Raw genomic sequence first — 111500 nt, 5'->3', positions numbered from 1 at the left:
GAGAAGTCGCGCATCTGCGCGATGGAGTCTCCTTCAGGCTAAGCGCCACGAGGGCCTATGGCCAGATAGCCAGCGACCGCCTCGAGAGTCTCGGCGCGCGCACGCTCAACGATTTCCAATCCCTGACCGAATTTACCAATCGACGCCTGTTGCCTGCCTTGCGGACATGCGAGAACTTTGCCGCTCGGATAGGCGATCTCGCGCTGCGGATCGAACAAGCCACCGGCTTGTTGCGAGCGCGGATAGAAACGCGGCTGAATGTTCAGAGTGGCGAACTCCTTCGCTCGCTCGGTGAAACCGCCAGCAACCAGCTGCGGCTGCAACATCTCGTCGAGGGACTGTCGGTATTTGCGGTGGGTTACTACGCGCTCGGACTGCTGGGGTATCTCCTGGCGGCTGTTCCGATAGCCTGGATCGGGCCGCACAAGACCTTCCAAGCCTATCTTGTCATCCCGATCTTGATCATGATTGGACTATTTCTTCGCCGCCAACGCCGTAAAGATCCGATAGATAGGGAACCGGATGTGTGAAGTAGACACCCCCAAACGTGCATGGATGCAATTGGGAGTGAATTGACCCCGTTCAAGAAGCGCAAGACTTCCAGCTTTCACGTTTTATTATGACAATCCTGCCCCGCGATCTCAGTCATTCCTCGCTCCTTCGGGAGAGGCTGGAAGTGTTCATCCGCTATCGACAGCAAATGATAGGCGAGTTGTGCGTTTTGCTGACTTCGGGAGAGCTGGCGCTCGTGGGTGCGAGGAACTTCGTTCAAAACGATTCAAAGTTAATGTGCGGATGTTCAACCCAACTTCGCAAAATTGGCCACCCCGGGTGCAGGCTGGCGCAAGTGGCGCATAGGTTTCGCAGACAGCCCACCAAGCTTCCCCACCGCATCAACAACCTTCGCAAGCCTGCCATCATCAATGCGATAGTAGACAAGCTTGGCGTCCTTGCGGGTCTTCACAAGGCCCGCGTTGCGAAGGACCGCCAGCTGCTGCGAAAGCGTTGGCTGGCCAATTGCGGCTATGTCGTCGACCTCGCCAACATTGCGCTCCGTGCCCGACAGTGCCTGCAGGATGCGCAGACGCACGGGATGAGCGAGGGCCTTCAGGGCATCGACCAACTCCTCGTCCGTCATTTGCGAGTCCCTCGCTTGGTTTCCTTCATGAACCAATCGGTCTGGCTCTTGGCAGAGAAAACAGTGTCGAGCGACGCGTCGGGCTGCGCCAACATGGCTTCCCCCGGAGCCCAGTTCGCAGGGGCGAGAACAGGCCCGTCATCGACTGCCTGAAGAGCATCGAGTGTCCTTAGCATTTCGGGCGTCGAACGGCCCACATTCGCAGGATAGCAGGTCATCGCGCGGATAACGCCGGTTGGATCGATGAAGAACGTCGTCCGAACCGTTGCGCTATCGTTATCGTTCGGCGCCACCATGCCGTATGCCCGGCCGATCACGAGGGTCGGATCCTCCACGATCGGAAAGCGCACCTCGATGTCGTAGCGATCGCGGATCAGCCGCAGCCAGGCGAAATGCGAGAACAGGCTATCGACGGAAAGCGCCACCAGCGCACAGTCGCGCTGTTCGAAGTCGCTGGCCGCTTGGGCAAGTGCGACAAACTCGGTCGTGCACACAGGCGTGAAGTCCGCAGGGTGCGAGAAAAGGATCAACCACTGCCCCCGGTAATCCGAAAGGCGAACATCTCCTGCCGTGGTGCGTGCGGAAAAGTCCGGGGCGACATCTCCGATACGTAGTCCGGCACACGGCGCCTGTCGTTCGGCATCGGCATTGATCATCTCGGTCATCGAGCCCTCATACCACTTGACATCCGAATAGCAAGACATATAAACGGTTTATGTAAGTGTATGGAGGTCAAGCGATGGCTGACGATCATAACCTCAACGGCGCCGCCGCCCAGATCGAGCGTGCCCAAGTCGACAAGTGTCTCCGCCCCTCTATTGCGGGATTTTTCGACGAGGCAACGAATACGGTTTCGTATGTCGTGCACGATCCGACGACGGATGAAGCGGCCATTATCGACTCGGTTTTGGACTTCGAGGTGGCCTCTGGCCGCACCTCGAACGGATCAGCCGATCGCATAATCGAGTATGTCACTTATAATAATCTGAAAGTGACATGGCTGATTGAGACACACGCGCATGCGGATCACATCTCAGCAGCTCCTTATCTGCAGGAACGGCTCGGCGGTAAGCTTGCTATAGGACGCGGCATCATTCGCGTGCAGGAGGTATTCGGCAAGCTCTTCAATGCGGGCACCGACTTCGAACGCGACGGATCGCAGTTCGACAAGCTGTTCGAGGACGGCGAGACCTTCAAGGTCGGCGAGTTGGAAGGCATTGCCCTCCATGTTCCCGGTCACACACCCGCCGATATGGCTTTCATCATCGGCGATGCAGCGTTCGTGGGCGACACTATTTTCATGCCCGATTTCGGGACTGCCCGGGCTGACTTCCCCGGCGGCGACGCGCACCAGCTCTATCGGTCCATTCGCCGGCTGCTATCGCTTCCGGACGAAACCCGCCTGTTCCTGTGCCACGATTACAAGGCGCCGGGCCGCGACGAATATGCCTGGGAAACCACCGTCAAGCAGCAGCGCGAAGAAAACGTGCATGTGAAGGACGGGGTGAGCGAGGAAGACTTTGTCGAGATGCGAACGACCCGCGACAAGACGCTCGCCATGCCGAAACTGATCATGCCCTCGGTGCAGGTCAATATCCGCGGCGGTCGCTTGCCCGACCCCGAAGACAATGGCGTCAGCTACATCAAGATACCGGTGAATGCCGTATGACGCTCCCCGGTTTCCCTGAAGCGGCGCCACTTGCCGGCTTGGCGGGCGGCATCCTGATCGGCCTGGCAGCCGCACTCATGCTGCTTGGCCTTGGGCGGATCGCCGGCGTTTCCGGCCTTGCCGCGAAGGCCGTCGGGCTCGGCGGTAGCGGTATCGCCAGGAGCGGCGCATGGATGTTCATGATCGGATTGCCGCTGGGAGCGCTGATCGTGATGCTGGCATCGGGCGGGATCGAAGCCAACTTCGCCAACCCCGTTACGCTTGCGATAGCTGGACTGGCGGTCGGTATCGGCACGCGTCTTGGAAGTGGATGCACCAGTGGGCACGGGGTTTGCGGTGTTAGCCGTCTATCGGGCCGCTCGATTGTCGCCACGCTTACGTTCATGGCAACCGGCGTTGCGACAGTCGCGATCATGAACGCGCTCGGGCTGGAGGTGTTGTAATGCGGACCGCTCTCACCTCGATCGCATCCGGCGTTCTCTTCGGCGCTGGCCTTGCTCTCGGTGGCATGACCGACCCTGCGCGTGTGCGCGGCTTTCTCGACATCTTCGGTGACTGGGATCCGACGCTTGCCTTCGTGATGGGCGGAGCCGTCATCGTAATGGCCGTTGCATGGCGGATCGTCCCGCGCCTGGCCGAACCGGTCTTCGCTGGCGAGTTTCACCTGCCGACAAAATCCGATCTCACCCCCCGTCTTATCGGCGGGGCAGCTCTTTTCGGTATCGGCTGGGGGATTGCAGGGCTGTGTCCGGGGCCGGGTATCGCCGCTCTTGTCATCGAACCTGTAGCGGCCGCGATATTCGTCGTCGCCATGCTCGCCGGGATGGCCGTAGTCTGGCTTTTGGAAGGGGCATCGTCATGAAGCTTGCCCACGTAAGCGACTCCTTCGCTGTCTCCCCTCAGCTGCAGGCTGGCGACATGCGCGGGCTTGCCGATGCCGGTTTCAGCACGGTGATCTGCAACCGGCCGGATGGCGAAGAGCCGAGTCAGCCGACCGTGGCATCGATACGAGAAGCTGCCGAAGCTGCAGGGTTGGCCTTCCATCACATCCCGGTCTCTGGGGGCGAGTTTCCGCCGCTTGCGATCGAGGCGTTCGCCAGGGTCCGCGCGGAGGCGGACGGCAAGGTGCTTGCCTTCTGCCGGACCGGGACGCGCTCCATCACGCTCGATGCACTCGCCAATGTTGAGAGCGAACCCGCCGAGGTCCGTATCGAGCGCGCCAGGCGAGCAGGCTACGATCTGTCGAGCTTGCGCGACCGGCTTGGCGAATAACGAGAAAATGCCGGAGAGTTTGTCATGGCCAGCAGCCTGAAACACGAAGTCGTCATCATCGGCGGCGGGTCGGCAGAAATTGCGACCGCATCCAAGCCGCACATGAAGAAGACTGCCTGATCGTGAGCGACAGCAATCCAGGGGCGGAAGGCGGGGCGTCCGGCTTGCCGCGCCGGCACAAGCCGGCACCGCTGGCGCAATATTTCCCGATTCTCGAGTGGGGCCGGACCTACAACGGATCGGTCCTGACGAACGATCTCGTCGCGGCGATCATCGTCACGATAATGCTGATTCCGCAGAGTCTCGCTTACGCGCTGCTGGCGGGGTTGCCACCGGTTGTCGGCCTCTATGCATCGATCCTGCCGCTGGTCGCCTACGCGATCTTCGGCACCAGCCGTACGCTTGCGGTGGGGCCCGTAGCGGTCATTTCGCTGATGACGGCGAGTGCTGCCGGGGCAGTCGCGGCGCAGGGGACTGAACTTTATCTCGAGGCGGCAATCACCCTCGCTGCCTTGTCCGGCGTGATGCTGGCCGTTCTCGGGTTCCTGCGGATGGGCTTCCTCGCCAATCTTCTCTCGCACCCCGTCATTAGCGGCTTCATCACCGCCAGCGGCATCCTGATCGCGACGAGCCAGGTGAAGCACATTTTAGGCGTATCGGCGGGCGGCGACAACTGGCCTGAAATGCTCGGCGGGCTCGCCGCCGCGATCAACATGATCAACCCTTGGACCCTCGCGATCGGCATCCCGGCGACCCTGTTCCTGTTTTGGGTTCGCAAGGGCTTGAGACCGGCACTGGTCAGACTGAGCCTGACCCCGCGCGCCGCCGACATCGCCGCCAAGGCAGGTCCGGTGATAGCGGTCGTCGCGACAATCCTCGTCACCATCGGCCTCGATCTTGAGGATCGCGGCGTCAATCTCGTCGGCGCTATCCCGCAGGGCCTGCCGCCTTTCGCCCTGCCCTCGACCGATCTCGGTCTCATCGGGCAATTGTGGGTTCCGGCTCTGCTCATCTCGATCATCGGTTTCGTCGAGAGCGTATCAGTCGCGCAAACGCTGGCCGCGAAGCGCCGTCAGCGGATCGCGCCCAACCAGGAACTGATCGGCCTCGGCGCAACCAACATCGCCAGTGCCTTTTCCGGCGGCTATCCCGTCACCGGTGGATTTGCCCGCTCGGTCGTCAATTTCGATGCCGGGGCGGAAACGCCCGCAGCCGGGGCTTATACGGCTGTCGGTATCGCGCTCGCGGGATTGTTCCTGACCCCGCTGCTCTACAGCCTGCCTATCGCCACACTGGCCGCAACGATAATCGTCGCGGTTCTCAGCCTCGTCGATCTCAAGACGCCTGGGCAGCTGTGGAACTATTCCAAGGCGGACTTCGCGGCGCACATTGCGACGATCGCCATCACGCTGCTTGCGGGCGTCGAGCTGGGTGTGATCGCGGGCGTTGGCGTCGGCCTGCTTCTCTATCTCTGGCGCGCCAGTCGCCCGCATGCGGCCATCGTCGGACGCGTCCCCGAGACCGAACACTTTCGCAATATGGATCGGCACAAGGTCTTCACGGTTCCGCACGTGCTGTCGATCCGGATCGACGAGAGCCTGACCTATCTCAACGCGCGCTGGCTGGAGGAATACGTGCTGGAGGAGATCGCCGACCGGCCCGACGTGCGGCACCTGATCCTGATGTGCAGCGCGGTCAATGAAATCGATGCCTCCGGTCTCGAAAGCCTCGAAGCGATCAACCATCGCATGATCGACGCTGGGATCGGCCTCCACCTTTCCGAAGTGAAGGGTCCGGTGATGGACCGGCTGAAGCGGACCCATTTTATCGACGATCTCAACGGGCAGGTGTTTCTGTCGCAGAACCGTGCTTTCAGAGAACTCTCCGCCAATGGCGGGCCACCTGCCGAACCAATCGGGGATGCCGCACGAGGGATGATTTGATGCCTGTCATTACTGACAAGGATGCGCGTCGCCGCGAGATTGAAGCTGTGATCGCACAAGGATGCGGTCATTCCTCCTTGGGTTTCCGACGAGGATGCGAAAGCTTCCTTCCTAGAGGGCTTGACCGCACTTCGCTCTTACTTGCGCCCGGTGAAAAAGGATTGAGCGTGACGCGTCATCGGATCTTTTGAAAGCAGGATCGGTTCACGCCGGTCCAGCTTTTTATCGTCAAAGGAGGCATCATGCTGCTCGAGAAAATCAAGACACCCGGCCTGTCCCACCTGTCCTACCTGATTGGTTCGGGCGGCAAGGCAGCCGTCATCGATCCGCGCCGCGACTGCGAATGCTATGTGGAAATGGCACGCGCCGAGGGGCTGGAGATTTGCCATATCTTCGAAACACATCGCAACGAGGATCTGGTGTCCGGGGCGCCCATCCTGAAAGAACTAACCGGCGCGCGTGTCCTGCACGGTCCCAATCCTGCGGAAACGGTCGAATATGCCGACACGGCGCACGAGGGTGATGAGTTTGAGATCGGACAGCTGAAAATTCGGGTGCTGGAGACACCGGGGCACACGGACGATCATCTTGCTTTCGTTCTTCACGACACTGCCTATCCCGATGGGCCAGTCGGCGTGTTCACTGGAGACGCGCTGTTCGTCGGCGACGTCGGTCGCACCGATTTCTATCCCGATCGCAAGCGCGAGGTCGCTGGCCTCCTTTACGACTCGCTGCAGAAGATTATGGCGCTTGGGGACCAAGTCATTCTCTACCCGGCACATGGAGCGGGATCTGTCTGCGGATCGGGAATGGCCGAACGCGAGTTCTCGACCCTCGGCCACGAGCGCGCGAACAATCCGCGCCTGCAGTTCGAAAGCCGGGATGCCTTCATCGACTTCAAGGTGGAGGAAAACCATTACCAGCCGCCCTATTTCCGGTTGATGGAGCGCCTTAATCTGGAGGGCGGCGATCCTGCGCCTCGCGTGATGCGGCCCAAACGCCTGTCGCTGTCCGAATTGGGCGACATCGACGTCGATCACCGGGTGGATGTGCGCGAACCGCTTGCCTTTGCGTCAGGCCATCTTCCCGGTTCGATGAATCTGCCGGTCGGCATGATCTCGGCATTCGCCGGATGGTTCATCCGTGAAGGCGACAATGTCGCTCTTGTCGCTTCCGATGAAGACCAGCTCGAAGCTGCTATGACGCATCTCGTGCGGATCGCACTCGACAATATCGAAGGCGGTTATGTCGGCGTCGTGCCTGCCGCTGCCCAAGGCAAGGCGATGCGGACTATCCCGATGATCGGGACCGACGAAGTTGAACGGCGACTGGAGAGCGACGAACGTGACTGGACGCTGCTTGATGTGAGGGATGCGGACGAACGCGCGCAAAACGCGATCGAGGGTTCCGAGCATATCTACGTGGGCGAACTTAACGAGCGCTATCGCAAACTCGATCCGGCGCAGCATTACACGTTGATGTGTGCCAGCGGGATGCGTGCCACGGTTGCTGCCGGGTGGTTAGCGAGCCGCGGCTTCGACAAGCTGGACGTCTATCTCGGCTCCATGGGTGCGTGGAAGGCGGCCAATGGCTGAACCGGACCAGGCGGCCTTCTGGAATGAGGCTACGCACCGGACGATTACCTTTTCGGAACGAGGCCCAACGCGTTTCTCGCCCGAGAAGCCAATCGGCTCGCGCCCGGATCGAAGGTTTTGGCGATCGCCGATGGCGAGGGGCGCAACAGCGTTTTCCTCGCGCAGAACGGACATAGCGTTGTCGCAACCGACATATCGCGAGTAGCAATCGACAAGGCGCGCCGCCTGGCCAAGGAACGCGGCGTCGATGTAGACTTCATACGGGCAGACCTGACCGATTGGGACTGGCCAGAGGAGGGCTTCGATGCGGTAATCGCGATCTTCATCCAGTTTGCCAGACCCCGTTTGCGAAACAGGATGTTCGACGATCTGCGCCGCACCCTCAAACCGGGTGGGATCCTGCTTCTCGAAGGCTATCGTGAGGAACAACTGGGCTATGGCACGGGAGGGCCGCAGACTATCGAGAATCTATATTCCGAACAGCTTCTGGATGCGGCATTCGCCGATTGGCACATCGAAGGTTTGGCCTCCTACGATGCCGAGATGGAAGAGGGCACCGGGAACTCCGGCAAATCGGCACTTATCGATCTCGTTGCACGGAAACCTCTCTGAGCAGGGGGCATTCGGGCCTGTTATTTGGGTTGTTGCAAAGCCGCGACGTCTCGCTCGAAGATCGCTTCGCCGTTCGATAACCGTCCGATCAGGCGCAGCTCACCGAACAGGTCGATGAACCGTCCCGACACCTGGCCGAGCCAGTGCCGCGCCCTCGCCGTTCGTGGGTTGTAGAAGTCGGCCTCCCAGTACCTGGCATCGTCGCGTTCGGCGAGCCAGATCGCGGCAAGGCCGCAATAGGTCGATATGCCGGAATCGGCGAAGGCGTTGCGCAGGAGGATACGATTTTCGCGGCCACGCCATCCTTCGAAGCGCTGAAAGGAAGGAAAGGCTGCCTTTGTGGTTTCGATGATCTCGTCTACGAGGCACTCGTAGGCCCAGTCGGTGGCTTCCTCTTCGCCTTCATCGCGCAGGCGAAAGCCACCACGGAGCCAGTCGGATAGCTGACGGAACGTCCCATCTCACAGCTCCTCAGGCTGCATCAGCGAGATCGATGTCGGCCTCGCTTTCGCTCGATTGGTGACCACCCAGTTCAAGGAGCAGGCTGGCCGCTTCCTCGGCCTTGGCCGCAGCGGTCAGGATCGCGCGCTCGTCCGATTTGAGGATCTTGAGCCAGGACGCGATGTAGCTGGCGTGATGGTCGAGGTGGGTGACCGGAAGACCGAGTTCTGCCCCAAGTATGGCTGAGGACAGCTCGGCGATGAGTTCCTCGGCAGCATAGGCATCGCTGCCAAAGCGGTTCTTGAGATCGCGATCGAGTCGCGAGCAATGCCCCGTCCAGTGCGACAGCTCGTGCGCGAGCGTCGCATAGTAGGAGTCGTAGGCTTCGAAGAGTTCGGCTGGCGGCAGGGTAACCCGGTCGCGCAGCGGCTCGTAATAGGCCTGCGCGCCATGGTGGCGAAGGTCTGCGCCAATATGAGCAAAGAAGGCATCGAGCCGGTCTTCGCGTCCTTCGGGCTCAAATGCGGCAACCAGCGGCTTGGGATGGTAAAATGCAGGGAGGCCATCGCACTGGTCAGCGTTGAACACGGCATAGGCCTTGAGCACGCGCCGGTTCTCGGTGTCAGCTTCGCCTTTGGCGTTTTCGACCTCCTTGGTGTAGCTCTTGTAGAAGATCGCGATGGTCGACTTCTCGCCTTTGCGGACCTGACCACCGAGCTTCTGGCACTGGGGGTATGTCATCCAGTATGGCGAGGCGTATCCGCAGGCATCGGCCACCATCCAGAGCCAGAAGGTATTCATGCCGCGATACGGTATCCCGCAGCTCCGCAAGGGCCGCGAGACCGGCACACCGCGCCACGGCTTAACCCAGGGCTTTGTCCCTTGCTCGAGTTTCTCGATGATGGCGGCGGTGATGCGCTGGGCTGGCGAAGCTGAAACAGCGCGGCGGGACTTGGTCATGGGAGGTCTCCTGATCGCCGGGACGGAGATGCCCCGGCTCAGGAAGAGCAAAGCTCCCTCTCCTCTCTTTTTGCTGCGTGCTACCTTGCACGCGCCGGATCTTCCGTCGGACACGGGGTCGTACGGCAAGCAATCGCTCAAAAACCGGTCCCTGCGGCTTGCCCATTTGCTTGCGATCAGCTAGCCGCCCGCCAATGCGCCAGCTCCATTTCCTGTTTTTGTTGGCATTGCTCCTGGTCTCGCATGGCGGGCTTCCGGGATCGATTCCGCATCTGGAAGCGGCGCATGCACATGAGGCGGCAAGCGCGCATCATGCGCATGAGCACAATTCCGCCGATGTCATCGAGGTCGAGACAGACGCCGATTCGCTCGCGTCCGAAGATATCGTGCCTCACCCCGCTTCGCATTCGCACAGCTCGATTGCGATGCCGGACCAGACCGAGTTCGCGGGCAACGCCCCTGCGCCTCGAACACTTCTGCGGCCGGGCGAGACACCGCCTCTCATCGGCTTTTCGCCAGCTCCGTTAACACAGCCCCCATCAGCCTGATTTTCTGAATCCGGCCCGCGTTCCGGGCCAATTTCCATTCAGACAATCAGGAGCAGTCTATCATGCACGTGTCCACGCGTGCCGCCCTTCTGGCGGCCACGTTGGTGTGGGCGACCTCGGCATCCGCCCAGACGTACACACTCGAGGAGGCCGTTCGAACTGCGGTCGCCAATTCACCGCAGGGCGAGGCGACCGCCGCGCGCCTCGACGGCCTCAACGCAGCGCGAAGCGCTGCCGATACCAACCCCGCGCCCACGATCGATGGGACCGTCGAGAACATCGGCACCCCGGGCTTTTCCCAATGGCAGATCGACGGGACTTACAACCAGCGATTGGAGCGCGGCGGCAAACGCGCGGCGCGCGTCGGCCTCGCGCAAGGTGATATCGCCGTTGCCGAGGCCGAGGCGCTCGTGCGGCGTCTCGATCTCGCGAGCGAAGTCCAGGCGTTGTACGTGGAAGCGCAAGCCGCCGCCTTGTCGCTCGAACTTGCCAGGAGCAGGGTCGAGATCGCCGAGACCCTCGCCAATGAGGTGCAGCGCAGGGTGGATGAGGCGCGCGACCCTCTGTTCGCCGGAACGCGGGCCCGCACGCAACTGGCCGAAGCTCGGGTGGATCTTGGGCTGGCGGAACACGCCTTCGAAGCCGCTCTGGCGCGCCTGGCGCTCCTTACCGGCGGGGATCCAGGCAGCATCGGGGTCGTGACCTCGGGCTTCCTCGAAGCCGAAGAGATTGCCATCACCACTGCCGACCTTACGCCAGTCGATCTTGCCGTCTTCCAGGCCCGGCGCGAGAGGGCGGACGCGAACTATCGCCTCCAGGAAGCCAATTCGCGGACAGATCCCACTGTCTTCGCGGGGCCCAGGTTGTTCGGCAATGGCGACGTCGCCGTCATAGCGGGCTTCTCGCTGCCCTTGCCCAACCGCGCGCTCAATCGGGCCAACATCGACCGCGCCGCGGCCGAGCGGCGGCAGGTCGAGGCGGACCTCGCGGTCGAACGGTTCCAGCGTCGCCGGCAGATCGCTCTGGCGGCCGAACGCGTCGAAGAGGCGCGCCACGAGGCCGAGGCGATCCAGGAGCAGGTAGTGCCTGGTGCCGAACAGACCCTTCGGGAGGTCCGTGCCGGCTACAATCGCGGAGGGTTCACCTTTCTCGATGTCTCCATTGCCCAGACCGCATTGCACGAAGCCAGAGTCCGCTTCGTCGATGCGCTCGCCGAATATCATCAGGCCAAGGTCGACTACGACCGACTGACTGGCCGCTTCATCGAACTTGTTGGGGGTTATTGATCATGCGCAAGACGCATTTATTCCTTGCTGCGTGCTTTGCAGCGACACTTACCGCCTGCGGCCAGTCGGCAGATACGCCGGAAACTTCCGAAGAACAGGCAGCCGCAGAGGGCGAGTACGAGCGCGGTCCACACAACGGTCGCATGCTTCGTGACGGCGACTTCGCTATCGAGGTTACCGTCTTCGAAGACGGTGTTCCGCCCGAATACCGTCTCTACGCCTACCGTGACAACGAGCCCGTCGATCCCGAAACGGTCCGTGCCCGGGTCATGATCACGCGTCTGGATGGCGAAAAGACGACGTTCGAATTCGAACCGGAACAGGATTACCTGCGAGGCCAGGGCGTTCTTGTCGAACCGCACAGTTTCGACGTGGTGGTCGTGGCAAACGAAGGCGACAACACCCATCGATGGGCGTTCGAATCCTACGAGGGCCGGGTTACCATATCGGACGAGGCGGCACGTGCGGCCGGCATTCGGACCGAAACGGTCGGACCGCAGCAGGTCGGTGAAACCGTGGAAATCATCGGACGGGTGGAGCTCGATCCCTCTGGCAGCGCCGAGGTGGGAGCCAAATTCCCGGGCACCGTCATGTCGCTGCATGCCAATCTCGGCGATCGTGTAGCCCGGGGGGCGTTGCTGGCGCGGGTAGAAAGCAGCTCATCGTTGCAGACCTATCCGATCTACGCGCCAATTTCCGGAGTAATCACGCAGCGCAATACCAATATCGGCGACATCGCGGACAGCGATCCGATGTTCGTCATCTCCGATCCGTCGCGCACGGTTGCGACCTTCCCGATCTTCCCGCGCGACATCGAGCGGGTTCGTCCCGGACAATCGGTGCTTATCCGGGGCCTCGAAGGCCAGCGTGCGCAGGGCTCCCGCATCCGGGACTTCCTCCCTCTGGCCGAAGTCAGCAGCCAGGCGGTGACCGCACGTGCGCCGCTCCCCAATCGCGATGGCTTCTGGCGACCGGGAATGGCGGTCCGGGGTCTGGTTTCGGTCGACCAGCGACGGGCGCCTCTCGCCGTCAGGACGGACGCTATCCAGCGGTTCCGCGATTTTCGCGTCGTCTTCGCAAAGATCGGCGAGACCTACGAGGTGCGGATGCTCGAGCTTGGTCAGGAAGGTCCCGAGTGGACCGAAGTGCTGAGCGGGATCGATGCAGGCACCGTCTACGCATCCGAGAACAGCTACGTGATCAAGGCCGACATCGAGAAGTCGGGCGCGAGCCACGATCACTGAGGAGCGCGATTTCATGTTGGAAAGAATTGTCGAGCTGTCGATCAGACAGCGTTTCGCAGTGCTGGCAGCGGTGTTCATTTTCGCCGCCGTGGGCATTTACAGCTTCGGCCGACTCAAGATCGATGCCGTGCCGGACATCACCAATGTGCAGGTGCAGATCAACACTTCGGCGCCGGGCTTCTCTCCGCTCGAAGCCGAGCAGCGCATTACCTATCCGGTCGAAACCGCCATCGCGGGGTTGCCGGGGCTGTCCTATACGCGCTCGGTTTCGCGCTACGGCCTGAGCCAGGTCACCGTGGTCTTCGAGGACGGCACCGACATCTACTTCGCCAGGCAACTCGTCAACGAGCGTCTGCAGGCGGTACGTTCAAACCTGCCGGAGATGGTCGAACCCGAGCTCGGGCCTATCGCCACGGGCCTGGGCGAGATCTTCATGTACACGGTCGAGGCCGAGCAGGGCGCGGTCAAACCCGATGGGTCGCGCTATACCGCGCAGGATCTGCGGACGTTGCATGACTGGGTCGTTCGGCCACAGCTTCGCACGGTTCCAGGGGTCACCGAGGTCAACTCGATCGGCGGCTACCGCAAGGAGTATGTCGTAGCGCCGCTTCCCGAACGTCTTGCCGGCTTCGGTCTGACGGTCGAGGACGTGATCGAGGCGCTCGAAGACAACAATGCAAATGTCGGTGCTGGCTACGTCGAGAGGTCGGGTTCGCAATATCTTATCCGCGTACCCGGACAGGCCGAGGACGAACGCGATCTGTCCGGGATTATCGTCGATTACCGCGATGGGGTTCCCATTCGCATCGCTGATGTGGCGGATGTCGAGATCGGATCCGAGATCCGCAATGGCGCCGCAACCAAGGATGGGCGCGAAGTCGTGCTCGGCACGATCTACATGCTCGTTGGCGAGAATGCCCGCGATGTCAGTGTCGCTGTGGCCGAAAGGCTGGAGGAGGTAAACCGCTCGCTGCCTGGCGGCGTTGTCGCCAATACGGTCTACGATCGCTCCGAACTGGTCGAGGCAACGGTCTCCACAGTCGAGAAAAACCTCGCCGAAGGAGCGCTGTTGGTCATCGTCGTCCTGTTCGTCCTGCTCGGCAACTTCAGGGCTGCGCTCATCACCGCTGCCGTGATCCCCCTCTCTTTCCTCCTGATGATCACGGGGATGGTCGAGAACAACGTGTCGGGCAACCTGATGAGCCTGGGGGCATTGGACTTCGGCCTGATCGTGGACGGTGCGGTCATCATCGTCGAGAACTGTCTCCGCCGGTTCGGCGAGGCGCAGCATTCGCTCGGAAGACTGCTGAATCGCGAGGAACGCTTCAAGCTGGCGGCCCGCGCATCTGCCGAGGTGATCAAGCCGAGCCTTTTCGGCATCCTGATCATCACCATCGTCTACGTGCCGATCTTCGCTCTCGAAGGCGTGGAGGGCAAGACGTTCCACCCGATGGCGATCACGGTCGTCATGGCGCTAACCGCCGCCATGGTGCTCTCCCTCACCTTCGTTCCGGCCGCGGTCGCGACATTCGTGACGGGCAAGGTCGAGGAGAAGGAGACACGCGTCATGCGCGCCGCCAAGTCGGGCTATCAGCCTATGCTCGACTTCGCCTTGCGTTCGCGCAAAGCTGTCCTTGCCGGAGCCGTGGCTCTGGTGGTCCTGAGCGGATGGGGCGCAAGCCGGATGGGATCGGAATTCATTCCCAATCTGGATGAAGGCGATATCGCGCTCCACGCCCTGAGGATTCCGGGTACCAGCCTCAGCCAGGCGGTCGCCATGCAGACTGCCCTGGAAGACAAAATTCGGACCTTCCCCGAGGTGGACCAGGTGTTCGCGAAGATCGGTACCGCCGATGTGGCCACTGACCCAGTGCCGCCATCGGTCGCCGACACCTTCGTGATCATGAAGCCGAGAGAGGGTTGGCCGGATCCCCGCAAACCAAAGGAGCAACTCGTCGCCGAGATGAACGAGGCAGTCCAGCAGGTGCCGGGCTCGCGCTACGAGTTCCTTCAACCGATCCAGATGCGTTTCAACGAACTCATCGCGGGCGTGCGTTCCGACGTCGCGATCAAGATCTTCGGGGACGATCTCGACCAGCTTGCTTCCGTTGCAGCCGAGGTCGAGGGCGTTGTCTCTTCGATAGAGGGATCGCAGGACGCGCAGACCGAACAGGTGACCGGCTTGCCGTTCATTCAGGTCATCCCTGATCGCATCCGCCTGACCCAGCTCGGGTTGAACGTGGACGATGTTCAGACGGTGGTGTCGACGGCAATCGGCGGGACCGAGGCCGGCCAGATCTTCGAAGGTGATCGACGCTTCGCTATCGTCGTCCGGCTGCCCGAAGAGATGCGCGAGGATCGCCAGGTACTCGAGCGTCTTCCTATCGCACTGCCAGGTGGAGGGTCTGTCCCGCTGTCGGAGGTTGCGACGATCGAGAACGTTCAGGGGCCGAACCAGATCAGCCGCGAGGACGGCAAGCGGCGTGCGGTGGTCACCAGCAATGTGCGCGGACGGGACCTGGGCTCCTTCATCTCCGAGGCGCAAGAGAGGATCGCCACGGAGGTCGAACTGCCCGAGGGTTACTGGGTCGACTATGGCGGCACATTCGAGCAGCTCGAATCCGCGAGTGCGCGGCTTCAGATCGTCGTTCCCCTCGCCTTGCTGCTGATCTTCGGCCTGCTGGTGGCGCTGTTTCGCTCGGTGAAGGACGCGCTGGTCGTGTTTTCCGGGGTGCCATTGGCTCTTACCGGAGGCGTGGCAGCGCTCATGCTGCGCGGCATCCCCTTCTCGATTTCCGCGGGGGTTGGCTTCATCGCCCTGTCGGGAATCGCCGTGCTGAACGGCGTCGTCATGCTGACGTTCATCCGGCAGCTGATGGATGACGGCAAGCCGCTCGAGGACGCCATCAAGGAAGGAGCCATGGCTCGTCTGCGGCCCGTACTCATGACCGCACTCGTCGCAAGCCTCGGCTTCGTTCCGATGGCTCTGAATGTCGGGCTCGGTTCGGAGGTGCAGCGTCCGCTCGCGACGGTCGTCATCGGCGGGATTGTCTCGGCTACCGCGCTGACACTGCTGGTTCTGCCAGCACTCTACAGGGTGGTTCGCGGCGAACGCACGGAAGTCCCGGAGACAGGGACATCCGACGAAAGCCCCAACCCTCAACTCGCAAGCTGAAGCCGGAGCAGTCGTCCGCAGGGTGCAATCCTGCGGGCGGCCGACATCCGGGACCGGAGAACGAAATGATATCGATAACGCAATCTCGATCCAATACAGCAGTCATGCGCATCCTCGCGCTCGCTACAGTTCTGCTGATCTTCCTCGCCTCGGGTGCCGAAGCGTGGGCGCACAATGTCGCCGAGGGGGACAAGGGCTACATCCAGGAGAGCAGCGGAACGCTGATCCTGCCCTTCATCTATCTCGGCGCGAAACACATGGTGACCGGATACGATCACCTGCTCTTTCTTTTCGGCGTCATCTTCTTTCTCTACCGGTTGAAGGACGTCGGAATCTACGTGACGCTGTTCGCGATCGGCCATTCGACCACGCTGCTTTTCGGTGTCCTGACCGGTATCACCGCCAACGCCTATCTCATCGATGCGATCATCGGTCTGTCGGTCGTGTACAAGGCCTTGGACAATCTCGGTGCCTTCCAGCGGTGGTTCGGATTCCAGCCCAACACCAAGGCAGCAACCCTCATTTTCGGCTTCTTCCACGGCTTCGGCCTTGCCACGAAGATCATCGAATTCGAAATCGCCGAAGACGGCCTCGTCCCAAATCTTCTCGCCTTCAATGTCGGTGTGGAAATCGGGCAATTGCTCGCCCTTGGCGCAATCCTGATCGTGATGGGCTTCTGGCGCAGAACCCAGAGCTTCATACGTCACGCCTTCGCCGCCAACACGCTTCTCATGACCGCGGGCTTCATGCTCGTCGGCAACCAACTCGTCGGCTTCGCCGTAGCCTGATCACATTCTTCCAGGAGCAATAGACATGTTCAATTCACAGCGCCCGTCCTCCAGCGACCTTCCCACCAACCGCCAGCTCGTCAAGGCGACCGCGTTCGCCTTGGTGACCGCGACCGTCCTTCTGGTCACCGTGGTTCTACCCGCGGAATATGCGATCGATCCGACCGGAGCGGGCCGTCTTCTGGGATATTCCGAGATGGGCGAGATCAAACAGCAACTTGCCGCGGAAGCAGCCGCCGACGAGCAGAACACAGCCATCGGGGAGGTTCGTACGCTCGCCGGTAACAGCGATAGCGGCTCCGAAGCGGTAACGCGCAGCGATGTGACCGAATTAACGCTCGCGCCTGGTGAGGGTGCGGAAGTCAAGGCGGTCATGGCCGAAGGGGCTAGCCTTCAATACGAATGGTCGGTGCAGGACGGCCACGTCAACTTCGATACGCATGCCGATGCGCCGGGCATCTCTTATCACGGGTATGACAAGGGCCGTGAATCCACGGGAGAAGCGGGCACGCTCGTCGCCGCCTTCGATGGCAGCCATGGGTGGTTCTGGCGCAATCGTTCAGGCGCAACCGTCACCGTGACCCTCAAGACCGACGGCAGCTACTCCGATATCAAGCGCGTGGTCTAGATCACGCTCTGGCTGAAGGAAGACATCGCCATGCTCTCCGTTCTGACTAATCGCACTTATCGTCACCTGTTTCTTGCGCAGGTCATCGCGCTTGTCGGAACGGGGCTGGCCACGGTCGCTCTGGGCTTGCTGGCCTACGATCTCGCCGGTGCCGACGCCGGCGCGGTCTTGGGAACGGCCCTGGCCATCAAGATGGTCGCTTATGTCGGCATCGCCCCCCTCGCGGGCGCTTATGCCGACAAATTACCACGCAAACGTCTGCTTGTAGGAATGGACATTGTCCGTGCCGGCGTGGCGCTCCTGCTCCCCTTCGTCGATGCGGTCTGGCAGATCTATCTGCTCATTTTCCTGCTACAATCGGCATCGGCCGTGTTCACGCCTACCTTCCAGGCCACCATACCCGACATCCTGCCCGACGAAGAGAAATACACCAAGGCTCTGTCCCTGTCCCGACTGGCCTACGATCTCGAAAGCCTCATCAGCCCGGTCCTGGCTGCCGCGCTACTTGTTATCATAAATTTCCATTGGCTATTCGCGGGAACGGCTATCGGTTTTGTAGTCTCTGCGTTGCTCGTCATGAGTGCGGCTCTGCCGTACAGAAAATCGACCGCAAAGCGTGTCGAGGGCGTCTGGCGTAAAACCACGCGCGGTATGCGGGTGTATCTCAAGACCCCGAGGCTTGTCGGCTTGCTGGCGGTCACCCTGGCAGCGGCAGCCGGCAGCGCCATGGTCATCGTCAACACGGTCGTGATCGTGAAGAACATGGGAGGGACGGAGGGCGACGTCGCGCTGGCTCTGGCGGCTTACGGAGCGGGCTCGATGCTGGCTGCGCTCGCCCTCCCGCGCATCCTGGCACGAATTAACGATCGCACGATCATGATCGCTGGTGGCGGCCTCTTGCTGGTCACGCTGGCAACGATAGGGCTGGTGTTCGGGCAGGTGGAGACCCAAACCTTTTGGCCGGTTCTGCTTGTGGGCTGGCTGACGATGGGTATCGGGTATTCGCTTTGTGTCACGCCCAACGGAAGATTGCTCAAACGCTCGTCGGCGGATGCGCGAACGTTTCGAGGAAATGCGCGGTCATTTGCGCAAGGACATCGAACGCGTCGAAGAACCCCAGCTGCGGGCGATGTTCGAAACCGCAGCCGAGGTCATCGGCGGGCTGCATAAGGCGTTCTCCGATTACGAGAAGAAGAACGAGACCGCCTGGCAAAAAGGCAATGATTGAGGCCCCGATCCCTAGCTGCAGCCAGTTAAACGGATCGGACAACAACATTTAGCCGGCGCTTCCTGTATTGGCTTTTTGTCGATCGCCACTTGATTGCCGGAGGCTCTCATGGGGTATTTTCCAATGCGTAAGCCACGACGGCATCGCTGATCGGAGTCTCCATAAAGTGGTGGCCACCAGCCATGATTACGACAAATTGACGACCGCCCTCCTCGTAAGTCATCACATTTGCTTGCCCGCCGCCCGGCAGCCTATCGGTCCACAGCGTCTCACCGGTTTCGACGTCGATTGCGCGAATGAGGTTGTCGGTCGCGGCTGCGATGAACATCAGCCCTCCGGCCGTGACCACTCCTCCGCCATTGTTAGGTGTCCCGATCGTGAAGGGTATCCCCAGTGCGAGGCCCCAGGGTCCGTTTTCACGCGCAGTGCCAAAAGGCCTGTCCCAAAGCGTTTTGCCAGTCTGCAGGTCAATTGCGCGCAGACCCCCATAGGGCGGTTCCTTACACAGCAACTGCGTGAGACCAAGTCGCCAGCCGGCATTTACGTCTATTGCATACGGTGTCCCGACTTGCGGATCGCCTGCACCTTCCGGTCCGCCATTGCCGGAGTTCCCCGCCGGCCCTCTCGGTTTCCAACCCTTCTTGTCGGCCACCGAGCGAGGAACAAGCCGGTTGTGATTGGGCATGTCATTGTAATTCGCGTAGATCACGCCGCGGCGGGGATCGACCGCTACAGAGCCCCAGTCCGAACCGCCATTATAGCCAGGATACTGGATCCATCGGCGGTCAGTCGTTGGAGCGGTGTAATAGCCTTCATACGCCGACTGCCGGTATTGAATGCGGCAGATCATCTGGTCGATCGGCGTCATGCCCCACATGTCCCGCTCTTCCAGCGAAGGCTTGCGAAGAGTGGCAAAGCCCGAAAAGGGCTGGGTCGGCGAGCGCTCGGAGGGTTCGACCCCGCCTTGTGGCACGGGCCGTTCTTCCACGGTGTGAAGCGGTTCGCCGGTCCGGCGATCGAGTAGATAGAGCTCTCCCTGCTTCGACGGGAGAAGGATCGCGGGCGTTCCGTCGGGCAGATCGACAAGCGAGGCCTGGCTCCCGAGGTCGTAGTCCCAGACGTCCTTATGAACGGTCTGAAAATGCCATCGTGGTTCGCCCGTTTCGGCATCAAGCGCCACCAATGATGTCGAGTAGCGATTTTCTTGGGAGCTCCGGTCCGAACTCCAGTAGTCAACCGCGCTGTTACCCATGGGCAGGTAGACAAGCCCCAGATTTTCATCTGCAGACGCAGTTGTCCACATGTTGGGCGTTCCGCGCGTGAACTCTTCGTCAGGCTCGGGCTGACCGTACTCACCCGGCCGGCCCATGTCCCAGGCCCAAGCGCGTTCACCTGTGACGGCATCGAACGCCTGAATTACGCCTGACGGCGCACTGTTGCGCTGACCGTCCATGACCTGATGGCCGGTTACGATATTGCCGCGCACGATCACCGGAGGCGCGGTGATCGCAGCCATACCCGGGTAGACCACCCCCATTCCCTGTTTGATGTCGACCTGACCATTGAGACCGAAGTCAGCACACGGTCGTCCAGTCTCCGCATCAACGGCGATAATCCGTCCATCGAGAGTTCCCTCTATAATGCGCAGCGAACAAGGCTGAGCGCGGGGCCCTTGGGTCAGTTCCAATCTGTCCGGGTTTGAAAGCGGCGCTCGAAAGGCAGTCACGCCCCGGCAGCTAGCAGAGTAGGGAATGGCGGCATTGGAGACTTTTGGATCGTAGCGCCAGATTTCCCGGCCGCTAATGGCATCCAGCGCGATCAGAATGTTTTTGGCGGAGCAGAGGTAGAGACGGTTGCCGATCTTGAGCGGCGTCGTTTCAGCGGCGTATTTCCCTTCGCCGGCCCCTTGGGGCAGGTCGCGCGTATGGGCGACCCACACCCGCTCGAGCTGACCGACATTTTCGGAAGTGATTTGTTTAAGGCCTGAGTAGCGCTGGCCAGCGAATGTCCCGCCCCACGCTGGCCAGTCGGAGGCTGGCGCTTGCGCTGGAGCCGCCCCCGCAAGGGCCGGCAGAGGACCGATTGGGCGGTCGGGATGCAACCATGCGGCGCCCCAGAACACCAGCGCGAGGAACACCATAGACAATGCAGCACCGGCAAGTCCGACAGGCCAGCGAGGCCCTCGGTCGAGGGTCGGCGAAACGAGCGAAACACACGCTAGTAAAATCGCGGGACCCGTGAGGCGCGGCACCAGCGCCCAAGCATCAAGTCCGCTTTCCCAGAACGCCCAAGGGACGGTCGCAACGAAGATTGCGAGGAAAATCCATGCTCCAAAACTTTTTCCACGGAACAGAAAGAATCCGGACGCAAGTAGTCCCGCGCCCGCGAGCAGATAATAGGCAGACCCACCCAGGGCGACGAGCCAGCCTCCGCCAGCAAGAAGGATGAGACCTATCAGCGCAATTACGACGCCAAGGGTTCGCGCCAGCCAAAGCGAGCGTTGCTCGCGGGGTTCCGAGATCACTTCCATGTTAGGGCTCTCCCAATTGGCGTCGGATGGGTCTACTCCGATCAACTCATGCCGCATGCAGCCGATCCAAAGACTTCAATATCATACTTCTCACCGCAGCCGAACGCGTCGTTGGAGCCGCAATTTGCTCTCCCGTTTGTGCTCAGAATAATTGCGGATAGAGTTCAAGTATTCTTCAGCCCAGCGAGAGTTACAGTGTACAAACACTCAAAGTTGAGTAAGTTTAGAATGCTCGGTGTTGGGCATAACGACGAAGTTTTTTCAGTCGAGTAGGTTGATTTTGCAGGAAACGTGTTTAGCAGGTTCATCCACAAGACGCAGGGTCAGCGGTCAAGGCAAAGTTGCAAGAAAACCGTGCGCCATCGAGCCGATTAAACGATCCTGAAGGCGATCGATTTCCCAAGCGACCAGTATGATCGCACTCCAAATTGCTGAGTTCTTCAAGGGCGAAAGCATCGCGTTGAAGCGCATGTTACGTGCCTGCGGAACAATTGTCCGCGCAAACAAATGTAGAGGTTCGACGGGTTCGCGATAAGGTCACACGACTGCGCAGTTGCCGGGTCGTATTTCTTCGACACCATTGGCCAGAAACCACCGCGATTTGCCTCGGACTTTTGCCGCATTGTGATAGCAGACATCGGTCTCGCCGGTGCGTGGATCAACCAAGACGGCCCATTGATGGTCACCGCAGTTGTGCACCTGGCAACCCCAAGAACCGACCTTACCCAGGTATGTCGCGATCGGAGCGGAAGGACCTCCAGGCATCGCCATCGCCTCGAGTACGGAGGCGTCGGTCACGGTCTTCTGGCTTCCCGCTTTGACCATTGGGTGTTCGTTCCAGGAAACACCAGAGACCTCGTCGAACGGGAATTTGCCAACATAGTTTGTCAGATCTGGCGCGGTGCCGCTCGCCGCGGGTTCTATCGCTGGAGTGATGCCGATGGCAGCTCCGGGCGTCGCGGATGCTGCACCAACGACGGGAAGAGCATCGCCGGTCAAAGTGATCTGTTCGCCAGCGAAGTTTGGTTCCCCATTTTCGTTGCCAATATCCGCCTCCGCAGTATCGCTGCCATTGCATGACACGAGCAGGGCGGCGAGCCCGGTCAGGGTGAGTTGGTGTCGCTTTCGCATCGAAGAGATACCTACGGTCAATGCGACTCAGGTGCACCATACCTGCGCGGAGTGGCCGCGCCAATGCAAATGTGGGGAGAATTTGACCATCACCCAGAGACCTATACATGATCCACTCGGATGGTTGCACAACAAGCACACGTCTACTCACAAAATCAGCAAGTCCGTTGATGAACGAAAGTAGGGGTTTTCGAAAACCCCGACCCTAATGACCGAGTTAGACCGGTACGGTCGTTACGTCGGTGAGATGATCTTTTTGCGCTTCCGGAATTGCTTCCAAACGCGTTCTGCCGTCACCAAAATCGTGCTTTCCAATAGACGGAGAGTCTCCAGTAAGGAGAACGTTCGTTAGACGGTCAAGAGATAGATGCCATAATAACGGAGGCGAGCGCGCTTATATAGATCTTCCACCGAAAGATGCTCGTCCGACTCGAGAAGGATACGGAACATCTGCCTTCGCTGTTCTAGGGTCGCTACAGACCTAGATATTGGACGGCACACTAAAATTCGATTGATCCAGCTTGATTTTCCTCGAAGCCAGCGCAACGTGGTTTATTTGTGATGTTTTAAGCGGCAACTTGCTCGATACCACGAGCAAAAGGCGGCCCGTCCCGCGGGGGACGGACCGCCCGCCGAGTGACCTGGACCTGTCAGGAGGGGTCAGGCAGCCTGCTCGGCAAGTTCGTCAATTGTGTCCTCGCGGACAGGTTCGTGGGCTTCGGCATCTGCCAGCGCGACATCCTCGGTATCGGCGAAGCGCATGATAGAGGGCACCCAGGCTTGCGCCCGTTCCTTGATATCTGCCTCGCCGATGAAGTTGCCCGAGAAAATGCGTTCGGCAGCGCTTGCCAGTTCGGCCTTCTTCGATGCGGCATAGCGACTGACGAGTTCGGGACCACCGGCGGCATCGAGCGCCTCGAGCGTGCGAGCCTTGGCCACACGATCGAAGTAGTTCGCCGCCGTGGGACGCCACCAGTGTGCGGTCTCGATTTCGAGCAGTGAGCCCAGCTCCTCGTGCAGTGGCACCGAGCGCTCCCCTTGGCAGGCAAGGCTGGCAACCAGAGTGCGCGAGACGACATGGCCAAGCCAGTCCGAGCGTGCCTCGTCGGAAAGCGCCCGGAACCTGGCAAACCGCTCGACATCGCTTTCACCAGCACGCCAGCTTTCATCGAGCGACCCGGCGAACTCGGCCAAGGCAGCGCTCGCCGGTGCATCCTTGGCCTCGAACCCGGTGACAGGCCCAGCCGCAACCGATCCGACCAGCGTCGACGCATTCTTGGCGCGCCAGTCGTGTCCATCTGCATCTGCGAGCGTGAAGACCATGAAGTCGAGCGCCAGTGCCGGATCGTTGGCGAGGTGGATCGCCAGGATATCGCGGCGCTGCATGGCCAGTTCGTCGAGTAGGCGTTGCGACAGCGAACTTCCTTTGGGCTTTGCCGCGCCACTTTCCTCGATGGCCTCGACAACGCCTTCGTCAGCGATGACTTCGGTTTCGGTGTAGTACTGTGGGACCAAGGTCGGCTCGCCATTGCGCGAGAGGACGAGGAAGGCGCCGGCCTCCGGTTTCAGTTCGTCGGCGAGTACCGGCGGCCGGTCATTGATCGCGCGCATGGCGCGGTCGATGACGACGAGTTCCTGTTCTGCCTTGGCGACCTGGTCCTCATCGCTTTCCTCGTCTTCGAGCACGGCGGCGACGCGGTCGCAGTCGGCCTCGAGCTCGCCGAGCTCCTGCACTTCCCGGTCGGTCATTGGCGCAGGCTCGCAGGGCAAGCGATTGAGGCCGTCGACAAGGTCATGACTGACATAGGTGCCAAGCGTCGGCCGAACCCAGGCAAGGCCATATTCGATCGCGACCTTTTCTGCGGCTTCTTCCATGGCCTTGTGTGCGAGGTCCTCGAGCAGCGCGACATCGATCCAGCTTTCGCTGGCATCGTCGTCGAACAGTTCGCGTTCGATCCGGCCACCCGCAGTGAGGTAGGCATCGCGTCCGACGAGAACCGCTCGCGGATCGGAGCCACGACAGTTGCGTCGAGCACCATGCGGCGGATCGTGTCAGGCGTGATCTGGTACCAGGCGTCCTGCAGCTCGGCATAGACATGCGCTTGGCGCTCCACGTCGGAGATCGCGCCGTAGGCTTTGGCCATGTCGAGCGTAATCGTGCCTTCGGCGAGCGCTTCGAAGACGCAGGGTGCCAGACTTGCCAGGCGCAGACGCCCTTCGACGAATCGGACGGTGAGGCCGAAGCGGCGCGCCACGTCTTCGGTGGTAGCGCCTGCCTCGATGATCGCCGCGAAAGCCTGCGCTTCGTCGGCCGGGTTCATCGCGAGACGCTGGAAGTTCTCGGCAAGGCTGGCCTCGCGAACTTCGCTTTCCTCGCCTTCGATGACGAGGCAGGTGACCTCATGGCTTTCGGACAAGGGGCCCTCTTCGGCCAGTGCCTGCAGCGCGGCGAGACGCCGGCCGCCGGCCTCGACCTCGAACTTGCCGCGCTTTCCTTTGCGCACGACGAGGTTCTGCAGCAGACCGCGCGCACCAATGTCTGCCCGCAGCTGGAGGTCAGCCAGCACATCGCTCGACTTGCGAACGTTGCGCGGGCTCGGGACGAGCTTCTTCAAGGGAATCGACTGGATCATGGGTGTTCTCCTGATGGAATGAAGGCGCAGGTGAGGATCACGAGGCCCACAAGCCCAAAGGGCTCCCTCCACTCTCTTCAATGGCTGTGGCGACCATCTATACGACCGGGATGGGGCGATCAGGGATCGGCTGAGATCCGTCCATGAGAGCAGTTGTTCTCGATGCGCGAACTCATCCGCAGGCCAGTCAGCACCGGGCACAGGCAGATTAGTCGCCCGGACTTAAGGAAGGACGTGATCAGGCTCTGACGCTACGCGACACGGGAACTTGTCGATTCATTCAGTCACACGGAGGGGAGGAGAGGAAGGGAAACTAGGGCGCAATCGGAGGCAGCGCTCAGATTCATTCGGACCCTGACCTCTTTGGCGGAGCCTATGCCTGTCCGCTGCTGAGCAAGCGCTCTTCGAGAAGCGTCCGAAAATCCCGACGCGCATCAGCAATTACGAACACGGTCACCTGACCGGGTGCTGGCTCAGGCTGATACCCGTAGATGATGCGGAACGGAAAGCGCGACAATTGCCGAAAGTCGGTGATCCCGAGAGCCTCAAGTTCCGGTGGAACCGGTCCTTTCTCAGGATTGTTCACAAGGGAGCCGATAGACGCGACAAGGTCATCGAGCAGTGCGTCCGCACCATCGTCGCCATCCGGCCCGCGCTGCGTCAGGCGGCGCTGCCAGATACCCACCAGATCGCGCTCCGCACCGGAGGTGATCTCGATCGCTACAGCGGCCGCCATCATTCAGTTTGACTTACCTCGTACGCGATCCGCGAGGCCTGCCACCGGGCGGGTCCGACCGGCGGCAACATCGGCCTGTCCGAGCGCCAGAAGTTTAAGCAGAGCGAGCGTTTCTTGTGCGCGCTCGTAGCTGGCGACATCCTGCAGAACTGCCTTGGCTTCGCCATTCTGCGTGATGACCATTGGCCCGGCGCCATCTCCAATCTCCCGGATAATTTCTGCACTGTGGGCCTTCAGATAGCTGATCGGTTTGATGCGCTGGTCCAGTTTCATAGAACACCTTAGGACTGAATTTGGTCTCCATATAGACCCGATTTGGGCAAATGAGAAGTTCAAGACTTGATTGCGATGCTTTGGAGGGTCTCGCTTGCTCTCGGCGTCGGGACAAACAGCCGCGTGCGGTAGCGAATGATCTCGGTGAAGCAGCCCTTGTTCTTGTACCAGTCGAGGCGATCCGGCGAGAATCCGGTCAGTTCAAGGCGCTGTTCGCCGCCAACCAGCGAACGCTTCACTGTGAGTGGATCGTGGCTTGCGAGGCCCAACGGTTTGCCGCTGGCGAGGACGAGATCGCCGATCTGGTCCGGCGCCGGACCGGTAACTCCGGAGAGGCCAAAGGTCTCAGCGATCGCAGCGAGATCGATATCGAGCACTTCGCGGCCGATGATCGACTGACCGTCCTCGGCAACGAGCCGGGTGACGCGGACATGATCGCCCGGCAGACGTTTCCACACCGGGAGCAGCAGCCCGGTGGCGAGATGCACGCGCTCGGTCACCGGTGACTTGGCCGCTCGCTCTTCCTCGGCACGCCAGGCCCTCGTGAATGCGGTGACGCCAATTTCTTCCCAGTGGCTTTCAGCGAGTGCCTCGATTGTCCAGTTCGCGGAGTTGAGCGGGCGCAGAAGGCGTCGGCGTTCGATCACGGCCCCGTCGTCGGTGATGAGACGGCGGGTCGGAACCGACAGCGCGACCTTGCCCGAGCGCGCATTGCGCATCGGGATCGCGTGCGAACTGCCAATCTCGTGCATCCGCACTAGGCGCTTCAATCGCAGAGGCCGAAGGTGCCTGGTCACTTCGAGCGAGACGAGACGGGTCTCGGCACCGATCACAGGGTCTGTGCGCAGGAGTTCATCGGCGAGCACCGTGAAGCGATCGACCCTCACGGTTTCCAGTCCCTGATCAAGCGTTCCGGCTTCACGCGCAGCTTCGATCCGCGCTTCGACGAGACCAAGGTATTCGTCGAATATGGCGTTCTGGAGCGCGATCGGCAGCGCGAGAATGCGGTTGAGCCAGCGTTGGATCGTGGGGAGATTATCGGTCAATCCGCCATCGGGGCTTTCAAGTCGGAGGCCGGTCCGCTCGACGAAATTGCCGAAGCTCGTGGCCTCGAGCTTGCCGTCATAGAGCAGCTGGAACCAGCGGCTGAGCGCTTCGCGCGCGTAGTCGCTTTCGAGATTGTCGGCCGGGTCGAACAGGTTCTGTCCGCCGGTCTGGCGCTGGCCGCGCGTCAGCGCGCCCAATGCGTCGAGCCTTCGCGCAATGGTCGAGATGAACCGGCGCTCGCCCTTCACGTCGGTGGTTACCGGGCGGAACAGCGGGGCCGAGGCCTGGTTGGTGCGGTTGGTACGGCCGAGACCCTGGATGGCGTTGTCGGCGCGCCAGCCCGGCTCGAGCAGAAAATGGACCCGGCGCTGCTGGTTCCGGCAGCCAAGGTCGGCATGGTAGGATCGCCCCGTGCCGCCCGCATCCGAGAAGACCAGGATACGTTTGGTCCCTTCCATGAAGCTCTGCGCTTCGGCGACATTGGCACTGGGACTACGCCGTTCGAGACGTTGTTGACCATCGCGGCCCGATACCAGCCTGCGGGTCCGGCCCGTAACCTCGGCGACGGCCTCGGTCCCGAAATGCTCGATGATCGCGTCTAGCGCAGTGGCGATGGGCGGCAGCGCACAGAGCTGCTCGATCAGCGCATCGCGCGCGGCCACGGCGCGCGGGCAGAAAACGGGATTGCCCTCTCCGTCGCTCATCGCCTCGGAGCGAAGATTGCCGTCCTCGTCGGCGAAGACCTGCATCAATCGTACCGGGAAGCTCTTCGTAAGGTAGTCGATGACGTATTCACGCGGGGACAGATCGATATCGAGCGCTTCGCGTTCTTCCACGGTGAGGTCGGCAAGGCGCCGGTCGAGCATGGCCTCGGCGGTCGAGACCAGCTGCACGACAACCGAATGCTCTTCGCCAAGCGCTGCTTCCATCGCGGGGATCAGGCTCGGCAGTTTCATCGAAAGCAGGAGTTGGGCAAAGAAGCGCTGCTTGGTGCCTTCGAAGATCGATAGCGCCGCAGCCTTGGCATTGCGGTTGAGCGTGTCGCCGCAGTCCTCGTCGACCACGCGGGTTGCTTCGAGCGCCGCTTCGAGATTGCGGTGAATGATCGCCCAGGCCTCGGCATAGGCATCGTAGATCCGCACCTGTGCGTCGGTCAGGCGGTGCTCGAGTATCTCGTACTCGACCCCGGCGAAGGACAGCGCACGGGCAAGGTAGAGGCCCTGGGCCTTGAGGTCGCGGGCGACGAGCTCCATCGCCGCGACGCCGCCAGCGCGGATCTCGGTCATGAACGCCTCGTGGGTCGGAAAAGCGGTCTCGGGTCCCCAGAGACCAAGCCGTGAGGTGTAACCGAGGTTGGCGATATCCGAAGCGCCAGTGGCAGACGCGTAGAGCACGCGGGCGCGCGGGAGATGGTTCTGCAGCCTGAGGCCCGCCATCCCTTGTTCGGAGCCCTTGACCTTGCCGCGGATTGAAGAGCCCCCGAGCGCATTGGCCATGGCGTGGGCTTCGTCGAAAGCGATCGCGCCATCGAAATCCTCGCCCGCCCAGGCAAGGATCTGGTCGAGCCGCGTATCCTCGGCGCGGCCCGAGCGCAGCGTCGGATAGGTGACGAAGAGAATGCCTTCGGACATCGTTGCAGGGTGGCCAAGTTTCCAGCGGGAGAGCGGCTGGATGTCGAGCGGCAGCCCACCAAGTGCTACCCAGTCGCGGCGTGCATCTTCGAGCAGCGCCTCGTTCTTGGTGATCCAGATATGGCGACGCTCGCCGGCGAGCCAGCGGTCCATGATGACCGCGGCGATCTGTCGTCCCTTTCCCGCTCCTGTCCCGTCGCCGAGGAAGAAGCCTTGGCGGTAGGCGTGGCCGTCGTTGGCAAGCTCAAGCGAGGTGCCTTCTTGGCTGACCTTGAATTGACCCGGGAGGTCGTGTGCGAATGCCTGGGCAGCGTAGACCAGTGTCTCGCATTGCGCTTCGGACAAGAGGCCATTGGCCTGCCAATTTGCGGGGAGACGCGGGCAAACATCGGGCTGCGGTGCCGCGACCGAACCCATGGCGACCGATTCCACGAGCGGGGTGGGATGAACCGGCGCATCCTCGAACATGATACGGCTGGGGCGGTAAGGCAGGTAGATGCCTGCCTGTTCGGGCACAGGCGCGGGGTCGGCGAGGACCGAATAGGCAAGGTCGATCGCATTCGCCGTGGTTGCTGGTGTCGCGGCGAACGGCGCCACCGGCCGAACCGGCGCGCTTTGGATCGAAGTCTTGCCAACGAGGCGCACTGGCTTGCCGAGCGGCAGGCGATGGATGTTGGCGGAGGTCTGTACGCGTGGCGGAAGCGCAGTGATAAGCTCGTGGAGCGCGAGCAGGTCGGCAGTATCTCCGTTGAGTGCGGGCGAGGACGCAGTCGGCGTCTTGTCGAAGACGACCAGGCGAACGGCAATTCCCGTGCCCATCCGACGAAACATCTGCTGCAAGCGAACATCGAGGAGCAGCGCCGCTTCGTCCTGTGCCTTGGCGAAAGCGGAAGCAACGAAGCCTTCAGGCATGATCGCGACGATCCTCGCCCCATTCGCCGCGGCACGGATCGCGCTGCGTAGGTGGCGCTGCGCCGCCGCACCGTCCTTGCCGCGTTCCTGGCTTCGGGCGAACGGCGGGTTCATCAGCACGACCGACGGAACAGGGCCGCGAATCAGGTCGGCGATCAGTTCCCCGTCATGCGCGATAATCGCGGCCGAAGGGAAGATGTGGCCCAGGCTGTCTCGTCTCGCCGGATCGATCTCGTTAAGGGCCAACGAGGCGTTCTGAACGCTGCCCCAATGAGCAAGGGCACCATTGCCTGCGGACGGTTCGAGTAGGGTGTCTTGCGCAGAGACAGCTGCGGCCTTCGCCATCAGCCAGGCCAGCATTGGCGGGGTCGAGAACTGCTGGAGCTCGACCTGTGCTTCGCTGCGAACGTGCCGCGGCGGCAAGGCTGCTTCGAGCCAGTCGAACCGCGCTTCGGCTTCGTGTACATTCGTCGCCGGATCGATCCGTGAGGACTCTCGAAGCCAGAGTAGTGCGCCGATCTCGACCGCGCTGTTGTAGTCGTCGATCGTCCAGGCACCTCCCCAGTCCAGAACGCCGGTCTCTTCGGCGAACAGCCCGGAAATGTCGGTACGGGTAAGATGACGTCCCAAAGCAAGAAGCGCGGCAACTCGGGTGCCAATGGCATAGGCCAAGGGCATGGACGGCAACTGCTCGCCGGCGGGAAACAGGTCTGATTGAAACATGGCAATTCGTCCTCCTGATGGGGGCATCGGGACACGCCCTCTGCCGGATCAGGAATTCGAGAAGCCCTCTCTCCTCTACGGCGCCGCCTTGCGGCGCAGCCATGCTGTCAGTTCATCGTTCCAGTCGGTGCCGCGTGAGGATGGTTTGCGAACCTGGATCGTCCGTCCATCGCGGGCATAAGTGGCCAGGCCACGCGACGCAGCCAGCTCGCCGCCAGCATCATGATCGACGAAGAGGTGAAGCTCGGTCACGCTCTCAGGCACGCTGACTAGGCCGAAGCGTTCATTGCCCAGGGTCGCCCAGATGGGAATACCAGTAAGAGCATAGGCCGACATCGCGCTCTCGATGCCTTCAGCAAGGCCGAGCTTGCCGGAAGCCGGGGCGAAGAGGCGGACCGCAGCTTCACCGAGCGCCCCGAGCGCGCGTTTCGGTCTGTCGAAATCAGCCTTGGCAGTGCCCGAAAGGAACGTGCGATGGACGGCGATCGGCCCCTCGTCGAGGCTGACCGCCGCAATCATGGCCGGCAAAAAGCGGGTGCGACCCTTCGGACCAAGCGGCGTTCGTGGATGGAAGCGGAGCGCCGACGATGCGGCGAGGATGCCGCGGCTCTCAAGATATGCCTTTGCCGGACTGGCACGTAGCGGCTGTGCATCGCTCCAAATCCTCAGCGCTGCCGCCGAGGGTTTGCGGGTGCTGGTCGATTCGGGTTCGTTGGTGGTCGCAGAACCTGAAAAAAGCGCCGGTGCCTCGAAACCTTCACGCGCCAGAGCAGCCAGCACGCTCTGCTGGTCGCATCCCGCAAAACAGTGGAAGAGGATGGCCTGTCGGCCGAGCGACACACCGAGTGACGGTGTGCGGTCATCATGCGCAGGGCAACAGGCCATGCCCTTTGTGCCGGACCATTTGCCGCCCCGGTCTTCACAGATGCGGCGGGCGGTTGCTTCCAATGAGCTTATCTTGATGGAATATGGGTGAGACATGGCACATCGCGATCCTTTCGGCTCGCTCACAAAGGCCCTCCTCCCCTCCAGCCCGTCTGTATTGTGAGAACAGGTTGGAGGGGATTCACATCTGCACTGCGAGCCCTTCTGTTTGGGCGTCACATCGACATCACCGCGCACCCGCGAGGTCTACCCATTAGTCGCAGTGACTTCTCACTATCGCCGTTAATTCTTATTGTTGCCCCACGACTTGGTCAGTTCAGATCATGCGATAACTTGCGATCCCTATCGAAAATTTCGATCCGATCTTTCCTTCTGTAAAGCGCGTCGTGCCCTTGGAAGGTAGTCGCGCCAAGTCCGCAGATGAATGATATGGCTGATTTTTCTGGGCTTGCTCATTCCCGCCATCGCAGCAATCGCCATTCTGCCATGGCCGTCCTTACCTGCCTCACAAGCGAATAATGTCTTCGCGCGTTCGATTTCCTCGTCTGAATAATGCATTCGATGCTCCATCGGGTTGGACCTGCGAGAGCGTTCGAACGAAATTCGGCGAACCCTCTGCAGGGTCCGCCGGTTAACCTCCAACTGGAGGACGGGACCTCGGAATTCTTCCGAGGCTGTCGGCTTGTGCCGACATGCGTGACGTTTGCGATATAGTCGCTGAGACAATTCGCGCAACTGCACAGCGACTTTGAAGTACAATGGTCAAGCCACGGCCTAGCGACCTCTCACTAGCGCCTCTCCACTCAGCCATGGCCATCGTAAGCCTCGTGCAGGAGGCGTTGAAGCATTTTCCTTCGGTAAATCTGCTTCAAGCGAAAGAGCACAAAAACATGACATATCATTTCTATTTGCGTAATTTCGCATGATATGTCATATATCGGGCCATGCCCCGTTCGTCTCGAGCTGCTAGCGGACTACCGCCCCAGAGCCAACGTGCAATTACACGGCTAGGCAAGGATATCGCCCTTGCTCGCCGCCGGAGAAAACTTCCTCAGCGTTTAATGGCCGAGCGCATGATCGTCTCGGTTCAAACGCTGCAACGCCTCGAAGCGGGGGATCCTACCGTGGGCCTCGCGGTTCTGGCGAGCGCCCTGCATGTCCTTGGGATGACACAGCGCCTTGCCGAGCTGGTAACCCCAGACAGTGACCGGGCTGGCATCAGCGAGGATTTGTCCCGCCTGCCCCAAAAGACCCACGCTGTCAGCGACGATGATCTGGATTTCTAGCAAGCCGTGACGACCATCCGCACCTATGTCTTCGTGCATCTAGAGGAGGGGCCTGTTCCGGCAGGCCTTCTCACGATGACCGACGAACCGCGCAACCAGTTTGCTACCTTCGCTTACGGGCGGCGTTATCTGGAACGCACTGACCGTATTCCGGTCGATCCTGTAGCTCTACCGTTGCACGAAGCTGGAACTTCTCGAACGTTCAGGACGGAAGAAGGCTTTGCCGTGTTCGGTGGCATTCGGGATGCTGCTCCCGATGGCTGGGGCCAATACCTGATGTACAAGGCGATGGGCGATCGCTTGCCGAGCGAAATCGATCTCATTCTGGCCTCGGGCGAACATCGTGTAGGGGCGCTCGCCTTTGGGCCGACATCCGCCCAGCCGGAGAGAATTACGCCATGGGGGGGTGGCCCTGCTCCGGGCGAAGAGTTCACGCTCGCAGAGCTAGCGGAAGCCGCCGAACGCGCGCAGCATGTCGACGAACTCGACGAGAACTTAAGAGCCTTGCTGGCAGCCGGATCATCTCTGGGCGGCGCCCGGCCGAAGGCTGCTACAAAAATCGGCTACCAACCCTGGATCGCGAAATTCCAGAAGCGGGGAGACAGCTTTCCCGAATGCAGGGTCGAACTAGCGACAATGCGGCTTGCCAGCGAGTGTGGTCTCGACGTTCCGCCACTCGACTTCCGCTGTGTCCTTGATCGCGACATCTATCTGATCGAGCGGTTCGATCGGATTCCTCACGGCAACTGGCTGGAACGCAGGCCCTTTGCTTCCGGGCTCACAATGCTCGGGGCGCATGAGAGCGAGGTCAGCAGCTTCAGCTATGCGGATCTCGCAGGAGCGATCCGGCAATTCGGAACCGAAGTGCGCCAGGATCTACATGAGCTATTTCGTCGAATGCTGCTCAATATCCTCGTCACGAATGATGATGATCACCTACGTAATCATGGCTTCCTGTTCGATGGTGAGGGTTGGCGGCTATCGCCGCTTTACGATGTAGTGCCGAAACCGCAGCTGGGACTGGAGCGACGGCTCGTCCTCGGCGTGGGGCCGGAAGGCCGCAATGCAACGATCGAGAATGCTCTCGCCGGTGCCGCGGTCTTCGACCTCAGCCATGATGACGCGAAAGCAATCGCCGAAAACATGAGCAGAACCGTAGCGACACGGTGGGAACAGCTGTTCACGGAGGCTGGGATAAGCGCGGCTGACCGCAAGCGTTTCGCAACCTGCTTCCGATTGGCAGCACCCGCGTCATGATCGCAAACGCAGAAGTCCGTCCATGGGGGTGCGTGCTTATCAAATTTGGCATGGTGATTACCCGGTGATTGCTAGCCGAGAAAATGGGCATCAAAAAATGCTGATTAATGATTATATATCAGGGTCATACGATAGTATGACCACTAAGGTGTGGTACTTCCGCTACCGTCGGCGCTGAGGCCCCCGAATTGGAATAGCATGACCTTCGACCTCGCTTTCGTGACGCAGAACCCGCTGGTCGAGCGACTGATCGATCGCTTCGGTCGGCGCACGCTGGGCATCGTCGCGGCGATCGTGGCGGAATTGCTGATCATCCTGCTCCTGCTGACGCTGGGTCGCGGCGAGCCCCCGCCCAAGCCGCCACTGGAGGCGGTGACCGCGTTCGACGTTTCCGCCCCGAAGCCCGAACAGCCGCAAGCGGAGGCCGAAGCGGCGAAGCCCGAGCCTTCCCAGGCCGCCTCATCGAGCGATCGGCCGCAGCCGGTCGCGCCTGCGCCGCCTCAGCGCAAGCCCGCGCTGACCCTGCCCGACGTCCCTCTCGCGCAACCTTCCGCCCCGGCGCCCGAGCCTCAACCGTCCAGCCCGCCCCCGCAACGTCCCAAACCGCAGGTGAAGATGGGTGCGATGCAGGGGCCGATGCTGGGCGCCACGGCCAGCAGCATTTCGAACGACACCCCCTTGGTCGGAACCGCGCCCGACGGGCAGCCGATGTATGCCGCGCGCTGGTATCGCGAGCCGACTCACGACGAGCTCGCCGGTTATCTCTCGACCGCGAGCGGGCCCGGCTGGGGCATGATCGCGTGCAAGACCGCACCGCAGTTCCGCGTCGAGAACTGCGTCGCGCTGGGCGAGTCCCCGCAAGGATCGAACATCGACCGCGCGATTTTGGCCGCGGCGTGGCAGTTCAAGGTCCGCCCGCCTCGAATCGGCGGCCGCTCCCTCGTGGGAAGCTGGGTCCGGATCAGGATCGATTATACGCAGCGGGGTGCCTGAGGGGCGGAGGCATCGATCGTCGGAACGCTTCGCGCCGACCCGCGCTGATGGGATGAAGGGCCACTCGCGCCCTCCCCATTCATCAGGAGCGCCCCATGATCACCACCCGCAACCCGGCCACCGGCGAAGAACTCGATCGATACGAAGAGCTGACCAGGCACGAGATCGAGACGAAGCTGGCGACGGCGACGGACGCGTTCGGCGAATGGCGCCTGTCCACGATCGAGCGGCGAACCGAGCTGCTCGAAAAGCTCGCCGAGACCTACGAGGCGAACGAGGAGAAGCTGGCACGGCAGGCGACGCTGGAAATGGGCAAGACCATCGCCTCCGCCCGCTCCGAAGTGCAGAAATGCGCCAAACTGTTCCGGCATTATGCGCAGGAAGGCGCGCCGATGCTCGAACCGCTTTCCTGGCAGCTGGGCGATGGCGGGCGTGCCGAGGGGCGCTGGCTGCCGCAAGGTCCGGTGCTGGCAGTGATGCCGTGGAACTTCCCCTATTGGCAGGTCGTGCGCTTCCTCGCGCCGACGATCCTGGCGGGTAATGTCGGGCTGCTGAAGCATGCGAGCATCGTGCAGGGCACCGCCGCGCTGATGGAGGAGATGATGATCGAGGCGGGCGCGCCCGAGGGTGTGTTCCAGAACCTCGCGATTTCCTCAGATCCCGTGGCCGACATCCTCGCCGACGAGCGCGTGATCGCCGCGACCGTGACCGGCAGCGAGGGCGCGGGTCGTGCGGTGGCGCAGCAATGCGGCAAATATCTGAAGAAGGTCGTCCTGGAACTCGGCGGCTCCGACCCGTTTGTCGTCATGCCCAGCGCCGACATGGAAGAAGCGGTGGAGCAGGCGGTCAAGGCGCGTATCCAGAACACCGGGCAGTCGTGCATCTGCGGCAAGCGGATGATCGTACACGCCGATATTTACGACGACTTCCTCGACCGGTTCAGCGCCGCGATGAAGGATGTGACGGCGGGCGACCCCTTCGAGGACGATACCGACATGGGGCCGCTTTCCAGCCAGGAGCAGCTCGACACGGTGCTCGACCAGCTCAAGACCGCGCAAGACGAAGGGGCGAAGCTGCTGTTCGGCGGCGAGCCGACCGATGGCCCGGGAGCCTACATCAGCGCCGGCATCCTGACCGATGTGCCGTTGGACAGCGAGACCGCGAAGGAAGAGATCTTCGGCCCGGTCGCGCAGCTTTATCGAGCGGAGGATATCGACGACGCGATCCGCATCGCCAACGCGATCCCCTTCGGACTCGGCTCCTCGGTATGGACCAATGATGACGAAGAGCGCGAACGCTTCGTGCGCGATATCGAGGCGGGGATGACCGCGGTGAACCAGTTCCTCGCCTCGGCCCCCGAGGCACCTTTCGGCGGGGTCAAGCGGTCCGGCCATGGGCGCGAACTCGCCCGGTTCGGGCTGCATGAATTCATGAACCTCAAAACGGTGATGGTGCCCGGTTGAGGCGGCGGAAGGACGACGACAGATGGCAGACGACAGGAAAATCCTCATCATCGGGGCCTCGCGCGGGATCGGGCTGGGCCTTGCGCGGGAATTCGCGCAGCGCGGCTGGAAGGTTTTCGCCAGCGAACGCAGCGAAGGCGACGCGCTGCACGACGCGGCCGAGGAGCACCGACCGCGCATCGAGATCGTGACGGTCGATGTGACGCAGCCCGACAGTTACGAAGGGCTGAAGGGCAAGTTCGGCGAAGGCGCGCTCGACGCGATAATCGTCAATGCCGGCATATCGGGCGCTTCCCACCAGTCCGCGGTGCAGGCGAGCGCCGACGAGGTCGCGCATGTCATGATGACCAACGCGTTCGGCCCGGCGCGGCTGGCGCACGAGCTGCTGCCGCTGGTGAAGGACGGCGGAACGCTCGGCCTGATGACCTCGCGCATGGGTTCGATCGCCGATTCATCCGGTGGATACGAGCTCTATCGCACCAGCAAGGTGGCGCAGAACATGCTGGCGAAGGGGATCGCGGAGCAGCAGGCCAAGACGCGCGGCATCGCGGTGCGCTCGCTGCATCCCGGCTGGGTGCAGACCGACATGGGCGGACCCCATGCGAAAATCACGGTCGAGGAAAGCGCCGCAGGCCTTGCCGACGTGATCGAGAGTGCCGAAGGCGGCTATCGCTTCGTCGACTATTCGGGCGATGAGCTGCCGTTCTAGGCAGCCCCCGTCCGTTTCACCCGACCACGCCCGCCGCGGCGAGCACTGCCAGCGTGAGAATGTCGGGCGCGATCGCCGTCATCGGGGCGATCTGCACCGGCTTTTCCGAACCGATCGTCATCGGACCGATCGTCGCGTCGCCGCCCAGTTCGCGCAGCAGCTTCGCCGACAGGTTCGCCGATTGCAGCCCCGGCATGATCAGCACGTTGGCGGGGCCGGACAGGCGGCTGAACGGATAGAGCGCCATGACCTTCGGGTTGAGCGCGGCGTCGGGCGCCATTTCGCCTTCGTATTCGAAGGTGACGCTCTCGTCCTCGTCGAGCAGGTGCACCGCCTCGCGGATATTCCCGAGCCACTGGCCCGACGGGTTGCCGAAGGTGGAGTAGGAGAGGAAGGCGACGCGCGGCGTGTGGCCCATGCGCCGCGCCACCGCGGCGGTTTCCTTCGCGATGTAGACGAGCTGTTCCGAGGTCGGCCGCTCGTTGATGGTGGTGTCGGCGAGGAAGGTCGTGTGGTTCTTGCCGATCAGCATGTGGATGCCGAACGGCGTCGCGCCCGGCTTCGCGTCCAGCACGCGGGATATCTCCCGCAGGCTCTGCGCGAAGGGTCGCGTCACGCCCGTGATCATCGCATCGCCCTTGCCCAGCACGAGCAACAGCGCTGCGAACACGTTGCGTTCCTGGTTGACCATCCGGCGCACATCGCGCTCGGTATAGCCGCGCCGCTGGAGCCGTTCGTAGAGATAGTCGACCATCGCCGGTACATGCTCGCTGTCGCGCGAGTTCTGGATTTCGAACGCGTCGATATCGTCGACCGCCAGCGCGGCAAGCTGCTCCTTCACCGCGTCCGTCCGGCCCACCAGCACCGGCGTGCCATAGCCGAAATCGCGAAACTGGATCGCCGCGCGCAGCACCACGTCCTCCTCGGCCTCTGCGAAGACGACGCGCTTGGGATTGGCGCGCGCGTCTTCGTAGGCGCGGGTGAGCACCGAGGTCGTCGGATTGAGCCGCGACTTGAGCGAGAGGCGATAGGCGTCGAAATCCTCGATCGCGTCCTGCGCCACACCCGAATCCATCGCCGCCTTGGCGACGGCGGAGGATACCACCTCCATCAAACGGGGGTCGAACGGCGCGGGAATGATGTAATCCTGCCCGAATTGGTGGTTGACGCCATAGGCGGCGGCGACCTCGTCCGGCACGCGCTCGCGCGCAAGGCTGGCGATGGCCTCCGCCGCGGCGATCTTCATCTCCTCGTTGATCGCGGTCGCCCGGACGTCGAGCGCGCCGCGGAAGATGAAGGGGAAGCCCAGCACGTTGTTGACCTGGTTGGGATAATCCGACCGGCCGGTTGCGATGATGGCGTCGGGGCGGACCCGCTTGGCATCGTCGGGCATGATTTCGGGCACCGGGTTCGCCATCGCGAAGATGATCGGCTGATCGGCCATCTTCTCCACCCATTCGGGTTTCAGCGCCCCGGCGGCGGACAGGCCGAGGAAAATGTCGGCCCCATCCAGCGCCTCTTCCAGCGTCCGCGCCTCGGTTTCCACCGCATGCGCGCTTTTCCACTGATCCACGTCTTCGCGCCCCGGATAGATCGGGCCCTGCCGGTCGCACACGATCACCTGGTCGCCCGGAATGCCCAGCGCCTTGATCAGCGCGGTACAGGCGAGCGCGCTGGCCCCCGCGCCGTTCACCACCATACGGCAGTCCTTCAGCTCGCGCCCGGTCAAGTGACAGGCGTTGATCAGGCCCGCCGCCGCGATGATCGCGGTGCCGTGCTGATCGTCGTGCATGATGGGGATGTTCATACGCTCACGCAGCGCTTGCTCGATGATAAAGCATTCGGGCGCGGCAATGTCTTCCAGATTGATGCCGCCGAAGCTCGGCTCCATCAGCGCGACCGCCTCGATGAACTTGTCCGGGTCCTCGGTATCGAGTTCGATGTCGATCGAATCGACGTCGGCGAAGCGCTTGAACAGGACCGCCTTGCCTTCCATCACCGGCTTGGACGCCAGCGCGCCGAGATTGCCCATGCCCAGGATCGCGGTGCCGTTGGAAATGACCGCGACGAGATTGGAGCGCGCGGTGTATTTCGCCGCGTTCGACGGATCGTCGGCGATCGCCTGAACCGGTGCCGCGACGCCGGGCGAGTAGGCCAGACTGAGGTCGCGCTGCGTCGCCATCGGCTTGGATGCGACGATCTCGATCTTACCGGGGCGGATGGTCTCGTGGTAGAACAACGCTTCGCGCGTCGTGAAGTCGGTCTGTTTATCGTCGGCCAAGGTCTGCTCCTTCAGGCCGTGCCCTAACGTCACTTCCCACGCAGCGATAGGGTAAAGCACCGGCGGGGATAGGATCGGCGCGACGCTTCCCGAATCGAATCCCCACCCGCTAGGCAGGTCCACGATGGCCGGTTCGAAGAACAGCGGGGCGACCCCGATGATGGAGCAATACCTCGCGTTGAAGCGCGAGGCGGGCGACTGCCTGCTGTTCTATCGCATGGGCGATTTCTTCGAGCTGTTCTTCGACGACGCCAAGCGCGCCGCCGGCGTGCTCGACATCGCGCTGACCAGCCGGGGCGAGCACGGCGGGGAGCCGGTGCCGATGTGCGGCGTGCCGGTGCATTCGGCAGAAGGCTATCTCGCGCGCCTGATCCGTGCCGGGTGCCGGGTCGCCATCGCGGAACAGGTCGAAACGCCCGACGAAGCAAAGGAGCGCGCGAAGCGTGAGGGCTCGCCCGTGTCCAAGGCGCTGGTCGCGCGCGACATCGTGCGCTTCGTCACCGCGGGCACGCTGACCGAGGACGCGCTGCTCGAACCGCGCCGCGCCAACACGCTCGCCGCGCTGTGCGAGGTGCGCGGGCGGGTGGGCCTCGCCCATTGCGACATTTCGACCGGGCGCATGGTGCTGGAGGAGTGCGCGCCCGAAGCCGTGGAAGCGGCACTCGCCCGGATCGGCGCGCGCGAGGTGGTCTTGCCCGACGGCTTCGATCCGCCGGTGGAAGACGCGATCGTGCGGCCCGATGCGGACTTCGCCAGCGATGACGGCGAAGCGCGGCTGAAGGCGCTGCATGGCGTGGCGACGCTCGACGGGTTCGGCGGCTTCACCCGGGCGATGCTGGCGGCGGGGGGCGGGTTGCTCGCCTATCTCGAGCACGCCGGGCGCGGCACGCTGCCATTCCTGCTGCCACCGGAAGCGGCGCAGGGCGAAGCGCACCTGGCGATGGACGCGGCGACGCGCAGCAGCCTGGAGATTATCGCCGGGGCGAAGGGTGGGCGCGAGGGCAGCCTGCTCGCCGCGATCGACCGCTGTTCCACCGGTGCCGGCGCGCGGCTGCTGGCGGAGGACCTCGCCGCCCCGCTCACCGATCGCGCCCGGATCGAGGACCGGCTGGCGCTGGTGCGCTTTTTCCACGACGATCCGCTGCTGCGCGCCGATCTGCGCGGGGTGTTGCGCGCCGTGCCCGATCTCGCCCGCGCGCTGGGGCGGCTGGTGGCGGGACGTGGCAGTCCGCGCGATCTGGGACAGATCCGCGACGGGCTGGGCGAAGCGCGTCGCATCCGCGACCATCTCGGCCAACAGGCCGACCGGCCCGCGCTGCTGGAGGCGTTGCTGCCGAAGCTGGGCGGCCATGGGGCGCTGGTCGATCATCTCGAGCGCGCGCTGGTCCCCTCCCCGCCGACGGAGCGGCAGAACGGCGGCTATATCGCGCAAGGGTACGACGCCGCGCTGGACGAATTGCGCGAGGTTTCGGGTAATGCCCGGCGGGCGATCGCGGCGATGGAAGCCCGATACCGCGACGAGACCGGCATTGCCGCGCTCAAGATCAAGCATAACGGCGTGCTCGGCTATTTCATCGAGGTCCCGAGCAAGCATGCCGATCCGCTGATGGCCCCCGACAGCGGGTTCACCCACCGGCAGACCATGGCGGGTGCGGTCCGGTTCAACTCGCTGCAATTGCATGAGGAAGCGAGCCGCATTTCCGAAGCGGGCGGGCGGGCGCTGGCGGCCGAGGAATCGCATTTCAAGGATCTGGTCGGCACTGTCTGCGAGGCACGCGAGGCGATCGCCGCGACCGCGGGTGCGATCGCCCGGCTGGATGTCGCGGCGGGGCAGGCCGAACGCGCAGCGGAGGGCAACTGGTGCCGTCCGGAAATCACCGACGACACCGCGCTGGCGATCACTGCCGGGCGACATCCGGTGGTGGAGCAGGCGCTGCGCGCCAACGGTAACGAGCGGTTTGTGCCCAATGATTGCCGCCTCGCGCCCCACGACCGGCTGTGGCTGATCGGCGGGCCGAATATGGGCGGCAAGTCGACCTTCCTGCGGCAGAACGCGCTTATCGTGCTGATGGCGCAGACGGGCGGCTACGTGCCCGCCGAAGCGGCGCGGATCGGGATCGTCGATCGCCTGTTCAGCCGCGTGGGCGCGAGCGACAATCTGGCGCGCGGGCGCTCGACCTTCATGGTCGAGATGGTGGAGACGGCCGCGATCCTGAGCCAGGCGACCGAGCGGAGTTTCGTGATCCTGGACGAGGTCGGGCGCGGGACCAGCACATATGACGGGCTCGCGCTCGCTTGGGCGGTGGTCGAGGCGGTGCACGGGACCAATCGCAGCCGCTGCCTGTTCGCGACGCACTATCACGAACTCGCCCGGCTCGCCGAAAGCTGCGATGCGCTGAGCCTGCACCATGTGCGCGCGCGCGAGTGGAAAGGCGATCTGGTCCTCCTCCACGAACTGGCCGAGGGACCGGCGGATCGCAGCTACGGCCTGGCGGTGGCCAAACTGGCGGGCGTGCCGAAGGAAGTGGTCGCCCGGGCGAAATCGGTCCTCGATAGACTGGAGAAAGGACGCGCCGAAACCGGCGGGCTGGCGGCCGGGCTCGGCGACCTGCCCCTGTTCAGCGCGGCGCTGAAGGCGCAGGAGGAAGAGTGCGACAGCTTGCGCGAAACCCTGCGCGCGCTCGACGTCGATGCGCTGAGCCCGCGCGAGGCGCTGGACCGGCTTTATGCATTGAAACGCGAAGCGGGCGAGGACTGACATCCATCAATTGTAAAAGCGCATGCGCGCGCTAGCCTGTCGCCCATGGCACAGGACGATCCTGAGGAAGACGATCCGCGGGTGAAGTGGGCGGAGGTCCGAACGGACCTCGCCGAAGATCGCAACATCATGTCGGTGGAGCGTACCTTTGCCGGCTGGTTGCGCACCGCGCTGGCCGCGATCGGCATAGGGGTCGCCTTCAGCGCGCTGTTCGGCGAGTTCGATCCGCCCTGGCTGGCGAAGGCGATCGCCACCGCGTTCATCATGGGCGGCGCGGTGCTGGCCTTCGTCGCTCAGCGCCGCGCCTGTATCACGCTCGCCAAGCTTTCGTCGCACCACTTGAAGCCGGCATCGCTGCCGAACTTCAAGCTGTTGTCCTATGGCCTGATCCTCGGTGCGCTACTGTTGGTCGCGGGGCTGTGGATTCTCAACGACGGGCTTGCCTTAGCCTGACGATCAGCTCTCCGGGACGTCGCTGCCGTCCGACGTCAGCTCCTTGTCGAGCTTGTTCGACCGGCCGTACTTGTCCTCGTTATCGTCCATATTGGGCTCGCCGCGATAGGCGTCCATGTCGATCCGGCCGGAGCTTTCCATGTCGCGCATGTGATCGACGGTGTCCTGCGTCGAATCGTTCATCAGGCCCGACTTGTTGTCTCCCTTCACGCTTTCGGTCGGACTGCGCGTCTCGCGCGTTGTCCCTTCCGCCTCCTCGGCGACTTCCTGTGCCTGGCTGCGGTGATCGTCCTGCTCGTCGTTGTGCATCTCGGGCGCCTGGTCGGCCATGCGCGCTTCCTTGCTCTCGCCGACGTCGGGGGTGGTCTTCTTGTCGTCGCTCATGCTGGTATCTCCTTTGCCCCATGAACGAGCGGCTTTGCGGCCCGGTTCCGCCTATCTGGTAGGCCGGGGCTCCTCGCCCGAATAATCATAGAAGCCCCGGCCGCTCTTGCGGCCGAGCCAGCCCGCCTCGACATATTTCACCAGCAGCGGCGCGGGCCGATATTTGCTGTCGCCGGTGGTGTCGTGGAGCACGCGCACGATCTCCAGACAGGTGTCGAGACCGACGAAATCGGCCAGCTGCAGCGGCCCCATCGGGTGGTTGAGACCCAACCGGCAGCCCTTGTCGATATCGGCGATGCTGGCGGTGCCCTGCCCCAGCACGAATACCGCCTCGTTGATCATCGGCAGCAGGATGCGATTGACGACGAAGCCGGGCTCGTCCTGGCTCAGCACCACTTCCTTGCCCAGGCTTTGCGCGAAAGCGGTCATCCGGTCGGTCGTCTCTTGCGCGGTGGCGAGGCCGGGGATGACTTCGATCAGCCCCATGACCGGCACCGGATTGAAGAAATGCAGCCCGATGAAGCGCGCCGGATCGGGCGCGTGGTTCGCCATGCGGGTGATCGGGATCGAGCTGGTGTTGCTGGCCATGATCGCGCCTTCACCCAGCACCGCTCCGGCCTTCTCGAAGATCGCCTGCTTGATCGCTTCCTTCTCGGTCGCGGCTTCGACGATCAGCTCGGCCTCGCCCATCGGGGCGTAATCCGCCACGGGGGTGATACGACCCAGCGTCTCGTTCGCCGCCGCTTGGTCGATCTTCTCCTTGGCGACCAGCCGATCCAGCGCCTTGGCGATGCCCGCCTTCGCGTTCTCGGCAGTGGCGAGGTCGATATCGGCCAACAGCACGTCGATCCCGTGCGCCGCGACCGTCTGCGCGATGCCGGAGCCCATCTGGCCCGCGCCGATGATTCCCACCGTCTTCATGATCGTAATTCCCCTGTTTGCGTCTGCCTGGCGCGCGCTAGCGATTGGCGCCCGGCACCCATAGCGGATCGCCGCCCGCATCGGCATTGGCCGCGCGGGCGAGTGTGAACAGATAGTCCGACAGGCGGTTGATGTAGGCGAGCGCCGCCGGATTGACCGGCTCCGCAGCCGCCAGCGCCGCCATGTCGCGTTCCGCCCGCCGCACGGTGCCGCGCGCCAGATGCAGGCGCGCCGCCGCCTCCGTCCCGCCAGGCAGGATGAAGCTGGTCAGCGGTTCGAGATCGGCATTCAGCCGGTCGATCCCCTGCTCCAGCCGGTCGACTTGCGCGGGGACGATGCGCAACACCATTTCCGATGGCGCGAAATCCTCGTCCTCGCCCGCCGGGGTCGCGAGATCGGCGCCCAGATCGAACAGGTCGTTCTGAATGCGCCGGACATCGTCCGCCGGCGCGCCCGACAGCTTGCGTATCGCGAAACCGAGCGCCGAGTTGGCCTCGTCCACCGTACCGATCGCGGCCATGCGCGCATCGTGCTTGGGCCGGCGCGAGCCGTCGACCAGGCCGGTCGTGCCGTCGTCGCCGGTGCGGGTGTAGATCTTGTTGAGCTTGACCACGTCGCAAAAGGGGGGAAGCGCGCGCGCCTAGCTGGCGACCGCGAGCAACACCGCAACCACCACGATGGCGAGCGCCTGATACTTGATGCGGTTGAACATCATCTTGTTCTGCATCAGCTGCAGCTCGCTCGCGCGATCGCTGGACTGATCCTCCAGATCCTCCCGCGTGCTTTGCAGAAACGCGATGATCCCGCGAACCAGAGAATAGACGACGAGGCCCATCAGGATCACGAGGGCGATGATGAGGATTGCGTTCATGCTTTCTATCTAGGCATTCTGCAGCGAAATGCCAGCGGGCCAGCGCCCCTCCCGCAACCGCTGCGCCCATTCCCGCCCGTCCTCGCCCGCAAGGCGGTGATCGGCCAGCGCGCGCGATCCCCGGCGCTTGGCGAGCTTCTTCCCCTCCGCGTCCAGCAGCAGCCGGTGGTGATGCCAGCGCGGCACCGACAGACCCAGCAGCGCCTGCAGCAACCGGTGCGTGTGCGATGCGGCGAACAGATCCATGCCCCGCGTCACCAGCGTCACCCCGTCAGCCGCATCGTCCAGCGTCGCGGCGAGGTGATAGCTGGCGGGCAGGCCCTTCCTCACCAGCACCGGGTCGCCCGCGGTGAGCGGATCGGCGCGCTGCTCCCCCGCGATCGCGTCGATCCAGGTGAGCGGCCCCGTCCGCTCCAGCGCCTTTGACACGTCGAGCCGCCAGGCGACGGGTCCTTCCGGTTCCTCGGTCCGATGGCGGCACGTGCCGGGATAGACGGGGCCTTCGGGTCCGATCCTCTCCGCCCCCGCCGCGATCTGTGTCCGGGTGCAGGTACACGGATAGAGCAGCCCCATCCCCCGCAACCGCTGTGCCGCATACTCGTAGCTGGCGATCCGGGTCCCCTGGGCGGGCACCTCCTCCCATTCGAGCCCCAGCCAGGCGAGGTCTTCGCGGAACTGCCCGGCCAGTTCGGGGCGCGAACGCGGGCCGTCGATATCCTCGATCCGCAGCAGGAAGCGCCCGCCGGGCTCCGCCCGCGCCAGATCGTGCGCGGTGATCGCAGACAGGGCGTGGCCCCAGTGAAGCTGGCCGTTGGGACTGGGGGCGAAGCGAGTGACGATCGTCATGTCAGGGGCATCGGTGTTGCGAAGACGACTCGCGCGAAGTGGAAAACACTGTGGATAGCGTGTCTGTAACAGGCTTGACGCTTTTTGCCGCAAGTGGTGCTTTGATCGAAATCAGCTGGGGACGCACACCGTGTTCAAGTCCGATCTGATCGAAAACCGGTCCCGCTTCCGCACCATGGCGGAGGATGCGGGTTGCAACCTTTCGGCCTGCCCCGCGCTGGTGCTGAACGCCGACTACACGCCGCTGTCCTATTATCCGCTCAGCCTGTGGCCGTGGCAGACCGCGATCAAGGCGGTGTTCCTCGACCGGGTGGATATCGTCGAAAGCTACGACCGGCGCGTGCACAGCCCCTCGCTCGACATGAAGATCCCCAGCGTGATCGCGTTGCGCGACTATGTGAAGCATTCGGAGTTCCCCGCCTTCACCCGCTTCAACCTGTTCCTGCGCGACCGGTTCGCCTGCCAGTATTGCGGCAGCGGGCAGCACCTGACCTTCGACCATGTCGTGCCCCGGCGCCTCGGCGGCAAGACGACGTGGGAGAACATCATTACCGCCTGCGCGCCGTGCAACATGAAGAAGGGCGGTCGCACCCCGCGCCAGGCGCACATGCACCTCGCCTGCGACCCGATCCGCCCGACCAGCTGGCAATTGCAGCAGCACGGCAAGAGCTATCCGCCGAACTACCTCCACGAAACCTGGCGCGACTGGCTCTATTGGGACATCGAACTGGAGGAGTGATCGCGGCACGCATGGAACACCGAAGGGGGTGTTTTGCGAAACTGCGACTTTTGGATTTTCGGCTCAGCTTCAAGGGCTTGTTGCGGGAAACCGAACGTTCGGTGTCAACTTCCGGCAACGGAGCGGGAGGAGCTACGGCAGACATGACGCGTAGCTAATCGCGTTTGGGCCGGGTAGGAAAGCGGCCATCGCCGACCATACTCAGCGACGCGCAGACAGGCGGGCGCTAGACCGACGCGCAAGGTGTGGGGAGCGCGAAAGTTGCCGGGGACCCCGCGCTACGCTCAGCGGAGGAAGAAGCGCATGAACAGACGGCGCGATCCGCCCCATCAGGTGGCAATTGCAGCAGCACGGCAAGAGCTATCCACCCAATCACACGAAACCTGGCGCGGCAGGCTTTATTGGGACACCGCGCCGGAGGAATAAATCGGGCTGCGAATGCAGGATTACGCGCGCGCAGGATTACGCGCGCGTTCGGCTCAAAACAATCAGCGCACCCTTGCGTTCCATCGGAATTTTGATTTGTTTTCAAAGTGCCTTTGATGGCTCGCGCGCCAAGGAACTGTTAACCATCGTAGCCGACGGGTAACAGGAGAAAGACCTTGCGCAAGATTTCGATTAACCGGGCGATCCTGCTCACCACGAGCGCGCTCGCGCTTGGCCTTACCGCGACCACGGCGCAGGCAGCGCCCTTCATCGTCAAGCTCAACTCCGATTTCAGCGACACGCCGGTGAGCTTCCGCTTCATGGGGGGCACTTTCACCTTCAGCGGCACCGGCGATATCTTCGGGCCCCTCGCTGTTTCCACCAGAGGCAACGCAGCCGTGCGCAACGTCTTCGGGAGCCCTTCGGTCGACTTCGTCAACCGCGGCACGGTCACCTATGATGATTCGACGTTGGGCGGATATGGCTCCTTTCCCCGTGCCACGGCGGCCCCCTATTCGAATGGCGACAATTTCCTCGGTTTGCGGGTCGGATCGGCAGGCAACTACTTTTACGGGTTTGCGTATACGACCAACACCACACTGAATTCGTTTGGATTCCAGACCACGCCGAATACCGCAATCACCGCCACCGCCGGCGGCGTGCCGGAGCCTGCCACTTGGGCGCTGATGTTGCTCGGCTTTGGCGCTCTGGGCTGGGCCATGCGGTCGCGCAAGCCCCGCCTTCGCAGCGCCGGCCTGTCCTACGCCTGACGGTCTTGGCGCGCGGTATGCGCGGCTCCTCGACTGGCGTCGCGCATACCGCCGCTGCCCACATTCGGCGACATCGGACACAAATCCCTGCATGCGGCATGCTGTGAACCCGATGGGTTGAGGTCGGCATGAGCGACCGCGAGACCACCCCCCTCCCCAGCATCATATTCGGCTACGGCCCGATGCTACCCTTCGTCGCGGGAGCGCTGGGCGTGTGGCTGGGCACCCCCGCGTGGCAGGCGCTGGCGCTGTGGCTTACGCAGGTATGGGGCGCTCTCATCCTGGCGTTCGTCGCGGGTGTCCGGCGCGGCTTCGCGTTCGAGCGCGAGCGTGCCTCCACCCCGGTCGAGATCGCGACGATGATCCCTTACGTGGTGCTCGCCGGGCTGGGCGTGCTGTTGCCGCCGCTGTGGGGCGTGATGGCGCTGGCGCTCGGCTTCGCGCTGGCAACGCTGATCGATACCCGCGCGGCGAAGCGTGGCAACGCACCCGCCTTCTTCGCGCGGCTGCGCCCGACCCAGTTCCCGATCGCCGTGCTCAGCCTGCTGGCGATCGCGGCGCGGGCGGTGGTCTAGCAGATCACGTCACCGCCGCCCGACGATTGAACTCGGGCCGCTGCCATTCGCTGCTCGCCAGCACCTCGGCGAGGTGGCGCGCGGCTTCGGCCATGTCCTCGAAGCGGAGGTAGGCGGGTGCGAAGCCCAGGCGCAGGATGTCGGGCGCGCGGAAGTCGCCGATCACGCCGCGCGCGATCAGCGCCTGCGACAGGGCATAGGCGTTCTCGTGGCGGAAGCTCAATTGGCTGCCGCGCCGCTCGGGGTCCTCGGGGCTAACCAGTTCCAGCTCGACGCCGTGCGCGGCGAGGCAGGAACGGAACGCCTCGGACAGCGCCATGGATTTTTCGTGCAGGCGATCGACGCCCATCTCCGCGACGAGATCCACCCCCACCTCCAGCGCGGCGAGGCCGAGGATCGGCGGGGTGCCGCACAGCAATTGCTCGATCCCGCCAGCCGCCTCGTAATCGTCGGTGAAGTCGAACGGGGCATTGTGGCCGAACCAGCCGGTCAGCGGCTGAGCGAGCTGCGCATGGTGCCGCTCCGCCACGAAGGCGTAAGCGGGCGCGCCTGGGCCGCCGTTCAGATATTTGTAGCCGCAGCCGACCGCGAAATCCGCGTGCGCCGCGTTCAGATCGACCGGCAGCGCGCCGCCCGAATGCGACAGGTCCCACAGCACCAGCGCGCCCGCATCGTGCGCGGCCTTCGTCAGCGCGGCCATGTCGAACAGCTCGCCGGTCTTGTAATGCGCGTGGGTGAGGAGGAGCAACGCCACGTCTTCATCCAGCGCTCCCGCGATGCCCACGCGCTCAGCCAGCCGCCGCTCGGCGAGCCCCTGCCGCTCCAGCCCGGCGATCATGTAAAGGTCGGTTGGGAAATTGCCCGGTTCGGACAGAATGACCTTGCGACCGGGCCGCATTTCCAGCGCGGCGGCGATCAGCTTGAACAGGTTCACACTGGTCGAATCGGCGACGATCACCTCATGGGGCCGGGCCCCGAGCAGGGGGGCGATCTTGCCGCCGACGCGCTGCGGCATGTCGATCCAGTCGGCGTCATTCCAGCTGCGGATCAGGCCGGTGCCCCATTCGCCGCGCACGACCTCCTCCAGCCGCGCGGGCGTCGCCTTGGGCAGCGCGCCCAACGAGTTGCCGTCGAGGTAGATCACCCCCTCGGGCAGGGTGAACCTGTAGCGGAACTGGGCCAGCGGATCGGCGGCGTCCATCTCGCGGGCGCGGGAGAGGATCTGGTCGGTCATGAGCCCTCCCCTTCCCGCTCGTCCTGAGCTTGTCGAAGGACCGCCCTTTCTTCGAGCGCAGCGCTGGAAGAGAAATACGGCCCTTCGGCAGGCTCAGGGCGAGCGGACTTGATGGTCACAACGCCGTCCGCACGCTCAGCAGTTCGGGGAAGAAGGCCTGCTCCAGCACCTTGCCGAGATAGGGCACGCCGGGCGTGCCGCCGGTCCCGCGCTTGAAGCCGATGATGCGCTCCACCGTCTTCAGGTGGCCGAAGCGCCAGCGCTGGAAATGGTATTCCAGATCGACCAACTTCTCGGCCAGTTCGTACAGGTCCCAGTTGGCCTCCGGATCGCGGTAGATCGCGGCCCAGGCTGCCTCCACCGCCGCGCTGCGTTCCCAGGGGCTTTCCCGGTCGCGGTCGAACACCTCGTCCGGAATGGCGAAGCCGCGCCGCGCCAGCAACCGGACGCATTCCTCGTACAGGCTCGGCCGGTCCAGTTCGGCGCGCAATTCCGCGGCCACCTCGGGCGTCGCCTCGTGCATGGTCACCATGTCGGGATTGCGCCCGCCGAGGAGGAATTCCATCATCCGGTACTGCGCGCTCTGGAACCCGCTCGATCCGCCCAGATGCGGGCGAAGCTGCGAATAATCGTGCGGGGTCATGGTGCTGAGCACATCCCAGCTCTGAATCAGCTGCCCCTGCGCGCGGGCAACCCGGGCCAGCATCTTGAAGCTGGGACGCAAATCGTCCGCCACGATCCGCCGCCGGGCGCGCTGCAATTCGTGCAGGCACAGCTTCAGCCACAGCTCGCTCGCCTGGTGGACGATGATGAACAGCATCTCGTCGTCGGCACCCGAGACCGGGTGCTGCGCCGCGAGCACGCGGTCGAGATCGAGATAGGAGGAATAGGTGACGTCGCGTTTCGCCATGCCCGTTGCCCTAGCGCGGCCTGGTTGCGCGCGAAACCGGTCTAGTCATCGATCATGCTAGCCATCGATCGTGCGCTGGGCCGGATGATGCTTGTCGAGATGCTTCCGGATGATCTTCAGGTTCTTGCTGTTGGAGCGATAGAGGAAGTCGAACGCATCGCCCACCAGCGGCACCGCCCCCAGCGCGGTGTCGAAGGCGATATGTCCGCCCATGCGCCACAGCTTCCACTTCGGCAGACCGAGATTGCGCGCTTCCCAAACGATATAGGCGCCCATCGCGGCGGTCACGAAATCGCCCACCACGGGAATCAGCCCAACGATCGAATCGAGCCCGATCGGGTAGTTCACGCCGGGCACGCGGAAGCTGCGTTCCAGCAATTGCTCCATCGCTTCGATCCGCCGGCGGATGGAGGCGGGATCGCTGCCGGTCGGCAGGTCGATCCCCATCGGGCGGGCGCGCTCACTGTCTGTCATCGTGTCGGGGTCCTCTCTCACCCCTCACGAGGTGGGGGCAGTGGCGATCGGGAACAAGGGATGCCAGCCCCAGCGGTTCTCGGCGAACCCGCCGAGCGAGCCGCGCACCATCGACCAGCGGATCGGCATGGCGAGGGGGATGAACACCTCCGCGCCGGTCAGCGCCGCGTCCGCCTCCGCGATCAGATTCGTGCTGAGCGCCGCGTCGGGCTCCGCCACCGCCTGCGCCGTCAGCAGATCGGCGTCCGGCGAGCAGATGCTGCGCGAGATCGCGCAGTTGAACTGGTTCAGGAACCAGCGGGGAGCGGCGTAGCGGGCGAGCCGGTCGACCAGGCGCAGATCGGCGGGGCCGCCCTCTTCCGCGCGTTCGAGCCGGACGCCGATCGCCGCGAAATCGCGCGCGAGGCCGGCGAACAGCAGATCGCCCCCTTCCCCGCCCGGTAGTGCGATGCGCAGCACCGGCGGCGTGGCGCTGCCGCGCGCCCAGGCCGCGATGCGGCGCGCGGCCTCCGCCTGGCGCTGCGCGATCGTCAGGTCGGGCCAGCGATCCCCTCTGGCCAGTTCGGTCGGCACCACCAGATCGGGCACCATCCGCGTCGCGTAGGTGATCCCGCCCACGTTGAACGGCTGCAACAGCGCCTCCCGATCGATCGCCATCGACAGCGCCTCGCGCCGCGCGGCATCGGCCAGCAGCCCGTCGGCATTGACGAATTCCAGCCCGAACAGGCCGAGCGCTGGATCGAGGCGGATGGTCCCGCGCGACAGCGGCCCGACATCGGCGAACGGCCAGTCTTGCAACCGGCCGTCGAAGACCGCCGCCAGAGCGCCGCTGTGGAACTGTTCAATCGCTTCGCGGGCGGGCAGCGCGCGCAGCGACACGACGCGGCGATCCTCCGCGGCGGGCTCGTCCGGTGCCCTTTCCGGAAAGGTCAGGATCGAGACGTCGCGCTCGGGGACCAGCCGCATCGGGCCCAACCCTGCCGCCGAGCCCCGCTTGCGTATTCCGAGTTCAGGTTGCGCCAGCAAATGGAGAAATTCGGGCATGGCGCTGGTGAGGCGGACTTCGACCACCCGGTTGGTCAGCGCGCGAATATCGCGAATGCGCGCCAGGTCGAGGCCGAGCGAGGTGCCGGACAGTTCCTTGCGCGCGCGCTGGAGCGAATTGCGCACTTCGCGCGCGGTCAGTTCCGATCCGTCCGGCCAGCGGACCTGCCGCAGGCGAAAGATGAAGCTGCGCCCGTCATCGGTGACGATCCAGCTTTCGGCGGCGGCCGGCACCACTTCGCCCGCCGCGTCCAGCGTGACCAGCCCCTCCGCCACGGCCCCGCGCACCTGCTGTTCGGCGTAGGACAGGCGCAATCCGGGATCGGCCGCGATCGGGTTGTCGTCGATGGTGGCGAGCGCGACCCCGCCCTGCGGGTCGGAGCGGTCGCACCCCGCGATGGCGAGGGCCAGGAACAGGATCAGGATCGGCAACGCCCGCATCGGGCAAGGCCTAGCAGGCAAGCGGGGCGCGGTCAGCGGGCCAAATGCTAGATCTTGCGCCGGGGGCCGCCGGCGAAGCGGCTATCGTCGACCGCCGGGCGCAGATAGCGCGGCGTTTGGTACCCGTCCTCGCCCTTGGCCGGGCCGGGCGCGCGCACCAGCTTGGGATCGATTTCCTGGTCGAAGGCGATGCCGAAGCGGTCGTCCTGGGTCCAGGCCACGGTCCCGTCGATCCAGCCGATATTGCGCAGATTGATGTCGAGCTTCGCCCCGCGCTGCGGATGGATGTCGCCTTCCGCCATCATGCCGCCGGCAGACAGGTTGCGCACCTTCACGCGCACAGGCGCGCCCTCGCCAGCCGAAACCTCGGCCAGCAGCAGCAGGCTGTCCCGCGAAATGGATCGCGTGTCGACCGCAGACATGGTTTCTCGCTTTCTCCTCTTCGCTGGCCAGCGCCCGGGACGCGGTGGCGGATATACCGAGATGGTTACGAGATAGCGCGCCGACGGCTAACGAAGGTTTAAGGCCACGGCTAACAAGCCATGAAGCCCGAATCGGTGGCGCGCGATCAATCGTCGCGCGAAATCTTCTCGCGCCGCTCGTGCGCCTCCTGCGCCTCCACGCTCATCGTGGCGACCGGCCGCGCGATCAGCCGCTTCAACCCGATCGGGTCGCCGGTTACTTCGCAATAGCCGTACTCGCCCGCGTCGATGCGCCGCAGGGCCGCGTCGATCTTGGCAATCAGCTTGCGCTGCCGGTCGCGGGTGCGCAGCTCGATGCTCCAGTCGGTCTCGCTCGATGCGCGATCCGCCACGTCGGGCTCGCGCAGTGGGCCGTCCTGCAGGTTCTGGAGGGTGGAGCCCGCATCGGTATGGATGGAGCGTTTCCACTCTATCAGCAGCTTGCGGAAATAATGCTGCTGCCGCTCGCCCATATAGGGCTCGTCGTCGTCGGGCACGTAACCGGCGTCGAGCACGGCGTTGGCCCGCGAGAGTATGGCATTGTCATCGTTGGGCAAAGCGGACATCCGATCCTCTTCAGCTCGTCCCGCCGGGCTCACTGACGAAGCGAGTGCGACCCCGCAACATTCCCCGCCGATCCACGAGCGGGCCTATAGGAGCCGCGCCGGGCGGGCACAAGCGCGCTCTGCAATTGGGCGCGGGACTAGGTGGGGACACCGGGCGGAGGGGTTTCGCAGCCACTACGCGCGCCATGCTTAACGAAGTTTTTACCATGCTGTCGCACCTTTCGGGGTGGGGAGCCGGCATGTCCGGCGCGAAACAGGGGGAAACCCGTATGCAGATGAGAGCGATCGAGGCGGCGGGGGAAATGCCGCCTTATCTGGCCGACGCGCTGGTGGCCGAATGCCTGGCCGCCGCCGCCAGCGGGCGAATCGAGGCGCTGTACGATCTCGGCGTGATCTTCTCGACCGGCAGCCACGGCGCGCGGTGCGACATGATCGAGGCGCATAAATGGTTCAACCTCGCCGCCGCGCGGGGGCACGAGGCCGCGTGCTGGTGCCGGGCGGAGATCGCCGACGAAATGACCGCGCGCGAGATTGCCGAGGCGCAGCGCCGGGCCCGCGAATGGCTGTCCGCCGAACGCAGCGCTGCCTGATCAGCCGTCTTTCCTGAACGGCGTCCGCTGGCCCAGGAAGAGCTGGTCGGTCGCCACGCCCTGCCGCTCGCGCTCCAGGAAATCGGCGATCGCGGCGCGAAATCCGGGATCCGCGATCCAGTGCGCCGAATATGTCTGCGCCGGTTCGTATCCGCGGGCGAGCTTGTGCCCGCCCTGCGCACCCGCCTCGACCCGCGCCAGCCCGCGCGCGATCGCGGCATCGATCGCCTGGTAATAGCAGATTTCAAAATGCAGATAGGGGATGTCGCGCGTGCAGCCCCAGTACCGGCCATACAGCGCATCGTCCCCGATCATGTTCAGCGCGCCCGCCACCGGCTCGCCGCCGCTATAGGCGAATACCAGCAGGATCCGGTCGGCCATCCGTTGCCCCAGCAGGCTGAAGGCCTCGCGCGTCAGATAGGGCCGGCCCCATTTGCGCTGTCCGGTATCCTGGTAGAACCGCCAGAACGCGTCCCACACCTCTTCGGTCAGATCGTCGCCGGTCAGGTGGCGAATCTCGTCCACCGATTGCTGCGCGCGCTCGCGTTCCTTGCGCAGGTTCTTGCGCTTGCGACTGGAAAGCGCATCCAGGAAGGCGTCGAAATCCGCGTAGCCACGGTTTTCCCAGTGGAACTGGATGTCGGAGCGGATGAGCCAACCCGCATCCTCGAACAGCGGCACCTGCGTGGGTGCGATGAAGGTCGCATGGGCGCCCGAAATGCCGTTCTGGTCGCAGAACATCTCCGCCGCGCGCAACAGCGGCGCGGCCAGCGCCTCGTCCGCCAACAGCAGGCGCGGCCCGGTCGCGGGGGTGAAGGGCACCGCGATCTGCAGCTTGGGATAATAGCTGCCGCCCGCGCGCTCCCACGCGTCGGCCCAGCCATGGTCGAAGACATATTCGCCTTGGCTGTGCGATTTGAGATAGGCGGGCAAGGCGGCGAGCGGCGGACCGTCCTCCCCCTGCGAGATCGCGAGCGGCACCGGGTCCCAGCCAGTGCCGGGCCCGACGCTGCCCGAATCTTCCAGCGCGGTCAGGAAGGCGTGCGAGAGGAAGGGATTGCCCGGCCCCGCCAGCGCATCCCACGCGCCGCGATCGAATTCGCCCACGCTGCCGCGGATGCGCCCGACCAGCTCGCTCACGCGGCCTCCACTTCGTCGCGTTGCTCGAAGATCGGGGCATCGCAATGCTGCTCGGCCACCGCACGCTGCGCTGCGCCGCGCACGGTCCAGGTCAGGAGCCCCAGACCCCGGGCGCGCTGCGCCGCGGCGAAGGCGCTGGGCAGGTCGCGGATATCGTAGGCGAGGAAGGCTGGCTTCGCATGCCACAGCGCCGCGTGCCGCCGCCAGGTTCCGGCAACCCCGCGCGCGTTTTCCTCCGTCACCACCAGCCCGTGCGGCATGCCGGGGATTTCAGCCGCGAACCAGCGCGCGATGCGCGGGTCGAAGCTCATCACCGCGAATGGGCCGCGATAGCCCTCCAGGGCGGTGCGCACCGCGCGGCACACCGGAACCACGGGCATTCCGCGCCGCGACTTGATTTCTATCAGCAGCGGGACGCGCCCGGCGATCTCGCCCAGCACGGTGTCGAGCGTCGGGATCGTATCCCCGCCACCGGTCAGTCCGATGGCTGCCAGCTCGTCCGCCGTCCGCGCGGCGACGGGGCCGCGCTGCCCCGTCAGGCGATCCAGCTCCCAGTCGTGAAACACCATCGCCCGCCCGTCGCGGCTGCGCTGGATGTCGCATTCGATGCCGTAGCCCGCGTCCACCGCGGCGCGAAACGCCGACAGCGAGTTCTCCACTCGGCCTTCGCCGTGCAAGCCCCGATGGGCGTAGGCCCATTGCCCCAGCCAGTCCGCGATCCCGGGGGCCGGGGGCGGCGCGCGCCGGCGATCAATGGGGGTGAAGAGCGACAATCGCATCCACCTCCACCGCCGCGCCGAGCGGCAGCGCGGCGACGCCGACCGCCGCGCGCGAATGCCGCCCGATCTTGCCGAACACGTCGAACATCAGGTCCGATGCGCCATTCGCCACCTTGGGCTGGTCTGTGAAATCGGGAGTCGAATTGACGAACGCCCCCAGCTTCACGATCCGGGCCACCCGGTCGAGCGGGATCAGCGCCTGGTGCAGCTGCGCCAGGATCATCAGTCCGCACGCGCGCGCCGCTGCGATCCCCTCGTCCAGCGAGACGTCCTCGCCCAGCCGACCTGTCACCAGCTCGCCGTCGATGAAGGGGAGCTGGCCGGAGACGTGGGCGAAATCGTTCTGCACCACCACCGGGATATAGCTCGCGACCGCGGCTGCCGCCTCGGGCAGTTTCAGGCCCAGCTCGTTCAACCTGTTCTCGATGCTCATGCGTCCTCGTCCTCCTTCAACTGTTCCAGTATCCACGGCAGCGCCTCGTCCCAGCTGTCGATCCGGGCGTGGGCGTGGCCCGCCTCCTTGCCGCACGCGATGTGCGGGGCGAGCGAGGGCTCACCGCACAGGTGCAGACGGATCACGTCCGGCACGGTTTCCGCCGCCGATCCATGATGCTGCGCCAGGTCGTCGATGAAGATCGTCTTGCCCGGTGCGTGGCGTTCGATGATGTCGGCGATCGCCGGGCCTTTCGGGCCTTGGTTGGTATAGACCTCGACCTCCAGCCCGAACTTGCGCAACTGTTCCACCCGGCTCTCGCGCCGTTCGTCGAGCAGGTTGGTCAGGATGACCACCTCGGCATGCCTGGAAATCTCGGCGATCGCCTCCAGCGCGCCGGGAATCGGATCCTGCCGGTCCATCTCGGTGTCGAAGAAGCGCCCAAGCAGGCGCCAGATCTCGGGCTGCTCGACCAGCTCGCCTGTTTCCTGCCAGCGCATGGCGTGCGCAAAATCGTTGCCCTGCATGCGGAATTCGATCGCCTGCGTTTCCGCCAGCCAGTCGCGAAAATGGCTGACCATGTGCAGCAGCACCTCGTCGCAGTCGCAGATGACCAGCGGGCGTTTTGCGGAGGAAGCGCTCATCGCGCCAGCCTCTCGCGCGCGGCCAGCAGGTCCGCCGGTTCGACGCTCAGCGCGTCGGCGGCCAGCAGCAGGTCGGGTTCGTGATTGGCGAGGAAGTCGAGCACCGCGGCCAGCACCTGCCGGTCGGTCAGCCGGTCGCGCAGCACCTCGGGCGTCAGGCCGGTGAGCGACAGCAGCCGTTCGGCCCGCTGGTCGTCGGTCAGCACCCAGCCGAGCGCGTTCAGCGCCAGCGCGTCGGGGTCGCTGGGGGAATGTTCGTGGGGTTTGGGCTCGCGAATGATTGTCTTGCGTCCTGTGGCTGGCCTAGGGTCGGGGGATCGAAAGGATGAGCCCCGCCGTGACAAAGAGAATACTGGTTGTCGAGGATAACGACCTCAACCGGAAATTGTTCTGCGACGTGCTGCGGGCGCGCGGGCACGAGGTGATGGGCTGTCCCGACGGGGCGAGCACGCTGCCCGCCGCGCGCAAGTTCCGCCCCGATCTCGCCATCTGGATATCCAGCTGCCCGATATCTCCGGCCTCGACCTGATCGCGCAGATGAAGCGCGAGGCCGGATTGGCGGACGTGCCCATCCTCGCCGTCACCGCCTTCGCCGGCAAGGGGGACGAGGACCGGATTCGCGATGCGGGCGCGGCCGAATACCTCGCCAAGCCGGTGTCGATCGGGCCGTTTTCCGCCTGCGTCGAACGCCTGCTGGCCAGCGCGTGATACGCCGCAGAGCTTGACAATACCCCCGTGCCCCCGCTTTGCCGCGAGGGCCAGTTTGCTAAAGGACACACCGCCATGGACCGCGCCGAGGTCGACCAGAAAATCCGCGAGCTCATCGAACCGTTCAACAAGAAGGGCGTGGCGATCACCGATGCGACCACGTTCCAGGGCGATCTGGAGTTCGACAGCCTGACGGTGATGGATTTCGTCGCGGCGATCGAGGACGAGTTCGATATCATCATCTCGATGAACCAGCAGGCCGAGATCGAGACCTACGGCCAGCTGGTCGATGCGGTGACCAAGCTGCAGGCAGACGCATGAGCGAGGGGCTGGCCACTTCCGACCAGCCGCAGACCCGCGAAGGCGGCGACCGCGACCTGTTCAGCAAGTTCGACGGGCTGATCGAGACGCGCGAGAACCTGCTCGCGGGCGGGGCTGCGGATCCGTTCAACCTGGTGATGGAACAGGTGCTGTCGCCGACCCGGGCGATCTGCAACGGGCGCGAGACGATCCTGCTGGGCACCTACAACTACATGGGCATGACCTTCGATCCGCAGGTAATCGAGGCGGGCGAGCAGGCGCTGCGCGATTTCGGCAGCGGGACCACCGGCAGCCGGGTGCTGAACGGCACCTATCAGGGGCACCGCGAGTGCGAGGACGCGCTGCGCGAATTCTACGGGATGGACCATGCGATGGTCTTTTCCACCGGCTATCAGGCCAATCTCGGCATCATCTCCACCATCGCGGGCAAGGGCGACTACGTCGTCCTCGACATCGACAGCCACGCCAGCATCTGGGACGGGTGCAAGCTGGGCGATGCCGAGATCGTGCCGTTCAAGCACAACGATATCGAGGCGATGGAAAAGCGCCTGAAGCGCATTCCGGAAGGCGCGGGCAAGCTCGTCGTCCTGGAAGGGGTCTATTCCATGCTGGGCGACGTTGCCCCGCTGAAGGACATGATCCGCGTCGCGAAGGAAAACGGCGCGATGGTGCTGGTCGACGAGGCGCACTCGATGGGCTTCATCGGCGAGAACGGCCGCGGCGTGGCGGAGGACCAGGGCGTGCTCGACCAGGTCGATTTCGTCATCGGCACCTTCTCGAAAAGCGTCGGCACGGTGGGCGGCTTCTGCGTGTCCAACCATCCCAAGTTCGAGATCATGCGGCTGGTCTGCCGCCCCTACGTCTTCACCGCCAGCCTTCCGCCAAGCGTGGTGGCGACTGCCTGCACCTCCATCCGCAAACTGATGCAGGGCAGCAACAAGCGGGCGCATCTGTGGGAGAATTCCAAGCGGTTGCATGGCGGCCTGAAGGAGCTGGGGTTCGAGCTCGGCACCGACGAGCCGCAGAGCGCGATCGTGGCGGTCATCATGCCCGACCTGGAGCAGGGCGCGGCGATGTGGGAAGCGCTGCTGACCGAAGGGCTTTACGTCAATCTCGCCCGCCCGCCCGCAACGCCCGCCAACATGACCCTGCTGCGCTGCTCGCTGTGTGCCGAACACAGCGAGGAGGAAGTGGACACTATCCTGAAGATGTTCGAGGCGGCGGGGAAGGCCGTGGGGATCATCTGACATTTTGAGAATTTTTGCATTGCAGGTTCGCGCCAGCAATGCGACCACCTCCTTCAAATGGGGGGTGCATGATGGGCGGTATCACGATCGGTGGGCGGCGTTATGCTGCGTTGTTTGCGTCATTTGCTCTGGTAGCGTGTGGGGGTGATGACGGGGTATCCACGCCGACAGCCCCGCCGTCCGCCCCGACAAACCAAGCTCCGACCTTCACTTCGGGATCTGCGGTCTCGGTAGTCGAGAATTCGGGTGGAACGATATACACGGCCACTGCCACTGATCCCGACGGCGACCCGGTCACCATATCGATTTCCGGTGGGAGCGATGCTTCTGCGTTTTCAATTTCCGGCGGCGCGCTCAACTTTGTCAAAGCGCCCAATTTCGACCAGCCTACCGATGCGGGCTACGACAATCTCTACCAAGTCACCCTGACAGCGAAGGACGGCAAGGGTGGCGCGGCAAACCTCGCACTGACAGTCGAAGTCACGAACGACCGCGAGGGCGTCGCGGTTACGCGCCTTGTTAGCGGCCTCGGGAACGACCCGGTGATCGCAGCCCGAACCCGGGGCTCCGCCGGCCTCATCGCCGTCTCCCAAGACGGCACGGTCCGCGAATTCTTCGGCGGATCGGCGTCCGGCAATCTTACCGGCAACGTCTTCCTGCCCGGAGAAACGGGCCGCGTTCTCGCGGTGGCGCACTTCAACGGGTACGGCGTCGTGATGCTCGATATCTCCGGGAAGGGCGTCTTCGTTCGTACGATCGTCTTGCAGGAATCGAGACAGAACTATTCCATCTCCACGCGGATTGCACAGCCTTCTTCGCAGCAAGCGCGCGGAACGCTCTTCATCGGCGGCGACGGGTTCCTGTTCGGGGCCCTCGGCGATCCCGGGGGACAACTCGCGCAGGATCCCACGTCCGGTTACGGCAAGTTCTATCGCGTCCAGGTCGATCCCTATTGCGGCGCTTCCTTGTCAAGTTATTGCATCGCTGCGGAACTGTTCGGTGACGGTGTCCATGCGCCCGCGGGCGGAGGTGGCTACGCGTCACGCAGTTTCCTGCTCGACAGCGGAACCGGGCGGCAGGAAGAAGTCGATTACTTCAATCAGAACGCCCAGCCCCTCGATTTTGGTTGGCCGTATCGCGAGGGAACCTACGAGCGGATAGACAACCCACCGGCCGCCGTTATCGGCCCGTCGCTTACCTACACATACGGCGATGGCTTTTTCCAGGGTCAGGGCATGACGGGCGGAGTCTACTACACCGGCGGCATCGGTAGCCTCGACGACCGGGTTCTGGTGACCGACGCTTCAGGCAAGATCTTCGCCTTCCGTGGCGGTTTCCTGAGTGACGGGATTCTGCATCCGTCCACCGAAATGGAGAACCGGACCGCCGATTTCGTGCCAGATAGTGGCACTCTGGAGCGGCCGGTGGCGGTCGTCCGGGATACCGACGGACGCCTCTATATCCTTGATGGCGATGGGGAGTTGTACGTGGTGAAATCCGCCAGTTGAGAAGAGCGTCCGAAGCGGGGAACGCATAGCCGGCCCGATCCGTCTATCGCGCGAACCCTAAACGGAGAAACGCAGATGAAGACCACCAATTCCGCCACCGCGACCTATGATGGCCTAGGCAAGTCCGGGAAGGGCCACGTCAAGACCAAGTCGGGCGCGCTCGACCATCCCTATGGCTTCAACACGCGGTTCGAGGACAAGCCGGGCACCAATCCCGAAGAGATGATCGCCGCCGCGCATGCCAGCTGCTTCACGATGGCGCTGTCGATCCAACTGGGGAACGCAGGCTTCGAAGACGGCCATCTCGAAACCACCGCCAAGGTGACCCTGGAAGACGATCCCGACGGCGGGTTCAGGGTTTCCAAATCGGCCCTGACGCTGACCGGCAAGGTCGCCGACGCCGATCAGGCGAAGTTCGAGGAGCTGGCGAAGAAGGCCAAGGAAGGCTGCCCGATTTCCAAGCTGCTCGATTGCGAGATCACGCTGGAGACGAATTTTCAGGGCTAAAGCGGCCGTCGAAGCGCGCCCGGCGGGTCACGCCACGCGTTCGCCCGGCTCATCGTCGCGATCGAGCCGGGCCTCGGAAGCAGGGCGTCCGTAGAGATAGCCCTGCCCGATGTCGCAGCCGAAATCGATGACGCTGCGCGCGCTCTCGGCATTCTCGATTCCCTCCACCGTCACCTGCAGGCCGAGATTGTGCGCCATCGCGGTGATGGTGCGCACGATGGTGCGCGAGGATTCGCTGCTTTGGAGGTTGGCGATGAAGGACCGGTCGATCTTCAGCTTGTCGAATTCCAGCTCGCCGAGATGCCGCAGCGACGAATAGCCGGTGCCGAAATCGTCGAGCGCTATCTTGATCCCCTGGCGCTTGAACCGGCGGATGATGTCGCAGGCGAGTTCGATATCCGTCACCAAGGCATTTTCGGTGATCTCGATTTCCAGCCGCCCCGGCGCCACCCCGGCTTCGGTGAGGATTTGCAGCACGCGCTCGATCAGCCACGCGTCGCCGAACTGCACCGGGGAGAGGTTCACGGCGAAGATCAGGTCCGCCGGCCACTGTCGCACATCGGCGGCGGCGCGTTCGAGCAGGGCGTAGAACAGGTTCGAGATGAGGCCGGCCTCTTCCGCGACGGCAATGAAGTCGTCCGGCATGCGCAGGCTGCCATCGTCGAGCCGCCAGCGCGCCAGCACCTCGTATCCGATGATGCGGCCATCCTCCAGCCGGACGAGCGGCTGATAGAACGGCTCGATCCGCCCGCTGCGCAGCGCGTCGCGCAATTCCGCCTCGATCTCCGCCCGGTGGATCGCGACCGTTTCCATGCCCGCTTCGAACAACCGGAAGCCATTGCCGCGCTGCTGCTTGCATTCGTACATCGCGGCATCGGCCTGCGACAGCACCGCGTCGGCCGACAGGTCCAGCGTATCGACATAGGTGACGCCGATACTCGCGCCGACCGAGACCGGCCCGGCGGCCAGCTGGAAGGGGGGATCGAAGCAGGCCGAGATTTTCTCCAGCCGGGCGATCAGCGCGTCGCCCTCCCGCACGTCCTTCAGCAGGACGACGAATTCATCGCCGCCGAGCCTGCCGACGAAGGCGAGTGGGCCGATATGCTCCGCGAGGCGGCTGGCCGCCGCGATCAGCAGATCGTCCCCTGCGCGGTGGCCGTGAAGATCGTTGATCGCCTTGAACCGGTTGAGGTCGATCAGCAGGAGGGCGAGCGGGCGTTCGTCCGCATCGGTGATCGCGTGATCCAGCACCCGGTTGAAATTGCGGCGGTTGGGCAGGCCGGTCAGCGGATCGTGCATCGCCATGGCCTGCGCCTGCTCTTCCGCCTCGATCCGTCCCTCGAGCTCGGCGTGCACCTCGCGCAAGCGGCGCAGAGAGAAGATGGCCATGGCGACGGGCAGCACCATGATCGCGGTCAGGATCTCGTCCAGTTCCCAGCTTTCGTGGCCGTCCGAGAAGTTGACGACATGCTCGAACGCCTGGACCGAAATGAAAAAGGCGAGCAGGCCCGTGAACACGCCGAAGATAATCAGCGCGTCGCGCCAGATGGTGCGCTTCAGGCGCGCACGACTCTGCTCCCTGACCGACCTTTCCCGATACATAATGCCGTAGAATGGCAATGCGGCGCTTAACTATTTGCTAATCCGGGCCTTTTCTTCGTATTGCCGCGTAATGACGAATTAGCTCCGTGACAGGCATTGCCGCGAGAATCGGCTTGCGCTCAGTCCATCGGCCGGCCGACGCGCACCAGCAGACCGCTGGGATCGCTGACCGCGAATTCGTAGGTCCCCCATGGTTTGGCGTGGGGGCTGCCCTCTTCGATGATCAGGTCGCGCACCGCGTCGGCCACGGCATCGACATCCTCGACATAGAGATACAGGCCGAACGGGTTGTCCTCTATCCTTCGCGGCCAGCCGGGCGCGTGGGTCAGGTGCAGGTGCCACCCCCGGCCATCCTCCAGGATGCGGTAGTGGCCGTAATCGCTGGAGACCGAGAACCCCAGGCGGCGGTAGAACGCCTCGCTCGCGCCCAGATCGCTGGTGGGGACGATCGCAACCGCGCGATGTTCCATGACGCTTCACTCCCTTTCCGAGGAGACCCCGGTGTGGCGCGAGCCGTGGCGGTTGGCGAGTGAAAAGGGCGCGTTTCCGGGGCGGTCCGGACCTTCCAGGGCGATTGTCCGGGGCGCCGACGTTTTCGCAACGCTGCGTAACTGGTACACCGGGCCATGGCGGGGCATCGGTCTGGGACGGCGCGGCAGCTTTCGAGCAGCGAGACGGCGATGGTGGACGCGCTGGCCGCTCTCCTGACCGAGCGGCGCTACGAGGCGATCCGGGTGGCCGATATCATCGCCCGTGCGGGCGTCGGCAAATCCACCTTCTACGAGCATTTCCGGGGCAAGGACGATGTCCTGCTAGCGGCGCTGCAGCCGATCCTGCTGGCGCTGACCACAGCCGCATCGGGACGCGCGGCCCATTCCTACATCCGGCCGATGGTCGCGCATCTGTGGGAACGCCGGTCGCTCGTGCGACCGATCCTCGAATCGACCGCCGCCCTTCCACTGGAGCGCCGCCTAGCCGAGGCGATCGCGACGCATGGCGGCCGCCCGGCAGAGGGCGATCAGACGCCGCTCCCTTGTGTCCGAATGGCGGCGGCGCAGCTTGCCATGCTGCGGCACTGGCTGTCGGGCCACGCCGTCGCCACGACCGACGAGATGACCGGGCGGCTGATCGCCTGCTCGCGGATCGGGGATGGCGACCATCCTGCCTAAGCGACCTTGCGCGCTTTTGGGCCCTCCGCGCGGAACGGGAGCGCGCCGCGAAGCTGCGCTCACCGTTCTTCGCGAGCGGCGGGATGCGCTCAGGTGCCGGTTGCAGCCGGCGTGGCGGCCGCGAAGACGCCGCAGGCGATGCGATCGCCATTACCGTTCGCCGCGTCCATCTTGGGCGCGTCCGAGCGCTGATGGATCATGAAGGACGATCCGTCGCCTTCCATGATGCCCGCCAGCGTGATAGGCGCGGCCAGCGTGTATTCGAGCGTGCCGGTACCGTCATCGCCGACGGTGATCTTCGCATCCTTGCTGTCGTCGGCCTCGCTCTCGTTGCCGAGGCCCATCGCGGTGTCGAACGGTGCCCAGTGCGGGCCGGAGGCCATGAAGTCCGGCGTGCAGGTGCCGACATCGTGGATATGCGCGCCGTGCGCGCCCGGGGTCATGCCGGTGACGCGGATCATCATCCGCACCCCGTCCGGCGTCTGCATGGCGGTGACGGTGCCCACATCCTTGCCATCGGCGGTCGCCAGGGTCGCGCTCGCCTGCGTCGGACCATCCGTGGGCGCGGTCTGCGCCATGGTCTCGGTGGCGGCGGGCGTCTGCTCGGCGGCGGTATCGGGGGCGTCCTGGCTCGATCCGCAGGCGGCAAGGCCCAGCGGAAGGGTCAGCGACAGGATGGCGGCGGTCATGATGGGTGTGCGCAACGGCTCTCTCCTTTGGTGAACGAACTCCTGCTGTCACAGCCATGCAGGACGCGTTGGGTTCCCGATCGCGCCGCAACCAGCGACCGACCTTGGCTAGCCGAGCGGCCCCGCATGGACCTGCGTCGCACCGGCGCAGCGGTCCTGCGCCCCGTCGCCGCCCTCCAGCAGCGTGACGGCCAGCACTCCGCCCACCACCAGCACGATGAACGCCGCGGTGACGAGGCCGAGATACTTGTCGATGAAGCGCTTGATCGGGGCACCGAACAGGCGGAACAGGACACCGACGATCATGAAGCTGATCGCGCGGCTGATCACCGCCGCGAAGAAGAAGGTAACGAGGTTCATCCCGATGAACCCGGCGGTGATCGTCAACAGCTTGAACGGGATCGGGGTCGCGCCCTTGGCCACGAAGATCCAGAAGCCCGCCTCGCGCAGATAGCAGGCGGCGACGGGGAAACTCTCGGTCAGGTGCAGTGCGGCGAGCAATTGCTCCCCCACAGTGTCGTACAGCCCCCAGCCGATGGCGTAGCCGAGGAACCCGCCGAGGACCGAGCTGGCGGTGGCCACGGCGGCGAAGCGCAGGGCCTTTTTCGGCTCGGCCAGGCACATCAGGCCCAGCAGCGGGTGCGGCGGAACGGGAAAGAAGCTCGCCTCCACGAAGCAGAACAGCGCCAGCCACCATACCGCGTGGCGATGCGCCGCCTTGTCCAGCACCCAGTTGTAGAGACCCCTGATCATCGGCTGCGCGCCCTTCCCGTAATCGCGCGCCGGGCAAGCGGCGGCGCGCATCGCCTAGACGAACCGTGAAACCGAGGCAATCACGCCTCTGTTAACCCATTTGGCACTTTTCTATTGACATCGTGACGCTGTTTGGTTAGAGAAAGGCGATTGTGTACTTTACAAACCCAGCGGTAAGTGCTAGATAATGCTCAACAACGGAGCATTTTCACCATGTCGGTTCTCTCTTCCCCCTATTTCCACGATGAAGCGAAGGCTTTCGAGTATCTGGAAAGCATCGTGTGGGCGGACGGAGTGGTTTGCCCGCATTGCGGTGCGATCGATGGCCGCGTGTATGACCTCTCGGGTGTTCGCACTAAGCCGAGCAAGAAGCACCCCGAGGGCAAGGTTCGCCACGGCCTGAAAAAGTGCGGTGAGTGCCGTAAGCAGTTCACCGTGAAGGTCGGCACCGTTTTCGAGCATGCGCGCATCCCGCTTCACAAGATGCTGCAGGCCGTTCACCTCATGGTGTCGAGCAAGAAGGGCATTAGCGCCCACCAGCTCCACCGCGTTCTAGAGATTACTTACAAGAGCGCGTGGTTCCTGGCCCACCGTATCCGCGAAGCGATGCGCTCCGGCGACCTTGCCCAGCCCTTCGGCAGCGAAGGCGGCGCGGTTGAGGTTGACGAGACTTACATCGGCTTCAAGCGTGACGTTCCCACCCGTCGCGGTACTCACCACAAGCACGGCGTTGTCGCGCTGGTGGACCGTGACAGCGGCCAGAGCCGTTGGTTCAAGATCGACAGCAGCACCGCCGATCAGATCCACCCTATTGTTCTCAACAACATCGCCCGCGAAGCCCGCCTTATGACGGACGAGGCCAAGATGTACCGCAAGATTGGCCGCGACTTTGCCGAGCATGGCACCACCACCCATGCCCGCATGGAGTTTGTGAGCCCCAAGGATCGCACCATCCACACCAATACCGTCGAAGGCGCGTTCTCCATCTTCAAGCGCGGTATGCGCGGCGTGTACCAGCATTGTGGCGAGCATCACCTGCACCGCTACCTTGCCGAGTACGAGTTTCGCTACAACACTCGTACCGCGAACGGCTTCGATGATCGCCAGCGTGGCGCAGAAGCGGTGAAGGGTATTGTCGGCAAGCGCATCACCTATCGGCGGGATAACGTCTCTGCCTAATCGTGGCCGAGGGAGACGGGCGCGCCCGAGTCGCTTCCGTCAAGATATTCCGAATCTATTTCAACAACTTAGCTTTAAGTTTTTGGAATCGCTAGATGAATCTTGACAACTGCCCGCATTTCGGCTCAAAGAGCAGGCGGTAGGCAACGCCAGATAAGCCCTGTGGCCCGAGGTAAAGAACGGGCCACCCCTTGCGTGACGGTTGTCCTTTGGATGACAGCCTAAAAGCGCGTAAGATCCGGGTGCTGGGGGCCTACCACCTTGCAAACTCGTAACCGTAGTGGCGGAAAATTTGCTGCTGTTCTTTCGACAGTTTCGCCTCCCACCATCGGGAGGGGAAAAGCGCTACCCCAAAATCTTTCTGCGATCGCCCTTCACGCGCCATGACAGGCGCAAGCGCTAGCGCGGGTTCAAGGTTCCAGTTACTCGATCCGCCAGTGTCGATTGCTTGGTAAAATGAACTCGCCACGAAATCAGCAAGCTGGAGTCCGGCACGATCCCCATGGGGGTGGGCTTCCATCATCTGCCAGTCGAGCAAGTCGGTTACCGGTGCGCGCTTTGTGAGGTAGAGAGCCCCTGCTTGCTGCTGTTGCCTGAGATAATAGTGGTAGGCACTCGTTTGGCTGTATCGGTGCCCGCCACGCTCTGAGAACTCGATTTTGATCTTCCGGCGCTCTCCGTAATCATCGATGGTGCGCCTATCACAAAAGGCGGTCACACGCTCCAGCAGCAATCGAACACAAAAATTATAGAACCACTGTTGAGATGGGATTTTCTCAGCTCGCGGGTTCCGATAACCTCGCATGTTCTTCTTGTTTGAACAGACTGCAAACCCGCGCAATGGCAGCGAAGCAATACGCTCGCCAGCCACACGTTTCCTCGTCGGCGACAGCGTTCGGTAGTGGAGGTCTCTTCTCTGACTGATGCCAAGATCATCGACTAGTTCGCGAACCCAATCGATAACGACGGGTTCGCACTCAGCCTTCATTACGACTGCGCTCAGAACAAGCCATTCGCTCGCCCCGTTCGGATCGATTGGGCGCACGGTTTTCAGGCCTGGGTCGCCAGCCTCATCAATGTAGGCTATGTACCCGCATTCTTTTTGTTCCGAGGACATGATGCCAGAAGCAACCCCGAAAATCGAAAAGAGTCAAAGGCAAAAGTTTGAGGAAGCCGCGCGCGACCTAGAATGCGACGAAGACGAGGTGCGCTTTAAGGAACGGCTAGGGAAGATCGCAAAGGCTGACAGCAAATTAGGCAGGTCGACCGATTGAGAACTTGTTACCCTCGAATATCTTGCCGAGTTGCTTTAGCCGCATATCGTAATCATAAAGGCAATAGAGCAGCCAAATGCGCCGCCAAAGCAGATCGCTTGGCTCTAGAAATGAAACCTTGAGTCCCAGTGCGTTAGCTTCATCAAAATCTATCACCGCACCGTGCGACTTATACCCCGCAGTGTCCGAAATCTTGTTCAGGACATCATTGACTTCGGTATGATCCTTACCGCTCATCATACCCTTTTCGAGGATATCGAATGCCATCTGTCGCATTCGTTGTGCGCTCAAGTCAGCCATCGTACGCACGTGTGGCGGTAGCGTTTGGTCTTGAGCAATGACGGAACACTCATTCCGTTGATTGCCTGATGCGGGTCTATTGGGCCTAACTCAGAGTTGATGCCCAGCACGATTTCGTTCGATGAAAGCGCAATTACCGTACCGGCCGATTTCGCCCAGCTCGGAACAATCACGCGATAATCCGAGAACTTCTTACTCAGGACGGAGATGATTTTTTCACAGGCATCCACCGAACCCCCGGGGGTCTGGATCAAGATATCGCATGCATCGCCATCAATCGCCTGTATAATCTCAGCGATATCGTCCGGATCGGTATGATTGATGGGCTGATTGAGCTGCGAAAAACAGACCATCAATGGTCTGCCGGTAATTTCCTCGATATCAAGGATCAGCAATTGCCGGAGGTAGCGATCTTTCTCCTTCGCCCAATACTTCGGCGATTGAGACGTAAGGTCAGCAGTCCGTGGAAATTGCGATAACGCCGGGTGCTGCGAATTTCCATCCGCCATTGCTCTCTACCTTCGGAAATATGTAGGAGCTTTCGAGTACTGGCTCGGATTTAGGATAGTCAAGCGCCCGCCGAGGTTCTTCAACCTTAGAATCATCGCGCTCTGCTGTGCTCAGTGCTGTTAGATCAATCATCATGGCTCGACTCACACCCCCCTCAAGCCCTGTTAAACGCGATCTAGATATATTAAATCCTACTTGCAAGGTGAGTCGTGCTGAAACCGCGACGAAACGAATCACCAGTGCGGTGAATGGCATTGCCAGCTTTGAATCAAATAGATTCATTCCGCGCTTCCGCGCAAAGACCTTTCCTAAATCTAACCGTATCGGTTACCCGGCGGCATGCGAAAGCCACCGTCATTGCAGGACCTCGAATTCGGAACCCTGCTGTTTATGGCCCTGTGTTTCCTAGGTTATTCCGCCTTGCGAGCGGTGTTCTTTCTCTTGGGTTTGTAAACGACATAAACGCCTAGAGAAACGGAACATCGCGATAGTGTGATTCGAACGGGCGGCGCTCCAGCAATGGGGGGTCGCCCGCTCTCGTTCGGCTGTCGCGCTTCATCATATCAACGGACCTGGGAGGGCCAGCCATGACCGCCAGCAATGCGGAACGGCGGACGTGGGAGGAGCCGTTCCTCGCCGCGCTTCGCAGGGGAGGGAGTGTGGCCGAGGCCTTTCGCGAGGCCGGGGTGGAGCGGTCCACCGCCTATCACCGGCGGCGGCACGATGCGCGGCTCGCCCGCGCATGGGATGCGGCGCGCGAGGCCGGCCAGCGCAAGGCCCTGCGCGGGCAGACCGCCCCGCCCCCGCCGCACTGGCGCGCCGCGTTTTTGGAGGAGCTGGCCCACAGCTCCAGCGTCTCGGCCAGCGCGCGCGCCGCCAACGTGCCCGTCGCAACCGCCTACAAGAAGCGCCGCGACGATCCCGCCTTCGCGCGGAAGTGGCGCGCCGCGCTGCACGAGGGGTACGAGCATCTGGAAATGGAGGTGCTGGCGCATCTGCGCGGCAACCTGCCGGACCGCAGGATCGACGTCGCCAACGCGATCCGCCTGCTCGCCGCGCATCGCCAGACCATCGCGGAAATTCGCGCGAGCCAGGATGAGCGCTCCGAAGAAGAGGTCATCGCCTCGATCAACGACCTGATCGACCGGATGCGGCGCGAAGATGGCGACCTGCCGCCGGAGGACGCGCATGGTTGAGATGGCGGACGCACGCGGTCGCTATCTCGGTCGCATAAGGCGCGGCCGACGGGCCGATTTCATACAGGACATGGCCCAAGACGAACGACTCGCCTTCGACAAGCATTGGGAACTCCAGGCGCATGACGGCCAGATCGCCCCGCCGGGCGAATGGTCGACCTGGCTGCTGATGGCGGGCCGCGGCTTCGGCAAGACGCGCGCGGGGGCCGAATGGGCCCGCGCCGTCGCGCAGGCCGACGGCACCGCGCGGATCGCGCTGGTCGGGGCCTCGCTGGCCGAGGCGCGCGCGATCATGGTCGAGGGGCCGAGCGGTCTGCTGGCGGTGGCGGGCGCGAAGCAGCGCCCCCGCTTCGAGCCGTCGAAGAACCTGCTGCGCTGGCCGGGTGGGGCGGAGGCGCGGCTCTATTCCGCCGCCGAGCCGGAAAGCCTCCGCGGCCCGCAGCACAGCCACGCCTGGTGCGACGAGCTGGCGAAATGGCCCGCCAGCACCAGCCGGGCGGAGGCGTGCTGGGACAATCTCCAGCTCGGCCTCAGGCTCGGGCGCGATCCGCGCAGCGTGGTGACCACCACCCCGCGCGCGGTGCCGCTGGTCCGGCGGCTGATCGCGGACGAGGGCACGGTGGTGACCGGCGGCACCACGCTCGCCAATGCGCGCAATCTCTCGCCCGGCTTCATCGCGGTGATCGAGCGGCAATATGCGGGCACCAGCTTCGGCCGGCAGGAACTGAACGGCGAACTCCTCGCCGAAGTCGACGGCGCGCTGTGGAGCCGCGCCCTGCTGGAGCGGTGCCGCGAAGCTGCTTCCCCTCCCGCCTGCGGCACGGGATCGGGGGGTGGGCCAGCGCCGGACGGTGCGTGGTCGCGCGTCGTCATCGGCGTCGACCCGCCCGCCAGCGCGCAGGGCGACGCCTGCGGCATCGTGGTCGCCGCGCTGCTGGCGGACGGCACCGCCTTGGTCCTCGCCGATGCCAGCGTGGAGCGCCCCAGCCCCGAACGCTGGGCGCGTGCGGTGGCGGAGGCGGCGGCGGCATGGCACGCCGACCGCGTGGTGGCCGAGGCCAATCAGGGCGGCGCGATGGTCGCCAGCGTGCTACGCGCGGCGGAGATCACCCTGCCGGTCAAGCTGGTCCATGCGAGCCGCGGCAAGACCGCCCGCGCCGAACCGGTCGCCGCGCTCTACGAAGCCGGCCGCGTGCGCCACGCCGCCCTGTTCGCGAAGCTGGAGGACGAGCTGTGCGGCCTGATGGCGGGCGGCGGCTACGAAGGCCCGGGCCGCTCGCCCGACCGCGCCGACGCGCTGGTCTGGGCGCTGACCGAGCTGATGCTGGGGCGGGTTGGGAGGCCTCAGGTAGTCGGGTTCTAGTCGCGCTTCGAGGTGCCAAAATTTTGAACAGTGCCATCCGCCCGGATTACAAACCGCCCGCTGCCATAGCCGGTGGCACCGGAAACCGTTTGAACGTCATATACCACGCCGATCTTGAGCGGCTTCGCACTGACGGTTCCGGTCGCCTGTCCCTCGGGCAATGCCTCACCGGCAAGCCGCTGCCCGTAGCCAATCGGAAAACGATTGGCGCAGTGATAACCGACGACGTCGCGCCAGTACATGCCAAAGCCCCCGCGGCTGGCGTCATCGCCCGGCGCCGCCTCGGCGCGATCCCTTCGATCAGCGGCAATCACTGCGATCTCGCGCACGCACCGTTCGCGAAACCAGTCCTTCCCGCTGGTGAATACCAGTTCCCCGCCGCGGAGTTCTGCCGTTATGTCGTAGATGTAGGAACAACCGGTCAGCAGCATGGTGAGGCCAACGAGCAGGCTTGCTCGAAATGCTGCAGGACTTCTTCTCATTGCTTCGCGTTATCCGGGTCCCAAGTGATTGCGCCGGGTGGGCGCTTCTCCAGAATGCGATGGGAGATCACCTTGTCGACAAGTATCCATGGACGCGAGTGGATCGGGTCGCACAGAGGGCGCCGCCCGATGAAGGAGAGGTGTACGATAACGGCATCTTTGCCTTGCTTCACGGAACGCAGAGCCTCACCGGCGCCGGTCAGTTCCGGGTATTCAACGACATAGCGTTCGAACCGCGCCAGATCATCCATGTCGCTCTCGCTGGCGTCGTCTTCGAAGAAGACGTTGTGTTCGAAGTCGCTCGTCCAGACGCCGCTCAGTCTGGCCGGACGCGAAAACGGAATGCAGCTTGTGATGCGATCCGCATCATCGCCGACGCAGGCGTAGATTTCACGCGCGACGGCTTCGCAGTCCACCGGTGCACGTTCGCTGCACGAGGTGGCCATGGCGCCGAAGCAGTACGACAAGATTGCAAACCTCCGCCTCAAAGCCCCTCCGTCGCATGACGACGTAGTAGTCCCACACTCCTCATCCGGGAGCAAATCACATGTCTTTCCTCACTACCATCGCTTCCGCCTTCAAGGGCGGGGCGGCTCCCCGCGTGCCTATCGCGCGCGGGTTCGTTTCGCCGTGGGCGACCGCTTTCGAGGGCGGTCCGGCGCATCGGCCGTTCGACTATTCCGGCGCGCTGCGGCAGGCGTTCGTGGAGAACCCGGTCGCGCAGCGCAGCGTGCGGATCGTGGCCGAGGGCGTCGGCAGCGCGCCGCTGGCCGATACCGATCCGGCGCTCGCGAAGCTGGTCGGCGCGACGTCCGCCGGGCAGTCGCTGCTCGAAACGCTGGCGGCGCACCTGCTGCTGCACGGCAATGCCTATGTGCAGGTGCTGAAGGACGGCGCGGGTACGCCGGTGGAGCTGTTCGCGCTGCGCCCCGAGCGGGTGGCGATCCTGCCCGGCCCCGACGGCTGGCCCGCGTCCTACGAGTACCGGCTCGGCGCGCGCACGGTTGCCATCCCGCTGGAGGACGAGAACGGTTGGCCCGAGATCGTGCATCTCAAATCGATCCATCCGGGCGACGACCATTACGGCGCAGGCTGCCTTGCCGCCGCCGAGCGTGCGGTCGCCGCGCACAATGCGGCGACGGAGTGGAACCGCGCGCTGCTGGCCAATGCAGCGCGGCCTTCGGGCGCGTTGGTGCACCAGCCGGGCGACGGCATGGCGCTGACGGGCGAGCAGTTCGAGCGGCTGAAGGGCGAGCTGGAACGCGCTTTCTCGGGCGAGGGGAATGCGGGCCGGCCGATGCTGCTGGAAGGCGGGCTGGCCTGGCAATCGATGGCGATGAGCCCGGCGGACATGGACTTCGCCACGCTGAAGGCCGCGGCGGCGCGCGACATCGCGCTCGCCTTCGGCGTGCCGCCGATGCTGCTCGGCCTGCCGGGCGACAACACCTACGCCAATTACCGCGAGGCCAACCGCGCGCTGTGGCGGCTCACCCTGCTGCCGCTGGCGGGGAAAATCCTGTCGGGCGTGGCCGAGGGGCTTGGCCCGTGGTTCCCGGATGCCCGGCTGTCGGTCGATCTCGACCGCATCCCCGCGCTGGCCGAGGACCGCGAGAAGCTGTGGGCGCAGGTCAGCGCCGCCGACTTCCTGACCGACGGCGAGAAGCGCGCTTTGCTGGGACTGGAGTGACCGAGATGCACAATGTGGACATGCTCGCCCGGCTGATGGCCGAGGCGCAGGCGAAGGGCGGCGACCTGGTGACGCTGCGCGCCATCGTGGAGGAGGCGAGCGATCTGGGCGCGGATCGCGCGCTCGCCCGCATGGGCTTGGGCGATGCGAAGGCGCAGGGCGACCTTGGCGAATTGCGCGAGCTGCTGGGCGCGTGGCGCGATGCCAAGAAAAGCGCGTGGAAGGCGATGCTCGCCTGGCTGCTGCGCGGGCTGACCGCGCTGCTGCTGATCGGGCTGGCGGTGCGGCTCGGCCTGACGGAGCTGCTGAAATGAGCCCGGATCGGGTCCGGGGCAGGGACACGCTCCGCTTCGCAGGATACGCCGCCCTGTTCGACCGAGCGGACGGCGCGCGCGACACCATCCGGCGCGGCGCGTTCGTGCGCACGCTGGCCGGACGCAAGGATTCCTTGCCGCTGTTCTGGCAGCACCGCCCCGACCAGCGTATCGGCTGGGTCGAACATATCGCGGAGGACGCGCGCGGTCTGCGCGTGATTGCCGCGATCGACAACCCGGCGGGCCGGGCGGGCACGCTGCTGCGCCGCCGCGCGATCGACGGCCTCAGCTTCGGCTTCCGCACCCGGGCCGCCACGCACTCGCTCGCGGGGCGCGAACTGACGGAGGTGGACCTGTTCGAGGTGAGCCTCGTCACCCACCCTCTGCAACACGGCGCGAGAGTGCATTTCGTCGCATCGTAAGGCCCCGCGTGGGCGAAGGCCTCCTGCTCCCCCCTCACACCTGGTTCCAAATTATCCCCATCCCCCCAAGAAAGGACCGTACCCCTATGGATATCGCCACCACCCCCATGGCCACCCCCACCATCGCCTCCGTTCCCGCCGACCCGGCCGAGCAGAGCTTCGACATCGTCGCGCGCCAGGACGTTCTCGAAGCGAAGCAGAAAGGGGCCGACGCCGCGATCGCGACGTTGCGCACCGACGTCGACGAGGTGAAGGCCCGGGTCGACCGCATCGCCCGCGCGGCGACACGTCCCGCGCTCGCGCCCGTCTCCGACACGCCCGAAGTGAAAGGCTTCGTCGACGGCTACCTGCGGCGCGGCTCCACCGCGGAGATCAAGTCGATCAGCGGCGCGGTGCCATCGGACGGCGGCTATGCCGTGCCGCGCCAGATCGACGCGCTGATCGCCCGCGAACTGACCGAGATCAGCCCGATCCGCGCCATCGCGCAGGTCGTGCAGACCGGCAGCGCCGGTTATCGCAAGCTTGTGTCCACCGGCGGCACCGCCTCGGGCTGGGTCAGCGAGACCGCCGGTCGGCCGGAGACCGACACCCCGCGCTTCGCCGAGATCGCCCCGCCGACGGGCGAGCTCTACGCCAACCCCGCCGCTTCGCAGGCGATGCTGGACGATGCGGGCTTCGATCTGGAGGCGTGGCTGGCGAGCGAGATCGCGATGGAGTTCGCCCGCGCGGAAGGGGCGGCCTTCGTGACCGGCACCGGCACCAACCAGCCGGAGGGGTTCCTCGCCGCGCCGGCTTCCGCCGCCGCGGACTCGATCCGCGCCTTCGGCACGCTGCAATATGTGGGTACCGGCGACGATGCCGGGCTGGGCATGGCCCCCGACGCGCTGCTGATCGATCTGGTCCACACGCTGAAGGCAGGGCATCGCCAGGGCGCGAGCTTCGTGATGAACTCGGCCACGCTGGCGCAGGTGCGCAAGCTGAAGACCGGCGACGGCGCGTTCCTGTGGCAGCCGGGCATGGTGGAGGGACAGCCCGACCGGCTGCTCGGCTATCCGGTGATCGAGGCGGAGGACATGCCCGACATCGCGACCGGCGCTTTCCCCATCGCCTTCGGCAATTTCCGCCACGGCTATCTGATCGCGGAGCGCAGCGCGACGCAGGTGCTGCGCGATCCCTTCACCAACAAGCCGTTCGTGCATTTCTACGCCACCAAGCGCGTGGGCGGGCAGGTGCTGGATAGCGCGGCGATCAAGCTGCTGAAGATCGAGGGGTAAGAGGTTGTTGTTTGCGCGCGCCCGGATGGGCGTGCGCAAACAAACACCCTTTCCGCACTCTCACAACTGACCGGAGCCACTCTCCCATGCAGCGGACTTTCATCACCCCGCCCGACCCCGGGGCGGCGGCGCTGGCCGAATTGAAGCACTGGCTGGCGATCACCACCACCGGCGACGATGCGGCGCTCGCCGCGCTGCTGCGCACGGCGGCGGAGGCGTGCGAGGCCTTTACCGGCGTGCTGCCGCTGGTGGCGACGGCGGAGGAAACGCTGCCCGCATCGGGCGAGTGGCGGGTGCTAGGCACCCGGCCAGTGCTGGCGATCACGCAGGTCGAGGGGGTTCCGGCCGACGGTCCCGCCTTCCCCTTCGCCGCCGATGCCTACGCCTTCGACATCGCGGCGGACGGAACCGGGCATGTCCGGCTGCTGCGCCAGGGCGCTGCTGGCCGGGTGCGCGTCCGCTTCGATGCGGGGCTCGCCGCCACATGGTCCGCCGTGCCCGACGGTCTGCGCCACGGGATGCTGCGCCTCGCCGCGCATCTCTTCCGCGAGCGGGTAGAAGGGGGCGAATCGCAACCGCCCGCCGCCATCGCCGCGCTGTGGCAGCCGTGGCGCCGGATGCGCCTCGCATGATCGCCGCGCAGCTGACCGGCGGCGCGGCGCTAGTGCGTCGAATGACCGACCGCGCCGCGAAAGCAGCCGGTGCGCGGGCCGACGACATGCTGCACCGGCGGCGTGGCGACGAAGCCCGGTGGCGCGACGCAGCGCTGCTCTGGCCCCTGTTCGGAGACGAGCGATGATGGAAACCGCCCTGCGCGCCGCATTGATCGACTGGCTGGCGAGCGACCCGGCCCTGACCGACCACCTCAACATCGTCGCGGAGGAGGCCATCGTGCGTGCCACGCCGCCCTGGCTGGCGCTGGTCGCCAGCGCCTCGACCGACTGGAGCACGAAGACGCAGGCGGGCCGCGAGCTTCGCGTCGCGCTGGAACTGCACACGCGCGGAAACGACCCGGCAGGCGACGGCCCATTGGTCGATGCGATCGAGCGGCGGATAGAGGCCCTGCCGCGCGCGCAAAGCGGCTTCGCCATCGCCTCGATCGCCTTCCTGCGCGCCCGCGCCGAACGCCGCGCCGACAATGCGCGCGGCACGCTGCTCGAATACCGGATGCGGTGTCTCTCCACCTGACCCCCTCCCGCTCGCGGGAGGGGCAGCGAGACTTGGCGCCGCTTGGCGGCGTCTAGTCGCAGCAGGGTGGGCCAGCCTGCCCGCCCTTCACCCTGCCCACCCCCGACCCCTCCCGCAAGCGGGAGGGGAGCCCGTTCTTCGCCCCACAAAAAAGGATCCCATCATGACAGCCCAGAAAGGCTCCGCATTCCTTCTCAAGATCGGCGACGGGGCCACCCCCGCCGCCTACCAGACCGTTGCCGGGCTGCGCACCACGCAGCTGTCGATCAATGGCGACACGGTGGTCGTCACGCACAAGGAATCGGGCGGCTGGCGCGAGCTGCTGTCGGGCGCGGGAACGCGCTCGGTCTCGGTCTCCGCGGCGGGTATCTTCCTCGGCTCGCAGGCGGAGGCGCGGGTGCAGGGCCATGCGCTTGCGGGTACGATCGACGATTACGAGCTGTCGTTCGAGGACGGGGCGAAGCTGCGCGGGCGCTTCCTGGTCCAGCGGCTCGACTATGCCGGCGATTTCAACGGCGAGCGCAATTATACCATGCAGCTGGAAAGCTCCGGCCCGGTGATGCCCGCATGAGCGGCCCCGTGCCCAACGAGCTGCGCGGGGAAGCCGCGCTTGCGATCGCCGGGCGGCCGCATCTGCTGCGCCCCAGCTTCACCGCGCTGGTCGCGGCGGAGGAGGAGCTCGGCCCGCTGTTCGCGCTGGTCGACCGGGCGGCGGCGGGCGAGCTGCGGCTGGCCGAGATGGCGGCGCTGTTCTGGCATTGCCTCGCCGGGCGCGAGGCGCTGACGCGCGAGCAGGTCGGCGAAGCGGTGGTCGCGGCGGGGCTTGCCGCCTGCGCCAAGCCCTTGCGCACCCTGCTCGGCACGATCCTGAAGGGTAGCGGATGAGCGACGCCTTCCGAGAGACCGCGCCGCGCCTGCTGGCGCTGGCCGCCCGCGCGCTCGGCTGGCGACCGGACGAATTCTGGGCCGCCACGCCCGAGGAGCTGGCCCAAGCCCTGGCGGACCCGACGCATGTCTCGGTGGCGGGCCTCTCCCGCACCGATCTCGCCAGAATGATGGAGCGCGACAGAGATGGATGATCCGATCGACGAAATGCTGATCGAAGTGCGCGCCAGCACGCAAGGCTTCGCTGCCGACGTCGCGCGGATGCGCGCGACCGTGGACAGCCAGCTGGTGTCGGGCTTCGGCAGGGCGGGCGACGTGCTCGAGCGCGGGCTGCTGTCCGCCATTCGCAAGGGCAGCCTCGGCTTCGAGGATCTGCGCCGCACCGCGCTGTCGGTGATCGACCAGGTGGCGGCCCAGGCGCTGAAGCTCGGCCTCGATGGCCTGCTCGGCGGTACGGCGAAGAGCGGCGCGGGCGGTATCCTCGGCTCGCTGCTGGGCGGATTGCTCGGCCTGCCGGGCCGCGCGACCGGCGGGCCGGTCTCGCCCGGCAGCGGTTATCTGGTGGGCGAGCGCGGGCCGGAGCTGTTCGTGCCGACCAGCGCGGGGCGCGTGCTGCCCGCCGCGGACCGCCGCGAAGGCGCGCGGCAGGTCTCGGTCGACATCCGCCTCGCCCAGCCCAACCGCACCGACAGCCCCGTCGCGCTGCGCCAGTCCGGGCGGCAGGTGGCGGCGGCGGTGCGGCGGGCGTTGTTGGGTTGATTTTTTCCGCACCGACATCCGTCGGCGCGTCCTCGGTGCTGTTCCCGCCGCTTGCGCGTCGGGGCACCTGCGGGGCGGCCGCGTGGCCTTGCGGGGCTGCTGGTCGCAGCCCCGGACACTTCCCGGGCCACCACGGCCTGGAAAGGTTCGGGCTGCGCCAGCAGCCCGCAAGCGCGACTGCGCGCCGGCCGGTCAGGCCGTAGCCAAGGCGGGCGGATGCCCGCCGCCCGGCGCTTGAGGGCCAAACAAGAAAGAAAAGGACCCCCCACATGGCTTTCTGGCTCGCCAAGGAGCGCAACGGGCAGGACAGCGATTTCATCCAGCGCTTCGATCCACGGTTCTGGACGGTCGATTTCCCGCGCCCGATGCTCGCCAGTGTCGTCAGCACCGGCCCGGACGCGCTGCGGGTGGAGTGCGAATTCCACCACCATGACGCGCTCGCCGGGCTGATCTGGTGGAGCGAGGATACGCTCGATCATCCACTGCTCGCCTACCGGACGCTGCGCGATTACGCCCATGCCGAGCTCCGCTTCCGCTGGCGCTCGGCCGGGCTCATCCCGCTCGACGAGGTGCACGGGCCGACGCTGACGATCGAGGGGCGCGATGCCGCCGGCGCACCGCGCAGCTGGTTCGTGCGGCTGTGGAACTACGCCATCGGCACGCCGGAGGATGCGCGGATCGTACTGCCGTTCTCGGCGCTGGCGGATGGTTGGGCGGCGGATGGCGCGCCGGTCCACCCGGCGGATATCGACCGCATGTTCGTCTCGCTCGCCCCGCCCGGCTACGACCCGGCGAGCCACGCCCGGTTGCCGGCGCGCGCCAATGGCTGGGTCGAGCTGAGCGAGATGCGCTGCGACGGACAAGACGCCATGCTGGAGATCGGCGACGTGCTGGTCCCCCATCACGGCACCGGGATGTGCACCGCCTACGACGACAGCTACAACCAGACGCCAGAGCGACTGGTGCGCGCGATGCGCGGCCTCGGCTATGCCGCGCGCTTCGTCCACTATGTCGGGATGAGCCACCACTACCGGCTCGAATGGGTCGACGGTGCGCTGGAGGCGAACGCGGCGGGCGAACTCGCCGCACCGGCCGTCAACTGGCATCGCAGCCTGTTCGCCGCGTGCGAGCGGGCTGGGTTCGAGCCAATGGTTTCGGTTTCGGTCGAATTGCTGGCGCAGGACTGCCCGCCCGGCTGGATGCAGCGCGCGCCCGACGGGGCACCGGCCCTGACCGGGTGGGAGCCGCCTTCCACGCTGCTGTCGCCCTGTGTCCCGGAGGCGCGCGCTTTCCTGCGCGCGACAGCGCAGGCCTTCATGGCGCTGGTGGCGGAAACCGACCTGCCGCTGCGCCTGCAACTGGGCGAGCCATGGTGGTGGGTGAACCCGGACGGCGCGATCTGCCTCTACGATAGCGCAGCGCGCGCCGCCTTCAGCGATGCTGCCGCCCCGATTACCGATATGCGTGCACCGCTGTCGGAGCTGCAACAGGCGGTGCTGGACCAAGCGGGCGAAGCGCTCGCCGCGCTGGCGGAAGGAATCCAGGACGCGCTGCGCGCGGCCATGCCGCGCGAAATCGAGGTGTGGCTGCTGCTGTTCACCCCGACCATCCTCGATCCCGCCATGCCAGGGCTGCGGCGGGCCAACTTGCCGGGCGGGTTCGCCCACCCGCGCTTCGACGGGCTGCAGCTGGAAGATTACGACTGGCTGACCGCGGGCGGCGAGGGGCGCAGGACAGCTGCCTATGCCTTCATGGACGAACAGCTGGGCTACCCGCCCAACCGGCAGGAATATCTCGCCGGTTTCGTGCGCTACGCCGCCGATGCGCCTGCCTTCTGGCGCGCGATCGACGCCGGGCTGGCCGAGGCCGAACGGCGCGGCACGGTCCGTTCCTACGTCTGGGCGCTGCCGCAGGTGGCGCGCGACGGATACACCCGCATCCCCACGCCGGAGGACGAGATGCAAGCTTTCGACGATGTGCTCTACCCGCTGGCGCTGGGCCGCGACGCGGCGGTCAGCCCGGAATTTCGCACCACCATCGCCGCGACCGCTTCGGGGCACGAGCGGCGCAACACGCAATGGGCCGACGCGCGCCTCTCGTTCGAGGTCGGGCCGGGCATCCGTTCGGAGGAGGAGCGGCACACCTTGCTCGCCTTCTTCCGCGCCCGGCGCGGGGCGGCACGCGGCTTCCGCATCGCCGATCCCTTCGATTGCAGCTCGCGCGCCATGGTGGGCATGCCCACGCCGTTCGACCAGCTTATCGGGACGGGCGACGGATCGCGCACCCGCTTCGCGCTGGTGAAGCGCTACGGCGACGGCGCGGAGGCGCAGGAACGGCGCATCACCCGCCCCCGCGCGCCAACGGTGCGCGTCGCGGTCGGAATCGAAGAGACGAGTGACTTCACCCTGGAGGATGGCGGCTGGATCGTGCTCGCCACACCTCCGGTGGCAGGGGAGGAGGTGCGTGCGGGATTCGCGTTCGACGTGCCCGTCCGCTTCGCCTCCGACCGGCTCGACATATCGGGTGCCGCCTTCGCCGCGGGCGAAGCGCCCAGCGTGCCGCTGGTCGAGATAAGGGAGGCGGTATGAGCCCGGTCCTGCTCGATGGGCCGCTGGAGTCGGTCGTCCCCTATTGGCAGGTGTTCCGGCGCGACGGCATCGCGCACGGGTTCTGCGCGCACGATCGCGACCTGTGGTTCGACGGGCTGACGCATCGCGCCGCCCCGGGGATCGCCCCATCCGCGATCCGGCTGGTCGCCGGGCTGGAAGGCGACAGCGCCGGGGTCTCTGGCGCGCTTTCGCATGACGGGATCGCCGAGGACGACCTTACCGCCGGGCGCTTCGACGCCGCCCGCGTGATCGTGGGCGCGGTCGATTGCGAGACCCTCGAACGCATCGCCCTGTTCACCGGCACGATCGGCGAGGTCGCCCATTCCGGCAATGGCTTCGAGGCGCAGCTCCTGCCCGAAACGGCAGCACTCGACCGCGATACCGTGCCGCGGACCAGCCCGACCTGCCGCGCGGCCTTCTGCGGGCCGGGCTGCAACCTTCCTCCATCGGCCCATGAAAGTGAGGTCGTGCTGCTGGCGCTCGCCCCCGATACCGGCATTGCCCGGTTTGAAGGGATGGATGCAGCTCTCCATCGCTTCGGTTCGCTGCGCTGGCTCGACGGTCCGGCCCGTGGCTTGCGCGCCAGCGTGGTTGCGGCGGACGGCGACGCGCTGACCATCGATCCGATCCCTGCTGGACAACCGCCCGGCAGCCGCGCGATCCTGCGCGAGGGATGCGATCACACGCTGGCGACCTGCCGCACGCGGTTCGGCAACGGAGCGAACTTTCGCGGCGAGGCGCATCTTCCCGGCAACGACCTGCTGACCCGCCGCCCCGCGATGCCCGGATGAGCGATCGCGGCGCGGCGATCGCCGCTGCCGCCCTGACGCTGGTCGGCACCCCGTTCCGGCTGCATGGACGCGACCCGGCGCTGGGGCTGGATTGCGTCGGGGTGATCGAATGGAGCCTGGGGGCCGCGGGCATCACGCTTCCCCTCCCGCGTGCCTATGGCTGGCGCAATCGCAGCTGCGATCACCTCATTCCGTCCTGCGAGAATGCCGGGGGCCGGATCGTCGGCGGCCCAGCATGGGTCGGCGACATCGTGCTCGCCCGGCCCGGACCGGGGCAGCACCATCTTCTCGTGATGACCGGGCCGACCGGTTTCGTTCACGCGCATGCCTCGCTCAGGCGCGTGGTCCACCAGCCGGGGGCGGTTCCCTGGCCGATCCATTGCCGCTGGCGGTTCGGATGACGGCCCGCCGACTCCTCTCCACAAGGATATCACGTTCATGGCCACGCTCGTTCTATCGACTGTCGGAACACTGGTCGGCGGACCGGTGGGCGGCCTGCTCGGCGCGGCGATCGGGCGGCAGCTCGACGGTTCCGTGTTCGGGGCACCGGCACGCGAAGGACCGCGGCTGAGGGAACTGGCGCTCACGACGTCGACCTACGGCACGCCGATCGCCCGCATCCACGGCACCATGCGCGTGCCGGGCAGCGTGATCTGGGCCTCCCAACTGCACGAGAGTCGGTCCAGCGCGGGGGGCGGAAAGGGGCAGCCGAGCACCACCAGCTACAGCTATTCCGCATCCTTCGCAGTCGCGGTTTGCAGCCGGCCGATTACCGCGATCGGTCGGATCTGGGCCGATGGCGCGCTGCTGCGCGGGGCGGCGGGCGATCTCAAGACGGGCGGGCAGTTGCGCGTCCATCGTGGCTTTGCCGATCAGCCGCCCGATCCGCTGATCGCCGCCGCGATAGGGGCCGATTGCCCTGCCTTTCGCGATACGGCCTACCTCGTCTTCGAAGACCTGCCGCTCGCCGATTTCGGCAATCGTCTTCCCGCGCTTACTTTCGAAGTGATGGCAGCGCCCGCATCGGTCTCGCTAGGGGCGATTGCGGCCGGGTCGCCGCAAGCCTCCGGCGAGAGCGAGCTGGTCGGCTTGACCGGCCTGGCGGTGGACGGCGGCACGCCGCGCGACATGCTCGCGATGCTGGGCCGCCTCTATCCTGTCGATATCGCCGGGTTCGCCCGAAAGGCGATACTGCGCGCGCCAGCCACGGGCGACGAACCCCATTTGCCCGAGGCGCTGGAGGTTCTCTCGCAGGGAACAGCCCATGCCGGCGCGGAATGGGTGCGCGAGACCGATCCGGCATCCCCGCTGCGCGCGATCCGCTATTACGATCCGGCGCTCGATTTCCAGCCGGGTATCCAACGCGCGGAGGGACGGGCGACCGGCGACGGAGAGAGGTCGTTCGACTGCCCCGTCGCGCTACCGGCTGCCGAGGCCCGGCGGCTGCTGCAAGATGCGGCGCGGCGCCAAGGCACCTCGCGTCGGCGCGTGTCGTGGCGGCTCGCCGCGCTCGACGCGCGGTTCGCGCCCGGCGCGCTTGTCAGGGTTCCGGGACATGCGGGCCTGTGGCGGGTAACCGCCTGGGAATGGCGCGATAGCGCCGTGGAGCTCGAACTGGCGCTGGAAAGCGGCGCGGGCGTACCGGCGATGGACGGCGCGACCGATGCCGGATCGCCCGTGCTGCCGCGGGACAGGGCACCCGGCGCGCTACGGTTCTCCCTGGTCGATCTGCCGTGGGACGGGCGCGGCGATGCAAGCGGCCCGCCGCTCTACGCGGTACTTTCCGGCGAACATCCGGAGGATGGCGCGGCGCTATTCGCGCACCGGGGCGACGAGCTGGTGCCGGTGGTCGACTTCGCGCGCGCGGCGGCGGTCGAGGGACGGCTGGCCGAGCCCTTGCCTCCCTCGCGCGCCGTGCGGTTCGAACAGGCGGCCAGCATGCTCGTCGATCTGTCCTTTGCCCATATGCGTCTGACACCGACCACGATGGAGGGGCTGGTCGCCGGCGCGAACCGGCTGCTGGTCGGGGACGAAATCGTGCAGTTCCTCGATGCGGAAGCGGTCGGGGAAACCCGCTGGCGGCTGACCGGCCTGTTGCGCGGGCGCGGCGGGACCGAACCGATGGCGCAGGTGGGCCATGCGGCTGAGACCAGCGCGATCCTGATCGACGAGGCGCTGCTGCCGCTCCCCGGCGCGCCCGCCATGTCGCTCGCGGGCACGCGGATGACGGCGATCGGACGAGGCACCTCGGAGCCGATCGAAGCCGATGTCCGGAAACCGGGGGCAGGCGTGCGCCCCCTCGCCCCCGTCCATACAAGGCGATCGACCGAGAGCGATGGCGCGGTCACGTTTTCCTGGACCCGTCGCGCGCGGGGTGCCTGGCTCTGGCGAGATGCGGTGGACGCTCCGCTGGTCGAGGAACGCGAACTCTACCGTCTGGGGATCGGCGACCTGGCGTACCCCGTGCGTAGCTGGACCGCCAGCCGGGGCGAATACCGCTTCGCCGCCGACGAGATGCACGCGCTCGAGGTCGCCTTCCCCAGCGAGACCCTCTGGGTGCAGCAGGTGGGGAGCTTCTCGGCCGGCCCGCCCACTTCGCTTGCCATCCTGTAATCACACTTTCCACAAAGGAAGCGACCCATGTCAGACCCGTTCCAGTCCGCCAACCACACTGCTCGGCATAGCCTCCCCCTGCTCTATCCCGGACAGGCGCAGAAGGAGTTCTTCGTCAACGAAGCGCTCGCACGGCTCGATGCGCTGATCGCGCCCGCTGTCGTGGGGGTAGCCGACACGCCACCCGCCGACCCGGACGAAGGTGACATGTGGCTGGTGGGCACCGCCGCGAGCCAGTCCTGGGCGGACCGGCCCGACCATCTCGCCACCTTCACCGGCGGCGAATGGCTCTTCTGCGCCCCCGTTTCCGGCATGCGGGCATGGGATCGTAGCGCGGCTTGCCACCTCCTGTTTCGCGACGGATGGCACCTTGCCTCGCCTCCGCAACTGCCTGATGGCGGAGCGACGATCGATAGCGAAGCGCGCGAGACGATCCGTGACCTAATTGCAACATTGCAAGCTGCAGGCGTGCTTTCGCAATAATTATTGGAACCCATCCGCCGAGTTGCCGTTTGCGCATCACAGGAGGCTGGTCTCGCTCTTTTTTGCCGTACTATCCCAGGATATGAGGCATTCTTGCAACATTGGGCCGGATTAGCCGCTTGCCTCTGTATAGGGGAAAAGTTAGATGGGAGGCCTCTTGGTGGCTTCAATTCCAATAAGAAGGGGAATTACATAATGCGGAAACTCGTCATAGGAATGGCGATGGCCTCTACGGCCCTTGCATCGCCTGCCTTGGCGCGCGACAACTCTTGGTATGTCGAGGCCGATGGCGGTGTGATGATCGTCGAAGACACCGATTTCGACGTGAACGGCGTGTCGGGCGACACCAGCTTTGATTCCGACGTCGGTTACGATTTCGGCGGCCTGGTCGGCTACGACTTCGGTCCGTTCCGTCTGGAAGCCGAGGGCAGCTATCGTCGCGCCAGCTTCGACTCGGCCACCATCGGCACCAGCGGATTCCCCGCAGGTCCCGCCGGTCAGATCTCCGGGTCGGGTGTGGCAGATCCCGTCAACGGCCGCATCAGTTCTCTGAGCTTCATGGTCAACGGTCTGGTCGACTTCGGTCCGGATGACGGCGTGCAAGGGTTCATCGGCGGTGGTGCCGGTGTCGCTCGCACCGATGTCAATGCCAGCATCAACAACCTGAACGGTGCCGGCGCGGTCGACGGTCTCGACGATTCCGACACCGGTTTCGCTTGGCAGGTACTGGCGGGCGTTCGCGCTCCGCTGACCGACAATATCGACGTCGGCCTGAAGTATCGCTTCTACAACGCCGAGAACGTCGATCTGGTCGATCGCGCTGGCCGCGATATGAGCACCAAGATGCGCAGCCACTCGCTGCTGGGTACGCTGACGTACAACTTCGGCGCGCCTGTGGCTCCGCCCCCGGTGATGGCACCCCCGCCGCCGCCGCCGCCGCCGCCGCCGCCGCCGCCGCCGCCGCCGCCGCCCGCACGTCCGGCGTGCAACACCGGCCCCTACATCGTGTTCTTCGACTGGGATAAGTCGGACATCACGCCGGAAGCGGCTTCGGTACTCAACAACGCGGTTTCGGCCTACGCCAATTGCGGCACGGCTTCGGTCATGCTGGCTGGTTACACGGATACGTCGGGTACCAAGCAGTACAACCAGGGCCTGTCCGAGCGTCGTAACGACTCGGTCCGCTCGTACCTGTCCAGCCGCGGTATCCCCGATGGCCGGATCAGCAGCGAAGGCTTCGGCGAGAACGACCTGCGGGTCCCGACCGCCGACGGTGTGCGCGAGCCGCAGAACCGTCGCGTTCGCATCACCTACGGTCCGGGTTCGGGCATGTAAGGCGATCGATCCGATCGAATTGGAAAGGGGCCGGAGCGATCCGGCCCCTTTTTCGTTGGCGTCAGGATATCCTCTCTCACGAAAAGGATTAGAGATGGCGACCCGAAACCCTCGCAAATCTTTCCGCGGCGAAGCCTTCCACGCCAATGTGTTCGGCGCGCTCCTTCTCGCCGCAGGCGCACTGAGTCTTTCCGCCTGCGCTACCCCGACAGTCGGCGATCTTCCGATCGAGCAGCTGGCCAGTGCCCGGCTCATCTCCGCGACAGGAGCTCCGGGCGGTACGGTCCAACTGATGGGCAGCGGAAACACGATTACGGTAGCCCTAGTGGCCACCGGACTCACTCCCGGGATGCATGGGTTCCACCTGCATCAAACCGGCTCGTGCACGCCGCCGGACTTCACGTCGGCCGGCGGCCATCTCAATCCCTACGACAGGCACCACGGGCTGGAGAATCCCACCGGCCCCCATCTGGGCGACATGCCCAATCTAGAGGTCGGTCCTTCGGGTACCGTCAGCACCACCGTCGATCTGCGCGGAATGCAGACAGAGTTGATGAAGATACTGTTCGACGCCGACGGTACCGCCGTCGTGATCCATTCGGGTGCCGACGACTACCGGACCGACCCGGCAGGGGACGCGGGAAGCCGCGTGGCGTGCGGAGTGCTTGAAAGGGCCTGACCGTTCCTCGCGCGCGGGCGGCGATTAGATCGGTTCGCCCGCCGCCCTCGCCCGCTCCTGCAGTGTCGCTTCCGCTTTCGGCACGAGGCGGATAGCGACCACCAGGAGGATCAGTCCCACCGGCGCAGCCGCGAGAATGCTCAGCATGCCGGTGGCGAGATCATCCCCATGCTTGGCCGAAACAAGACCGGCGAGATACGGACCGAGCGCGAGGCCGACCAGCGTGGTAGCGAGAAAGAAGGTCGCCGTGGCCACCCCCCGCATCCGCGGCAGGACCAGCGCCTGGCTCGCCGCCGCCGCCGCACCCAGTGCGCTTGCCCCGCAGAACTGCGCGGCGAACGCCGCGATGAGAAACACCGTCTGGCTCGATGTGGTGAACATCGTCCAGATGATCGGCAGCGGCGCGATCAAGCCGAAGAGGACCACGAACAAGCGGCCCGATGGGGTCCGGAGATAGAGTGCATCTGCCATTCTGCCGCCGGCGATGACGCCCAGGAAGCCTGCCACCGCGCTGGGCGCGCCCAGCAGCAGCCCGATCTCCGCCTTGCTGATTGCAAAAGCTCGCTCGGCATAGGGCGCCCCCCAATAGGACGTGGCATAGGCGATAAACGCCACGACGCCGTAACCCAGAATGGTGGTCATGAAGGCGGGCGAACCCCAAGTCAGGCTGAAGGTCACCGGGTCGCGCGAACGCAGCGCGGTGGCCCAGCTGAAGATGGCGTAATAGCCGACGCCGAGGAACAGCCATTGGTCCGAGACCTGCGCGACGACCGCTCCGGGCCCCGACCCGAGCCAATTCGTGAGCCCTATCGCCAGCAGCGCAAACAGGACGATCGCGCCGACATTCACCAGCAGCGCGCCGACACCGCGCCGCGCCGCGCCGAGGATGGTCAGCGGGGGAATGATCTGCAGCAGTTCGTCCACGAAACCGCGGAAGGGCTTCTCCACCGGCTCGCTGGGCATGCCGTCGATCAGGCCGCGAACCGGTTCCTTAAGCGTCAGCACCCATAGCGCCAGCGCGAGCCCCGGGAGGCCGACGATGATGAAGGCCGCTTGCCAACCGGCGAGGTTCAGCGGGCCGCCGTTGGGATAAGCCGATTCCCAGTTCTCCACGATCAACCCGCCGATGAGCAGGGAAAGGCCGCCGCCGAGATACAGGCCGGAGGAATAGATCGCGAGCGCGGTCGCCCGCAATCGGGCCGGAAACCAGTCGGAAATGAGCGAATAGGCGGAAGGGCTCGCCGTCGCCTCCCCCACGCCGACCCCGACTCGCGCCGCGGTCAACAGCGGGGCCGTGCGTGCGAGGCCGGACAGCGTGGTCATGGCCGACCACAGCGCCAGCCCGATCGACATCAGGCGCACCCGGTGCCAGCTATCGGCCAACTTGCCCAAAGGTATGCCGAACAGCGCGTAGAAGATGGCAAAGGCGGTTCCGTACAGGAAACCGAGATAGGCATCGCTGACGCCAAGATCCGCCTTGATGTCGTTGGCGAGGATCGAGAGGATCTGCCGGTCGACGAAATTGAGGACATAGACCAACAGCAGGACCGTCAGCGCATACCAGCTATAGGCAGGCACACCGGCATCGCGCGCAGGCTGAGCTGCGGGCACTTCGTCAGCATTCGGCATTCGTTCTCTCCCTAGGCCGGCGGTATGTCGTCGGGATACCGCAGCCCATCCTCCAGACCCGCTTCCGCGAACCCCTTGCGCCGAAGTCGGCAACTATCGCAAGCGCCACATGGCAATCCGTCCGCACGCGGATCGTAACACGACCAGCTCATCCCCGTATCGAGGCCGAGCCGGTCGGCCTCCCGCGCGATGTCCGCCTTTGACATGTACTGCAGTGGCGCGTGAATGACGATCGGGCCGTCCTCCACCCCGATCTTCGTGCCCAGGCTGGCTGTGTGGGCGAAACTGGTGATGAATTCGGGTCGGCAATCGGGATAGCCCGAATAGTCGAGCGCGTTGACACCGATGAAAATGTCGCGCGCTCCGCCGCTTTCGGCGAAGGCGGTGGTCAGCGACAGGAATACGAGATTGCGCGCCGGCACATAGGTGACCGGAATGCCTTCCCCCACCCCGTCCTTGGGTACGTCGACATCGTCGGTCAGCGCCGAACCGCCGAACTTGCGCAGGTCGAGCGCGAGTTCGACATGCCGGGTCGCGCCCAGTTCCGCAGCGATCCGGCGCGCGGCATCCAGTTCGCGGCGGTGCCGCTGACCATAATCGATGGTGAGCGCATGAAGCGCGAAGCCCTGCTCGCGCGCGAGCGCGGCGGACACCATGGAATCCAGTCCCCCGGAAAGGAGAACGACGGCAACAGGTTCGCCAGTTTCAGCCATCGGGCCGGGCTAGCCGAAGTCCCGACGCGGCCCAAGCCCGATCTGCGTTCGTTCAGCAGCCGCCGGTGCGGCGCGCCTCCACGGAGAACGAGAAAGGCTGACCGTTGCTCATGCCTTCCGATGTAAGCTGCACGAGAGTGGAGCTTTCGCGCCGGATGGTAGTGAGGCCGTATCCCGACTTGCTGCAGCTGTACTGCACCGCGACCCGGCTCGGCCCGTCTTCGATGAGATAGCTTTTGCACGGCCCATTGGAGCGGTGCCGCAGCCGAATGAGCTCGGTCCCCGAACGCAGGCAGATCCTGCTTGTCGCTTTGGTTTCCCGGTCGCGCACTTCCCACATGCCGCTCTGCAGCGGCTGGAGCTTGCCAAGTTCGGGCGCTGCGGCCCGAACCGGGCTGACCAGAGCCAGTGCGGCGATGGCCGCGCCGATCGCGCCACTGCGCAGCCGGCCGGAGGATCGCGTCGATGTCGTCCCGGTGCGAAGCATCGCGGGTCCCCTTTCATGGTGTCGATAATGGTGGATGGTGCGGTTCATCAGACCGCCTATCACCGATAGGTGTCGATTCGGTTTCATGCCGCCACGGAAAAGACCTTGCTGCAGAATGCGCAGTCGACCGGAATGTTTCCGCTTTCGTCACGCATGTCGCGCAAGTCTTCTTCGGGAAACCGGGCGAGCACCGTGCGGTAGTAATCCTGCGAACAGCGGCAGCCGCGCACGATCCGCGGCCCCAGCGTGGTTCGCACTGCGTCCTCTTCGTGGAACAGGCGCCAGAGCAGCGCCTCCAGCGAAATCTCGGGATCGAGCAGTTCCTCGTGCCGCACGCTGCCGGCCATGACCGACACATGCTCCCAGTGCGGGTGCTCCTGCCGCGCCTCGATGCGCTCGCGCCCTTCCTCGCCATCGGCCATGTGCTGGATCAGCAAGCCCGCGCCCGAACAGCCATCCGGGCCGGAACGCACCGCGATGCGAATCTGGGTGGGGACTTGTTCCGACTGGAGAAAATAGCTCTCGCACGCTTCGGCGAGCGAATCGGCTTCCAGCGGAACAATTCCCTGATAGGCCCGCGCCCATCAGCCATGTCGAAAGTGATCGCGAGATAACCGCCGGCGAACAGCGCGGGGAGGCCGGGATTCGCCCCCAGCGTGGCCAGCCGCTCGCGATCGAAATCGACATAGCCGCGCAGTTCGCCGCCACGATAATCGCAAACGAGCAGCTTCACCACGCCGCCATCGGTCTGCGCCTGCATGGTCATCTGCCCTTCGTCGCGCTTGACGAGGGCACCGATGAGCGTCGCTATCAGGAGCGCTTCGGCCAGGAGATGCTTGATCGCCGGTGGGTAATCGTGCGCGGCAAGCACGTTGTCGAGCACCTCGTCGAGACGCACCACGCGCCCGCGCACGTCGCGCGCGGGAATGGAGAACGCCAACAGGCGATCCGAATAGGTCTCCTCCTGGGAGACGGTCTGCGACGCGGGATTTTCGGGCATGACCCGAATATGGGAATTTTCGCGCCGCAGAGAAGACCCCGCGTTCCGCAGCTACCCTTCAGAGCAGGCCGAATGCCCACAGCAGGACGGATTTTTGCGCATGGATGCGGTTTTCGGCTTCGTCGAAGACCAAAGATGCCGGGCCCTCGAACACACCCTCGGTCACCTCGTCGCCGATATGGGCGGGCAGGCAGTGAAGAAAGCGCGCATCCGGCTTCGCCCGCGCCATCAGGTCGGCATCGACGCGGTACGGCGCCATCGCCGCCAACTTCTCCTCCGCATGGGCCTGACCCATGGATATCCAGGTATCAGTCACCACGATATCGGCCCCGTCGGCGGCGGCGCCTGCATCCTGCGTCAAGGTGACGGTCGAGCCCGCGGCCCGGGCCAGTTCCACGAATTCGCGCTCCGGCTCGTAACCCGCGGGCGTCGCGACGCGCACGTTGAAACGCATCAGGCCCGCCGCCTCCAGGATCGAATGGAGCACGTTGTTGCCATCCCCGAACCAGGCGAGTTCGAGGCCGGGCAGGCTCTTGCCGTTCTCCACGATGGTCAGCAGGTCGGCCACGATCTGGCACGGATGCGATCGATCGGTGAGGCCGTTGATCACCGGCACCGTGGCGTGGCGCGCCATATCCTCGATCTTCGCGTGATCGTCGGTCCGGATCATGATCGCATCGACCATCCGGCTGAGCACCCGCGCGGTATCGGCGATCGACTCGCCGCGTCCCAGCTGCATCGAGCCCGATTCCATCACCATCGCGCTGCCGCCGAGCTGGCGGATCGCCATGTCGAAGCTGGCGCGGGTGCGGGTCGAGCTTTTCTCGAAAATCATCGCCAGCACGCGGCCAGCGAGCGGCGCATCCGAATCGCACCGCCCCTTCGGCCAGTCGGCACGGGCCCGCTTGCGGTCGATCGCATCGACCAGCATGGCCGCGATCGCATCCCCGCCGGCATTGGACAGATCGAGGAAGTGGCGGGGCGCGGTCATCCCGTCGCACTCGGATCGTAGTCGGCCGCCCCCGCCGAAAGCTTGTCGAAGAACTCGTCGATCTCGGCATCGCCGACGACCAGCGGCGGCAGCACGCGCAGCGTCTGGTCGCCTGCCGCCACCGTCAGCAGCTGGTGCTTGTCGCGCAGGTGCTGGAAAAACGGACGGCTCTCCACCTTCATCCGCACGCCCAGCATCAGCCCGGCGCCGCGAACGCAGTCGAACAGGTCCGGATAATTGCCGATGAACTGGTCCAGCCGGGTACGGATGCGTTCGCCCTTCGCACGCACGTCGGCAAGGAAATCGGGATCGGTCACGACCTCCATCACCGCACTGCCCGCCGCCATGGCGAGCGGGTTGCCGCCATAGGTCGAACCGTGGCTGCCGAAGCCCATGCCGCGCGCCGCCTTCTCGGTCGCAAGGCACGCGCCGAGCGGGAAGCCGCCGCCGATCCCCTTCGCACTGGCCATCACGTCGGGCTCCACCCCATACATTTCGTATGCGTAGAGGTGCCCGGTGCGCGCCACGCCGCACTGGACCTCGTCGAACACCAGCATCAGGTCCTGCTCGTCGCAGATCGCCCGCAGCCCCTCGATGAATTCCTGGCTCGCGGGGCGGATGCCGCCTTCACCCTGGATCGGTTCGACCAAGAAACCCGCGGTCTTCGGCCCGACCATCGCTTTGGCCGCCGCGAGGTCGTCGAACTCGCAATACTGGAAACCGGGCAGCAGGGGCATGAAGCCCTTGTGCATCTTCTCCTGGTTGGAAGCGCTGATCGTCGCCATCGTGCGACCGTGGAAGGCGCTGGTGAAAGTGATCAGCTCGGTCCGGTTCGAATCGCCATCTTCATGCTGGTGATAGGCGCGCGCCGTCTTGATCGCGCATTCGACCGCTTCCGCACCCGAATTGGTGAAGAACACCGTATCGGCGAAGGTGTGATCGACCAGCGTCTGCGCCAGCCGCTCCCCCTGCGGGCTGCCGTAGAGGTTCGACACGTGCATCAGCGTTTCGGCCTGCTGCTGTATCGCCCCGATCAGTCCGGGATGCGAATGGCCCAGAAGGTTGACCGCGATGCCGCTGGCGAAATCGAGATAGCGCGTCCCGTCCTCGTCGATCAGGTGGCAGTTGTCGCCGCGCACGGGGCGGACGTCGCAGCGCGGATAGACGGGCATGAGGGGGGAAATGGCCATGGCGTACCTCTGATGATCGGAAAGCGAAACGACAAATGGCGACCCATTCGGGCCGCCATCTGGTGTTCTCTAGGTGCCTGTCCGCATGCGGTCAAACCGGTGCGGGCGAAGGCGCGGGATCAGTCCTGAACGGGGACGAGATTGACCGCCGAATGCTTGCCTCGTCGGTCGACCTCGAGATCGAACTGGTAACGTTCGCCCTCGTTGATCTGGCCGAGGCCGGACCGCTCCACCGCGCTGATGTGCACGAATGCGTCGGGCTGACCGTCGTCGCGCACGAGGAAGCCGAAGCCCTTCATCGAGTTGAAGAACTTGACCGTGCCGGTCGCCTTCTCACCCGTCAGCTCGCGCCGGGGCGCGCCAGCGCCGGCATCGTCGCGCCGCGCACCGCCGGGGCCGCCACGCGATTCGACCGGGATCACGTCGCCCACGACCTGCAGGTCCTGAGCCGAGATCTTGCCGCCGCGATCGACGAGGTTGAATTCCAGCTCCTGCCCTTCGGCCAGGCCTTCCAGCCCGGCGCGCTCAACGGCGCTGATGTGGACGAAGATATCTTCCCCGCCGCCATCCTGCTGGATGAAACCGAAACCCTTCTGGCCGTTGAAGAACTTCACCGTCCCCTTGCCGGTGCCGACGACCTGCGCGGGCATGCGGTTGAAACCGCCGCCGCCACCGCCGCCGCCGCCACGCGGGCCGCCGCCGAAGCCGCCGCGCCCGCCGCCGCCGGAACGATCGCCGTAGCCGCCGCCACCACCGCCGCCGCCACGGTCATCGAAACCGCCACGGTCGCCGAACCGGTCGCCGCCGCCGAAATTGCCCCCACCCTGAAACGGATCGAAGCCGTCTTCGCCGAAACCATCGCGCTTGTCGCGCCCACGACGACGCCCTCTATCGTAACCCATAATCCTGTCAGTACCCTGGTCTTCTGCAACCGCCTCTCAAACCGGGCCCGGCAAGGCGAGACGGCCCCTTGCCGGACAAACTTGCAGGGTCGAACGCGAGCGAAACTGCATACCCCCGTTAGTTTTCGCGATGGGTCATAGCGCGATTCCGGGTCGAGCGCGAACAATTTAAGGTGGTATTTCAGGAAAGCGCATAATCCTGCGCTGCGGCGAAACTATCTTGCTTTCGACACTCTTGCCGCTTTGGACCGGTTTGGCCAAAGATGCGCGGATGGATATCCTTTCGCTTCTTTCCGATCCCGCCGCCTGGGCAGCGCTCCTGACCCTGATTGCGCTGGAAGTCGTGCTCGGTATCGACAACCTCATCTTCATCGCGATCCTGTCGAACAAGCTCCCCCCGGAGCAACAGGAAAAGGCGCGAAAAATCGGGCTTTTGCTGGCGCTCGTCATGCGTATCGGTCTGCTGCTGCTGATCGGTTGGCTGGTGACCCTGCAAACCCCACTGTTCGATCTGGGCCTGTCGGGCAGCCCGAACGCCTATGGCGAGCCGAGCTTCGAGACGGCGTTTTCCGGTCGCGACCTGATCCTGCTCGCGGGCGGGTTGTTCCTGCTGTGGAAGGCCACGCGCGAAATCCATCACAATATGGAGCCGCATGCCCCCGATCGCGACATGCGCGACGGCCCGGCGACGCAGGCGACCCTCACCTTCGGTTCCGCCATCGTCCAGATCATCGCGCTCGACATGGTGTTCTCGATCGATTCGATTCTCACTGCCGTCGGCATGACGGATGATATCCCGATCATGGTGACCGCGGTGGTGATCACCGTGGGTATCATGCTGTTCGCGGCCAATCCGCTGGCGCGTTTCATCGAACACAACCCCACGCTGGTCATGCTCGCGCTGGCCTTCCTGGTGATGATCGGGCTGGTGCTGATCGCCGACGGCTTCGGGTTCCATGTTCCCAAGGGCTATATCTACGCCGCCATGGGCTTCTCCGTCGCCGTCGAACTGCTGAACATGTTCCAGCGCCGCCGCAGCGCCTCCGGCGCCAGCGGCGAGGGGTGATCGTGCGATGGGCGACATGCTGCTCCAGGCAGGTCTGTCGCTGGCGGCGATCCTCGCCCTGTTCGGCATCGCCGCATGGCTCGGCCTGGGCCGGGGTACGCGGATAGCGGATGCGGCCCACGCGAAGGCGCTGGCGCAGGAGGCGGACGGCGGCTTCGAACCGGTCGATGCGCTGGTCGGGCGCGACGGACGCACCGCGCTGGTGCGGGGGGATGACGACCGGTTCATCGCGATCAAGGTCCACGGGGCGCATTTCGCCGCTCGGCCGGTATCGCGCGAGGCGATCGCGATCGGGCGCGACGGAACGCTGGCTATCGCGAGCGGCGATCGCCTGTTCGGCAGGCTCGCGATCGCCCTGCGCCAACCCCCGCCGGATTGGCTGACCCGCGCGCAGCGGGTAGATTGACGCCGCGATGCCCGATTTCAGCCCCATCACCTACGCCATTCCGGCCTTCGTGCTGCTGGTGCTGGCCGAGATGGTGTGGGCGCGCTTCCGCCGGCCCACGGCCTACGAGCCGCGCGATACGCTGACCTCGCTCGCCATCGGGCTCGGCAGCACGGTCATCGGCGCGATCACCGGCATCGCCACGCTGGCGTTGTTCCTGTGGCTCTACCAGTTCCGGCTGTTCGATTTCGGCGCGCGGTGGTGGCTGGTGTGGTGGGCCTGGCCGATCTGTTTCGTGGCGGACGATTTCGCCTATTACTGGGCGCATCGGCTGGGGCACCGGGTGCGCTGGTTCTGGGCGGCACACGTCAACCACCATTCCAGCCAGCACTACAATCTCAGCACCGCACTGCGGCAGAGCTGGACCGGCTTCTTCGCGCTGGGTTTCATCTTCACGATGCCGCTCGTCCTGCTGGGTTTCCACCCCGCGATGATCGCGATCTGCCACGGCTTCAACCTGATCTACCAGTTCTGGATTCATACCGAGGCGATCGGGCGGATGCCGCGCTGGTTCGAGGCGGTGATGAACACGCCGAGCCATCACCGCGTCCACCATGCGACCAATCCGCGCTATCTCGACCGCAACTTCGCCGGCGTCTTCATCGTGTGGGACAAGGCGTTCGGCTCTTTCGAACCCGAGCGCGACGACGAACCGATCCGCTACGGCATCGTGAAGCAGCTCGGCACGTTCCATTTCCTGTGGAGCGTGTTCCACGAATGGATCGGCATGGGCCGCGACATCGCCCGGGCGCCGTGGCGGCACAAGCTGTCCTATCTGCTGCGCGAACCGGGCTGGAGCCATGACGGCAGCCGGGAAACCTCCGACATGATCCGCGCGCGCTGGGCGCGGCGGAGCGGCCAGCCGCGCCCGCTGGAGGACCGGCCCGAACCTCCACGCGAAAGGCGATTGTCGTAGTCGCGGGTGCTGCCTAGTCTTTCCGCCGAGGAGAGGCAGTTCATGGATCAATACGATTACATCGTGATCGGCGGCGGCAGCGCGGGCAGCGCGGTGACCGGTCGGCTGGCGCAGGATGGCACGCGGCAGGTCTGCCTGATCGAGGCGGGCGGGCGCAACGACACGCTGGCGGTGAAGACGCCGGGGCTGATGCCCTTCATCGGGAAGCGGCAGAACTATCGCTACGAGACAGTCCCGCAGAAGGGGCTGAACGGGCGACGGGGCTACCAGCCGCGCGGGCGCGGGCTGGGGGGATCCTCCGCGATCAACGCCATGCTCTATCTGCGCGGCCATCCATGGGATTACGACAACTGGGCCGCCATGGGCTGCACCGGCTGGAGCTGGGACGAGGTGCTGCCATGGTTCCGCAAGTCGGAAGCGAACGAGCGCGGCGCGAGCGAATGGCACGGCGCAGGCGGCCCGCTGTTTGTGTCCGACCAGCGCTCGGTCAATCCCGCCAGCGCCGCCTTCGTCGAAGCGGCCGCGTCGCTGCAATTGCCGCTGAACGAGGATTTCAACGGTGCCCGGCAGGAAGGCTTCGGCACCTTCCAGGTGACGCAGCACAAGGGCGAGCGCTGGAGCGCGGGGCGTGCCTTCGTCGAGCCGGTGCTCGACCAGCCCAATGTCCACTTGCGAACCAACACGCTGGTGGAGCGCCTGCAGATCGAGGGCAATTGCGTGACCGGCGTGGTGGTGCGCAAGGGGCGCGGGCATCAGACGCTGACCGCCCGGCGCGGAGTGATCCTGTCCGCCGGCGCGTTCAACTCGCCCCAGATCATGATGCTGTCCGGCATCGGGCCGGGCGGGCACTTGCGAGAGCATGGCATCCAGGTGGTGCAGGACCGGCCCGACGTTGGCGCCAATCTGCAGGACCATGTCGATTACGTGTCGAGCTGGCAGACCACCAGCGACGTGCCGGTCGGCGATTCTCTGGCCGGGATGATGCGCACGGCGAAGGCGCTGGTCCAGCACCGCCGCAGCCGCAGCGGGCCGATGACCACGCCCTATGCCGAAACCGGCGGCTTCCTGACGCTGCGCGACGGTGCGCCTGCGCCCGACATGCAATGGCATTTCGTGCCTGCCATGCTGGAGGATCACGGACGTACCCGTGTGAAGGGGCACGGCTTCTCGCTCCACGCCTGCGTCCTGCGGCCCGCGAGCCGCGGCACGGTGCGGCTCGCCTCGCCCGACGCGGCGGAAGGGCCCGCGATCGATCCGAACTTCCTGGGCGATCCGGACGACATCGCCCTGCTGCGCGACGGCGTGCGCCTGTCGCAGCGGATCGGGGAAGCACCGGCCCTGCAGGCCTTCGGCCCGACCGACCGCTATCCCGTCGACCCGTCGGACGAGGCCGCGCTGGACCAGCTGATCCGCGACCGCGCGGACACGATCTATCATCCCGTCGGCACCTGCCGCATGGGCGCCGACGCGGACAGCGTGGTCGATCCGACGCTGAAAGCGCGCGGGCTGGAGCGGTTGTGGATCGCCGATGCCTCGATCATGCCCAGGATCGTGGGCGGCAACACCAATGCACCGTGCATCATGATCGGCGAGCGCTGCGCGGATTTCGTGCAGGCCGCCGAGCGCGCCTAAGCCGGGGACTTTCGCGGCTGTCTCTGACGCGCGCATAAAAAAGGGCCGGAGCACTTGGCCCCGGCCCTTGCAAGGTGGCTTGTTCGCAGGAGGAACATGGTTTGGCGGGGCCGGGGCCCGGGAGAGGAGAGAGAGGCCCCGGCCCCGCCAATTCGGTAATCAGTTGTAGGCGCGCTCTCCATGTTCGCCGATGTCGAGACCTTCGACTTCGACTTCCTCGGAGACCCGCAGGCCGGTCAGCGCCTTGACGATGAAGCCGATGATCAGCGTACCGACGGCGGCCCACACGATGGCGACGATCACGGCGATGATCTGCATCATCACCTGTCCGCCCATCGAATAGTCCGCCGGATCGCCCGGCCCGCCCAGCGCGGGGCTGTAGACGATACCGGTGCCGATCGCGCCGACGATGCCGGCCACGCCGTGGATGCCAAACACGTCCAGCGCGTCGTCATATCCCAGCTTCGGCTTCAGCTTGGCGACCGCGAAGAAGGCCACGGCGGAGGCGATGAAGCCCAGCACGATGGCACCGAACGGGCCGCTGTTGCCCGCCGCGGGGGTCACCGCGACGAGACCGGCGATGATGCCCGAGCACCAGCCGAGCGTGGAGCCCTTGTGCCCGGAGAACTTCTCCATCAGCATCCAGCCCAGGCCCGCCGCCGCGGTGGCGACGAAGGTGTTGATCATCGCCAGGCCGGCGGTTCCGTCCGCCTCCAGCTCCGACCCGGCGTTGAAGCCGAACCAGCCCACCCATAGCAGCCCGGTGCCGACCATGGTCAGCGTCAGGCTGTGCGGCGGCATCGGCTCCGCCGGATAGCCCCGGCGCTTGCCCAGCAGCATGGAGAGCACCAGGGCCGAGACACCGGCGTTGATGTGCACCACGGTGCCCCCGGCGAAATCGAGCGCGCCCATGTCGAACAGCAGCCCGCCTTCGGCCCAGACCATGTGGGCGATGGGGAAATAGACGACCGTGAGCCAGATGATCCCGAACAGCATGACGGCCGAGAACTTGAGCCGCTCCACCGTCGCGCCGAGGATCAGCGCGAGCGTGATCGCCGCGAAGGTCATCTGGAAGCTCGCGAACACGTATTCGCTGATGACTTCGTCGCTGAACGTTGCGGCGGTGCTGTCGGAGGTGACGCCGCTGAGGAAGTATTTGCCCCAGCTGAAGAAGGCGTTCCCCTCCGGTCCGAACGCGGTGCCGTAGCCCCACATCACCCAGACGAGCATGGCGAGCGCGGTCGCCCCCCCGATCTGCGTCATGGTCGACAGCATGTTCTTGGACCGGGTGAGGCCGCCATAGAACAGCGCCAGACCCGGCAGGATCATCATCAGGACGAGGATGGTCGACGTCATCATCCAGGCGTTGTTGCCCGGATTGGGAACGGCAGCGGCGGTTTCGGCGGTGGCCGCCGCGATGGGCGAGCCGGCGACCGCGTCTGCCGTTTCCTGAGCGAAGGCGGCGGTGGCGGCGAGCCCGGTAACGAGCGCCGCGCCGGTGCCGCGTAGGAGTGTACGGATCATTGTCTGTTGTCCCCCTCGGATATCAGAGTGCGGTATCGCCGGTCTCGCCGGTGCGGATGCGGGTCGCGCTGGCGAGATCGAGCACGAAGATCTTGCCGTCGCCGATCGATTCGGTCCCGGCGGTCTGCTGGATCGTTTCCACGACCTTGTCGGCGAGATCGTCCGCGGCAGCGATTTCGAGCTTCACCTTGGGCAGCATGTTGGTCGAATATTCGGCCCCGCGGTAAATCTCGGTCTGCCCCTTCTGACGGCCGAAGCCCTTGACCTCGGTCACGGTCATGCCCGCAACCCCGATCCCGCCGAGTGCTTCGCGCACCTCGTCGAGCTTGAACGGCTTGATGACGGCAATGATGAATTTCATGCGTCCCCCTCATGCACTGAATCGCCGGACCCGTTTCCGGCTTCCGCCTACGGCAGCAAAAGCCGTGCCAGTGCAGAGGAAAGGCGCTATTTCAATGGGCTGAGGGTTACCGGGCAGGATGCTCGACCCGCCGTGTTGGTTAGAAATTAGGCAGCGCCTAATATTAGGGCAGCTCTAGCGCCGCCCAGATCGGTAAATGGTCGGAGGCGCGGGTCGCGAGCGCGCTGTGATGGACGCCCTGCTCCACGATACGCCAGCTCTTCGACACCACCATGCGATCGAACCGCGCGATCGGACGCACGCCGGGATAGCTGCGTCCGGGGGACAGGGCGCGCCATTGCGGGCCGAATTCGTCCATCGCCCCGGCGGAGCTGCGCCACTGGTTGAAATCGCCCATCAGCACTTCGGGGCAGGCGGGGGTAGCGGCCTCCATATGGCCGAGCAGGTGGCGCACCTGGCTGCGCCGCCGCAGGCCCGACAGGTCGAGATGCGTGCCGACGATGCGAAAGAGATGGCCCTCGTGCTCCAAATCCGCGCACACGGCCCCGCGCGGCTCCAGCGTCGGCATGTCGAGCGGCTCGCAATGGGCAATGGTCATCGATCGGCGCACCAGCAGCGCGTTGCCGTGCCACCCGATCGATCGGGGCCGCCGCGCGATAGGCACGACCTTCCACGGCGTGTCGTCCAGCGCGGCGCGGGGCAGCACCGTCTCGCGTTCGCCCAGCCGCTCGTCCGCCTCCTGCAGCGCGATGACATCGGCATTCAGCTCGCGCAGGACCGCGATGATCCGCGCCGGGTCGCGGCGCCTGTCGGTGCCGACCGCCTTGTGGATGTTGTAACTGGCGAGCTTCAGCCGCACGCGCCTATTCGCCGGCGATATAGCGGTCGGTCGGGCGGGCCGGCAGCCCGTCGATGCTGACGGTTCGCTGCGCCATCTTGGCCGCCCATTTCACCGGATCGGCCTGCGCGTGGTATTTGTGCAGCGTGCCGCGCTCGCGCTCGAGCGTCATCAGCGGCACCCCCCAGCCGCAACTGGTCTGCACGCTCTCCACCGCGATGTCGAAGATCTGCCGCGTGCCGGGCATCAGCTCGAAATGCGCCGCCAGTTCCGCCCACTCGGCGTCGGCGGGCAGCACCGGCCGACCCCGGCCGTAGATGCGCAGGATCAGCGCAGGCTGTTCGAAATTGCAGAACATGACTGTGATCCGCCCGTCGGCGAGCAGATGCGCGTTGGTCTCGTTGCCCGATCCGCCCAGATCGAGATAAGCGACCCGGTCGGGCGCCAGCACGCGAAACGCATCGTAGCCCTTGGGGCTGAGGTTGATGCGCGCATCGGGGGCTGCGGTGGCGACGAAGAAGACCGGCTGGCGCGCGATCATCGCCATGTGGTCGTCAGTCAACGTGTCGGTGAAATCGGCCATTGCGCCATGCTAGGTCCGAACGCGCCGCCTGTCACCGCTCCTTGGTGGCGGAAAACGCCAGCTCGGTATGCTTTTCCGCCTGGTAGTTCACGTCCCACGGGCTTTTCGCGAGGAATACCAGATCGCCGTCGCGGTCGCGGGCGAGATTGGCGCGATTGAAACTCTCGAATTCCTCCAGCGGCTTGCCCTCGCCCTTCACCCAGCGGGCGGTGGCGAAGGGCGCGGGCTCCAGCGCGGCCTCCACCTTGTATTCCGCCTCCAGCCGACTGATCAGCACTTCCAGCTGCAGCTGGCCGACCACGCCGACGATGTGCTGCGCGCCGATCTCCGGGTAGAAGACCTGGATCACGCCCTCTTCCGACAGATCGTCCAGCGCCTTGCGCAGCTGCTTGGTCTTGGTCGGATCCCGCAGCTGGACGCGCCGCAGGATTTCGGGCGCGAAATTCGGCAGGCCGGTGAAGCGCACGTCGTTCTTCTCGGACAGCGTATCGCCCACGCGCAGCGTGCCGTGATTGGGGATGCCGATGATGTCGCCGGGCAGCGCGGTGTCGGCGATCTCGCGGTCCTGCGCGAAGAACAGGATTGGCGAATGCACCGCGATCGGCTTGCCGAGGCCCGACGGCGTCAACTTCATGCCACGTTTGAAGGTGCCCGACACCTGCCGCATGAAGGCGATGCGGTCGCGGTGGTTCGGGTCCATATTGGCCTGCACCTTGAAGATGAAGCCGGTGACCTCGTCCCGGGTCGGCGAAATCTCGCCCTCGTCGGCGGGCTGGGGCCGCGGATCGGGCGCGTATTTCGCGATCGCGTCGATGATCGCGTCGACGCCGAACTGCTTCAAGGCGCTGCCGAAATAGACCGGGGTCAGGTCGCCGTTGCGATAGGCCTCGAAATCGAAATCGGGATAGCCCTCGCGCGCCAACAGCCCCTCTTCCGCAACGCGCGCGACCCCGTCTGCAGACAGGTGCTCCGCCAGCTTCGGGTCTTCGGGGCCGTCGAAGGACAGGCTCTTGCCGCGAAATTCCTTCGCATCGCCTTCGGGCAGTTGCAGCTCGTCCCGCTCGAAATCGTACACCCCCTCGAACAGGCCGCCCATACCGACCGGCCAGCTCATCGGCGCGGTGTCGAGCGCCAGCTTCTCCGCGATCTCGTCGAGCAGTTCGAAGGCGTCGCGCCCCTCGCGGTCGATCTTGTTGACCAGCGTGATGATCGGCACGGAGCGCAGGCGGCAGACCTCGAACAGCTTCAATGTCTGCGGCTCGATACCCGCCGCCGCGTCCAGCACCATGATCGCCGAATCGACCGCGGTCAGCGTGCGATAGGTGTCTTCGGAGAAATCCTCGTGCCCCGGCGTGTCGAGCAGGTTGAAGGTGATGCCGTTGCGTTCGAAGGTCATCACGCTGGAGGTGACCGAGATGCCGCGCTGCTGCTCGATCTTCATCCAGTCGGACCGCGCGCGCCGCGCCTGCCCCCGCGCCTTGACCTCACCCGCGAGATGGATCGCGCCGCCTTTCAGCAGCAGTTTCTCGGTCAGCGTGGTCTTGCCCGCGTCGGGGTGCGAGATGATCGCGAAGGTGCGGCGGGGATTGGCATCGGACATTCTGGGTTCTCGGATCAGTGGTTCTCGCGCGCCACCCGGAAGCCCGCGAAATCCTGGTTCACCGGCATCAGCTCGAGGCGGTTGATATTGAGATGCGGCGGCAGCTCGGCGATCCAGCGGATCGTGTTCGCGATATCCTCGCCCGTCATCGGATCGACCCCGGCATAGAGCTCGTCCGACGCCTCCTGGCTGCCGGTGCGGACCTTGGTGAATTCGGTCTCGACCATGCCCGGCTCGATCGAGGTGACGCGGACGCCGGTGCCGTGGAGGTCGGCGCGCAATGCCAGCGTGAAATGGTTCACGAACGCCTTGCTGCCGGCATAGACGTTGCCGCCGGGATAGATGTAGCTGCCCGCGACCGAGCCGATCGAGATGATCGCGCCCTTACGCTCGATCAGGCCCGGCAGCAGCTTGCGCGTCAGCGTCACCAGCGCGCTGACGTTGGTGTCGATCATCGTCTGCCAGTCGTCGAGATTGGACTCCTGCGCGGGCGAGAGGCCCTGCGCCAGACCGGCATTGTTCACCAGCAGATCGATCCCGGCGAACGCGTCGGGCAACGCAGCGATCGCGGCGTCCATCGCGTCGGTATCGCGCACGTCGAACACCGCTGCGTGGACCTTGTCCGCGCCCAGTTCCTCGACCAGCGCGTCCAGCCGCTCCTTGCGCCGCCCGGTCGCGACGCAGCGCCAGCCGCTGGCGACCAGCGCGCGCACGGTGGCCTCGCCGATCCCGGCGGTGGCTCCGGTGACGAATGCGGTCCTGCTCATCGGTCTATCCTCTCAGCTCCGCGCCCTGCTTCGCCGCGGCGGCGACGATGCGCTCGGAAATGGCCTTGATCTGGTCTTCGGTGAAGCTCTTCTCACCCGGTTGCAGGACGACCTCGATCGCGACCGACTTGCTACCCTCGGGCACGCCCTGGCCGGCGAAGACGTCGAACACGCGCGCGTCGGCGATCGCCTGCTTCTCCGCCCCGCGCACCGCGCGCAGCAGATCGCCCGCCGGAAGCGCCTCGGGGACGAGGAAGGCGAAGTCGCGCGTGATCGCCTGCAGGGCAGGCGGGCTGAAGGCGCTGCGAGCGAAGCTCGGCTCGCCTTTCTTGGCCGGTAGCGCGTCGAGGAAAATCTCGACCGCGACCACCGGGCCGTCGATGTCGAACGCCTTCAGCGTAGCGGGATGGAGCGCGCCGAAGCGGGCGAGCACGTTCTTGGGGCCGAGCCGCAGCGTCGCCGATTGGCCGGGATGGAACTGCGCGCCAGCGCCGTCCATCACCATCAGGTTGGCAACCGGCGCGCCCGCGGCGGCCAGCAGCGCCTCGGCCTCCGCCTTGGCATCGAACGCGTCGAAACCGGTCGCCTTGCCGGTCGCCCAACCGCGCGGGGTGCGATCCCCCGCAAGCAGCACGCCGAGCGTCGGGCGCTCGTCGCTCATGCCGCTTTCGCCGCGAAGGTAGCGGCGGCCGATCTCGAACAGCCGCGTGGCGTCCGCCCCACGATCGGCATTGCGCTTGGCCGCGCCGATCAGGCCGGGCAACAGCGAGGGGCGCATGGCCTTCATGTCCTCGCTGATCGGGTTTTCGAGGACCCAAAGGTCCGAGCCATCGGTGGCGAACTGTTCCGCTTGCGGAACCGGCAGAAAGGACCAGGTCACCGCCTCGTTCAGCCCGCGACCCGCGGCGGCGCGGCGCAGGCGGCGTTCGAGCAGTTGCTGGGGCGTCGCGGTGGGCGTGGCGACGCCTTCGCGACGCGGCAGCGCCACGCTTTCCACCCGGTCGAGCCCATGGATGCGCACCACTTCCTCGACCAGATCGGCCGGCCCCTCGATATCGTGCCGCCGCGCGGGGATCCCCACCGGAATTTGGTGTCGCGTGCCGCCCGCCCGCGCCGAGCTAGGCGTCTTTGGCACCCGAAAATCGAGTGACTCTAATATCGAAAGCTGTTGAGCGACGGGCACGTTCACACCGCCTAAGGTGCGAACCAAATCGGTATCGAAAGCTACTTCGCGCGGCTCGACCGGCGGCTCGCCCGCGCGCACCACCTCGCTCGCCTCGCCGCCGCAGATGCGCAGCACGAGGTCGGTCAGGATCGCGAGCCCGTCGTCGAGGAAGGCGGGATCGACCCCGCGTTCGAACCGGGTGCGCGCATCGCTGGCGAGGCCGAGCTTGCGCCCGGTCACCCCGATGCGCGCCGGATCGAAATAGGCGATCTCCAGCAACACGTCGGTCGTGCCTTGCGTGACGCCCGAATGTTCGCCGCCCATGATCCCGGCGATGTCGTGGACCTGGGCTTCGTCCGCGATCACCGTCATGGTGTCGTCGAGCGTGTAGGTCTTCTCGTTTAGCGCCTCGACGCTCTCGCCGTCCCGCGCCCGGCGCGCGGTCATCGCGCCCGATAGCTTCGCGAGGTCGTAGGCATGGGCGGGCCGCCCGAAGGCGAGCATCAGGTAATTGGTGATGTCGACGATCGCGCTGATCGGGCGCTGGCCCGCGGCGATCAGGCGGCGTTGCATCCATTCCGGGCTGGCGCCGTTCGACACGCCGCGCACGACGCGGCCGTAGAAGGCGGGGCAGCCCTCCGGATCGTCGGTGCGGATCTCGATCGGACACGCGCCCTTCGCCGCGACCTCCGGCACCGGGAACGGCTTGAACGTGCCGAGCCCCGCCGCGGCGAGATCGCGCGCGATCCCCATCACCCCCATGCAATCGGGCCGGTTGGCGGTAATGGCGACGTCGATCACCGGCGAGGCGGCGTGGTAGTCCGCGAAGCTCGCCCCCACCGGCGCGTCCTCGGGCAGTTCGATAATGCCCTCATGCGCATCGCCCAGCTCCAGCTCGCGAACCGAGCACATCATGCCGTTCGATTCGACGCCGCGGATCGCGCTCTTGCGCAATTCCATCCCGTTCGACGGGACTACCGCGCCGGGCAGACCGAGCACGCCCTTCATGCCCGCGCGCGCATTAGGCGCGCCGCACACGACGGTCAGCGGATCGCCTTCGCCGGTCGAGACCTCCAGCACTTGCAGCTTGTCGGCATCGGGATGCGGCTTTGCGGTCAGCACCTCGGCAACGCGGAAGCCCGCCAGTTTCTGCGCCGGGTCCTCGATCCCCTCGACCTCGTGTCCGATGCGGTTGAGCGCGTCGGCGACCTCCCCGACCGTGGCATCGGTTTCGAGGAAATATTTCAGCCATTCGAGCGAGAACTTCATGCCCCTGCTCCCACCGGCGCGCCCACGCCGCCCGACAGGGTCGGCTGGTCGACTGCGCCGAAGCCGTAGTGCGACAGCCAGCGGGCATCCCCGTCGAAGAAGGCGCGCAAATCGTTCATCCCGTATTTGAGCATGGCGAGGCGGTCGATCCCGCAGCCGAAGGCGAAGCCCGAGTAACGCTCAGGATCGACGCCCGCGAATTCCAGCACGCGGCGGTTGACCATGCCGCTGCCGAGCAGTTCCATCCACGCATGGCCCGGCGCATCGCCGTCGCCGCCGACCACGCGGCGGCCACCCTCGGTGGCGTAACCGACATCGACCTCCACGCTCGGCTCAGTGAAGGGGAAATAGCTGGGGCGCAGACGCAGCACGATGTCGTCGCGCTCGAAGAACGCCTTGAGGAAGGTCTCGAGCGTCCATTTGAGATGGCCGAGATGGATGCCCTCGTCGATCACCAGCCCTTCCACCTGGTGGAACATCGGCGTGTGCGTCGCGTCGCTGTCGGAGCGATAGGTGCGGCCCGGCGCAATGATGCGCAACGGCGCGCCGTGATCCTGCATCGATCGGATCTGTACGGGGCTGGTATGGGTGCGCAGCAGCATCTGGTAGCCGTCCGCATTCCGATCGGGGAAATAGAACGTGTCGTGCGCAGCGCGCGCGGGATGCGTTTCCGCCATGTTGAGCGCGGTGAAATTGTGCCAGTCGGTCTCGATTTCCGGACCGGTGGCGACCGCGAAGCCGAGATCGGCGAAGATTTCGGCCAGCTCGTCCATCACCTGGGCAACCGGGTGGACCGTCCCGCGCGGGGCTTGCGGCGCGGGCAGCGTCAGGTCGAGCCGCTCGCTCGCCAGCCGTTCCTCCAGAGCCGCCGCCTCCAGCGCGGCCTTGCGGTCCTCGACCGCCTCGGCGACGCGGGCACGCAGGCCCTGAATGCGCGGGGCTTCGCTCTGGCGCTCTTCCGGGCTCATCTTGCCCAGCGTCTTCATCAGCTGGCTGATCCAGCCCTGCTTGCCCAGCGCCTCGACGCGGATTGCCTCGACGGCGTCGACGCCATCGGCGGCGTGCAGCCGCTCCAGCGTTTGGGTGACCTGTTGTTCTTGTTCGGTGCTCATCGTCGGTGCCGATTAAGGGGGACAAAGAAAAAGCGCCACCCCCGCATGGGCGGGAATGGCGCTTCCTGAAATCAAAGCGTCGTCAGGTCAGGCCGGAAGCGCCCTTCGACAGGCTCAGGACAGGCGACGCCCGGCCAGCTTACGCAGGCAGCGCGTCCTTGGCCTGCTTGACGATGTGGCTGAAGGCCGCGCCTTCGTTCATCGCGAGATCTGCCATGACCTTGCGGTCGAGCTCGATCCCGGCAAGCTTCACGCCGTGCATGAACTGCGAATAGGTCAGGCCTTCGGCGCGGACCGCGGCGTTGATCCGCTGGATCCACAGCGCGCGGAAGCTGCGCTTCTTAACCTTGCGGTCGCGATAGGCGTACTGGCCGGCCTTCTCGACCGCCTGGCGCGCGACGCGAATGGTGTTCTTGCGACGACCGCGATAGCCCTTGGCCTGGTCGAGCAGCCGCTTGTGCTTCTGGCGCGTGGTGACGCCGCGTTTGATGCGAGGCATAGTATATCCTTCCTAAATCGGTGCGGCCGGGCATCCGCCCGACCCGCCAAATCAATTCAAACCGTAGGGCGCCCATTTCTTGACGTGCGCGACGTCGGCGTCCGACAGCACGCTGGTGCCGCGGTTCTGGCGGATATACTTCGCATTGTGGCTCATCAGGCGGTGGCGCTTGCCCGCGACACCATGCTTGACCTTGCCGGTGGCGGTGAATTTGAAGCGTTTCTTCACACCGCTCTTGGTCTTCAGCTTGGGCATTTTCATCTCCTGTCGAGAAGTTTCGATAGTCAGGGACACATCCGATCCGCCCTGGCAGCCCTAACAGCCAGGCCGATCATCCGATTCATGTGTCGGTGAGGTGGGCGCACATAGCGCCTGCCACGCAGATTGCAAGGCTTCAGGCGCCGTAGGGCCGCCGTCCGCTCTCGTCCAGCCAACGCGCGAAATCGCCGTGCTCGATCCGCTCCAGCCCCTCGACCGGACCGCGCCAGCAATAGGCGCCCGCAGGAATTGCCGTGCCGTCGGGCGCGTATAACGGAATCGAGCGGCGATCGTAATCCTCGCCCGCCCGTTCGAAGATATCGATCGTCGCCATCACCTGCGGCTCCACCTCGTGCACCATGCCGCGCACCGGCCCGGCGGCGGGGTCGGGCACAAAGGCGGGGAACGGGCCCTCCGCATCCTCCACCACATAGAGCCGACCCGTGGCGACAGCCGGAAACCCATCGTCGATCTTGTCGGCCAGCCGCCGCGCCGCGCCTTGCGCGATATCGCCCAGCAGGACGCCGTAGAGAAACAGCCGCATCGTTCCGGTCCCCCCGATCAGTGCTCGTAGATCATCTTCACCGTCATGCCGCCATCGACATTGACGTGCTGCCCGGTGACGAAGCCTGCCCCCGCGAGATATTCGATCGCCTCCGCGATATCCTGCGGGCGACCGACCCGGCCCGCGGGGTGTTGCTCCCGGTCCTTCGCGCGGTGGTTCGGGTCCTCGCGCTCGGCTTCCTTCTGCCAGTCGCGCGTCTCGATCCAGCCGGGGCGAATCGCGTTGACGCGAATGTCGGGACCAAGCGAGACCGCCATGGCATGGGTCAGCGCGTCGACCCCGCCCTTCGCCGCGGCATAGGCGAAGCTCTCGGGTTCGCTCATCACCGCGCGGGTGCTGGAGATATTGACGATGCTGGCCCCTTCCGCGCGGCGCAGCAGCTTGACCGCCGCGCGGCTGCAAAGGAACGCGCCGGTCAGGCTCGCATCGATCCACGCCTGCCATTTGTCGAGCGCGAGATCCTCCAGCGGCCCGGCATAGGGATCGGCGATCCCCGCATTGTTGACCAGGCAGGTGAGCGGCGCATCGTCCAGCCAGTCGCCGATCGCGGCGAACGCCTGCTCCACCTCGTCCTCCACCCCGACATCGCATTCAAGCGTCAGGCAGTCGCTCGCCGGGAGCAGGCCGGCCAGCTCCGCCAGCGCGTCTCCATCCTTGTCCAGCGCGGCGACGCACCAGCCCAGGCCGTGGAAGTGCAGCGCGCTCGCGCGCCCGATCCCGGCACCGCCGCCGGTGATCACTATCGATTTGCGTTCGCTCATGTCCGGCCAACGCCCCACGTCCATCCCTGTGCCGAAGTGCCGAGCCAATCGGCGGAACGCGCGGGCCGGAGCGGGATTTGAACCGCGTACCCCCGCTCACTCGAAAGGAACCACCCCATGCCCCGCTTCACGAACCGCGCCGTCCTCGTCACCGGCGGCACCTCGGGCATCGGCAAGGAAACCGCGCGGCAATTGCTGGCGGAGGGCGCGCGCGTGCTGCTGACCGGGCATAGCCCCGACCATATCGAGCAGACGCGCAACGACCTGCCCGACGCGACAGTGATCGCCAACGACGTCACCGCCGATGGCGCGATCGACGAATTGCTGACGGCGATCGACGAGTTCGCACCCGACGGCCTCGACGGCGTATTCCTCAACGCAGGCTACGGCGCGTTTCGCGACATGGCGGAGGTGGATGGCGAGCATCTCGACCGGCATTACCAGGTCGATCTGCGCGCCCCGATCCTGCAGGCGCAGGCGCTGGGCGACAGGCTGAAGGATGGCGGCAAGATGCTGCTGATCGGATCGGGCACCGTGGGCGGCGGGCGGGCCGACACCATGGTCTATTCGGCGATGAAGGCGGGCATCCGCCAGGCCGCGCGTTCACTCGCGACGCATTACGCGAAGCGCAAAATCAACGTGAACGTGGTCACCCCGGGCCTGACCAATTCCAACTTCCACGACCGCGGCGGCATGGGCGAGGAAGAGCAGAAGCAGTACAAGGAAAAGGTCGCCGGCATGGTCCCGCTCGGCCGGGTGGGCGAGCCCGAGGACGTGGCGAAGGCGGCGCTGTTCCTCCTGTCCGACGATGCGAACTACATTACCGGCACCGAACTGCGCGTCGATGGCGGGCTGACCATGGCCTGATCAGTCGTGGTCGTGGTGGTGGTGCGCGGACGCCGCGCCCATCGCCTCCAGCACGTCTTCCAGCCGCGCCGGATCGCCCAGCGCCAGCACCGTACCGTCGCTGTCGGCGTCGAGCGGATGACCCTGCCAATCGCTCATGGTGCCGCCGGCGCCCTCCACAATGGGGACCAGCGCGGCATAATCGTAGAGCTGCAAGCCCGCCTCGCACACGATGTCGAGATGGCCGGAGGCGAGCAGGCCGTAATTGTAGCAGTCGCCGCCATAGACGATCAGCCCCTGCTTGCGATTGCGCCCGACCTCGCTGGCGAGCGCCATATAGGCTTCCGCATGGTCGGGCCCGAAATAATGCGGGCTGCTGGTCGCCAGCATCGCGCCGTCCAACGCGCGGCACGACCGGGTGCTGACGGGCGAACCATTGAAGGTGGTCGGCTGGCCGATCAGCCCGGCCCAGCGCTCGCGCGACACCGGCTGGTCGATCACGCCCAGCACCGGCCACCCATCCTGCACCAGCGCGATCAGCGTGCCGAAGATCGGGCGACCAGCCATGAAGCTGATCGTACCGTCGATCGGATCGAGCACCCATTGCCGACCCGCGCTCTCGTTATGCGTGCCGTATTCCTCGCCGATGATCCCGTCGTCGGGCCGCTCCGCCTCGATCAGCTGGCGCATCGCCGCCTCCGCAGCGCGGTCCGCCTCCGTCACGGGGGAGGCATCGCCCTTGCGATCGTCCGCCCAGTCGCCGCGGAACAGCGGGCGGATCGCCGCCCCTGCCGCATCGGCCAGCCGCTGGGCGAAGGCGAGATCGGCGGCGCTGGCCATCCTAGTCGAACAGGCTCGAAACCGAACTCTCGTCGGCGATGCGGCGCACCGCCTCGCCGATTAGCGGCGCGATGGTGAGAATGCGGATCTTGTCCGAATCGAGCGCCGCATCGGTCGGACGGATCGAATCGGTGATGACCAGTTCCTTCAGCGCGGAGCCATCGACGCGGGCGACCGCGCCGCCCGACAGCACGCCGTGGGTGATATAGGCCGCGACCGAGCTGGCACCCTGGTCCAGCAGCGCCTGCGCCGCGTTGCACAGCGTCCCGCCCGAATCGACGATATCGTCGATCAGGATGCAGTGCCGCCCGTGCACGTCGCCGATGATGTTCATCACTTCCGATTCGCCGGGCCGGTCGCGCCGCTTGTCGACGATGGCCAGCGGCGCATTGTCGAGCCGCTTCGCCAGCGCCCGCGCGCGCACCACGCCGCCCACGTCCGGGCTGACCACCATCAGGTCCTGATCGCCATAGCGCGCCTGGATATCGGCCGCCATCACGGGCGCGGCGTACAGATTGTCGGTCGGAATATCGAAGAAGCCCTGGATCTGCCCGGCATGCAGATCGACCGCCAGCACGCGGTCGGCCCCGGCCTGCGTGATGAGGTTCGCCACCAGCTTGGCCGAGATCGGCGTGCGTGGGCCGGGCTTCCGGTCCTGCCGGGCATAGCCGAAATAGGGGATCACCGCCGTGATCCGGCGGGCGGAGGCGCGGCGCAAAGCGTCGATCCCGATCAGTAGTTCCATCAGGTTGTCGTTCGCGGGGAAGCTGGTCGACTGGATCATGAAGACATCCTCGCCCCGCACGTTCTCGTGGATTTCGATGAAGATCTCCTCGTCCGCGAAGCGTCGCACGCTGGCGTCGGTCAGCGGCATTTCGAGATAACCCGCGATCGCCCGGGCGAGCGGCAGGTTCGAATTGGCGGACATGATTTTCATCTGGATGCGGGGTCCCTGTCGGCGGCGCAGAATCGCTGTCGCCGGACTTAGCCGAGGGTCACGGGATTGCAACATGGGTGGGGGCGGGCAGCCGGGGATCGCTGCCGTTGCGCGCGCCGATAAGGAGCGGCAGCAGGGGGGGCGGGAAGGTCTTTCCTACTCGCGCCCGATCTGCCCTATCCTGCCCGATGCCGAAGTCCGTGCCCAAGCCTCCCGCCCATACGCTCCGTCGTCGCCCGCCCTTCTTCCGCCCCGTGCCGGTGCGCGCAAGAAAGGACGGG

At 65.1% G+C, this 111500-nt stretch carries 116 protein-coding genes and 4 pseudogenes (2 of these 120 cut by a window edge); 59 read left to right on the top strand and 61 right to left on the bottom strand.

Annotated features, from left to right (window positions below; translation table 11 throughout):
- Positions 1-530, top strand: partial view of a DUF3422 domain-containing protein gene (locus F7D01_RS07755; protein WP_215227114.1) — the 3' portion only. Its footprint begins 709 nt before the window's first position; 530 of the gene's 1239 nt are visible here — the last part of the coding sequence; the start codon falls outside the window, past its left edge; the stop codon is at positions 528-530.
- A gap of 269 nt (positions 531-799) precedes the next feature.
- Here the strand turns inward: F7D01_RS07755 and F7D01_RS07750 are convergent, their stop codons facing one another.
- Both F7D01_RS07750 and F7D01_RS07745 read right to left on the bottom strand, forming a co-directional pair.
- Positions 800-1138 (bottom strand): helix-turn-helix transcriptional regulator, encoded by a 339-nt coding sequence (locus F7D01_RS07750; RefSeq protein ID WP_119511776.1) that lies wholly within the window; start codon positions 1136-1138, stop codon positions 800-802.
- Positions 1135-1794 carry a peroxiredoxin gene (locus tag F7D01_RS07745; protein ID WP_119511796.1) on the bottom strand — a complete coding sequence of 220 codons (660 nt, stop codon included), beginning with the start codon at positions 1792-1794 and terminating at the stop codon, positions 1135-1137. Before F7D01_RS07745 ends, F7D01_RS07750 begins: the two co-directional genes overlap by 4 nt.
- 83 nt (positions 1795-1877) lie before the next feature.
- Between F7D01_RS07745 and F7D01_RS07740 the strand changes: the two genes are divergently transcribed.
- The 7 genes from F7D01_RS07740 (at position 1878) to F7D01_RS07710 (ending at position 8229) form a co-directional block, all read left to right on the top strand.
- The gene (locus F7D01_RS07740; protein WP_119511777.1) at positions 1878-2807 is read left to right on the top strand and encodes an MBL fold metallo-hydrolase; all 930 of its coding nucleotides are present in this window, start codon (positions 1878-1880) and stop codon (positions 2805-2807) included.
- Complete coding sequence (locus F7D01_RS07735; protein WP_119511778.1) at positions 2804-3250, top strand: YeeE/YedE family protein; 447 nt, start codon at positions 2804-2806, stop codon at positions 3248-3250. Before F7D01_RS07740 ends, F7D01_RS07735 begins: the two co-directional genes overlap by 4 nt.
- On the top strand, positions 3250-3669 hold the full coding sequence (locus tag F7D01_RS07730) for a DUF6691 family protein (protein ID WP_119511779.1): 420 nt from the start codon (positions 3250-3252) through the stop codon (positions 3667-3669). The genes F7D01_RS07735 and F7D01_RS07730 overlap by 1 nt, the downstream gene beginning before the upstream one ends.
- Positions 3666-4079, top strand: a complete 414-nt coding sequence (locus F7D01_RS07725) for a TIGR01244 family sulfur transferase (RefSeq protein WP_119511780.1) — start codon at positions 3666-3668, stop codon at positions 4077-4079. The genes F7D01_RS07730 and F7D01_RS07725 overlap by 4 nt, the downstream gene beginning before the upstream one ends.
- A gap of 122 nt (positions 4080-4201) precedes the next feature.
- The gene (locus F7D01_RS07720; protein ID WP_228766212.1) at positions 4202-6022 is read left to right on the top strand and encodes a SulP family inorganic anion transporter; all 1821 of its coding nucleotides are present in this window, start codon (positions 4202-4204) and stop codon (positions 6020-6022) included.
- Positions 6023-6264: 242 nt separating this feature from the next.
- Positions 6265-7617 carry a rhodanese-like domain-containing protein gene (locus F7D01_RS07715; RefSeq protein WP_215229585.1) on the top strand — a complete coding sequence of 451 codons (1353 nt, stop codon included), beginning with the start codon at positions 6265-6267 and terminating at the stop codon, positions 7615-7617.
- Between the two features lie 117 nt (positions 7618-7734).
- The gene (locus F7D01_RS07710; protein WP_234036480.1) at positions 7735-8229 is read left to right on the top strand and encodes a class I SAM-dependent methyltransferase; all 495 of its coding nucleotides are present in this window, start codon (positions 7735-7737) and stop codon (positions 8227-8229) included.
- A 20-nt stretch (positions 8230-8249) separates the two neighbouring features.
- Here the strand turns inward: F7D01_RS07710 and F7D01_RS15230 are convergent.
- A pseudogene (locus F7D01_RS15230) lies at positions 8250-8689 on the bottom strand (hypothetical protein).
- A gap of 11 nt (positions 8690-8700) precedes the next feature.
- Positions 8701-9630, bottom strand: coding sequence for an ArdC family protein (locus tag F7D01_RS07705; protein ID WP_215229584.1), 930 nt, complete (start codon positions 9628-9630; stop codon positions 8701-8703).
- A gap of 194 nt (positions 9631-9824) precedes the next feature.
- On the opposite strand from F7D01_RS07705, the gene F7D01_RS07700 reads away from it, so the two are divergent.
- The 7 genes from F7D01_RS07700 (at position 9825) to F7D01_RS07670 (ending at position 18469) form a co-directional block, all read left to right on the top strand.
- Positions 9825-10178 carry a hypothetical protein gene (locus F7D01_RS07700; RefSeq protein WP_119594115.1) on the top strand — a complete coding sequence of 118 codons (354 nt, stop codon included), beginning with the start codon at positions 9825-9827 and terminating at the stop codon, positions 10176-10178.
- 62 nt (positions 10179-10240) lie between these two features.
- Positions 10241-11464, top strand: a complete 1224-nt coding sequence (locus tag F7D01_RS07695; protein WP_215229583.1) for a TolC family protein — start codon at positions 10241-10243, stop codon at positions 11462-11464.
- Positions 11465-11466: 2 nt separating this feature from the next.
- Positions 11467-12708 (top strand): efflux RND transporter periplasmic adaptor subunit, encoded by a 1242-nt coding sequence (locus F7D01_RS07690; RefSeq protein WP_215229582.1) that lies wholly within the window; start codon positions 11467-11469, stop codon positions 12706-12708.
- A 13-nt stretch (positions 12709-12721) separates the two neighbouring features.
- Positions 12722-15883, top strand: a complete 3162-nt coding sequence (locus tag F7D01_RS07685) for an efflux RND transporter permease subunit (RefSeq protein WP_215229581.1) — start codon at positions 12722-12724, stop codon at positions 15881-15883.
- 104 nt (positions 15884-15987) lie between these two features.
- On the top strand, positions 15988-16671 hold the full coding sequence (locus F7D01_RS07680) for a HupE/UreJ family protein (RefSeq protein ID WP_251567161.1): 684 nt from the start codon (positions 15988-15990) through the stop codon (positions 16669-16671).
- Positions 16672-16696: 25 nt separating this feature from the next.
- Positions 16697-17299 (top strand): transmembrane anchor protein, encoded by a 603-nt coding sequence (locus F7D01_RS07675; protein ID WP_196847442.1) that lies wholly within the window; start codon positions 16697-16699, stop codon positions 17297-17299.
- 30 nt (positions 17300-17329) lie between these two features.
- Complete coding sequence (locus tag F7D01_RS07670) at positions 17330-18469, top strand: MFS transporter (protein ID WP_215229579.1); 1140 nt, start codon at positions 17330-17332, stop codon at positions 18467-18469.
- A 164-nt stretch (positions 18470-18633) separates the two neighbouring features.
- Here the strand turns inward: F7D01_RS07670 and F7D01_RS07665 are convergent, their stop codons facing one another.
- From F7D01_RS07665 to F7D01_RS07625, 9 genes and pseudogenes are all read right to left on the bottom strand, one after another.
- Complete coding sequence (locus F7D01_RS07665) at positions 18634-21057, bottom strand: membrane-bound PQQ-dependent dehydrogenase, glucose/quinate/shikimate family (RefSeq protein WP_215229578.1); 2424 nt, start codon at positions 21055-21057, stop codon at positions 18634-18636.
- A gap of 330 nt (positions 21058-21387) precedes the next feature.
- Positions 21388-21528, bottom strand: a complete 141-nt coding sequence (locus tag F7D01_RS07660; RefSeq protein WP_196847422.1) for a hypothetical protein — start codon at positions 21526-21528, stop codon at positions 21388-21390.
- A 66-nt stretch (positions 21529-21594) separates the two neighbouring features.
- Positions 21595-22188 (bottom strand): hypothetical protein, encoded by a 594-nt coding sequence (locus F7D01_RS07655; RefSeq protein ID WP_215229577.1) that lies wholly within the window; start codon positions 22186-22188, stop codon positions 21595-21597.
- A 660-nt stretch (positions 22189-22848) separates the two neighbouring features.
- Positions 22849-24821, bottom strand: a pseudogene (locus tag F7D01_RS07650) (ParB/RepB/Spo0J family partition protein).
- 373 nt (positions 24822-25194) lie between these two features.
- Positions 25195-25560, bottom strand: coding sequence for a type II toxin-antitoxin system RelE/ParE family toxin (locus F7D01_RS07645; RefSeq protein ID WP_010240557.1), 366 nt, complete (start codon positions 25558-25560; stop codon positions 25195-25197).
- Positions 25561-25830 (bottom strand): type II toxin-antitoxin system Phd/YefM family antitoxin, encoded by a 270-nt coding sequence (locus F7D01_RS07640; RefSeq protein WP_010240558.1) that lies wholly within the window; start codon positions 25828-25830, stop codon positions 25561-25563.
- Positions 25831-25889: 59 nt separating this feature from the next.
- Positions 25890-30143: a strawberry notch family protein gene (locus F7D01_RS07635; protein ID WP_215229576.1), complete on the bottom strand. Its 4254-nt coding sequence runs from the start codon at positions 30141-30143 to the stop codon at positions 25890-25892.
- Between the two features lie 75 nt (positions 30144-30218).
- Complete coding sequence (locus tag F7D01_RS07630; RefSeq protein WP_251567213.1) at positions 30219-31124, bottom strand: toprim domain-containing protein; 906 nt, start codon at positions 31122-31124, stop codon at positions 30219-30221.
- 246 nt (positions 31125-31370) lie between these two features.
- A complete protein-coding gene (locus F7D01_RS07625) occupies positions 31371-31586 on the bottom strand; it encodes a hypothetical protein (RefSeq protein ID WP_215229574.1) in 216 nt (71 codons plus the stop codon).
- Between the two features lie 503 nt (positions 31587-32089).
- On the opposite strand from F7D01_RS07625, the gene F7D01_RS07620 reads away from it, so the two are divergent.
- The 5 genes from F7D01_RS07620 to F7D01_RS07600 all read left to right on the top strand — a co-directional run bounded on the left by F7D01_RS07620 (position 32090) and on the right by F7D01_RS07600 (position 36736).
- Complete coding sequence (locus F7D01_RS07620; protein WP_008601437.1) at positions 32090-32314, top strand: XRE family transcriptional regulator; 225 nt, start codon at positions 32090-32092, stop codon at positions 32312-32314.
- Positions 32315-32320: 6 nt separating this feature from the next.
- Positions 32321-33571 carry a type II toxin-antitoxin system HipA family toxin gene (locus F7D01_RS07615; RefSeq protein WP_215229573.1) on the top strand — a complete coding sequence of 417 codons (1251 nt, stop codon included), beginning with the start codon at positions 32321-32323 and terminating at the stop codon, positions 33569-33571.
- Between the two features lie 198 nt (positions 33572-33769).
- On the top strand, positions 33770-34564 hold the full coding sequence (locus F7D01_RS07610) for a hypothetical protein (RefSeq protein ID WP_215229572.1): 795 nt from the start codon (positions 33770-33772) through the stop codon (positions 34562-34564).
- Positions 34565-34659: 95 nt separating this feature from the next.
- Positions 34660-36027, top strand: a complete 1368-nt coding sequence (locus F7D01_RS07605) for an NAD-dependent succinate-semialdehyde dehydrogenase (protein ID WP_215229571.1) — start codon at positions 34660-34662, stop codon at positions 36025-36027.
- A gap of 22 nt (positions 36028-36049) precedes the next feature.
- Positions 36050-36736 (top strand): SDR family NAD(P)-dependent oxidoreductase, encoded by a 687-nt coding sequence (locus F7D01_RS07600; protein WP_215229570.1) that lies wholly within the window; start codon positions 36050-36052, stop codon positions 36734-36736.
- Positions 36737-36752: 16 nt separating this feature from the next.
- Here F7D01_RS07600 and F7D01_RS07595 read toward each other — a convergent pair whose 3' ends face one another.
- The gene (locus F7D01_RS07595) at positions 36753-39017 is read right to left on the bottom strand and encodes an NADP-dependent malic enzyme (RefSeq protein WP_215229569.1); all 2265 of its coding nucleotides are present in this window, start codon (positions 39015-39017) and stop codon (positions 36753-36755) included.
- A gap of 157 nt (positions 39018-39174) precedes the next feature.
- On the opposite strand from F7D01_RS07595, the gene mutS reads away from it, so the two are divergent.
- Both mutS and F7D01_RS07585 read left to right on the top strand, forming a co-directional pair.
- Positions 39175-41775 carry a DNA mismatch repair protein MutS gene (gene mutS / locus F7D01_RS07590; protein ID WP_215229721.1) on the top strand — a complete coding sequence of 867 codons (2601 nt, stop codon included), beginning with the start codon at positions 39175-39177 and terminating at the stop codon, positions 41773-41775.
- Positions 41776-41820: 45 nt separating this feature from the next.
- Positions 41821-42228, top strand: a complete 408-nt coding sequence (locus F7D01_RS07585; protein WP_215229568.1) for a YidH family protein — start codon at positions 41821-41823, stop codon at positions 42226-42228.
- 3 nt (positions 42229-42231) lie between these two features.
- On the opposite strand, the gene F7D01_RS07580 is transcribed toward F7D01_RS07585, so the two are convergent.
- The 5 genes from F7D01_RS07580 to gluQRS are packed head-to-tail and all read right to left on the bottom strand — an operon-like array spanning position 42232 to position 45250.
- Complete coding sequence (locus F7D01_RS07580) at positions 42232-42612, bottom strand: hypothetical protein (RefSeq protein WP_215229567.1); 381 nt, start codon at positions 42610-42612, stop codon at positions 42232-42234.
- A 51-nt stretch (positions 42613-42663) separates the two neighbouring features.
- Complete coding sequence (locus F7D01_RS07575) at positions 42664-43533, bottom strand: 3-hydroxyacyl-CoA dehydrogenase NAD-binding domain-containing protein (protein ID WP_215229566.1); 870 nt, start codon at positions 43531-43533, stop codon at positions 42664-42666.
- A 37-nt stretch (positions 43534-43570) separates the two neighbouring features.
- Complete coding sequence (locus tag F7D01_RS07570) at positions 43571-44146, bottom strand: cob(I)yrinic acid a,c-diamide adenosyltransferase (protein WP_215229565.1); 576 nt, start codon at positions 44144-44146, stop codon at positions 43571-43573.
- 27 nt (positions 44147-44173) lie between these two features.
- The gene (locus F7D01_RS07565; protein ID WP_215229564.1) at positions 44174-44404 is read right to left on the bottom strand and encodes an HIG1 domain-containing protein; all 231 of its coding nucleotides are present in this window, start codon (positions 44402-44404) and stop codon (positions 44174-44176) included.
- 9 nt (positions 44405-44413) lie between these two features.
- The gene (gene gluQRS, locus F7D01_RS07560; RefSeq protein ID WP_215229563.1) at positions 44414-45250 is read right to left on the bottom strand and encodes a tRNA glutamyl-Q(34) synthetase GluQRS; all 837 of its coding nucleotides are present in this window, start codon (positions 45248-45250) and stop codon (positions 44414-44416) included.
- A 175-nt stretch (positions 45251-45425) separates the two neighbouring features.
- Between gluQRS and F7D01_RS07555 the strand changes: the two genes are divergently transcribed.
- The 3 genes from F7D01_RS07555 to F7D01_RS07545 all read left to right on the top strand — a co-directional run bounded on the left by F7D01_RS07555 (position 45426) and on the right by F7D01_RS07545 (position 47760).
- Complete coding sequence (locus F7D01_RS07555) at positions 45426-45989, top strand: HNH endonuclease (protein WP_215229720.1); 564 nt, start codon at positions 45426-45428, stop codon at positions 45987-45989.
- A 602-nt stretch (positions 45990-46591) separates the two neighbouring features.
- Positions 46592-47185 carry a PEPxxWA-CTERM sorting domain-containing protein gene (locus F7D01_RS07550; RefSeq protein WP_251567154.1) on the top strand — a complete coding sequence of 198 codons (594 nt, stop codon included), beginning with the start codon at positions 46592-46594 and terminating at the stop codon, positions 47183-47185.
- Between the two features lie 128 nt (positions 47186-47313).
- Entirely contained in the window at positions 47314-47760 is a 447-nt protein-coding gene (locus tag F7D01_RS07545) for a DUF3429 domain-containing protein (protein WP_215229562.1), read from the top strand.
- 4 nt (positions 47761-47764) lie between these two features.
- Here the strand turns inward: F7D01_RS07545 and kynU are convergent, their stop codons facing one another.
- The 6 genes from kynU to dksA form a co-directional block, all read right to left on the bottom strand.
- Positions 47765-48994 (bottom strand): kynureninase, encoded by a 1230-nt coding sequence (kynU, locus tag F7D01_RS07540; protein ID WP_215229561.1) that lies wholly within the window; start codon positions 48992-48994, stop codon positions 47765-47767.
- Positions 48995-49109: 115 nt separating this feature from the next.
- A complete protein-coding gene (locus F7D01_RS07535; RefSeq protein WP_215229560.1) occupies positions 49110-49904 on the bottom strand; it encodes a tryptophan 2,3-dioxygenase in 795 nt (264 codons plus the stop codon).
- A gap of 57 nt (positions 49905-49961) precedes the next feature.
- Complete coding sequence (locus F7D01_RS07530) at positions 49962-50378, bottom strand: DUF4112 domain-containing protein (protein ID WP_215229559.1); 417 nt, start codon at positions 50376-50378, stop codon at positions 49962-49964.
- Positions 50379-50402: 24 nt separating this feature from the next.
- Positions 50403-51863: an ABC transporter substrate-binding protein gene (locus tag F7D01_RS07525; RefSeq protein WP_215229558.1), complete on the bottom strand. Its 1461-nt coding sequence runs from the start codon at positions 51861-51863 to the stop codon at positions 50403-50405.
- 47 nt (positions 51864-51910) lie between these two features.
- Positions 51911-52285, bottom strand: a complete 375-nt coding sequence (locus F7D01_RS07520) for a PilZ domain-containing protein (RefSeq protein ID WP_215229557.1) — start codon at positions 52283-52285, stop codon at positions 51911-51913.
- 146 nt (positions 52286-52431) lie between these two features.
- Positions 52432-52890, bottom strand: a complete 459-nt coding sequence (dksA, locus tag F7D01_RS07515) for an RNA polymerase-binding protein DksA (protein ID WP_215229556.1) — start codon at positions 52888-52890, stop codon at positions 52432-52434.
- 302 nt (positions 52891-53192) lie between these two features.
- Between dksA and F7D01_RS07510 the strand changes: the two genes are divergently transcribed.
- On the top strand, positions 53193-53480 hold the full coding sequence (locus F7D01_RS07510; RefSeq protein WP_371819717.1) for a hypothetical protein: 288 nt from the start codon (positions 53193-53195) through the stop codon (positions 53478-53480).
- Here F7D01_RS07510 and F7D01_RS07505 read toward each other — a convergent pair whose 3' ends face one another.
- The 5 genes from F7D01_RS07505 to F7D01_RS07485 are packed head-to-tail and all read right to left on the bottom strand — an operon-like array spanning position 53481 to position 56820.
- On the bottom strand, positions 53481-54620 hold the full coding sequence (locus F7D01_RS07505) for a GNAT family N-acetyltransferase (protein ID WP_215229555.1): 1140 nt from the start codon (positions 54618-54620) through the stop codon (positions 53481-53483).
- Positions 54617-55399 (bottom strand): glycerophosphodiester phosphodiesterase family protein, encoded by a 783-nt coding sequence (locus F7D01_RS07500; protein ID WP_215229554.1) that lies wholly within the window; start codon positions 55397-55399, stop codon positions 54617-54619. The genes F7D01_RS07505 and F7D01_RS07500 overlap by 4 nt, the downstream gene beginning before the upstream one ends.
- The gene (locus tag F7D01_RS07495; RefSeq protein WP_215229553.1) at positions 55371-55832 is read right to left on the bottom strand and encodes a RidA family protein; all 462 of its coding nucleotides are present in this window, start codon (positions 55830-55832) and stop codon (positions 55371-55373) included. Before F7D01_RS07495 ends, F7D01_RS07500 begins: the two co-directional genes overlap by 29 nt.
- Entirely contained in the window at positions 55829-56476 is a 648-nt protein-coding gene (locus F7D01_RS07490) for an HAD family hydrolase (protein ID WP_215229552.1), read from the bottom strand. Before F7D01_RS07490 ends, F7D01_RS07495 begins: the two co-directional genes overlap by 4 nt.
- Positions 56473-56820, bottom strand: a complete 348-nt coding sequence (locus tag F7D01_RS07485) for a DUF3572 domain-containing protein (RefSeq protein ID WP_371819701.1) — start codon at positions 56818-56820, stop codon at positions 56473-56475. Before F7D01_RS07485 ends, F7D01_RS07490 begins: the two co-directional genes overlap by 4 nt.
- Between F7D01_RS07485 and F7D01_RS07480 the strand changes: the two are divergent.
- The 5 genes and pseudogenes from F7D01_RS07480 (at position 56814) to F7D01_RS07460 (ending at position 60767) form a co-directional block, all read left to right on the top strand.
- Positions 56814-57184, top strand: a pseudogene (locus F7D01_RS07480) (response regulator). The gene F7D01_RS07485 and the pseudogene F7D01_RS07480 sit on opposite strands and share 7 nt — an antisense overlap.
- Before the next feature lie 75 nt (positions 57185-57259).
- Complete coding sequence (locus F7D01_RS07475) at positions 57260-57505, top strand: acyl carrier protein (RefSeq protein ID WP_215229551.1); 246 nt, start codon at positions 57260-57262, stop codon at positions 57503-57505.
- Entirely contained in the window at positions 57502-58752 is a 1251-nt protein-coding gene (locus F7D01_RS07470; protein WP_215229550.1) for an aminotransferase class I/II-fold pyridoxal phosphate-dependent enzyme, read from the top strand. The genes F7D01_RS07475 and F7D01_RS07470 overlap by 4 nt, the downstream gene beginning before the upstream one ends.
- Positions 58753-58820: 68 nt before the next feature.
- The gene (locus tag F7D01_RS07465) at positions 58821-60260 is read left to right on the top strand and encodes an Ig-like domain-containing protein (protein WP_215229549.1); all 1440 of its coding nucleotides are present in this window, start codon (positions 58821-58823) and stop codon (positions 60258-60260) included.
- A gap of 75 nt (positions 60261-60335) precedes the next feature.
- Complete coding sequence (locus tag F7D01_RS07460; RefSeq protein WP_215229548.1) at positions 60336-60767, top strand: OsmC family protein; 432 nt, start codon at positions 60336-60338, stop codon at positions 60765-60767.
- A gap of 27 nt (positions 60768-60794) precedes the next feature.
- On the opposite strand, the gene F7D01_RS07455 is transcribed toward F7D01_RS07460, so the two are convergent.
- Positions 60795-62369 carry a bifunctional diguanylate cyclase/phosphodiesterase gene (locus F7D01_RS07455; protein ID WP_215229547.1) on the bottom strand — a complete coding sequence of 525 codons (1575 nt, stop codon included), beginning with the start codon at positions 62367-62369 and terminating at the stop codon, positions 60795-60797.
- A 119-nt stretch (positions 62370-62488) separates the two neighbouring features.
- Positions 62489-62839, bottom strand: coding sequence for a VOC family protein (locus F7D01_RS07450; RefSeq protein WP_215229546.1), 351 nt, complete (start codon positions 62837-62839; stop codon positions 62489-62491).
- A gap of 156 nt (positions 62840-62995) precedes the next feature.
- On the opposite strand from F7D01_RS07450, the gene F7D01_RS07445 reads away from it, so the two are divergent.
- Positions 62996-63538 carry a TetR/AcrR family transcriptional regulator gene (locus F7D01_RS07445; RefSeq protein WP_215229545.1) on the top strand — a complete coding sequence of 181 codons (543 nt, stop codon included), beginning with the start codon at positions 62996-62998 and terminating at the stop codon, positions 63536-63538.
- 89 nt (positions 63539-63627) lie between these two features.
- Here the strand turns inward: F7D01_RS07445 and F7D01_RS07440 are convergent, their stop codons facing one another.
- Together F7D01_RS07440 and F7D01_RS07435 are read right to left on the bottom strand one after the other, a co-directional pair.
- A complete protein-coding gene (locus F7D01_RS07440) occupies positions 63628-64242 on the bottom strand; it encodes a superoxide dismutase family protein (RefSeq protein ID WP_215229544.1) in 615 nt (204 codons plus the stop codon).
- 93 nt (positions 64243-64335) lie between these two features.
- Complete coding sequence (locus F7D01_RS07435; protein WP_215229716.1) at positions 64336-64980, bottom strand: YqaA family protein; 645 nt, start codon at positions 64978-64980, stop codon at positions 64336-64338.
- Between the two features lie 213 nt (positions 64981-65193).
- Here F7D01_RS07435 and F7D01_RS07430 point away from each other — a divergent pair, with 213 nt between their 5' ends.
- Positions 65194-66159, top strand: coding sequence for an IS1595 family transposase (locus F7D01_RS07430; RefSeq protein ID WP_215229543.1), 966 nt, complete (start codon positions 65194-65196; stop codon positions 66157-66159).
- Positions 66160-66412: 253 nt separating this feature from the next.
- On the opposite strand, the gene F7D01_RS07425 is transcribed toward F7D01_RS07430, so the two are convergent.
- The 4 genes from F7D01_RS07425 to F7D01_RS07410 all read right to left on the bottom strand — a co-directional run bounded on the left by F7D01_RS07425 (position 66413) and on the right by F7D01_RS07410 (position 68525).
- The gene (locus F7D01_RS07425) at positions 66413-67276 is read right to left on the bottom strand and encodes a DUF3800 domain-containing protein (RefSeq protein ID WP_215229542.1); all 864 of its coding nucleotides are present in this window, start codon (positions 67274-67276) and stop codon (positions 66413-66415) included.
- A 136-nt stretch (positions 67277-67412) separates the two neighbouring features.
- On the bottom strand, positions 67413-67700 hold the full coding sequence (locus F7D01_RS07420) for a hypothetical protein (protein ID WP_215229541.1): 288 nt from the start codon (positions 67698-67700) through the stop codon (positions 67413-67415).
- Between the two features lie 20 nt (positions 67701-67720).
- A complete protein-coding gene (locus F7D01_RS07415) occupies positions 67721-68242 on the bottom strand; it encodes a hypothetical protein (RefSeq protein ID WP_215229540.1) in 522 nt (173 codons plus the stop codon).
- Positions 68187-68525 carry a hypothetical protein gene (locus F7D01_RS07410; protein ID WP_215229539.1) on the bottom strand — a complete coding sequence of 113 codons (339 nt, stop codon included), beginning with the start codon at positions 68523-68525 and terminating at the stop codon, positions 68187-68189. The genes F7D01_RS07415 and F7D01_RS07410 overlap by 56 nt, the downstream gene beginning before the upstream one ends.
- 305 nt (positions 68526-68830) lie before the next feature.
- On the opposite strand from F7D01_RS07410, the gene F7D01_RS07405 reads away from it, so the two are divergent.
- Complete coding sequence (locus F7D01_RS07405) at positions 68831-69439, top strand: hypothetical protein (protein WP_215229538.1); 609 nt, start codon at positions 68831-68833, stop codon at positions 69437-69439.
- 70 nt (positions 69440-69509) lie between these two features.
- Complete coding sequence (locus tag F7D01_RS07400) at positions 69510-70802, top strand: DNA-packaging protein (RefSeq protein WP_251567148.1); 1293 nt, start codon at positions 69510-69512, stop codon at positions 70800-70802.
- Here the strand turns inward: F7D01_RS07400 and F7D01_RS07395 are convergent.
- Both F7D01_RS07395 and F7D01_RS07390 read right to left on the bottom strand, forming a co-directional pair.
- The gene (locus tag F7D01_RS07395) at positions 70799-71233 is read right to left on the bottom strand and encodes a hypothetical protein (RefSeq protein ID WP_215229537.1); all 435 of its coding nucleotides are present in this window, start codon (positions 71231-71233) and stop codon (positions 70799-70801) included. The two genes, F7D01_RS07400 and F7D01_RS07395, sit on opposite strands and share 4 nt — an antisense overlap.
- A 47-nt stretch (positions 71234-71280) precedes the next feature.
- The gene (locus tag F7D01_RS07390) at positions 71281-71730 is read right to left on the bottom strand and encodes a hypothetical protein (protein WP_215229536.1); all 450 of its coding nucleotides are present in this window, start codon (positions 71728-71730) and stop codon (positions 71281-71283) included.
- A 101-nt stretch (positions 71731-71831) separates the two neighbouring features.
- On the opposite strand from F7D01_RS07390, the gene F7D01_RS07385 reads away from it, so the two are divergent.
- From F7D01_RS07385 to F7D01_RS07300, 18 genes are all read left to right on the top strand, one after another.
- Complete coding sequence (locus F7D01_RS07385) at positions 71832-72971, top strand: phage portal protein (protein ID WP_215229535.1); 1140 nt, start codon at positions 71832-71834, stop codon at positions 72969-72971.
- 5 nt (positions 72972-72976) lie between these two features.
- On the top strand, positions 72977-73285 hold the full coding sequence (locus tag F7D01_RS07380; RefSeq protein WP_215229714.1) for a DUF6127 family protein: 309 nt from the start codon (positions 72977-72979) through the stop codon (positions 73283-73285).
- On the top strand, positions 73282-73707 hold the full coding sequence (locus tag F7D01_RS07375; RefSeq protein WP_215229534.1) for an HK97 family phage prohead protease: 426 nt from the start codon (positions 73282-73284) through the stop codon (positions 73705-73707). Before F7D01_RS07380 ends, F7D01_RS07375 begins: the two co-directional genes overlap by 4 nt.
- A 107-nt stretch (positions 73708-73814) precedes the next feature.
- Entirely contained in the window at positions 73815-74981 is a 1167-nt protein-coding gene (locus tag F7D01_RS07370; RefSeq protein WP_215229533.1) for a phage major capsid protein, read from the top strand.
- An 86-nt stretch (positions 74982-75067) separates the two neighbouring features.
- On the top strand, positions 75068-75613 hold the full coding sequence (locus tag F7D01_RS07365; protein ID WP_215229532.1) for a hypothetical protein: 546 nt from the start codon (positions 75068-75070) through the stop codon (positions 75611-75613).
- On the top strand, positions 75610-75780 hold the full coding sequence (locus F7D01_RS07360; protein ID WP_215229531.1) for a hypothetical protein: 171 nt from the start codon (positions 75610-75612) through the stop codon (positions 75778-75780). Before F7D01_RS07365 ends, F7D01_RS07360 begins: the two co-directional genes overlap by 4 nt.
- Entirely contained in the window at positions 75777-76169 is a 393-nt protein-coding gene (locus F7D01_RS07355) for a DUF3168 domain-containing protein (RefSeq protein ID WP_371819700.1), read from the top strand. Before F7D01_RS07360 ends, F7D01_RS07355 begins: the two co-directional genes overlap by 4 nt.
- A 163-nt stretch (positions 76170-76332) precedes the next feature.
- Positions 76333-76740, top strand: a complete 408-nt coding sequence (locus F7D01_RS07350) for a phage major tail protein, TP901-1 family (protein ID WP_215229530.1) — start codon at positions 76333-76335, stop codon at positions 76738-76740.
- Positions 76737-77054, top strand: a complete 318-nt coding sequence (locus F7D01_RS07345; RefSeq protein ID WP_215229529.1) for a gene transfer agent family protein — start codon at positions 76737-76739, stop codon at positions 77052-77054. Before F7D01_RS07350 ends, F7D01_RS07345 begins: the two co-directional genes overlap by 4 nt.
- Complete coding sequence (locus tag F7D01_RS07340; protein ID WP_215229528.1) at positions 77051-77248, top strand: phage tail assembly chaperone; 198 nt, start codon at positions 77051-77053, stop codon at positions 77246-77248. Before F7D01_RS07345 ends, F7D01_RS07340 begins: the two co-directional genes overlap by 4 nt.
- Complete coding sequence (locus tag F7D01_RS07335; protein WP_215229527.1) at positions 77241-77813, top strand: tail tape measure protein; 573 nt, start codon at positions 77241-77243, stop codon at positions 77811-77813. The genes F7D01_RS07340 and F7D01_RS07335 overlap by 8 nt, the downstream gene beginning before the upstream one ends.
- Positions 77814-78082: 269 nt before the next feature.
- Positions 78083-80401, top strand: a complete 2319-nt coding sequence (locus tag F7D01_RS07330; protein WP_215229526.1) for a DUF2460 domain-containing protein — start codon at positions 78083-78085, stop codon at positions 80399-80401.
- Positions 80398-81213, top strand: coding sequence for a DUF2163 domain-containing protein (locus tag F7D01_RS07325; protein WP_215229525.1), 816 nt, complete (start codon positions 80398-80400; stop codon positions 81211-81213). The genes F7D01_RS07330 and F7D01_RS07325 overlap by 4 nt, the downstream gene beginning before the upstream one ends.
- On the top strand, positions 81210-81614 hold the full coding sequence (locus tag F7D01_RS07320; RefSeq protein ID WP_215229524.1) for an NlpC/P60 family protein: 405 nt from the start codon (positions 81210-81212) through the stop codon (positions 81612-81614). The genes F7D01_RS07325 and F7D01_RS07320 overlap by 4 nt, the downstream gene beginning before the upstream one ends.
- 37 nt (positions 81615-81651) lie before the next feature.
- Positions 81652-83826 (top strand): phage tail protein, encoded by a 2175-nt coding sequence (locus F7D01_RS07315; RefSeq protein ID WP_215229523.1) that lies wholly within the window; start codon positions 81652-81654, stop codon positions 83824-83826.
- Between the two features lie 27 nt (positions 83827-83853).
- On the top strand, positions 83854-84309 hold the full coding sequence (locus tag F7D01_RS07310) for a DUF2793 domain-containing protein (RefSeq protein WP_215229522.1): 456 nt from the start codon (positions 83854-83856) through the stop codon (positions 84307-84309).
- A 195-nt stretch (positions 84310-84504) separates the two neighbouring features.
- Positions 84505-85644: an OmpA family protein gene (locus tag F7D01_RS07305; protein ID WP_215229521.1), complete on the top strand. Its 1140-nt coding sequence runs from the start codon at positions 84505-84507 to the stop codon at positions 85642-85644.
- A gap of 94 nt (positions 85645-85738) precedes the next feature.
- Positions 85739-86323 (top strand): superoxide dismutase family protein, encoded by a 585-nt coding sequence (locus tag F7D01_RS07300; protein ID WP_215229520.1) that lies wholly within the window; start codon positions 85739-85741, stop codon positions 86321-86323.
- 24 nt (positions 86324-86347) lie between these two features.
- Here the strand turns inward: F7D01_RS07300 and F7D01_RS07295 are convergent, their stop codons facing one another.
- The 7 genes and pseudogenes from F7D01_RS07295 to F7D01_RS15415 form a co-directional block, all read right to left on the bottom strand.
- Complete coding sequence (locus F7D01_RS07295; protein ID WP_215229519.1) at positions 86348-87952, bottom strand: MFS transporter; 1605 nt, start codon at positions 87950-87952, stop codon at positions 86348-86350.
- A gap of 11 nt (positions 87953-87963) precedes the next feature.
- The gene (queC, locus tag F7D01_RS07290; RefSeq protein ID WP_215229518.1) at positions 87964-88665 is read right to left on the bottom strand and encodes a 7-cyano-7-deazaguanine synthase QueC; all 702 of its coding nucleotides are present in this window, start codon (positions 88663-88665) and stop codon (positions 87964-87966) included.
- A 52-nt stretch (positions 88666-88717) separates the two neighbouring features.
- Positions 88718-89152: a hypothetical protein gene (locus F7D01_RS07285; protein ID WP_215229517.1), complete on the bottom strand. Its 435-nt coding sequence runs from the start codon at positions 89150-89152 to the stop codon at positions 88718-88720.
- An 83-nt stretch (positions 89153-89235) separates the two neighbouring features.
- A pseudogene (locus F7D01_RS07280) lies at positions 89236-90152 on the bottom strand (Hsp33 family molecular chaperone HslO).
- 58 nt (positions 90153-90210) lie between these two features.
- Positions 90211-91143: an ornithine carbamoyltransferase gene (gene argF / locus F7D01_RS07275; RefSeq protein WP_215229516.1), complete on the bottom strand. Its 933-nt coding sequence runs from the start codon at positions 91141-91143 to the stop codon at positions 90211-90213.
- A complete protein-coding gene (locus tag F7D01_RS07270; RefSeq protein ID WP_215229515.1) occupies positions 91140-92333 on the bottom strand; it encodes an aspartate aminotransferase family protein in 1194 nt (397 codons plus the stop codon). The genes argF and F7D01_RS07270 overlap by 4 nt, the downstream gene beginning before the upstream one ends.
- Before the next feature lie 119 nt (positions 92334-92452).
- Positions 92453-93235 (bottom strand): cold-shock protein, encoded by a 783-nt coding sequence (locus tag F7D01_RS15415; protein WP_215229514.1) that lies wholly within the window; start codon positions 93233-93235, stop codon positions 92453-92455.
- Positions 93236-93506: 271 nt separating this feature from the next.
- Here F7D01_RS15415 and F7D01_RS07260 point away from each other — a divergent pair, with 271 nt between their 5' ends.
- Genes F7D01_RS07260 through F7D01_RS07245 form a run of 4 tightly spaced genes read left to right on the top strand, consistent with a single transcriptional unit; the run spans position 93507 to position 97294 of the window.
- On the top strand, positions 93507-94301 hold the full coding sequence (locus F7D01_RS07260) for a TerC family protein (RefSeq protein WP_215229513.1): 795 nt from the start codon (positions 93507-93509) through the stop codon (positions 94299-94301).
- Positions 94302-94308: 7 nt separating this feature from the next.
- On the top strand, positions 94309-94707 hold the full coding sequence (locus F7D01_RS07255; protein ID WP_215229512.1) for a hypothetical protein: 399 nt from the start codon (positions 94309-94311) through the stop codon (positions 94705-94707).
- A gap of 7 nt (positions 94708-94714) precedes the next feature.
- A complete protein-coding gene (locus tag F7D01_RS07250) occupies positions 94715-95662 on the top strand; it encodes a sterol desaturase family protein (protein WP_215229511.1) in 948 nt (315 codons plus the stop codon).
- Positions 95663-95704: 42 nt separating this feature from the next.
- Positions 95705-97294, top strand: coding sequence for a GMC family oxidoreductase (locus F7D01_RS07245; RefSeq protein WP_215229510.1), 1590 nt, complete (start codon positions 95705-95707; stop codon positions 97292-97294).
- Positions 97295-97453: 159 nt separating this feature from the next.
- Here F7D01_RS07245 and F7D01_RS07240 read toward each other — a convergent pair whose 3' ends face one another.
- The 12 genes from F7D01_RS07240 to F7D01_RS07185 all read right to left on the bottom strand — a co-directional run bounded on the left by F7D01_RS07240 (position 97454) and on the right by F7D01_RS07185 (position 108596).
- Positions 97454-98818: an ammonium transporter gene (locus F7D01_RS07240; RefSeq protein WP_215229509.1), complete on the bottom strand. Its 1365-nt coding sequence runs from the start codon at positions 98816-98818 to the stop codon at positions 97454-97456.
- Between the two features lie 22 nt (positions 98819-98840).
- Positions 98841-99179, bottom strand: coding sequence for a P-II family nitrogen regulator (locus F7D01_RS07235; protein ID WP_215229508.1), 339 nt, complete (start codon positions 99177-99179; stop codon positions 98841-98843).
- A gap of 163 nt (positions 99180-99342) precedes the next feature.
- On the bottom strand, positions 99343-100038 hold the full coding sequence (locus F7D01_RS07230) for an endonuclease/exonuclease/phosphatase family protein (protein ID WP_215229507.1): 696 nt from the start codon (positions 100036-100038) through the stop codon (positions 99343-99345).
- Between the two features lie 4 nt (positions 100039-100042).
- Positions 100043-100600 carry a pyridoxamine 5'-phosphate oxidase family protein gene (locus F7D01_RS07225; RefSeq protein ID WP_215229506.1) on the bottom strand — a complete coding sequence of 186 codons (558 nt, stop codon included), beginning with the start codon at positions 100598-100600 and terminating at the stop codon, positions 100043-100045.
- Between the two features lie 31 nt (positions 100601-100631).
- The gene (locus F7D01_RS07220) at positions 100632-102200 is read right to left on the bottom strand and encodes a peptide chain release factor 3 (protein ID WP_215229505.1); all 1569 of its coding nucleotides are present in this window, start codon (positions 102198-102200) and stop codon (positions 100632-100634) included.
- A gap of 14 nt (positions 102201-102214) precedes the next feature.
- Positions 102215-102967 (bottom strand): SDR family NAD(P)-dependent oxidoreductase, encoded by a 753-nt coding sequence (locus tag F7D01_RS07215; RefSeq protein WP_215229504.1) that lies wholly within the window; start codon positions 102965-102967, stop codon positions 102215-102217.
- A gap of 4 nt (positions 102968-102971) precedes the next feature.
- Positions 102972-105401 (bottom strand): phenylalanine--tRNA ligase subunit beta, encoded by a 2430-nt coding sequence (pheT, locus tag F7D01_RS07210; protein ID WP_215229503.1) that lies wholly within the window; start codon positions 105399-105401, stop codon positions 102972-102974.
- Positions 105398-106513 carry a phenylalanine--tRNA ligase subunit alpha gene (pheS, locus tag F7D01_RS07205; RefSeq protein WP_215229502.1) on the bottom strand — a complete coding sequence of 372 codons (1116 nt, stop codon included), beginning with the start codon at positions 106511-106513 and terminating at the stop codon, positions 105398-105400. The genes pheT and pheS overlap by 4 nt, the downstream gene beginning before the upstream one ends.
- Before the next feature lie 139 nt (positions 106514-106652).
- A complete protein-coding gene (rplT, locus tag F7D01_RS07200; RefSeq protein WP_215229501.1) occupies positions 106653-107012 on the bottom strand; it encodes a 50S ribosomal protein L20 in 360 nt (119 codons plus the stop codon).
- A 51-nt stretch (positions 107013-107063) separates the two neighbouring features.
- Positions 107064-107267 (bottom strand): 50S ribosomal protein L35, encoded by a 204-nt coding sequence (rpmI, locus tag F7D01_RS07195; RefSeq protein WP_215229500.1) that lies wholly within the window; start codon positions 107265-107267, stop codon positions 107064-107066.
- A gap of 139 nt (positions 107268-107406) precedes the next feature.
- Positions 107407-107814 carry a gamma-glutamylcyclotransferase gene (locus F7D01_RS07190; RefSeq protein ID WP_215229499.1) on the bottom strand — a complete coding sequence of 136 codons (408 nt, stop codon included), beginning with the start codon at positions 107812-107814 and terminating at the stop codon, positions 107407-107409.
- Between the two features lie 17 nt (positions 107815-107831).
- Positions 107832-108596 (bottom strand): SDR family NAD(P)-dependent oxidoreductase, encoded by a 765-nt coding sequence (locus F7D01_RS07185; protein ID WP_215229498.1) that lies wholly within the window; start codon positions 108594-108596, stop codon positions 107832-107834.
- A 117-nt stretch (positions 108597-108713) separates the two neighbouring features.
- Here F7D01_RS07185 and F7D01_RS07180 point away from each other — a divergent pair, with 117 nt between their 5' ends.
- Positions 108714-109463 carry an SDR family NAD(P)-dependent oxidoreductase gene (locus F7D01_RS07180; protein ID WP_215229497.1) on the top strand — a complete coding sequence of 250 codons (750 nt, stop codon included), beginning with the start codon at positions 108714-108716 and terminating at the stop codon, positions 109461-109463.
- Here the strand turns inward: F7D01_RS07180 and hisN are convergent, their stop codons facing one another.
- Positions 109464-110282 carry a histidinol-phosphatase gene (hisN, locus tag F7D01_RS07175; protein ID WP_215229496.1) on the bottom strand — a complete coding sequence of 273 codons (819 nt, stop codon included), beginning with the start codon at positions 110280-110282 and terminating at the stop codon, positions 109464-109466.
- 1 nt (position 110283) lies between these two features.
- On the bottom strand, positions 110284-111219 hold the full coding sequence (locus tag F7D01_RS07170) for a ribose-phosphate pyrophosphokinase (protein WP_215229495.1): 936 nt from the start codon (positions 111217-111219) through the stop codon (positions 110284-110286).
- A gap of 188 nt (positions 111220-111407) precedes the next feature.
- Here F7D01_RS07170 and F7D01_RS07165 point away from each other — a divergent pair, with 188 nt between their 5' ends.
- Positions 111408-111500: the 5' portion of a hypothetical protein gene (locus F7D01_RS07165; protein WP_215229494.1), read on the top strand. It continues 384 nt past the right edge of the window; only the first 93 of its 477 coding nucleotides appear in the window; the start codon lies at positions 111408-111410; the stop codon falls past the right edge of the window.

This window comes from Erythrobacter sp. 3-20A1M, from assembly GCF_018636735.1.
Classification (GTDB): Bacteria; Pseudomonadota; Alphaproteobacteria; order Sphingomonadales; family Sphingomonadaceae; genus Alteriqipengyuania.
The sequence above is the reverse complement of the archived record's forward strand: the minus strand, read 5'-3'. Positions and strand labels throughout refer to the sequence as shown.

Coding starts and splice junctions, on each gene's coding strand:
- F7D01_RS07750 (WP_119511776.1), bottom strand. CDS start 1,138: ATGACGGACGAGGAGTTGGTCGATGCCCTGAAGGCCCTCGCTCATCCC.
- F7D01_RS07745 (WP_119511796.1), bottom strand. CDS start 1,794: ATGATCAATGCCGATGCCGAACGACAGGCGCCGTGTGCCGGACTACGT.
- F7D01_RS07740 (WP_119511777.1), top strand. CDS start 1,878: ATGGCTGACGATCATAACCTCAACGGCGCCGCCGCCCAGATCGAGCGT.
- F7D01_RS07735 (WP_119511778.1), top strand. CDS start 2,804: ATGACGCTCCCCGGTTTCCCTGAAGCGGCGCCACTTGCCGGCTTGGCG.
- F7D01_RS07730 (WP_119511779.1), top strand. CDS start 3,250: ATGCGGACCGCTCTCACCTCGATCGCATCCGGCGTTCTCTTCGGCGCT.
- F7D01_RS07725 (WP_119511780.1), top strand. CDS start 3,666: ATGAAGCTTGCCCACGTAAGCGACTCCTTCGCTGTCTCCCCTCAGCTG.
- F7D01_RS07715 (WP_215229585.1), top strand. CDS start 6,265: ATGCTGCTCGAGAAAATCAAGACACCCGGCCTGTCCCACCTGTCCTAC.
- F7D01_RS07705 (WP_215229584.1), bottom strand. CDS start 9,630: ATGACCAAGTCCCGCCGCGCTGTTTCAGCTTCGCCAGCCCAGCGCATC.
- F7D01_RS07700 (WP_119594115.1), top strand. CDS start 9,825: ATGCGCCAGCTCCATTTCCTGTTTTTGTTGGCATTGCTCCTGGTCTCG.
- F7D01_RS07695 (WP_215229583.1), top strand. CDS start 10,241: ATGCACGTGTCCACGCGTGCCGCCCTTCTGGCGGCCACGTTGGTGTGG.
- F7D01_RS07690 (WP_215229582.1), top strand. CDS start 11,467: ATGCGCAAGACGCATTTATTCCTTGCTGCGTGCTTTGCAGCGACACTT.
- F7D01_RS07685 (WP_215229581.1), top strand. CDS start 12,722: ATGTTGGAAAGAATTGTCGAGCTGTCGATCAGACAGCGTTTCGCAGTG.
- F7D01_RS07680 (WP_251567161.1), top strand. CDS start 15,988: ATGCGCATCCTCGCGCTCGCTACAGTTCTGCTGATCTTCCTCGCCTCG.
- F7D01_RS07675 (WP_196847442.1), top strand. CDS start 16,697: ATGTTCAATTCACAGCGCCCGTCCTCCAGCGACCTTCCCACCAACCGC.
- F7D01_RS07670 (WP_215229579.1), top strand. CDS start 17,330: ATGCTCTCCGTTCTGACTAATCGCACTTATCGTCACCTGTTTCTTGCG.
- F7D01_RS07665 (WP_215229578.1), bottom strand. CDS start 21,057: ATGGAAGTGATCTCGGAACCCCGCGAGCAACGCTCGCTTTGGCTGGCG.
- F7D01_RS07660 (WP_196847422.1), bottom strand. CDS start 21,528: ATGCGCTTCAACGCGATGCTTTCGCCCTTGAAGAACTCAGCAATTTGG.
- F7D01_RS07655 (WP_215229577.1), bottom strand. CDS start 22,188: ATGCGAAAGCGACACCAACTCACCCTGACCGGGCTCGCCGCCCTGCTC.
- F7D01_RS07645 (WP_010240557.1), bottom strand. CDS start 25,560: ATGATGGCGGCCGCTGTAGCGATCGAGATCACCTCCGGTGCGGAGCGC.
- F7D01_RS07640 (WP_010240558.1), bottom strand. CDS start 25,830: ATGAAACTGGACCAGCGCATCAAACCGATCAGCTATCTGAAGGCCCAC.
- F7D01_RS07635 (WP_215229576.1), bottom strand. CDS start 30,143: ATGTTTCAATCAGACCTGTTTCCCGCCGGCGAGCAGTTGCCGTCCATG.
- F7D01_RS07630 (WP_251567213.1), bottom strand. CDS start 31,124: ATGTCTCACCCATATTCCATCAAGATAAGCTCATTGGAAGCAACCGCC.
- F7D01_RS07625 (WP_215229574.1), bottom strand. CDS start 31,586: ATGCATTATTCAGACGAGGAAATCGAACGCGCGAAGACATTATTCGCT.
- F7D01_RS07620 (WP_008601437.1), top strand. CDS start 32,090: ATGGCCGAGCGCATGATCGTCTCGGTTCAAACGCTGCAACGCCTCGAA.
- F7D01_RS07610 (WP_215229572.1), top strand. CDS start 33,770: ATGACCTTCGACCTCGCTTTCGTGACGCAGAACCCGCTGGTCGAGCGA.
- F7D01_RS07605 (WP_215229571.1), top strand. CDS start 34,660: ATGATCACCACCCGCAACCCGGCCACCGGCGAAGAACTCGATCGATAC.
- F7D01_RS07600 (WP_215229570.1), top strand. CDS start 36,050: ATGGCAGACGACAGGAAAATCCTCATCATCGGGGCCTCGCGCGGGATC.
- mutS (WP_215229721.1), top strand. CDS start 39,175: ATGATGGAGCAATACCTCGCGTTGAAGCGCGAGGCGGGCGACTGCCTG.
- F7D01_RS07585 (WP_215229568.1), top strand. CDS start 41,821: ATGGCACAGGACGATCCTGAGGAAGACGATCCGCGGGTGAAGTGGGCG.
- F7D01_RS07580 (WP_215229567.1), bottom strand. CDS start 42,612: ATGAGCGACGACAAGAAGACCACCCCCGACGTCGGCGAGAGCAAGGAA.
- F7D01_RS07575 (WP_215229566.1), bottom strand. CDS start 43,533: ATGAAGACGGTGGGAATCATCGGCGCGGGCCAGATGGGCTCCGGCATC.
- F7D01_RS07565 (WP_215229564.1), bottom strand. CDS start 44,404: ATGAACGCAATCCTCATCATCGCCCTCGTGATCCTGATGGGCCTCGTC.
- gluQRS (WP_215229563.1), bottom strand. CDS start 45,250: ATGACGATCGTCACTCGCTTCGCCCCCAGTCCCAACGGCCAGCTTCAC.
- F7D01_RS07555 (WP_215229720.1), top strand. CDS start 45,426: ATGGCGGAGGATGCGGGTTGCAACCTTTCGGCCTGCCCCGCGCTGGTG.
- F7D01_RS07545 (WP_215229562.1), top strand. CDS start 47,314: ATGAGCGACCGCGAGACCACCCCCCTCCCCAGCATCATATTCGGCTAC.
- kynU (WP_215229561.1), bottom strand. CDS start 48,994: ATGACCGACCAGATCCTCTCCCGCGCCCGCGAGATGGACGCCGCCGAT.
- F7D01_RS07535 (WP_215229560.1), bottom strand. CDS start 49,904: ATGGCGAAACGCGACGTCACCTATTCCTCCTATCTCGATCTCGACCGC.
- F7D01_RS07530 (WP_215229559.1), bottom strand. CDS start 50,378: ATGACAGACAGTGAGCGCGCCCGCCCGATGGGGATCGACCTGCCGACC.
- F7D01_RS07525 (WP_215229558.1), bottom strand. CDS start 51,863: ATGCGGGCGTTGCCGATCCTGATCCTGTTCCTGGCCCTCGCCATCGCG.
- F7D01_RS07520 (WP_215229557.1), bottom strand. CDS start 52,285: ATGTCTGCGGTCGACACGCGATCCATTTCGCGGGACAGCCTGCTGCTG.
- dksA (WP_215229556.1), bottom strand. CDS start 52,890: ATGTCCGCTTTGCCCAACGATGACAATGCCATACTCTCGCGGGCCAAC.
- F7D01_RS07510 (WP_371819717.1), top strand. CDS start 53,193: ATGCCGCCTTATCTGGCCGACGCGCTGGTGGCCGAATGCCTGGCCGCC.
- F7D01_RS07500 (WP_215229554.1), bottom strand. CDS start 55,399: ATGCGATTGTCGCTCTTCACCCCCATTGATCGCCGGCGCGCGCCGCCC.
- F7D01_RS07495 (WP_215229553.1), bottom strand. CDS start 55,832: ATGAGCATCGAGAACAGGTTGAACGAGCTGGGCCTGAAACTGCCCGAG.
- F7D01_RS07490 (WP_215229552.1), bottom strand. CDS start 56,476: ATGAGCGCTTCCTCCGCAAAACGCCCGCTGGTCATCTGCGACTGCGAC.
- F7D01_RS07475 (WP_215229551.1), top strand. CDS start 57,260: ATGGACCGCGCCGAGGTCGACCAGAAAATCCGCGAGCTCATCGAACCG.
- F7D01_RS07470 (WP_215229550.1), top strand. CDS start 57,502: ATGAGCGAGGGGCTGGCCACTTCCGACCAGCCGCAGACCCGCGAAGGC.
- F7D01_RS07465 (WP_215229549.1), top strand. CDS start 58,821: ATGATGGGCGGTATCACGATCGGTGGGCGGCGTTATGCTGCGTTGTTT.
- F7D01_RS07460 (WP_215229548.1), top strand. CDS start 60,336: ATGAAGACCACCAATTCCGCCACCGCGACCTATGATGGCCTAGGCAAG.
- F7D01_RS07455 (WP_215229547.1), bottom strand. CDS start 62,369: ATGTATCGGGAAAGGTCGGTCAGGGAGCAGAGTCGTGCGCGCCTGAAG.
- F7D01_RS07450 (WP_215229546.1), bottom strand. CDS start 62,839: ATGGAACATCGCGCGGTTGCGATCGTCCCCACCAGCGATCTGGGCGCG.
- F7D01_RS07445 (WP_215229545.1), top strand. CDS start 62,996: ATGGCGGGGCATCGGTCTGGGACGGCGCGGCAGCTTTCGAGCAGCGAG.
- F7D01_RS07435 (WP_215229716.1), bottom strand. CDS start 64,980: ATGATCAGGGGTCTCTACAACTGGGTGCTGGACAAGGCGGCGCATCGC.
- F7D01_RS07430 (WP_215229543.1), top strand. CDS start 65,194: ATGTCGGTTCTCTCTTCCCCCTATTTCCACGATGAAGCGAAGGCTTTC.
- F7D01_RS07425 (WP_215229542.1), bottom strand. CDS start 67,276: ATGTCCTCGGAACAAAAAGAATGCGGGTACATAGCCTACATTGATGAG.
- F7D01_RS07420 (WP_215229541.1), bottom strand. CDS start 67,700: ATGGCATTCGATATCCTCGAAAAGGGTATGATGAGCGGTAAGGATCAT.
- F7D01_RS07415 (WP_215229540.1), bottom strand. CDS start 68,242: ATGGCGGATGGAAATTCGCAGCACCCGGCGTTATCGCAATTTCCACGG.
- F7D01_RS07410 (WP_215229539.1), bottom strand. CDS start 68,525: ATGAATCTATTTGATTCAAAGCTGGCAATGCCATTCACCGCACTGGTG.
- F7D01_RS07405 (WP_215229538.1), top strand. CDS start 68,831: ATGACCGCCAGCAATGCGGAACGGCGGACGTGGGAGGAGCCGTTCCTC.
- F7D01_RS07400 (WP_251567148.1), top strand. CDS start 69,510: ATGGCCCAAGACGAACGACTCGCCTTCGACAAGCATTGGGAACTCCAG.
- F7D01_RS07395 (WP_215229537.1), bottom strand. CDS start 71,233: ATGCTGCTGACCGGTTGTTCCTACATCTACGACATAACGGCAGAACTC.
- F7D01_RS07390 (WP_215229536.1), bottom strand. CDS start 71,730: ATGGCCACCTCGTGCAGCGAACGTGCACCGGTGGACTGCGAAGCCGTC.
- F7D01_RS07385 (WP_215229535.1), top strand. CDS start 71,832: ATGTCTTTCCTCACTACCATCGCTTCCGCCTTCAAGGGCGGGGCGGCT.
- F7D01_RS07380 (WP_215229714.1), top strand. CDS start 72,977: ATGCACAATGTGGACATGCTCGCCCGGCTGATGGCCGAGGCGCAGGCG.
- F7D01_RS07375 (WP_215229534.1), top strand. CDS start 73,282: ATGAGCCCGGATCGGGTCCGGGGCAGGGACACGCTCCGCTTCGCAGGA.
- F7D01_RS07370 (WP_215229533.1), top strand. CDS start 73,815: ATGGCCACCCCCACCATCGCCTCCGTTCCCGCCGACCCGGCCGAGCAG.
- F7D01_RS07365 (WP_215229532.1), top strand. CDS start 75,068: ATGCAGCGGACTTTCATCACCCCGCCCGACCCCGGGGCGGCGGCGCTG.
- F7D01_RS07360 (WP_215229531.1), top strand. CDS start 75,610: ATGATCGCCGCGCAGCTGACCGGCGGCGCGGCGCTAGTGCGTCGAATG.
- F7D01_RS07355 (WP_371819700.1), top strand. CDS start 75,777: ATGATGGAAACCGCCCTGCGCGCCGCATTGATCGACTGGCTGGCGAGC.
- F7D01_RS07350 (WP_215229530.1), top strand. CDS start 76,333: ATGACAGCCCAGAAAGGCTCCGCATTCCTTCTCAAGATCGGCGACGGG.
- F7D01_RS07345 (WP_215229529.1), top strand. CDS start 76,737: ATGAGCGGCCCCGTGCCCAACGAGCTGCGCGGGGAAGCCGCGCTTGCG.
- F7D01_RS07340 (WP_215229528.1), top strand. CDS start 77,051: ATGAGCGACGCCTTCCGAGAGACCGCGCCGCGCCTGCTGGCGCTGGCC.
- F7D01_RS07335 (WP_215229527.1), top strand. CDS start 77,241: ATGGATGATCCGATCGACGAAATGCTGATCGAAGTGCGCGCCAGCACG.
- F7D01_RS07330 (WP_215229526.1), top strand. CDS start 78,083: ATGGCTTTCTGGCTCGCCAAGGAGCGCAACGGGCAGGACAGCGATTTC.
- F7D01_RS07325 (WP_215229525.1), top strand. CDS start 80,398: ATGAGCCCGGTCCTGCTCGATGGGCCGCTGGAGTCGGTCGTCCCCTAT.
- F7D01_RS07320 (WP_215229524.1), top strand. CDS start 81,210: ATGAGCGATCGCGGCGCGGCGATCGCCGCTGCCGCCCTGACGCTGGTC.
- F7D01_RS07315 (WP_215229523.1), top strand. CDS start 81,652: ATGGCCACGCTCGTTCTATCGACTGTCGGAACACTGGTCGGCGGACCG.
- F7D01_RS07310 (WP_215229522.1), top strand. CDS start 83,854: ATGTCAGACCCGTTCCAGTCCGCCAACCACACTGCTCGGCATAGCCTC.
- F7D01_RS07305 (WP_215229521.1), top strand. CDS start 84,505: ATGCGGAAACTCGTCATAGGAATGGCGATGGCCTCTACGGCCCTTGCA.
- F7D01_RS07300 (WP_215229520.1), top strand. CDS start 85,739: ATGGCGACCCGAAACCCTCGCAAATCTTTCCGCGGCGAAGCCTTCCAC.
- F7D01_RS07295 (WP_215229519.1), bottom strand. CDS start 87,952: ATGCCGAATGCTGACGAAGTGCCCGCAGCTCAGCCTGCGCGCGATGCC.
- queC (WP_215229518.1), bottom strand. CDS start 88,665: ATGGCTGAAACTGGCGAACCTGTTGCCGTCGTTCTCCTTTCCGGGGGA.
- F7D01_RS07285 (WP_215229517.1), bottom strand. CDS start 89,152: ATGCTTCGCACCGGGACGACATCGACGCGATCCTCCGGCCGGCTGCGC.
- argF (WP_215229516.1), bottom strand. CDS start 91,143: ATGACCGCGCCCCGCCACTTCCTCGATCTGTCCAATGCCGGCGGGGAT.
- F7D01_RS07270 (WP_215229515.1), bottom strand. CDS start 92,333: ATGGCCATTTCCCCCCTCATGCCCGTCTATCCGCGCTGCGACGTCCGC.
- F7D01_RS15415 (WP_215229514.1), bottom strand. CDS start 93,235: ATGGGTTACGATAGAGGGCGTCGTCGTGGGCGCGACAAGCGCGATGGT.
- F7D01_RS07260 (WP_215229513.1), top strand. CDS start 93,507: ATGGATATCCTTTCGCTTCTTTCCGATCCCGCCGCCTGGGCAGCGCTC.
- F7D01_RS07255 (WP_215229512.1), top strand. CDS start 94,309: ATGGGCGACATGCTGCTCCAGGCAGGTCTGTCGCTGGCGGCGATCCTC.
- F7D01_RS07250 (WP_215229511.1), top strand. CDS start 94,715: ATGCCCGATTTCAGCCCCATCACCTACGCCATTCCGGCCTTCGTGCTG.
- F7D01_RS07245 (WP_215229510.1), top strand. CDS start 95,705: ATGGATCAATACGATTACATCGTGATCGGCGGCGGCAGCGCGGGCAGC.
- F7D01_RS07240 (WP_215229509.1), bottom strand. CDS start 98,818: ATGATCCGTACACTCCTACGCGGCACCGGCGCGGCGCTCGTTACCGGG.
- F7D01_RS07235 (WP_215229508.1), bottom strand. CDS start 99,179: ATGAAATTCATCATTGCCGTCATCAAGCCGTTCAAGCTCGACGAGGTG.
- F7D01_RS07225 (WP_215229506.1), bottom strand. CDS start 100,600: ATGGCCGATTTCACCGACACGTTGACTGACGACCACATGGCGATGATC.
- F7D01_RS07220 (WP_215229505.1), bottom strand. CDS start 102,200: ATGTCCGATGCCAATCCCCGCCGCACCTTCGCGATCATCTCGCACCCC.
- F7D01_RS07215 (WP_215229504.1), bottom strand. CDS start 102,967: ATGAGCAGGACCGCATTCGTCACCGGAGCCACCGCCGGGATCGGCGAG.
- pheT (WP_215229503.1), bottom strand. CDS start 105,401: ATGAAGTTCTCGCTCGAATGGCTGAAATATTTCCTCGAAACCGATGCC.
- pheS (WP_215229502.1), bottom strand. CDS start 106,513: ATGAGCACCGAACAAGAACAACAGGTCACCCAAACGCTGGAGCGGCTG.
- rplT (WP_215229501.1), bottom strand. CDS start 107,012: ATGCCTCGCATCAAACGCGGCGTCACCACGCGCCAGAAGCACAAGCGG.
- rpmI (WP_215229500.1), bottom strand. CDS start 107,267: ATGCCCAAGCTGAAGACCAAGAGCGGTGTGAAGAAACGCTTCAAATTC.
- F7D01_RS07190 (WP_215229499.1), bottom strand. CDS start 107,814: ATGCGGCTGTTTCTCTACGGCGTCCTGCTGGGCGATATCGCGCAAGGC.
- F7D01_RS07185 (WP_215229498.1), bottom strand. CDS start 108,596: ATGAGCGAACGCAAATCGATAGTGATCACCGGCGGCGGTGCCGGGATC.
- F7D01_RS07180 (WP_215229497.1), top strand. CDS start 108,714: ATGCCCCGCTTCACGAACCGCGCCGTCCTCGTCACCGGCGGCACCTCG.
- hisN (WP_215229496.1), bottom strand. CDS start 110,282: ATGGCCAGCGCCGCCGATCTCGCCTTCGCCCAGCGGCTGGCCGATGCG.
- F7D01_RS07170 (WP_215229495.1), bottom strand. CDS start 111,219: ATGAAAATCATGTCCGCCAATTCGAACCTGCCGCTCGCCCGGGCGATC.